Source organism: Pleomorphochaeta naphthae (genome assembly GCF_055396005.1).
Genome location: NZ_AP042457.1, coordinates 1,366,447 through 1,481,789, shown reverse-complemented (window position 1 = coordinate 1,481,789; position 115,343 = coordinate 1,366,447). Strand labels below are relative to the sequence as shown.

102 protein-coding genes and 3 pseudogenes (1 of these 105 running past the window's edge) are annotated in these 115,343 nt (G+C 27.7%); 62 read left to right on the top strand and 43 right to left on the bottom strand.

Annotated features, from left to right (window positions below; translation table 11 throughout):
* Positions 1-1,302 precede the first annotated feature (1,302 nt).
* From ACZ5SO_RS06755 to ACZ5SO_RS06745, 3 genes are all read left to right on the top strand, one after another.
* Positions 1,303-1,431: a hypothetical protein gene (locus tag ACZ5SO_RS06755; protein WP_464627607.1), complete on the top strand. Its 129-nt coding sequence runs from the start codon at positions 1,303-1,305 to the stop codon at positions 1,429-1,431.
* Positions 1,432-2,340: 909 nt separating this feature from the next.
* Entirely contained in the window at positions 2,341-3,540 is a 1,200-nt protein-coding gene (locus ACZ5SO_RS06750; RefSeq protein ID WP_464627606.1) for a polysaccharide biosynthesis C-terminal domain-containing protein, read from the top strand.
* Positions 3,541-3,751: 211 nt separating this feature from the next.
* A complete protein-coding gene (locus ACZ5SO_RS06745; RefSeq protein WP_464627605.1) occupies positions 3,752-3,928 on the top strand; it encodes a hypothetical protein in 177 nt (58 codons plus the stop codon).
* Positions 3,929-4,892: 964 nt separating this feature from the next.
* On the opposite strand, the gene ACZ5SO_RS06740 is transcribed toward ACZ5SO_RS06745, so the two are convergent.
* From ACZ5SO_RS06740 to murQ, 7 genes are read right to left on the bottom strand one after another with little or no spacing between them, the layout of a single operon-like run.
* Entirely contained in the window at positions 4,893-5,915 is a 1,023-nt protein-coding gene (locus tag ACZ5SO_RS06740) for a serine hydrolase domain-containing protein (RefSeq protein ID WP_464627604.1), read from the bottom strand.
* A 27-nt stretch (positions 5,916-5,942) separates the two neighbouring features.
* Positions 5,943-6,539 (bottom strand): HAD-IA family hydrolase, encoded by a 597-nt coding sequence (locus tag ACZ5SO_RS06735; RefSeq protein WP_464627603.1) that lies wholly within the window; start codon positions 6,537-6,539, stop codon positions 5,943-5,945.
* A gap of 5 nt (positions 6,540-6,544) precedes the next feature.
* Complete coding sequence (locus ACZ5SO_RS06730) at positions 6,545-7,405, bottom strand: carbohydrate ABC transporter permease (protein ID WP_464627602.1); 861 nt, start codon at positions 7,403-7,405, stop codon at positions 6,545-6,547.
* A gap of 12 nt (positions 7,406-7,417) precedes the next feature.
* The gene (locus ACZ5SO_RS06725; RefSeq protein ID WP_464627601.1) at positions 7,418-8,317 is read right to left on the bottom strand and encodes a carbohydrate ABC transporter permease; all 900 of its coding nucleotides are present in this window, start codon (positions 8,315-8,317) and stop codon (positions 7,418-7,420) included.
* A 32-nt stretch (positions 8,318-8,349) separates the two neighbouring features.
* Positions 8,350-9,651 (bottom strand): ABC transporter substrate-binding protein, encoded by a 1,302-nt coding sequence (locus ACZ5SO_RS06720; protein ID WP_464627600.1) that lies wholly within the window; start codon positions 9,649-9,651, stop codon positions 8,350-8,352.
* Positions 9,652-9,669: 18 nt separating this feature from the next.
* Positions 9,670-10,605, bottom strand: coding sequence for an N-acetylglucosamine kinase (locus ACZ5SO_RS06715; RefSeq protein ID WP_464627599.1), 936 nt, complete (start codon positions 10,603-10,605; stop codon positions 9,670-9,672).
* Positions 10,590-11,513, bottom strand: coding sequence for an N-acetylmuramic acid 6-phosphate etherase (gene murQ, locus ACZ5SO_RS06710; protein ID WP_464627598.1), 924 nt, complete (start codon positions 11,511-11,513; stop codon positions 10,590-10,592). The genes ACZ5SO_RS06715 and murQ overlap by 16 nt, the downstream gene beginning before the upstream one ends.
* Before the next feature lie 125 nt (positions 11,514-11,638).
* On the opposite strand from murQ, the gene ACZ5SO_RS06705 reads away from it, so the two are divergent.
* Together ACZ5SO_RS06705 and ACZ5SO_RS06700 are read left to right on the top strand one after the other, a co-directional pair.
* A complete protein-coding gene (locus tag ACZ5SO_RS06705; RefSeq protein WP_464627597.1) occupies positions 11,639-12,484 on the top strand; it encodes a MurR/RpiR family transcriptional regulator in 846 nt (281 codons plus the stop codon).
* Positions 12,485-12,604: 120 nt separating this feature from the next.
* Entirely contained in the window at positions 12,605-13,393 is a 789-nt protein-coding gene (locus ACZ5SO_RS06700; RefSeq protein ID WP_464627596.1) for a 5'-methylthioadenosine/adenosylhomocysteine nucleosidase, read from the top strand.
* Positions 13,394-13,858: 465 nt separating this feature from the next.
* On the opposite strand, the gene ACZ5SO_RS06695 is transcribed toward ACZ5SO_RS06700, so the two are convergent.
* Complete coding sequence (locus ACZ5SO_RS06695; RefSeq protein WP_464627595.1) at positions 13,859-14,725, bottom strand: DUF4917 family protein; 867 nt, start codon at positions 14,723-14,725, stop codon at positions 13,859-13,861.
* A 176-nt stretch (positions 14,726-14,901) separates the two neighbouring features.
* Between ACZ5SO_RS06695 and ACZ5SO_RS06690 the strand changes: the two genes are divergently transcribed.
* Positions 14,902-16,734, top strand: coding sequence for an IS1634 family transposase (locus tag ACZ5SO_RS06690; RefSeq protein WP_464627594.1), 1,833 nt, complete (start codon positions 14,902-14,904; stop codon positions 16,732-16,734).
* Positions 16,735-16,738: 4 nt separating this feature from the next.
* On the opposite strand, the gene ACZ5SO_RS06685 is transcribed toward ACZ5SO_RS06690, so the two are convergent.
* The 3 genes from ACZ5SO_RS06685 to ACZ5SO_RS06675 all read right to left on the bottom strand — a co-directional run bounded on the left by ACZ5SO_RS06685 (position 16,739) and on the right by ACZ5SO_RS06675 (position 19,696).
* Positions 16,739-17,122: a hypothetical protein gene (locus ACZ5SO_RS06685; protein ID WP_464627593.1), complete on the bottom strand. Its 384-nt coding sequence runs from the start codon at positions 17,120-17,122 to the stop codon at positions 16,739-16,741.
* Between the two features lie 199 nt (positions 17,123-17,321).
* Entirely contained in the window at positions 17,322-19,217 is a 1,896-nt protein-coding gene (locus ACZ5SO_RS06680; protein ID WP_464627592.1) for an FRG domain-containing protein, read from the bottom strand.
* A gap of 44 nt (positions 19,218-19,261) precedes the next feature.
* Complete coding sequence (locus ACZ5SO_RS06675) at positions 19,262-19,696, bottom strand: hypothetical protein (protein WP_464627591.1); 435 nt, start codon at positions 19,694-19,696, stop codon at positions 19,262-19,264.
* A gap of 266 nt (positions 19,697-19,962) precedes the next feature.
* Here ACZ5SO_RS06675 and ACZ5SO_RS06670 point away from each other — a divergent pair.
* The 4 genes and pseudogenes from ACZ5SO_RS06670 to ACZ5SO_RS06655 form a co-directional block, all read left to right on the top strand.
* Positions 19,963-20,160 (top strand): annotated as a pseudogene (locus ACZ5SO_RS06670) (hypothetical protein); the annotation flags it as partial.
* A 161-nt stretch (positions 20,161-20,321) separates the two neighbouring features.
* Positions 20,322-20,558 carry a TIM-barrel domain-containing protein gene (locus ACZ5SO_RS06665; protein ID WP_464627837.1) on the top strand — a complete coding sequence of 79 codons (237 nt, stop codon included), beginning with the start codon at positions 20,322-20,324 and terminating at the stop codon, positions 20,556-20,558.
* The gene (locus ACZ5SO_RS06660) at positions 20,539-20,733 is read left to right on the top strand and encodes a hypothetical protein (RefSeq protein ID WP_464627590.1); all 195 of its coding nucleotides are present in this window, start codon (positions 20,539-20,541) and stop codon (positions 20,731-20,733) included. The genes ACZ5SO_RS06665 and ACZ5SO_RS06660 overlap by 20 nt, the downstream gene beginning before the upstream one ends.
* Positions 20,682-20,816, top strand: coding sequence for a hypothetical protein (locus ACZ5SO_RS06655; protein WP_464627858.1), 135 nt, complete (start codon positions 20,682-20,684; stop codon positions 20,814-20,816). The genes ACZ5SO_RS06660 and ACZ5SO_RS06655 overlap by 52 nt, the downstream gene beginning before the upstream one ends.
* 63 nt (positions 20,817-20,879) lie before the next feature.
* Here ACZ5SO_RS06655 and ACZ5SO_RS06650 read toward each other — a convergent pair whose 3' ends face one another.
* The 3 genes from ACZ5SO_RS06650 to ACZ5SO_RS06640 all read right to left on the bottom strand — a co-directional run bounded on the left by ACZ5SO_RS06650 (position 20,880) and on the right by ACZ5SO_RS06640 (position 23,844).
* The gene (locus tag ACZ5SO_RS06650) at positions 20,880-21,113 is read right to left on the bottom strand and encodes a DUF2188 domain-containing protein (protein WP_464627589.1); all 234 of its coding nucleotides are present in this window, start codon (positions 21,111-21,113) and stop codon (positions 20,880-20,882) included.
* Between the two features lie 207 nt (positions 21,114-21,320).
* Positions 21,321-21,578, bottom strand: coding sequence for a hypothetical protein (locus tag ACZ5SO_RS06645; protein WP_464627588.1), 258 nt, complete (start codon positions 21,576-21,578; stop codon positions 21,321-21,323).
* On the bottom strand, positions 21,562-23,844 hold the full coding sequence (locus ACZ5SO_RS06640; protein ID WP_464627587.1) for an ATP-binding cassette domain-containing protein: 2,283 nt from the start codon (positions 23,842-23,844) through the stop codon (positions 21,562-21,564). Before ACZ5SO_RS06640 ends, ACZ5SO_RS06645 begins: the two co-directional genes overlap by 17 nt.
* 246 nt (positions 23,845-24,090) lie before the next feature.
* On the opposite strand from ACZ5SO_RS06640, the gene ACZ5SO_RS06635 reads away from it, so the two are divergent.
* Positions 24,091-25,365, top strand: coding sequence for an AAA family ATPase (locus ACZ5SO_RS06635; protein ID WP_464627586.1), 1,275 nt, complete (start codon positions 24,091-24,093; stop codon positions 25,363-25,365).
* Here ACZ5SO_RS06635 and ACZ5SO_RS06630 read toward each other — a convergent pair.
* Entirely contained in the window at positions 25,362-25,583 is a 222-nt protein-coding gene (locus ACZ5SO_RS06630) for a hypothetical protein (protein WP_464627585.1), read from the bottom strand. The genes ACZ5SO_RS06635 and ACZ5SO_RS06630 overlap by 4 nt on opposite strands.
* 57 nt (positions 25,584-25,640) lie before the next feature.
* On the opposite strand from ACZ5SO_RS06630, the gene ACZ5SO_RS06625 reads away from it, so the two are divergent.
* Entirely contained in the window at positions 25,641-26,210 is a 570-nt protein-coding gene (locus ACZ5SO_RS06625; protein WP_464627584.1) for a hypothetical protein, read from the top strand.
* On the opposite strand, the pseudogene ACZ5SO_RS06620 reads toward ACZ5SO_RS06625, so the two are convergent.
* The 11 genes and pseudogenes from ACZ5SO_RS06620 to ACZ5SO_RS06570 form a co-directional block, all read right to left on the bottom strand.
* Positions 26,202-26,384, bottom strand: a pseudogene (locus tag ACZ5SO_RS06620) (transposase); the annotation flags it as partial. The gene ACZ5SO_RS06625 and the pseudogene ACZ5SO_RS06620 sit on opposite strands and share 9 nt — an antisense overlap.
* Positions 26,385-26,452: 68 nt before the next feature.
* Positions 26,453-26,629, bottom strand: coding sequence for a hypothetical protein (locus ACZ5SO_RS06615; protein ID WP_464627583.1), 177 nt, complete (start codon positions 26,627-26,629; stop codon positions 26,453-26,455).
* A 122-nt stretch (positions 26,630-26,751) separates the two neighbouring features.
* Positions 26,752-26,841 (bottom strand): annotated as a pseudogene (locus tag ACZ5SO_RS06610) (hypothetical protein); the annotation flags it as partial.
* Complete coding sequence (gene qatC / locus ACZ5SO_RS06605) at positions 26,838-28,175, bottom strand: Qat anti-phage system QueC-like protein QatC (protein ID WP_464627582.1); 1,338 nt, start codon at positions 28,173-28,175, stop codon at positions 26,838-26,840. The gene qatC and the pseudogene ACZ5SO_RS06610, both read right to left, overlap by 4 nt.
* Positions 28,172-28,888 (bottom strand): hypothetical protein, encoded by a 717-nt coding sequence (locus ACZ5SO_RS06600; protein WP_464627581.1) that lies wholly within the window; start codon positions 28,886-28,888, stop codon positions 28,172-28,174. Before ACZ5SO_RS06600 ends, qatC begins: the two co-directional genes overlap by 4 nt.
* 945 nt (positions 28,889-29,833) lie before the next feature.
* Positions 29,834-30,469, bottom strand: a complete 636-nt coding sequence (locus tag ACZ5SO_RS06595; protein WP_464627580.1) for a dihydroxyacetone kinase subunit L — start codon at positions 30,467-30,469, stop codon at positions 29,834-29,836.
* A gap of 10 nt (positions 30,470-30,479) precedes the next feature.
* A complete protein-coding gene (locus tag ACZ5SO_RS06590) occupies positions 30,480-31,484 on the bottom strand; it encodes a dihydroxyacetone kinase subunit DhaK (protein WP_464627579.1) in 1,005 nt (334 codons plus the stop codon).
* Between the two features lie 17 nt (positions 31,485-31,501).
* On the bottom strand, positions 31,502-33,034 hold the full coding sequence (locus tag ACZ5SO_RS06585; protein WP_464627578.1) for a tripartite tricarboxylate transporter permease: 1,533 nt from the start codon (positions 33,032-33,034) through the stop codon (positions 31,502-31,504).
* 17 nt (positions 33,035-33,051) lie between these two features.
* Positions 33,052-33,495: a tripartite tricarboxylate transporter TctB family protein gene (locus ACZ5SO_RS06580; RefSeq protein WP_464627577.1), complete on the bottom strand. Its 444-nt coding sequence runs from the start codon at positions 33,493-33,495 to the stop codon at positions 33,052-33,054.
* A 65-nt stretch (positions 33,496-33,560) separates the two neighbouring features.
* Complete coding sequence (locus ACZ5SO_RS06575) at positions 33,561-34,523, bottom strand: Bug family tripartite tricarboxylate transporter substrate binding protein (protein WP_464627576.1); 963 nt, start codon at positions 34,521-34,523, stop codon at positions 33,561-33,563.
* Between the two features lie 24 nt (positions 34,524-34,547).
* Positions 34,548-35,447: a dihydrodipicolinate synthase family protein gene (locus ACZ5SO_RS06570; RefSeq protein WP_464627575.1), complete on the bottom strand. Its 900-nt coding sequence runs from the start codon at positions 35,445-35,447 to the stop codon at positions 34,548-34,550.
* Between the two features lie 237 nt (positions 35,448-35,684).
* Here ACZ5SO_RS06570 and ACZ5SO_RS06565 point away from each other — a divergent pair, with 237 nt between their 5' ends.
* The gene (locus tag ACZ5SO_RS06565; RefSeq protein WP_464627574.1) at positions 35,685-36,722 is read left to right on the top strand and encodes a LacI family DNA-binding transcriptional regulator; all 1,038 of its coding nucleotides are present in this window, start codon (positions 35,685-35,687) and stop codon (positions 36,720-36,722) included.
* A 467-nt stretch (positions 36,723-37,189) separates the two neighbouring features.
* Here ACZ5SO_RS06565 and ACZ5SO_RS06560 read toward each other — a convergent pair whose 3' ends face one another.
* Complete coding sequence (locus ACZ5SO_RS06560) at positions 37,190-37,900, bottom strand: helix-turn-helix domain-containing protein (RefSeq protein WP_464627573.1); 711 nt, start codon at positions 37,898-37,900, stop codon at positions 37,190-37,192.
* A 343-nt stretch (positions 37,901-38,243) separates the two neighbouring features.
* Between ACZ5SO_RS06560 and ACZ5SO_RS06555 the strand changes: the two genes are divergently transcribed.
* The 7 genes from ACZ5SO_RS06555 to ACZ5SO_RS06525 all read left to right on the top strand — a co-directional run bounded on the left by ACZ5SO_RS06555 (position 38,244) and on the right by ACZ5SO_RS06525 (position 45,167).
* Positions 38,244-39,278, top strand: a complete 1,035-nt coding sequence (locus ACZ5SO_RS06555) for a LacI family DNA-binding transcriptional regulator (RefSeq protein ID WP_464627572.1) — start codon at positions 38,244-38,246, stop codon at positions 39,276-39,278.
* A 39-nt stretch (positions 39,279-39,317) separates the two neighbouring features.
* Positions 39,318-40,409 carry an amino acid ABC transporter substrate-binding protein gene (locus tag ACZ5SO_RS06550; RefSeq protein WP_464627571.1) on the top strand — a complete coding sequence of 364 codons (1,092 nt, stop codon included), beginning with the start codon at positions 39,318-39,320 and terminating at the stop codon, positions 40,407-40,409.
* Between the two features lie 66 nt (positions 40,410-40,475).
* The gene (locus tag ACZ5SO_RS06545; protein WP_464627570.1) at positions 40,476-41,690 is read left to right on the top strand and encodes an amino acid ABC transporter permease; all 1,215 of its coding nucleotides are present in this window, start codon (positions 40,476-40,478) and stop codon (positions 41,688-41,690) included.
* 3 nt (positions 41,691-41,693) lie between these two features.
* Positions 41,694-42,893, top strand: a complete 1,200-nt coding sequence (locus ACZ5SO_RS06540; RefSeq protein WP_464627569.1) for an amino acid ABC transporter permease — start codon at positions 41,694-41,696, stop codon at positions 42,891-42,893.
* The gene (locus ACZ5SO_RS06535; RefSeq protein ID WP_464627568.1) at positions 42,893-43,639 is read left to right on the top strand and encodes an amino acid ABC transporter ATP-binding protein; all 747 of its coding nucleotides are present in this window, start codon (positions 42,893-42,895) and stop codon (positions 43,637-43,639) included. The genes ACZ5SO_RS06540 and ACZ5SO_RS06535 overlap by 1 nt, the downstream gene beginning before the upstream one ends.
* Positions 43,640-43,795: 156 nt before the next feature.
* Positions 43,796-44,509, top strand: a complete 714-nt coding sequence (locus tag ACZ5SO_RS06530; RefSeq protein ID WP_464627567.1) for a glycerophosphodiester phosphodiesterase — start codon at positions 43,796-43,798, stop codon at positions 44,507-44,509.
* A gap of 418 nt (positions 44,510-44,927) precedes the next feature.
* Positions 44,928-45,167, top strand: coding sequence for a hypothetical protein (locus tag ACZ5SO_RS06525; RefSeq protein ID WP_464627566.1), 240 nt, complete (start codon positions 44,928-44,930; stop codon positions 45,165-45,167).
* Positions 45,168-45,225: 58 nt separating this feature from the next.
* On the opposite strand, the gene ACZ5SO_RS06520 is transcribed toward ACZ5SO_RS06525, so the two are convergent.
* From ACZ5SO_RS06520 to ACZ5SO_RS06505, 4 genes are read right to left on the bottom strand one after another with little or no spacing between them, the layout of a single operon-like run.
* Positions 45,226-45,987 carry a hypothetical protein gene (locus tag ACZ5SO_RS06520; protein ID WP_464627565.1) on the bottom strand — a complete coding sequence of 254 codons (762 nt, stop codon included), beginning with the start codon at positions 45,985-45,987 and terminating at the stop codon, positions 45,226-45,228.
* The gene (hxsC, locus tag ACZ5SO_RS06515) at positions 45,974-47,113 is read right to left on the bottom strand and encodes a His-Xaa-Ser system radical SAM maturase HxsC (RefSeq protein WP_464627564.1); all 1,140 of its coding nucleotides are present in this window, start codon (positions 47,111-47,113) and stop codon (positions 45,974-45,976) included. The genes ACZ5SO_RS06520 and hxsC overlap by 14 nt, the downstream gene beginning before the upstream one ends.
* Complete coding sequence (gene hxsB, locus ACZ5SO_RS06510; protein ID WP_464627563.1) at positions 47,110-48,540, bottom strand: His-Xaa-Ser system radical SAM maturase HxsB; 1,431 nt, start codon at positions 48,538-48,540, stop codon at positions 47,110-47,112. Before hxsB ends, hxsC begins: the two co-directional genes overlap by 4 nt.
* Entirely contained in the window at positions 48,533-48,793 is a 261-nt protein-coding gene (locus ACZ5SO_RS06505; protein WP_464627562.1) for a hypothetical protein, read from the bottom strand. The genes hxsB and ACZ5SO_RS06505 overlap by 8 nt, the downstream gene beginning before the upstream one ends.
* 148 nt (positions 48,794-48,941) lie before the next feature.
* Between ACZ5SO_RS06505 and ACZ5SO_RS06500 the strand changes: the two genes are divergently transcribed.
* The 14 genes from ACZ5SO_RS06500 to ACZ5SO_RS06435 all read left to right on the top strand — a co-directional run bounded on the left by ACZ5SO_RS06500 (position 48,942) and on the right by ACZ5SO_RS06435 (position 64,923).
* Positions 48,942-49,295, top strand: a complete 354-nt coding sequence (locus ACZ5SO_RS06500; protein ID WP_464627561.1) for a transposase — start codon at positions 48,942-48,944, stop codon at positions 49,293-49,295.
* A 431-nt stretch (positions 49,296-49,726) separates the two neighbouring features.
* Positions 49,727-50,740, top strand: coding sequence for a LacI family DNA-binding transcriptional regulator (locus ACZ5SO_RS06495; protein ID WP_464627560.1), 1,014 nt, complete (start codon positions 49,727-49,729; stop codon positions 50,738-50,740).
* The gene (locus tag ACZ5SO_RS06490; RefSeq protein ID WP_464627559.1) at positions 50,733-51,821 is read left to right on the top strand and encodes an ADP-ribosylglycohydrolase family protein; all 1,089 of its coding nucleotides are present in this window, start codon (positions 50,733-50,735) and stop codon (positions 51,819-51,821) included. The genes ACZ5SO_RS06495 and ACZ5SO_RS06490 overlap by 8 nt, the downstream gene beginning before the upstream one ends.
* Complete coding sequence (locus tag ACZ5SO_RS06485; RefSeq protein ID WP_464627558.1) at positions 51,811-52,671, top strand: TIM barrel protein; 861 nt, start codon at positions 51,811-51,813, stop codon at positions 52,669-52,671. The genes ACZ5SO_RS06490 and ACZ5SO_RS06485 overlap by 11 nt, the downstream gene beginning before the upstream one ends.
* A complete protein-coding gene (locus ACZ5SO_RS06480; protein ID WP_464627557.1) occupies positions 52,661-53,548 on the top strand; it encodes a carbohydrate ABC transporter permease in 888 nt (295 codons plus the stop codon). Before ACZ5SO_RS06485 ends, ACZ5SO_RS06480 begins: the two co-directional genes overlap by 11 nt.
* 9 nt (positions 53,549-53,557) lie before the next feature.
* Positions 53,558-54,385, top strand: coding sequence for a carbohydrate ABC transporter permease (locus ACZ5SO_RS06475; protein ID WP_464627556.1), 828 nt, complete (start codon positions 53,558-53,560; stop codon positions 54,383-54,385).
* Positions 54,386-54,411: 26 nt separating this feature from the next.
* Positions 54,412-55,683 carry an ABC transporter substrate-binding protein gene (locus ACZ5SO_RS06470; protein ID WP_464627555.1) on the top strand — a complete coding sequence of 424 codons (1,272 nt, stop codon included), beginning with the start codon at positions 54,412-54,414 and terminating at the stop codon, positions 55,681-55,683.
* A 49-nt stretch (positions 55,684-55,732) separates the two neighbouring features.
* Positions 55,733-56,725: a dihydroxyacetone kinase subunit DhaK gene (locus ACZ5SO_RS06465; RefSeq protein ID WP_464627554.1), complete on the top strand. Its 993-nt coding sequence runs from the start codon at positions 55,733-55,735 to the stop codon at positions 56,723-56,725.
* An 11-nt stretch (positions 56,726-56,736) separates the two neighbouring features.
* Complete coding sequence (locus ACZ5SO_RS06460; RefSeq protein ID WP_464627553.1) at positions 56,737-58,122, top strand: hypothetical protein; 1,386 nt, start codon at positions 56,737-56,739, stop codon at positions 58,120-58,122.
* Between the two features lie 23 nt (positions 58,123-58,145).
* Positions 58,146-58,853: a dihydroxyacetone kinase subunit DhaL gene (dhaL, locus tag ACZ5SO_RS06455; RefSeq protein ID WP_464627552.1), complete on the top strand. Its 708-nt coding sequence runs from the start codon at positions 58,146-58,148 to the stop codon at positions 58,851-58,853.
* 48 nt (positions 58,854-58,901) lie between these two features.
* Positions 58,902-59,924 (top strand): glycoside hydrolase family 130 protein, encoded by a 1,023-nt coding sequence (locus ACZ5SO_RS06450; RefSeq protein ID WP_464627551.1) that lies wholly within the window; start codon positions 58,902-58,904, stop codon positions 59,922-59,924.
* 3 nt (positions 59,925-59,927) lie between these two features.
* A complete protein-coding gene (locus ACZ5SO_RS06445; RefSeq protein WP_464627550.1) occupies positions 59,928-61,109 on the top strand; it encodes an AGE family epimerase/isomerase in 1,182 nt (393 codons plus the stop codon).
* Entirely contained in the window at positions 61,099-62,271 is a 1,173-nt protein-coding gene (locus ACZ5SO_RS06440) for a glycoside hydrolase family 130 protein (RefSeq protein WP_464627549.1), read from the top strand. Before ACZ5SO_RS06445 ends, ACZ5SO_RS06440 begins: the two co-directional genes overlap by 11 nt.
* 231 nt (positions 62,272-62,502) lie before the next feature.
* A complete protein-coding gene (locus ACZ5SO_RS06435) occupies positions 62,503-64,923 on the top strand; it encodes a beta-mannosidase (RefSeq protein ID WP_464627548.1) in 2,421 nt (806 codons plus the stop codon).
* A gap of 268 nt (positions 64,924-65,191) precedes the next feature.
* Here ACZ5SO_RS06435 and ACZ5SO_RS06430 read toward each other — a convergent pair whose 3' ends face one another.
* Entirely contained in the window at positions 65,192-66,361 is a 1,170-nt protein-coding gene (locus tag ACZ5SO_RS06430) for an ATP-binding protein (RefSeq protein ID WP_464627547.1), read from the bottom strand.
* A gap of 333 nt (positions 66,362-66,694) precedes the next feature.
* Between ACZ5SO_RS06430 and ACZ5SO_RS06425 the strand changes: the two genes are divergently transcribed.
* From ACZ5SO_RS06425 to ACZ5SO_RS06380, 10 genes are all read left to right on the top strand, one after another.
* Positions 66,695-66,835, top strand: a complete 141-nt coding sequence (locus ACZ5SO_RS06425) for a hypothetical protein (RefSeq protein ID WP_464627546.1) — start codon at positions 66,695-66,697, stop codon at positions 66,833-66,835.
* Positions 66,836-67,549: 714 nt separating this feature from the next.
* Entirely contained in the window at positions 67,550-68,824 is a 1,275-nt protein-coding gene (locus ACZ5SO_RS06420; RefSeq protein ID WP_464627545.1) for an AAA family ATPase, read from the top strand.
* An 18-nt stretch (positions 68,825-68,842) separates the two neighbouring features.
* Complete coding sequence (locus tag ACZ5SO_RS06415; protein WP_464627544.1) at positions 68,843-69,436, top strand: hypothetical protein; 594 nt, start codon at positions 68,843-68,845, stop codon at positions 69,434-69,436.
* A gap of 379 nt (positions 69,437-69,815) precedes the next feature.
* Complete coding sequence (locus ACZ5SO_RS06410; RefSeq protein ID WP_464627543.1) at positions 69,816-70,844, top strand: galactose ABC transporter substrate-binding protein; 1,029 nt, start codon at positions 69,816-69,818, stop codon at positions 70,842-70,844.
* A 68-nt stretch (positions 70,845-70,912) separates the two neighbouring features.
* On the top strand, positions 70,913-72,448 hold the full coding sequence (locus ACZ5SO_RS06405) for a sugar ABC transporter ATP-binding protein (protein ID WP_464627542.1): 1,536 nt from the start codon (positions 70,913-70,915) through the stop codon (positions 72,446-72,448).
* Positions 72,449-72,456: 8 nt separating this feature from the next.
* Positions 72,457-73,458, top strand: coding sequence for a galactose/methyl galactoside ABC transporter permease MglC (gene mglC / locus ACZ5SO_RS06400; protein ID WP_464627541.1), 1,002 nt, complete (start codon positions 72,457-72,459; stop codon positions 73,456-73,458).
* A 24-nt stretch (positions 73,459-73,482) separates the two neighbouring features.
* Positions 73,483-74,427 (top strand): substrate-binding domain-containing protein, encoded by a 945-nt coding sequence (locus ACZ5SO_RS06395; protein ID WP_464627540.1) that lies wholly within the window; start codon positions 73,483-73,485, stop codon positions 74,425-74,427.
* A gap of 13 nt (positions 74,428-74,440) precedes the next feature.
* On the top strand, positions 74,441-75,868 hold the full coding sequence (locus ACZ5SO_RS06390; protein WP_464627539.1) for a sensor histidine kinase: 1,428 nt from the start codon (positions 74,441-74,443) through the stop codon (positions 75,866-75,868).
* 3 nt (positions 75,869-75,871) lie between these two features.
* Positions 75,872-77,425 carry a response regulator transcription factor gene (locus ACZ5SO_RS06385; RefSeq protein WP_464627538.1) on the top strand — a complete coding sequence of 518 codons (1,554 nt, stop codon included), beginning with the start codon at positions 75,872-75,874 and terminating at the stop codon, positions 77,423-77,425.
* 2 nt (positions 77,426-77,427) lie between these two features.
* Positions 77,428-78,483: an alpha/beta hydrolase gene (locus ACZ5SO_RS06380; RefSeq protein WP_464627537.1), complete on the top strand. Its 1,056-nt coding sequence runs from the start codon at positions 77,428-77,430 to the stop codon at positions 78,481-78,483.
* 180 nt (positions 78,484-78,663) lie between these two features.
* Here the strand turns inward: ACZ5SO_RS06380 and ACZ5SO_RS06375 are convergent, their stop codons facing one another.
* Positions 78,664-79,539: an IS3 family transposase gene (locus tag ACZ5SO_RS06375; protein WP_464627833.1), complete on the bottom strand. Its 876-nt coding sequence runs from the start codon at positions 79,537-79,539 to the stop codon at positions 78,664-78,666.
* Between the two features lie 53 nt (positions 79,540-79,592).
* Positions 79,593-79,898: a transposase gene (locus tag ACZ5SO_RS06370; RefSeq protein ID WP_464623952.1), complete on the bottom strand. Its 306-nt coding sequence runs from the start codon at positions 79,896-79,898 to the stop codon at positions 79,593-79,595.
* Between the two features lie 1,001 nt (positions 79,899-80,899).
* Here ACZ5SO_RS06370 and ACZ5SO_RS06365 point away from each other — a divergent pair.
* The 6 genes from ACZ5SO_RS06365 (at position 80,900) to ACZ5SO_RS06340 (ending at position 89,532) form a co-directional block, all read left to right on the top strand.
* Positions 80,900-82,498, top strand: a complete 1,599-nt coding sequence (locus tag ACZ5SO_RS06365; RefSeq protein WP_464627536.1) for a response regulator transcription factor — start codon at positions 80,900-80,902, stop codon at positions 82,496-82,498.
* The gene (locus ACZ5SO_RS06360; protein WP_464627535.1) at positions 82,488-84,308 is read left to right on the top strand and encodes a sensor histidine kinase; all 1,821 of its coding nucleotides are present in this window, start codon (positions 82,488-82,490) and stop codon (positions 84,306-84,308) included. Before ACZ5SO_RS06365 ends, ACZ5SO_RS06360 begins: the two co-directional genes overlap by 11 nt.
* Before the next feature lie 180 nt (positions 84,309-84,488).
* Positions 84,489-85,856 (top strand): ABC transporter substrate-binding protein, encoded by a 1,368-nt coding sequence (locus ACZ5SO_RS06355; RefSeq protein WP_464627534.1) that lies wholly within the window; start codon positions 84,489-84,491, stop codon positions 85,854-85,856.
* Between the two features lie 63 nt (positions 85,857-85,919).
* Positions 85,920-86,810, top strand: coding sequence for a carbohydrate ABC transporter permease (locus tag ACZ5SO_RS06350; protein ID WP_464627533.1), 891 nt, complete (start codon positions 85,920-85,922; stop codon positions 86,808-86,810).
* A 104-nt stretch (positions 86,811-86,914) separates the two neighbouring features.
* On the top strand, positions 86,915-87,646 hold the full coding sequence (locus ACZ5SO_RS06345) for a carbohydrate ABC transporter permease (RefSeq protein WP_464627532.1): 732 nt from the start codon (positions 86,915-86,917) through the stop codon (positions 87,644-87,646).
* Positions 87,647-87,654: 8 nt separating this feature from the next.
* Positions 87,655-89,532 carry a glycoside hydrolase family 127 protein gene (locus tag ACZ5SO_RS06340; protein WP_464627531.1) on the top strand — a complete coding sequence of 626 codons (1,878 nt, stop codon included), beginning with the start codon at positions 87,655-87,657 and terminating at the stop codon, positions 89,530-89,532.
* 321 nt (positions 89,533-89,853) lie between these two features.
* On the opposite strand, the gene ACZ5SO_RS06335 is transcribed toward ACZ5SO_RS06340, so the two are convergent.
* Complete coding sequence (locus tag ACZ5SO_RS06335; protein WP_464627530.1) at positions 89,854-90,558, bottom strand: FadR/GntR family transcriptional regulator; 705 nt, start codon at positions 90,556-90,558, stop codon at positions 89,854-89,856.
* 612 nt (positions 90,559-91,170) lie between these two features.
* On the opposite strand from ACZ5SO_RS06335, the gene ACZ5SO_RS06330 reads away from it, so the two are divergent.
* From ACZ5SO_RS06330 to ACZ5SO_RS06290, 9 genes are all read left to right on the top strand, one after another.
* Positions 91,171-92,208 carry a zinc-dependent alcohol dehydrogenase gene (locus ACZ5SO_RS06330; RefSeq protein ID WP_464627529.1) on the top strand — a complete coding sequence of 346 codons (1,038 nt, stop codon included), beginning with the start codon at positions 91,171-91,173 and terminating at the stop codon, positions 92,206-92,208.
* Positions 92,209-92,958 carry an SDR family NAD(P)-dependent oxidoreductase gene (locus tag ACZ5SO_RS06325; protein WP_464627528.1) on the top strand — a complete coding sequence of 250 codons (750 nt, stop codon included), beginning with the start codon at positions 92,209-92,211 and terminating at the stop codon, positions 92,956-92,958.
* Positions 92,959-92,981: 23 nt separating this feature from the next.
* Positions 92,982-93,824, top strand: a complete 843-nt coding sequence (locus ACZ5SO_RS06320; RefSeq protein WP_464627527.1) for a transketolase — start codon at positions 92,982-92,984, stop codon at positions 93,822-93,824.
* A gap of 4 nt (positions 93,825-93,828) precedes the next feature.
* Positions 93,829-94,758: a transketolase family protein gene (locus tag ACZ5SO_RS06315; RefSeq protein ID WP_464627526.1), complete on the top strand. Its 930-nt coding sequence runs from the start codon at positions 93,829-93,831 to the stop codon at positions 94,756-94,758.
* A 9-nt stretch (positions 94,759-94,767) separates the two neighbouring features.
* Complete coding sequence (gene garR / locus ACZ5SO_RS06310; RefSeq protein ID WP_464627525.1) at positions 94,768-95,652, top strand: 2-hydroxy-3-oxopropionate reductase; 885 nt, start codon at positions 94,768-94,770, stop codon at positions 95,650-95,652.
* 136 nt (positions 95,653-95,788) lie between these two features.
* Positions 95,789-96,790, top strand: coding sequence for a TRAP transporter substrate-binding protein (locus ACZ5SO_RS06305; RefSeq protein WP_464627524.1), 1,002 nt, complete (start codon positions 95,789-95,791; stop codon positions 96,788-96,790).
* A 210-nt stretch (positions 96,791-97,000) separates the two neighbouring features.
* Complete coding sequence (locus tag ACZ5SO_RS06300; protein WP_464627523.1) at positions 97,001-97,480, top strand: TRAP transporter small permease; 480 nt, start codon at positions 97,001-97,003, stop codon at positions 97,478-97,480.
* A 40-nt stretch (positions 97,481-97,520) separates the two neighbouring features.
* Positions 97,521-98,810 (top strand): TRAP transporter large permease, encoded by a 1,290-nt coding sequence (locus ACZ5SO_RS06295; RefSeq protein WP_464627522.1) that lies wholly within the window; start codon positions 97,521-97,523, stop codon positions 98,808-98,810.
* Between the two features lie 11 nt (positions 98,811-98,821).
* A complete protein-coding gene (locus tag ACZ5SO_RS06290; RefSeq protein ID WP_464627521.1) occupies positions 98,822-100,138 on the top strand; it encodes a nickel pincer cofactor-dependent isomerase, group 22 in 1,317 nt (438 codons plus the stop codon).
* Between the two features lie 930 nt (positions 100,139-101,068).
* Here ACZ5SO_RS06290 and ACZ5SO_RS06285 read toward each other — a convergent pair.
* The 8 genes from ACZ5SO_RS06285 to ACZ5SO_RS06250 all read right to left on the bottom strand — a co-directional run bounded on the left by ACZ5SO_RS06285 (position 101,069) and on the right by ACZ5SO_RS06250 (position 112,955).
* Positions 101,069-102,427 (bottom strand): radical SAM/SPASM domain-containing protein, encoded by a 1,359-nt coding sequence (locus ACZ5SO_RS06285; protein WP_464627520.1) that lies wholly within the window; start codon positions 102,425-102,427, stop codon positions 101,069-101,071.
* Between the two features lie 1,218 nt (positions 102,428-103,645).
* The gene (locus tag ACZ5SO_RS06280; protein WP_464627519.1) at positions 103,646-105,400 is read right to left on the bottom strand and encodes a glycoside hydrolase family 2 protein; all 1,755 of its coding nucleotides are present in this window, start codon (positions 105,398-105,400) and stop codon (positions 103,646-103,648) included.
* A gap of 26 nt (positions 105,401-105,426) precedes the next feature.
* On the bottom strand, positions 105,427-106,260 hold the full coding sequence (locus tag ACZ5SO_RS06275; protein ID WP_464627518.1) for a carbohydrate ABC transporter permease: 834 nt from the start codon (positions 106,258-106,260) through the stop codon (positions 105,427-105,429).
* A 2-nt stretch (positions 106,261-106,262) separates the two neighbouring features.
* The gene (locus ACZ5SO_RS06270) at positions 106,263-107,141 is read right to left on the bottom strand and encodes a carbohydrate ABC transporter permease (protein WP_464627517.1); all 879 of its coding nucleotides are present in this window, start codon (positions 107,139-107,141) and stop codon (positions 106,263-106,265) included.
* A 70-nt stretch (positions 107,142-107,211) separates the two neighbouring features.
* The gene (locus ACZ5SO_RS06265) at positions 107,212-107,598 is read right to left on the bottom strand and encodes a hypothetical protein (RefSeq protein ID WP_464627516.1); all 387 of its coding nucleotides are present in this window, start codon (positions 107,596-107,598) and stop codon (positions 107,212-107,214) included.
* 87 nt (positions 107,599-107,685) lie between these two features.
* Entirely contained in the window at positions 107,686-108,528 is an 843-nt protein-coding gene (locus tag ACZ5SO_RS06260; protein ID WP_464627515.1) for an extracellular solute-binding protein, read from the bottom strand.
* A 234-nt stretch (positions 108,529-108,762) separates the two neighbouring features.
* The gene (locus ACZ5SO_RS06255; protein WP_464627514.1) at positions 108,763-109,692 is read right to left on the bottom strand and encodes an ArsR/SmtB family transcription factor; all 930 of its coding nucleotides are present in this window, start codon (positions 109,690-109,692) and stop codon (positions 108,763-108,765) included.
* 1,304 nt (positions 109,693-110,996) lie between these two features.
* On the bottom strand, positions 110,997-112,955 hold the full coding sequence (locus ACZ5SO_RS06250) for a DUF5054 domain-containing protein (RefSeq protein WP_464627513.1): 1,959 nt from the start codon (positions 112,953-112,955) through the stop codon (positions 110,997-110,999).
* 68 nt (positions 112,956-113,023) lie between these two features.
* Here ACZ5SO_RS06250 and ACZ5SO_RS06245 point away from each other — a divergent pair, with 68 nt between their 5' ends.
* The 3 genes from ACZ5SO_RS06245 to ACZ5SO_RS06235 form a co-directional block, all read left to right on the top strand.
* Entirely contained in the window at positions 113,024-113,908 is an 885-nt protein-coding gene (locus ACZ5SO_RS06245) for an AraC family transcriptional regulator (protein ID WP_464627512.1), read from the top strand.
* A 246-nt stretch (positions 113,909-114,154) separates the two neighbouring features.
* The gene (locus tag ACZ5SO_RS06240) at positions 114,155-115,042 is read left to right on the top strand and encodes an ABC transporter permease subunit (protein ID WP_464627511.1); all 888 of its coding nucleotides are present in this window, start codon (positions 114,155-114,157) and stop codon (positions 115,040-115,042) included.
* Positions 115,032-115,343 carry the beginning of a carbohydrate ABC transporter permease gene (locus ACZ5SO_RS06235; protein ID WP_464627510.1) on the top strand. Its footprint extends 594 nt past the window's final position, so the window shows 312 of its 906 coding nt (coding positions 1-312); it begins with the start codon at positions 115,032-115,034; its stop codon lies beyond the right edge, outside the window. Before ACZ5SO_RS06240 ends, ACZ5SO_RS06235 begins: the two co-directional genes overlap by 11 nt.

Below are 115,343 nucleotides of genomic sequence, written 5' to 3'. Positions count from 1 at the left end.
AAACCATGTTAAGATCACGTACGTTTTTAGAAATTAGATTAATATTAAGATTTGAAGGCTTTCTAAGTGATTCATGTAGAAAGAAAAATTTCATAGTTTATGGCACAATAATCCTGCTTTAAGTAAATAAAAGTGAAAGTTGTTTAATTGAAACAAGGACAACTGGGAATCTTTATGTTCTTGACAACTTGTTGGCAGTTGTAGTTCCTACTCTAGAGATATCAATAAATGATTAATAAGAATATAAATTGTTAAAAAAGTCTAAAAATACATATGAGTTAGAGAAGTTGTTTTTTGCTAATCCGATATATTTATGGTACTTGCCTTTCCAGGTAAAATATAAGTTAAACTATATTGAATGGTAATACAGATAAAAATATCGATTTAAAACACTGAAGAGCTTCTAGTTGTGAGACTTGTTGAAGATGATGAAAGTATTTAGTTTTTAGCACTCCTTTGTATAAATGGTTCTCTTCACGATTTATTGTTAATAACAGACTGTGAAAAGAGAAATAACTTGCGATAAATTGATTTAAAATGGTAGATTAAAGAAAGAAAACTTGAATTTATATAATACTGTTAAGAATAAGATGATTCAAAAACTAGTAATATGATTTTAGGATTTAATATCCACGATTATGACTATATTACTATACTTAATCGATATGAAAGTCACCTTATTCATAGCAAGTTGTTTTATATTTTGATTTAAGTTCATAGTAAACAATACTCTAAAATCACGTTCTTAAAATATGTAATATTTACTATATTACGATAATATAATAACTATTTTGATATTTTAATTATGTTAGAGTAGAAATCCGATATTATTAATCAACATAAGACACAATTATCAATTGTAAAATATAATGAAACAATGCAGTGGATGAATTGCTATCGTTGACTGATTATTAACGTTGAGTCCTTCAAGCTGTATTCTAATGTATACTCAAATGATATAAAATATTTGTTGGTATGGGTGTAGCAAAGATTAGATTTAAAGAAATTTAAAAGTACAAAGCTAAAGAAAATAAAGCCAAGATTAAATAATATTATAAGGCGCAAAGTATGCATAATTATTGATTAGTGTAGCAAAACTATTATTTTCGGTGAAGAAAATCAATCAGTATGATTATTTAGTTTCATTATCGCTCAGATTTGGTATGATGTTTATTTTCATTTGCTGTATGGGAATTATTTTGGGAATGCTGTAGTTTCGCAAGTGTTTTATGTTAGAGTTTAAATCTTTTTTGTTATATTTGGAGAGAGACATGCAAATATAAAAATTGTTAATCTGAATAAATGAGTACTATACAGATTAGTTCGATTGTTATTCCTTTATTGTATGGTTTTTATTTGTTAATATTAGCTTCAGCCATTGGTGATATTTTATATTTAATACAATCTATTCGTTGGGATACATATTATTAAATCTACAGGGGGGGAAATTATTTTGTTATTTGCTCATTATACTGTACAAGAAATTAGAAAATAAAAATAAGTTGATGAAAAGTGTTTTGGGTTTGGTTTTGTTTTGATTATTGCAATTGTTTTATCTAACTGTATCTATTTTAGTGTTATTTTCTACTTATTCATTGGGGGGAGTATTTCAAAGTTTGGATTAAAAAGAATACAAATATCACTTTAATACTCCTTTTGTTCTTGTGGTAGGAGCTTGTGTAGTAAGGGATGCAGATATTTCATAGAAAAAACGATAGCATGTAATAGTTTTGTAGTTCTTTTATGTCTTTGGTTGGGTTTGATGTTCTAGTTTTGTTTGTTAGCTACGGAGTAAAACTCCAGAGAAGTTTGATAATATTTATTCTAGTGGTGTTTCCCATTCATTTGAGGGGGTTTTGGTGTATGTTTATTGTTTCTATGGCGTTTATATTATGGGAAAATTATCAATGTCTAAACTTGAACTTTTGATGGTTTTTAAATCATATTTGTGTTTGTGGCGTTGTTTGTAAATTCGACGATATTTTATATTATATTTGAAACAGTGTAATTAATGATAAATTTGAAAGATAATCAGAAATAATTAAAATAAAATTTAAAACTTTAGTAATATAACAATAGAAGTTTGCATTGAAAATTTTTAATCAATAAAGAATAAATTAGTCCATATTATGGTGAATTAAAATAAATATTAAAAAGTCTGAAATATGGAATATTTCGTTTTTTTAGTTATTTATCACAAGTAAGAAATGACTATTTATTTAAGAAAAGTGATTTTGGAAATCAATCTTCCTAACTTTTGAAATGTATGAATAAAAATAAGATTTTTCTATTTTTTTGTGATTAAATTATATTGTTTTATTATTGGGCGGAGGATATAGAATGAAAATTTTAGTAACCGGGGCAAAAGGCTTTGTTGGTCGTAATCTAGTTGAAAATCTAAAGAACATTAGAGATGGTAAGAACAATACACGTCCTAACATTTCTATTGAAGAAATCTATGAGTATGACATTGATAATACTTTGGAAGATTTAGATAGATACTGTAGTGATTGTGATTTTGTATTTAACCTTGCCGGTGTAAACAGACCAAATAATTCTAAAGAATTTAGAGAAGGTAACGTGGGCTTTGCTATTATACTTCTTGATACTCTTAAGAAATATTCTAACAAATGTCCTGTAATGCTTTCTTCAAGTATTCAGGCAACCCTTGCAGGGCGTTTTGGTGAGTCCGAATATGGAAAGACAAAAAAAGCAGGTGAAGAACTGTTCTTTGAATATGGAAAAGAAACAGGTGCAAAAGTACTTGTTTATAGATTTCCTAATCTTGTAGGAAAATGGGTTAGACCTAATTACAATAGTGCAGTAGGAACCTTTTGTAATAATATTGCAAACGACCTACCGATTACAGTGGAGGATCCTTTTGTTGAACTTGAGATGCTTTTTATTGATGATCTTGTAGAAGAAATGTTCAATGCTCTGGAAGGAAAAGAACAATATTGTGAGTTTGATGGGGTAGAGACTTTATTACAAAAAGATGGCAGATATTGTGCTGTAACTGTTACCCATAAAGCTACTTTAGGAGAGATTGTTTATTTACTTCATTCATTTCATGATCAGCCACAAACTTTGCTTATGCCATCTATTCCTAATGGAAGTTTTGTAAAGAAATTATATTCTATGTATCTTTCATATCTTCCAAAAGATAAAATTTTATTCCCTTTGAAGATGCATGTTGATAATCGAGGTACATTCACAGAATTACTTAAGACCACAGACCATGGGCAGTTTTCAGTCAATATTAGTAAACCAGGAACTACAAAGGGGCAGCATTGGCATAATAGTAAGTGGGAGTTATTTATTGTGGTTTCAGGGCATGGACTTATTCAGGAAAGAAAAATTGGTACTGATGAATTATTAGAGTTTGAAGTATCGGGCGACAAGATAGAAGCAGTGCATATGATCCCAGGTTATACTCATAATATCATAAACCTTTCAGAAACCGAAAAACTTGTAACTTTGATGTGGGCTAATGAAGAATTTGATCCTAATCGCCCAGATACTTTCTTTGAAAAAGTATAAATAAATTGGACAGCAATGTTTATTTTTTCTTAAATAGGTGCCATGAAAAATTGAATGTAATCTTTTAAGCGTCAGTAAGTCTCCATCAAACTAATCAAAAGAAGTATAAAACAGTAGTTCAATTTGTGAAGGAATCCATTAAGAAAAAGAAAAAATATACTAAATATGAGAAGCTACATTTTTACATGACTATAAAGAATCTGGATTAAGTTTGAATGAATACTGTATTAGAAATAATATCAATTGCTACGAAATGAAAGCTTGGATTTTAAATTATGTAAGCAAAATTAAAGATGTTGGAAGAGTAATAGGTACTAGAGTTAATAATCTTAAATTAAGTAATTATAAAGCAACACAAATTAATAAGGATGAAACAAAAAACTATTAAGATTTGAACAAGATAATAGCATGGTGTGTTTTACTATACAAGAGAAGAAAAAAGCAACTTTAATAAAAAAATAAAATAGTAATACTAATACTGCTTTTCAAGAAATAAAAACTTCAAATAAACCAATTGAAGATATCTTTAACTTTAGCGAAAATATTAACAAATGTTGTATGAGTTTATTAGATTTACAATTTAATAAAGCCAATGCTGATTTAATAAAAAGATTAATGGAGGTGTTAAAATAATATGTCACTTCCTTTTGATAAAGATTTAGCAGGTATAAAAGTTTATTTAAAAGTTGGAGTTACAAATTTTAGAAGAGTACTTAAGGTTTAATTTCATTAGTAGAAGGTTCCCTTAAAATCCAAATGGATGAAAAAAGTATCTTTATATTCTTTCAAAAAATAAAAAGCAAATAAAGATGATATATATCTAAAGAGTCGGAGCTTTTCTTATACTACAAAAAATAAAATATGTTTTCTTTCCTTGGCCACAAACAAATGAAGAAGCACTATTAATTGATATGGATGATTTAAGAGTATTAATAGCAGATCCAATATTAATAGAACCATTAAGAGCTAGAAAACTTGTATAAAAAATACAACTGCATTTATAGGAAAAATAAACTTACAAATCTTAAACAAGCAAATAAATGCCCATAGAGGGTTAGTATAGCTTGTTTTCTTTTATATATTATTTATTAGTTTAATAATTAGTTGAGTGTTATTTATTGTGTTTTAAATTAGTATTTAAGGCGTGAATGTGGATATAATTATTTACTGAGTTGAGATTTATGTTAAACAAATAGCTTTTGCTAATGATTTAAATATAGTATAATATTAAGCATGAATACAAAAGAAAATAGTCTCCATCAAACGTTTGACACACTTGTTGGAATAAAATAGTAGTCGAGTTTTTGATATTATTGTTTAAGAGAATTAGGGTTAAATTAGTAAATTCTTGATCAATTAAATATTAGATTATGAAATTTTTCTCTTTGACATAAAAGCAATTTATTATTCCTAGTCGGACAAACTCTATTAGTCAATAATATAACTCCAATTTCTTTAATAGGATCTATTATTATAGATGTACCTGTAAATCCTGTGTGGCCATATGCTTTATTAGAAACTTTGTTTCCAAAGAATTTACCATCAATGTCATTATAGAGATTAAAACCTAAAGCTCTTGGTAGATTTAAATCTTTTGTTAAATTATGTGATAATTTATAATACATTTCTTTTGATAAAAAAGATGTATCTTCATTTAATAGTATTTGAGTAAATTTAATCAAATCCTCTATAGGACTAAAAAGACCAGCATTACCAGATATACCATTTAAAAATCTAGCATTTTCATCATGAACAACTCCCCTTAGTGGAGTTGTTTTGTTTTTAGGGATTTCGGTTGCTGCAAATTGCTTTGTTTTTCTTGGATTGTATGTTATATGATTCATTTTTAATGGTTTAAAGACTTCTTCTTTACATAAAATATCTAGGTTATTATTTCCTATCTTTTCTAAAATCTTTCCAAGAACTATATATCCCATACAACTATATTTAACTTGTGTATTTGCTTTATAATTAGGATTCTGCTTTAAAATAAAATCTAAAGCTTGATTAGGACTATCTAAATAATTTTCAAGCCTTATTTCTGTAATAAAGCCACCTGTATGAGTCATTAGATTTTGGATAGTTACATCTTTATAGTTTTCACTTTCAAAATACATTCCAATAGTATCATCTAATCTTAATAATCCCTTATCAATATATCTACAAGCTAGCATTGTAGTTCCAATAACTTTGGTTAGAGAAGCTAGATCAAAGTAAGTATCATACGTTATTTTCTCTTTATTCTTCTCATAAGAAGTATAGCCTCCCTTAAGTTTATATATTTCACCATTTTTTTTACAAATGGCACAAACATAACCAGGGTAGGCTTTGTTAAGATATGAATCTAGAAATTGTTGTATTTGATTAATGTTCATAAGGTTTTCTAATCTTTATTAATTTTCTTAATATTCTAGAGATTTAAGTTGTTTCTTTAATTGATTGGCATCAGTATATAAAAATGCTTTGATTCCACAAGATAGGGCAGCATCTACATTCTTTTGTACATCATCTGTAAAAAATACATTTTCAGGATTAGCTTTTTCTTCTTTACAAATTTCCTTAAAAAAATCAACTTTAGGTTTTGCTATATGCATCTTATTAGATGCATAAACTTTATCAAAAATATCATATTGTTTTAACTTAATGTGGATATCGTAATGTGAATCTATTACATTAGTTCCACAAACAACTCTCTTCCCTTTATTTTTTAATTCTTTTATAACCTCAATTGTTGGTTCATCTATAACTGGATTAAAGAATTTACCGAGTAAAGTATCTTCATATTTTGGAACTTTAATTTTTGTAATTTTAGAAAATTCTCTCCAAAATTCATCTTCACTTATTTTTCCTTCACTATGCAAAAATAATGCTTTAGATGCATCTTTATCATAATTGTGAATAATATCAGTATCACTTCCAAGATATTTTGATAATTTTTGAGCTACATTATGATTTCTAATTATAACTCCACCCATATCGAATATAAACAAATCAATCATATATTTTATTCCTTTCCTGCTGAATACATTGCACTACCACCTAGAAAATATTTTGATAGGCTTAAAAATAATATAATCATTGGCAAGCTAGCTAGTGCTGCAACTGCCATCATTGATCCTTCATTAGAGGATTTTTCTTCTGTAAATTTTATAATATAAGTTGGGATAGTTTGCATCTTTTGTTGTTGTGCAATTAGTAAAGGCCATAGTAGGTTGTCCCATTGCCCTTTAAAGCAGAATATTGCAGCTGTAGCGAGTGCTGGAGTACTATTATTAATAACTAGCTTCCAAAATATACTGACTTCTCCAAGTCCATCTATACGGCCTGCATCTATAATATCATCTGGGAAAGAAAGTAGATATTGTCTTAATTGGAATAGACCAAATACATTTAGAAGAAAGGGTAATATTAGTCCCATATAAGAGTTTTGAAGATTAAGTTTTACAGCTGTTATATACATTGGAATCATAATTGCTTCAAAAGGTATCATCAATCTTCCCATAAGTAACATAAATACTGTATTTCTTCCTCTAAATTGGTATTTAGCAAGGCCATAACCTGCAAAAGCACTTATTAAAGTTGCTAAAATTGTGGTTGTAGCTGCTACAAATAATGAGTTAAATACATTTCTTATAAATATATAAGAATTATCATTTCCAGCGATAGCTTGGGTGTAGTTTTCCCAATTAAGTTTACTAGGTATCCATTTAAATGGCATTGAAAATATTTCTTTACCAGTCATAAAAGATGAGGTAAACATAAATAGGATAGGTATTAAAACTAGAAGGCCAATACCAAATAATATTATATTAATAATTATTGTTGTAATGTTTTCAGCATTGCTTTTTTTAATTTTATTATTCACTTTATTTCTCCCTTAATATGATATTTCATCTTTAGCTGATACTTTCATTCGAACAAGGGTTAAACTCATCATTATTAAAAAGAGAATAACACTCATAACACAGGCAACACTAATTCTTAAATCTCTCATTGCAGTATTATAAATATTTAGAGTTACTACATTGATTGGTTCAACTGGAGCTCCTCTTTGCATAAATAAGTATTGGGTTGAGAATGATTTTAAACAGTTAAGCATTGCAACTATTGAAATCATCGCTGTTGTAGGTCTAAGGAGAGGTACTATAATTTTCCTTATAGTTTGAAATCTTGAAGCTCCATCTATCGTTGCAGCTTCTAAAACACTATCTGGTATTTTAGCTATTCCTGTTATATAAATTATGGTGAAATAGCCAATATACTTCCAAACATAAATCATTGCCGTACTCATCTGCAATTTAGTTGGATCAGTTAGCCAATTATGGTTTATACCAGGTGTGTTTAATATGGTATTAAGAAAACCATTAGCAATACCTCGCGGATCAAATATTAACATCCATATTAAAGCTGCAACAACTGATGATAAAACTGCAGGAGAATAATATATTAATTGTAAAGTTTTACTGCCACTTTCTTTTGTAGTCATTGCTAAGCCTAAAAGTAGAGAAAAAATTGTTAATGGAATAAAAGCTGCTAATGTGAAAAATAGGGTAGCTCTCATAGAATTCCAAAAGTTTCTTGATGTTAAAATATAGGCATAATTAGAAAATCCTACAAAATTAGGTGGCCTTTTTGATAGCAGCTTTATATTAAAAAATGTATTATAAAGAGCATTTAACATTGGATACAATGAAAACATTAAAAACATTAGCAAAGCAGGGGTAACAAATACCCAACCCCATTTAGCTTTCTTTTTCTCTATTCCTTTATACTTCATAATTTAAATGCTCCTTATCTTTATGTTGTAATTTATTCTAAGTCTATTATTTCTTGTACATCACGTCTAAGTTCAACAAGAACTTGTTCTGGGTCATCCCCTTGTAACATGACTTTTTCAAATGCTGTTTTAATCTTATCTTCGATAGCTGAACTATATTCATCGTAGTAAGATATTGTAGCTTTTTCCATATCAGATTTGAAAACATCTGAATATGGTATATTCTTAAATGTTTCTGATTCAAATAATTCATATTTAGGGTGAACTAATGTAACTCTTGTTAAATAATCTTCATCATGGCTTAACATGAAATTAACTAATTTCCATGCCCATTGTTGTTTTGCTGATGATACATTTCCATTTACTAAGTAGAAATGTCCTGCAATATGGCCTGCAATATCATATTTTGCATCTGACCATTGAGGATATGGAATTACCATCCAATCATCACTGTTATAGAAATCAGGATTTGCTGTTTCCATTCTACCTTGTTGATATAATCCACTATCACTCATAGCAATTTCATTTTCATTATTATCGAATACTTTTCTAGGTGCTACATAAGTTGGTCCGCCTAAGTTTTTGCCTGTAGGTCCCCATTCTTTCATGTAGTTTAATACTCTAAGCCATGCTTCATCACCTATGATTGCACTCTTGCCATCATCACTGATTAATTTACCACCTAGTTGTTCAACCATTGGTAAAATTTGCATTAGATAACTTGGATATCTAAAATCAAATCCTCTTCTAGTAATAATTTCACCATCTCTTAATACTAATTTTTCACTTACTTCCATAACTTCTTCCCAAGTTTTTGGATAATCAGTTTCAGGATCTAATCCTGCATCTCTAAAGATGTTCTTATTTAGGTAAGTACAGAAATTAGTATATTCTAAAGGAAGTCCATATAAGCCACCTTCATAAGTTACTGGAGCTAGAGAATTAGGGATGTATTGAGAAGTAATTTCATCTAAGCTAGAGTAACCCAACCAAGCTGGATCTAATTCACTTGCTTGTCCTTCAACTACAAATTTTCTAATTACAGATTGGTTTGAGTTAAAGATGTCTGGTCCTTCATTAGCAGAGAATGCAACTGTTAATAATTCTGCCATTTTTGATGAAGGGTAGGTTTGATAATCGACTGTAACATTTGGATTTTCTTTACAGAATTCATCAATAAATTCTTGTTCCATAACTTTTCTATTTGGATCTTCATGTGTCCAAATTGTTAATGTTACTGGTGCTGATAAGTCAACTACTTCTTCTTGTTGTCCTTTTGCAAACATTGGAGATATAGCCAATGTTAGGATTAAAGCAACTAAAATTTTTTTCATTTATAACCTCCTAATCCGTTATAATGTATTTTTTGCTATATATAATGCCCCATCTAGAGCATTAGTTTCTAATTTAATTCTTTTAAGTAAATTGTTTTGATTTTCTTTATCTAAATTATATCTTTCAATTTCCTCATTAAAATATTTATTAACAATTTCATCATGTTCAAAAACACCACCTGCAGTTACTACCTCTCTTATAGCAACTTTGGGTAAACGGTTATGGACTGATAATACTAATTTAAATAATTCTTTAGCTGATATTTTTAATATATCTAAAGCTAATGGATCACTACTAATTGCATATTTTGTAACAATTGAAGCTGAAGCTGATACTGTAGCTTTGTCTAAGTTTGAAGTATGAAAATACTTAATAGCTTCATCTATATTTTTTAAATTGTAGAAATTTAATAGTGGATTTAGCATTTTTGTTTGAAGATCTCTATTTTCAAAACTCTTTATAGATCTTTTAATAGCTTCTTGTGCAATAAAAGAAGCAGATCCTTCATCTCCAAGTCTCCAACCAAATCCCCCAGCTCTAACTAGATTTTTATTAGAATCTTGTCCCATAGCGACAGAACCAGTTCCAGCTATAAGACAAATTCCTTCTTTATCTTGTAAAGATCCAACCATTAAAGCTCTAACATCTGTTGTTAAAATAGTTTCAAGAGTAGGGTAGTTTTTATTAAAAAAACTATTAAATTCTTTTATTTCATATTCTCTAGCAAGACCTGCGGAAGCTACACAAATTCTCTTAACATCTTTAATGTTTATATTTTCTTTTAGAAGAGATGTTTCAATTAAATCTTTTAGAGCAGAAAAACACTTATCTTTTCCAACAGAAAAAATGTTTATACTCTCTCCTAAATACAGAGCTTTTTTGTTTAGGTTTTCATCTCCAATAATAAGTCGGCTTTTTGTTCCGCCTCCATCTATTCCTAGGAAATATTGCATTGAACACCTCTTTCATCTAATACTTTATTAATAGAGCCATTATTGTGAGAAAGTAAATTTCTAGCTTCAGTGGCACTAACACTAAGCATTAGCATAATCATAGCTGTTTTAGTTTCTTTATTAGCAGCGTAAAAAGCTTTTTCAGAAGTTTTATAATTATTTCCAGTAACTTCAACTATTAAATTAATGGCTCTATCAATTAATTTGATATTAACTGGTTGAAGATTAACCATTAAGTTGTTATAGACTTTACCAGTTTTTATCATAGCTGTTGTAGTAATCATATTTAAAACTAGCTTTTGTGCAGTTCCAGCCTTCATTCTAGTAGAGCCTGTAATAATTTCAGGACCAACTGGTAAATAAATAGAGTTATCTTCTCCAACAACTTTAAATGACCTTGTTTCCTTATTACAGCTAATAGCAGCAACAGAAACTCCAAGAGTTTTAGCATATTTTAAAGCATCAACAACATAGTTTGGCCCACCAGAGGCTGAAATACCTATTAAAACATCTTTATCATTTAATTTGTTATCTTTAACAGCTTGAATACCAGCCTCTCCATTATCTTCAGCATTTTCAATAGATCTAGTTAAAGCTTCATTGCCACCTGCGATGATTCCTTTAACTAAAGATCTTGGAACACCAAAGGTTGGGGGACATTCAGATGCATCTAGAACACCAAGCCTTCCTGATGTTCCAGCTCCTATATAATATAGGTGCCCATCATTATTAAATGCATTAATAACTTTTTCTACAACATTGCAGATTTGAGGAATTGCAGTTTTAACTACATCTGCAACTTTGTGATCTTCTTTATTGATAATTGTTAAAATATCCTCTGTATTCTTTGTATCAATTCTGTAAGAAAGAGGATTTCTTTGTTCTGTTGTTAATTTGTTCTGTCTCATGGAAACATAATAGACTCATCAAATAAAAAAAGCAATAATTATTTTTAAAAATTTGAAAAAATTATTGAAAATGATTTTTAAATTAATTATTTATAAATATTTTAAACTATGATATAATTGATTTTATGAAAACAGTAATCCCAATTATAAAACAGATTCTTCCTCAATTATCTTCTTCTGAATTAAAAATTGCTGAGTATATTTTGGCTAATCCTGAAGAGATTGTTGATATAGATATTTCAGTGTTATCATCAAAAGCTGGATCTAGTAATGCTGCGGTAACTAGACTTTGCCAAAGAGTAGGCCTTACCGGTTTTAAGGAAATGAAGGTTATATTAGCAAAAGAGATCTATAGTGGTTTTTTAATTTTAAATGAAAATATAAACACAATAACACCAAATGATGCTGTTACTATTCCTGAATTGAAAGAGTCTATGTTAAGTGCTATTAGAGATAGTTTAATTAGTTTAGATTCAATTATTAGTAGTGAAACAATAGAAATTGCTGTAGATATGATTTTAAAATCTAAATATGTTTTAATTTCTGGAACTGGAGCTTCTGGTTTAGTTGCAAATGATTTAAGTTTGAAACTTATGAGAATTGGGATTAAAACTTCATATATTTATGATGATGATGCACAAATTATTCAGTCTTGTAATTTATCAAAAAAAGATATTGCTATTGTTTGTTCTTATTCAGGTGAAACTAAAACTGCCATTAGTGTTGCAAAAAAAGCAAAAGAGAGAGGGGCTAGGGTAATCTCTATTTCAAAAATAGGTGGAAACTCTCTTTCTAAAATATCTGATGTTAATTTAGGTGTTCCAAGCTGTGAATCTCTATATAGACAAGGGGCTACTCTATCTAGAATTAATCAAATGGTTGTTGTTGATATTCTTTTTTCTGCTTTGCTGTTAAAAGATAAAAAAGCTGTAGAAAAAGCAAGGCAAACTTGGAATTCTATTTCTCATTAATAATAAATATTATTGTATTAGATTCTTCATAAATGAAGGGCTAATTAGTATTTTTTTTTATATACATTCTTTTTAAAATATGAAATAATCGTGGGTAAAAAAAATAGGAGAATTGGGAAAATGAAGAAAATACTTTTAGGTATTATGATTTGTGTTGTTTCTGTTGGAAGTTTATTTGCAGAAGGTCAAATAGAGGAATCTAAATCACAAAAGAGTCCAATTGGAATTATAAGTGCTATGGATTCTGAAATTGATTATCTTCTCTCAATTGCTAATATATCAACATCTAAAGAAATTGGTGGTGTTGTTTATCATATTGGTAAACTTGAAGGAAAAGATGTTGTAATTTGTAAAGCTGGAGTTGGAAAGAGTCTTTCTGCAGCTGGCACTGCTATTCTTATTCATGAATTTAATGTTTCTTCAATCATCTTTACTGGTATTGCAGGAAGTGTTTCTGACAAATTAAGTATTGCAGATGTAGTAATTTCTACAGAGGTAATGTTCCATGATTATGGTTTGCAAACAGATGATGGTATTATTTTAGATACAGATTTTGTTTCTGAAGTTAGAGTTAAAGCAGATCCAGTTTTAGTTGAAAAAGCATATAATGCTGCATTAAAAGTTTGTGATGATCAAGATGTTTTAAAAGGCTTAATTGCAACTGGAGACCAGTTTGTAGCTAGTCCTAAAACTGTTGAACATCTTTCAAATGACATCGGAGCTCTTTGTGTTGAAATGGAAGGAGCTTCAGTTGGATACGTAGCAGCACAGTATGGGGTTCCTTTTGTTGTAATTAGGGGAATGAGTGATAAAGCTGATGGTGAAGCTCATGAAACTTATGAACAATGGTGGGTTGTTGTAGCTGATAACTCAGGTAAAATTGTTCAAGAAATGTTGGCTTCTTTATAAGATTTATAATTAAATAGTGTAATTTAAGGGCTGTTGCAATAGTTAATTTGATTAACAAAGTGACAGCTCTTTTTTTGTTTAGTGATTTTGTTCTTAGTTTTTGAAATAACAACTATTCTTTATTACATGTTATTTGTAAAAGGTATTGGAATTAGAGGAAGTATTACTATTATATTGTTACAAAAATCAAGTTTTAATTAAACTTAAATATACTAATTTTAATAAATTCTAGTGATTATAATTTCATCTTTAAATAAGATAAATTAGTATTAGTAGAAGACTTTATATAATCTTATAAAAGATGTTTTCTAAATCGTCATGGAGCAAAATATACCTAAATATGAGATATATTCTGATTCATTAAATAGTTTTTGAAGGTTTTATTATTATAACGTTGAGTTTATAATACGTTTCCACTCTATTTGTAAAATTATTTTTTAAACAGTTTTAAAAACTATTTTATATCTACTGCTTATAGGAAATTGTCCACTGATCAAATAAAATTATTTCTTTATTTGGAAAGAAGTTTTTAGCAGATTGAAAAATTTTGTCTTTATTTGAATTGTCACAATTTATGAATATTTTAGTTATTTGACTCGTATTTATTCTTTTAAAAATATGTGAATCATTTTCAGCTAGTGATGAACCTATAATGAGTAGAGTTCCGTCAAGTTGTTCAAGTTTGTTTAATCCATTAACTAAATATTCATTTTTGATTATTTCACTTTCTTTATTATCACTTTCAAAGATGCAAATAATTTCATTGTTTTCTTTTTCAACTATTTTCTCTATTTTTTTATATAGTGATTTATTAGATTGCTGTTTTATTTTTCCAATCTTCTTCCCATTTTTATAAATATGAAATGCTCCATGAATAAAAAATATATTTTGAAGTCTTGGATTACTATATATTAAATCTTCACCAAAAAGATTATTAAAGCCATCATTTACATTATCTAAGCATTTTGTCTTTTTAGATTCTTTTTTTTCCCATACTACATCAATTATTCTATATAATTTATTCGAAGGGATTCTGTCTCTATTATATTGTTTCATCTCAGCTTTGAAATCTGTTTTACTAAACTTATTTAAATGAAGGGTTTTTTGTTTTTCATCAATGGTTATTGTCATTATTCCATTTTCAGTTGCTCTTTCTATTTCTTTTTGTATTTCTTGATATTTATTTTTGATTGGTTCCTCTTTACCAAATAAAGAATTTGTAAAAGCAATTCCTTGAGTCTCTTCATTTGGTTTTTTGTAGGACAATAATAGTTGATAAAGAAAGGGGTCGTAATTTAATGTAAAATAATTATCAAAATTTTTTAATAGCAAATAGATACCTTCCACACTTTTAATGTTCACCCTAGCAACTATCAGAAAATAAATCCTTACTCATAAGGAGTTGGATCTTTTTTTTTAACTTTTTTATAAACATTTTTCTTTAGACTAATAAAGACTATTTACATTTAATTAGAGTTGTGATATAATTTTAGTAAATTGAGGTAATTATGTTTGTTAAGAAAAGTAAGAATACAAAAGGTAGAGTAAGTTTAAGTATTGCTCAAAGTTACACTACTGAAGATGGCAAAAACAGATCTAAGACAATTAAGTATTTAGGATATTTAGATGATCTAGAAAAAGAATATGATGACCCCATTGCTCATTTTAAAAAAGTTGCTGCTCAAATGACTAAAGCATATAAAGAAGAACATGCTCCTTTTCTTATGAAGATAGATCCTAATACAAAACTTTCAAAAATTTCACCAGATAAGTTATATACTAGAAAAAATATTGGTTATGCAGCATTATCTCAAATTTATCATGAATTAGAAATTGATTATTTCATTAACAACAGAAGAAGATACACTAAAGCTGAATATAATCATAATGCTATCTTCAAACTGTTAGTATTTGATAGGATATTAAATCCTTCCTCAAAGAGAGAATCTTTTTTCCATAAAGATTTTTACTTTGATAAAATGGATTTTACATTAGAAGATACATATAAAGCTCTTGATTTCTTTAATAAACATTCTACAGATATGATTAAAAGCATCAATAGGCAAATTGAAAAACAATATAAAAGAGATACTACCTTAGTTTTTTATGATGTTACTAATTATTATTTTGAAGTAGATGATATTGATGATGATAATGATTACAGAAAAAAGGGAGTTTCTAAAGAACATAGACCAAACCCTATTATCCAAATGGGTTTGTTTATGGATGAGAAAGGACTTCCAATAACTTATGGTATTTATCCAGGTAATACTAATGATTGTAAAACATTAATACCTTCCCTTATGGATATTAGATATGACTATGGTATGAAAGATTTAATTGTTGTTGCTGATAAAGGTATGATGAGTGGAGACAATTTAACTAGAATCAAATTACAAAAGAATGGCTATGTAATTAGTCTTTCTGTTAGAGGAACTAAGGTTACTGATAAATTTAAAAAATACGTGTTAGCTAAAGACAATTGGAATGAAGAGTACACAAAATATGCATCAGATGGAAAGACTGTATTATTTAAAATGAAATCTCAAATTAGTCCTAGAGTTATTTCCGTTCATTCTTTAAAAGATGGTAGTGTTACAAAACAATCAATTAATGAAAAACAGATAATAATTTATAGTAAAAAATATGCTGATAAAGCTAAAAGGGATAGAAGAAGAGCTATAGAGAAAGCATTATCAAAAGTTGGGACTAGTAACAAATCTAATAAGTACGGTAGTGACAAATATATAGTAGAACAATTCTTAGATGAAAATAATAATGTTATTAAGTTTAAAAAGAATAATTTATTTGATTATGAGAAGTTAAAAGAAGAAGAAAAGTATGATGGCTATTATGCAATAGCTACCAATGTTATTGGATTAGAAGAAAGAGAAAGGCCTTTTAGGGGTAAGAGTAAATACACCTATGATGGTTTTTTAAAACTAAATAAAACAGTAACAGATAAAGATATTCTAGATATGTATAAAGGTTTATGGAAAATTGAAGAAACATTTAAGGTTACTAAATCTCAATTAAAAACAAGACCTGTATATGTATCAACAACAGAACATATAAAAGCGCATTTTCTAACTTGTTATATAGCATTAGTAATATTGAGACTAATAGAATACAGGTTAGGATGGGAATATTCATCAAAGAGATTAACGAAATCGATGAAATTAGCATCAGGAACATTAATTGAAAGTGGGTATTATGCTTTTGATTATTATGATGAAATACTAGAAAAATTGGGTAATGAATTAGATATTGACTTCTCTAAAAAGTATTTAAAGCTTAATCAAATAAAGAAAATAATAGGAAAAACAAAGAAAAAACTTTAGTGTCTTAAACTTTTAGTAAATATGTGAGCCTAATAATTCTTAGTAGATAAGAACTTAGGCTCTTTTTATTCTCTGTTAAGTTGAAAAGACAGGATAATAGTTGATAAAGAAAGGGGTCGTAATTTAATGTAAAATAATTATCAAAATTTTTTAATAGCAAATAGATACCTTCATTTTGTTTTTGATAGATGTTTTTTATTTCTTTTGACACAATTTGTGTTACTGCTTTCATAAAATCTAATTTGATTTTATTATGAATAAATTGTTTTAAAAAAGTTGTATATTGAGAATTGTCATCACTTATAGAATTAATACATTCTCCTAAAAATACTTCTAAATCTATTTCCTTAGAATCTATCAAATTATAATCTTTATTATTTTCTTTCATAACTTTAAAGATATTGGAATATTTTGTATTTACTCCTAAAGATAAATTAAAACCATTTCCCAACAGCAAGTGATTCTTTGTATTTGAATTTTTTAGTTCTAATAAAACTTTATCGTATGTAATTTATTTTAAATCCATAATTTGCTCCTAAGATTTTATGCCTAAATATTTAAAGATAAATTGTTGTTTTAAGTGTTTATTAAATTTTAAATTCGTGCATTACATCATTTTTAATTTGTGTAACTTTATTTTCTAATTCAGGATATATAAATCCTTTATTAATACCATATGTATGATTCAATTCGTTATAAAAAATATTGTTTATATTGTTTATGATGAAAGCAACTCTTTTGTTAGATTGATTATTTTTAAATAACGATAAATATTCTAAATTTGGATTTATATAAAATCCATCAGAGTTTTTAGAAGCTCCAATAAGAATAAACAAACCTTGTTGATTTAAAATACGCTCATTATTTAATGAAGGGTTAACAATATAAAATGTATCGATATCATCATCTGATGGTGTAAATAAACTAATTGATTCTGGGTTAAACACTAATGCTTGATGTTGTAGTTCTTTTTCAAAGAAAAATTTGTATAGTGTTTTATCAGTATCTAATGCATTTAGAAATGATTTTAATAATTGTTTATATTCTTGCAATTCATCTATCCACAATACAGGATCTTTAGGGGTTTCATATATTATTTTTGTTATTTCTTTTGATTTATTCTTTATATCACAAATTTGATTATTTTTGAATTTTGTTTCCTTTTTATTATTAAAATTTAAAATATTTTTAATATTACCTATTTCAGTAATAAAAGAGTTCATTAATGTATATAATTTCAAAAACGGGAATTTAGTTTCTAGTTGGGCTTTGTCTATTTCTAATTTAAACAAGAAATTGGTAGTATCGTTAAAATTTTTTAAATATTTTGTTATTTCTACATTATTTATGTTAATTTGTTTCTGATTCTTAGACATAAGGTCAAAATACTCATAATATTTATTTAAATTTTTAACTTGTGTTTTGAAGCGTTTTTGTACCTGATTGCTAGTTTCTATTAGTTTTTCAGTTTTTTTTAGTTCTAGATATATATCATTTAAAATCGCATTCTTCTTTTCATTTTGTTCATATTGATATTTAGCAAATATTATGTCTTTTACTTTTAAGTATTTTATTTTACTAAATACAAGATCTATTTGTTTATTTATTTGTGAAGCTGATTCTTTAATTTTATTGATTTGAATATATTTTTTATTATTTTTGGGGATGGTTGATAAAGCACTTAATAAAGAAACTGAATCACTAGTTGTGGAGTTTTTTATTATATCAAAATTAGTTGGAAAACATAAATTGATTATTCCAAAATTGGATTTTTTATTAGGATGATTATATTCATCTAAGGCAAAAAAAGCTGCTATTAAAGGATTTTTTGTTATGTCTAGCAACCTAGAAGGGCAATTGAAATGCTTAAGTATTGTAAGTTTATCAAAATATGATTCACATTTTTGAAAATCATTAGGCATACTTTGTATAATCCTATTATTTATAATATGTTCATTTTTTATTAAATCTTCATCCCTATATAAAGAAGACGATAAATCAAAATTAAGTTTATTTCCTCTGTAATATATTGTCTGGGGAATATCTTCTGATTGTATTTGATGAACATGTTTTACTCTAAAAGATTTTTCCTTCTCCAAATAGTCATAAATATCTGAGCATAGTTGTATTTCAATCTTATCTCTCTGGTACAAAATAAGTAAATTTTCAAAACCATCAAAATATTTTTGGGTTTTTAAATCTATTATCTTATTAATTATATGTTGTTCATATTCACTTATTCCTGTGAGATTTATAGCTTCTAGTTTGAAGATTAAGTATTTAGCAAGTGCTTTTTTATATTCTGCTATTGTTTCATTTTTTAAGTTTGGCTCGAATGAAACTTTTTTCAAATTATTGTTTTTACTATTTGGAATTGAAAATGTTTTGTTTTTAAAGTCAATTTCAATTGCAATATAGTAACAGTTTTTGATAATTTCTCCTATATCCATTAGGTCATTTTTGTTTAGAGTGTTTGTGTACATTTGATTCCTTTAGTTATAATAATTTGATGATATAATTAATGAATTTAATTATTAAAACTTTTTGTAAAATAGAAAAAATTATTTAAACCAGAGGTAGGTGCTTGAACCAGTGTCCAACCTTTGCTCGATATGTAATTTATAATTCCACCAAGAACAAAGTACATTCCTTCTGAATCAGTTGCTCCAAATAAACCATAATATTGGTAAAAGTTATCATTTAGCCAATCTGAATCAAGATTTATGTATATAAGTCCTCCATTTTCTAAAGCATTTTCAATTTGTTCTGAAGGAGAAAAATTAATATCGGAGTCATCTATATCTTCGATGGATACTATTAAGGTTCTAGGCGAGTTGTTTGTAGAATACAATTTTTGGTATTGATTAAAGCATATGAAAAAGAGTTCTGCTATTAATATAAAGAGAAAAATTTTTATTACTCCCAACTTAGTCTTTGATTGTGTATTTGTTTCATTTTCCATAAAACGTTCCCTCTAACTATAAGATTTAAGTATTAATAAAATTTTATAATAGATTAAATTACCTGTCTAGAAAAAAATATCGTTTTCTAACAAAGTTTGATGAGTTTATAAAATTTTTAAAATGAAAAAAGTCATCTTATATTTTCTCTCAATCTAATAATTATACGAATGTAAAAAGGTAGCAAATATATACATTTTTATGATACAACAGATAGAGAAGCTGGCAATTTTGTTTGGGAAAAGGTTAAAAAAGTTATGTAGATAGAGGCATAAAAATCTTTTGGCTTGATGCATGTGAACCTGAGATGATTCCTTATCACTATGATAATCTTAGATATTCTAGTGGAAAAGGCTCTGCTGTTTCATCTCTTTATCCTATGCTCCATAAGAAAACTTTCTATGAAAATATGAAAGAATGTGGGATTGATGAACCTTTGAACTTATCTAGATCTGCTTTGAGGTAGCCAAAAATATGGGGTAGCTGTTTGGTCTTGTACTTTGATTCTTCTTTTGATTTATTAGAGACTCAAATGAAGGATAGCTTTAGTATTGTAACTAGGACTCTCTTGATAGACTACAGATATTTGTGATTTTTTAAAATGATGATCCGGTATTTAAAGAATTAATAGTTAGTTGGTTTCAATTTGGACTATATTGTCCTATTTTTAGACTTCATGGATTTAGAAATTCATGGAACCCTAAAAAAGGTGATAATAATGAAATTTGGTCATTCGGTGAAAAGAACTATGAAATTATAAAAAAATATTTATTATTTAGAGAGGCTTTGCGTGAATATATAAATATAGAGGCTAAAAAAAACAGTATAAAACTCTATTTCATTAATGAGACCTTTATTCTTTGATTTTAATAATGACAAGATAATTGAAGAGATTGAAGATCAGTTTATGTTTAGATCTCAAATATTAATTGATCCTATTGTTAAAGCATTTCAAGTTGAAGAAAAGTTTATCTTCCTAAAGGGTAAATGTGGATTAATATTTATAGTAAAGAAGTTTTTGATGGTGGTTGTGAAATAATAGTTAAAGCTTCATTAGATCAAATTCCAACTTTTGTAAAAGCGCAAAACACTGTGCTCAAATATTATGATATTTTGAGATAAGAATTATCCATTTTAATAAATCCCAGTTATTTAATAAAATTAGCTGGGATTTAATTTTATAAATTAGCCCCTAGGTGGAAAGGAATCATTTCCATGTGAATCTTTGTTTTGAATCTTTCCATCTTTTCCATGAATATAAAGTTCACTCTTTTGATTTTTGCTAATCTCTCTAGCTTTGTTTATTGCATCTTTTTTAGTACGTGTATGTACACTAGCTCGTGAAGCTCCTCCTTTTTCTACATCCCAGCCACCTTTATTTTTATTTGGGACTACATGGATAGTTTTTTGTTTTGCCATTTATTTTTCCTCCTAAATTAAAAATCATTATATATTGTAACAAATTTATTGGGTTTGTTTAAAATATTGTTATTTTTAGTAAATTGAATATTAATAGGATTTTTCAATTTTTACTAAAGCAAAAGTTATTAAATATTATAATAAAGTTGTCTCTTAAAAATGATTCTAAGTTAACTTTATATTTTCAATCAACAAATACTGTATTTCTTAAATTTCAGTAGGAATATTATTTATTTCTCCTAATAGGTCATTGAAAAAGGTTTTAAATTCTATGATTGGATCTGATTCTTGGTCTATATATTTATCAATTTCAAGAGCATATTTCTTGCCCAAAGAATAATCAAGCAACTTTAATATTTGGGTAGCCTTTATAGTGTTTTCTTGAATTTCAATACTTGTTTGTGTAAAGTTATTGGTTAATTTAAATGAATTATTAATTTGCTCCATTTTAATGATTACACTCATAAACTTTTAATCTCCTTTGAATTGCGTCTTTACCACCATCCATTGTGTTAGAAATAATGTCTAATATATTTATATTTTTATCTTCATATTCTAAAGGGCCTTGAATAGCTGTCAATTTTTTATTATTTAAATTTAAATTAATAACATTATCGACATCTAAATTTACAACTAGCAAAGGGTTATGTGTTGCGATTATTATTTGTGAATTTTGACGAATAGAGTCAAGTATTGGTAGTAAATTACTACTTATGTTTTTATTTGAAATATTATCTTCAGGTTGGTCAATTAATAACACGTTAAAATTTTTTTCCTGTGTAATGAATTTTATATAAGCTAAAGAAAGTTCTCCTAGAGTATCTCCAATTTTCCTACTTCCCTGGCTTTCTAAGATATATTTAGTTGATTTTTGTGTATTCTCGGTTAAGAACTTTTTCAAATTGTAAGAATAACTTTCTTGGATATTTTTAATATCAGAACAGCCTCTTACCGCTTCTTTTAATTCTTCTTGGGTTTTAATATCACAAATTGAATCTAGATTCTGATATCCTTTATTAAACATTTTACTCAAAAATTTATCTGAAACATCTATCTCATTATAAAGAGATATATTTTGAAATTCAAAGCCTTTATGAGTTTCTTTTGTTAGGTTAGAAATAATATCAGGCTTTTTGGGGTATATGGGAGGATTGGTTTTTTGTTTTAAATAAGAAACAAGTTTTTCATTGAAATTAGTAATATTTTCTCTATATTTTCGCTTTTTAATAATATCAGTAGATGTTTTACTCGTTATTTTCGTGGAATAGTCTCTTATCTGGTTGAAAATTATGTTTCTTATTAATATTTCATTTTCAAGAGTAGTCTGGTTTATTGAAACTTTGGTATAAATTTCATTTAATATATTAAGAATATTTTCGAGCTCTTTCTTATAGCCTCTTTGAAAATAAGGCTTATTTAATAATTGCTCTAAACTGCTTTTTAATTTTATAAGATCATCTCTTGGTGTTGTGTGGGGATTACGTATATTAGTAAATTGTGAGTCATTATTTTCTGCAATAATATAATGAGATTTATTGGTTCTAACGGTTTTTAATTCAAGAGACATTTCATTTAATTGGTCTGATTTTTCTTTTAGGGAAATATTATAATTTATGTAATCAATAATTCTTTGTGCGAATGTTGTATAAGCCTTTTTAAAAAAAGAGTGTTCTAAGAGCCTAAAGTTTTTATCTTTATATAGTAAATCCTGGTTATTAAATGAAGTAACAATTTCTGATTGTGCAATATATTTTGGATTAGTTGTTTCTATTTTATCAACTATAATATGATTGTCTCTTTTAATTTTTTTTTCATAACTTTCTAATTTATTATCATATATTATATCTAGTAAGGTTGATTTACCAGATCCATTTTCTCCTATAATTACATTGATACCTTGTTTTAATTTTATATTTGTACCATTTATTGAAATATTTTTTATCATTAAAGGGGAAGTAGAATTATATCTATTGAATCTAGTTTGGGGAGAAGTAATAGCCATTAATAGACCTTTAAATGTTGGGAGTATTTCTGCTTCAGAATAAAAAGGATTTCTTGGCAGTTTTGATTTGTCGTGTTGTGGGTAATAGGCCCAAGTATGGCAATCGCTTCCAGCAATTAAAGCAATGTTTTGATCAAGTGCGTTTAAATTATTTTTTAATATTCCCTCAACTTTAAATTTTTGGAACTCAAGTGCGCTAATGTATCCTGTGCTTATTAATTCTGAAGGATTTAAGCAGCTATTATTTAAGGAACGAGTATAATGTTTAGTGTTATCAATATCGGACTGTTGATTCGCAATTAATATTACATCCAAGTTAATTTTAGAGAGTAAATTGTTAAAATCTTCTTTGGTATAATATTCTTCTGGATGTTTTAGCATTAATTCTTGTAATGTTTTATTAATTTTATCGTAATTTTCTTCTTTGTTATTTGTATTAAATATTGAGATTATATGGCAAGGCTTTTGTGCATTATCTAAAAGTACATCGAACTCGATTCCAGACATTAAAGATATTTTTGTTTTAGTTTGATTTAAATATTTATCTAATGCTATGTATAATTCTTTATTAAATCTATTATGATCTGTAATTGAAAACATTTGAATATCATTTTCAATCAAGTTATCAATTAATATCTTAATATTATCAACAGTTGATTCATCGACTATCCCTTTACTTTCTTTATATTTGCTAGCTGATGAATGAATGTGTAAGTCAAATTTAATCATCGAAATATTATCCTATATTATAATTATACTAATAGTTAGTTATATATATAAACTATAATAACATGGAATTTAATAGAAGACTATTGAAAAATAGGTTTTATATTTTAATAGTTGTTGATAATTGAAATTAAATTACATTTTTTCTAAATCTTTTTTTATTATATTTAATATAAACAAAAAAAATGTTTATCTTGACGTATTTTCCATTTTAGATGATAATATATTTAATAAATAGGAGGGTATAATATGTTATTATCTTTCCAGATAGAGAATTTTAAATCAATTTTAGATGTTACAATTCCATTGCTTTATGCTGAGAAAAAAGCACCAAATGGTTATAAAGAGATGAATAATTATCCTTTTCTAGAAGAAAAAGGATATAGGACAGTGCCAGTTCTTGCATTTTATGGAGCAAATGCTTCAGGAAAGTCTAATATAATACAGGCTTTTTATCTTCTTAATAGAATAGTTAGATTAAAGTATAGTGAAGTTTATTATAATCCCAATAGATTACATCATAGAAATGCTCCAATAGTATTTAAGATAGAATTTATAAAAGATGGAAATCTATATTTATACACACTCAAAGTTAATGAAAAAGAGATAATATATGAAAAGCTTAATCAAGGTGATAATTGTATATTCTCAATAGATCAGAGACAGTTAAATTTTGAGAAATTAGCTACATCTACTTATCCAATAAAAAAGCTTGAGAATATTTTTAATGTAGAATGTTTAAATCAAGACAGAAAGTTTTGTACTACTTTTCTTAAAGTTATAGGCAAAAATTATTCTGGTTTAAATACATATATTAGAAATGCATTCATATTTCTATCTAAAGACTTAGAGGTGTATGGTGTAAATAAACTTCCTTTTTCTTATGGAATAGATAAACTAGCTAAAACAAATAATGAAGAAGATGATTTACAAAATGCATTTAAACAAGTGGTTTCTCTTTTGCGTAAATTAGATATTGATATAACTCGAATGGAATTAAATAAAAATGAGTTAAATGAAAATCAAAATCTAAAATTACGAAGAAATCATGAGTATATTCACGATCTAAGTACTAATAAATATACAGAAATCGAAATTAACTCTTATCACAAAGATATAAATGGAAAAGAAGTCCAATTTAATTTTAATGAAGAATCTGAGGGTACTCAAAGAGTTGCTTGTTTATTAGGCCTTGTTTTATCGGTATTACAAAAGGGTACCGTTTTAGTTATAGATGAATTAGGAAATTCTCTACATCCTTATCTGTTAGTTGAAATTGTTAGATTATTTAAGGATAAAAGATATAATAAAAATAATGGTCAGCTTATTTTTACAACTCATAATACTGTTATTATGGACGACTCTATGATTAGAGTTTCTGAGATAGGTATTATTAATAAAACATTAAAAAAAGGAACAACATTTAAGAGAATATCAGATTTTAATGGTGTTAGAAATGTTACTAGTTTTAGAAAACAATATTTAGAAGGAAAGTTTTCTGGTATTCCATATTCATATATTTAGTTGGAGGAATATCTTTTTATGTGGCTGCAAAAACAAATTATTATTATTGTTTGTGAAGGTCTTTCCACTTTAGCAGGTATTTTTTCACTAAAATCTTCTTTATCTAAATATTTTCTAACTGTTTTGTAAGAAAATCCTGTTTCTTCAATTATTTCATAAATACTCTTCCCTTGATTTGCTAAATCTCTTATTTTACATATATGGGACATTGTAAGCATCTTTTATTCTCTCCTCTATTTTTTTGACTTTAAACAGAGGTTAACGGGCAAAAGGATTTGTTTACAAGTCACTTTGCTATTTTATTGGAATTCCCATGCTCAAGAGTTGGAATTTACTTGCAAATCAATTGGACTTTCAGAGTATCATATACATTTATTGCCAGACCTTCCGATGGTGGACAAAATAAAGCTGTCATAAGTAAATACAAAAGTGAAAGAAAACACAACCCAAAAGCTGATATATGGATTTGGGTTGATATGGATAGATATAAACGAAATGATTCTAAAGATATGGATTATTATAAAATGAAATCACCTGATATTCCAAATTTTTTGTTTTCATATATGAATTTTGAAGATTTTCTAGTTCTTTATTTAACAATGGAGAAACTAAATAAATGGATTGTTTCATGTGTAAGTAGAAATCATTTTAATTTTCCTTCTAAAGAATGTGAATATTTAGATGAATTTAAACAATTTATTGGTGGGTATACAAAAGGTGAGATTCCTATAGAAATAAGTATATCAAGTTTAAAAAATCTCAGAAATAATCAAGAAGATTTAACTTTACCAATAAAATGCGATTTTGCAAAAGAAATGTTTAAATTAATTGATAAATTAAACTAAATAAAACAATTCAATAGAATGATAGAGAGTGTTAGTGATGTTTGCTTTTTGGCCTACATGAGTTAAAACATTCCTTTGAAAATGAACTTTGCATATTCGCCAAGATCCACAAATAAAACATTTCCTTATTGCCGCTTGTAATCCTAAATGAATTTCCCTTACAGTTAACCATACTTTATCTAGTCCGCATTATTTAAGTTTATTAAACAAGTATTGTATATGTCTCTCTAGATTTATTATACTTAAGTTTCTATAGCTATTATTTGTACAGGTTCCTCTAAATCTACAGCTCTAACTACTAATACAGCAGCGTTTATTACTTTTTTTATTATTTCTAATCTTTTCATAAAGTGCATCAACCATATACATGTATATTCTTTATTAAAATATCTATTTCTAAACTCTTCTACACAGATCATTTAGCTCTTGAGTCTATTGCTAACCCATGAAGCACTAATACCTTCTATTCTTAATTGACGAGCTAATTTATATTTCTTTCTAGTAGAGTTTCCATTAGTCCATGCCTCTTGCACCACTTGTATTAAAGATTTTTCACTTCTCTTTTTTCTGTTACAAAAAAAGGAACATATCCACCATTTCTTAATTTTGGAACTAACATATAAAGTGTTAAAAGTCTTGTATTGAATCTTGTTGTTCTATACCCACATCTGTACGATTTATTTCTTGTTGATTGCTATTTATTATAAATTCCTTTATTTCGGATAATCCTCTTTTAAACATGTTTGCTATTTCTTCAATATTATCTTCAATCATTCCAGATTCTTGAATAGCTAAATAAGGTGAAAAATTTTCATATTGTTTAATAAAAATATTGTAAGCATTATAATTTATCCTTTTAATGTTACTAGAATTAATTGGTATATCTCTATATTCAGTATCATCATATCCAAACCCAAATTTAATTGCAGCTTGACGTATAATACAAGGAATACAATATCCGCAGTGCATAGGTTTTTGTAATTTTTTATATCTTCCAATGTCAGGATGAGAACATGACAGGCTAAAAGAATATGTTCTTTTTAATAAACTTTGATTTTTACAATTTTTAATCATTTCTCCTTTCGTGAAAAATTGGTAGGGGTTGTTTATTGAAATGTTAGGGTTTATATCATTTACGATAGTTTTAAAATATTTCATGTAAAAAGGATGTGTAGTTCTTGTACTACTACTTCCAAATCTTGATTGCGTAAGTGGAATATTTAAAGAAATAAAACCATTTTCAGGAATAATTATATTTACAGGTCCCTTCATGGCTGATGCTAGGGCTACAGCATGAGAAAAGAATAGAAAAGATCTTGTTCTAGTTGAAGATTCGACAGAATTTTTGCAAATGGCATAAAATTGTTGATAGTCAGATGAATTTAAATGATAATTATTTTTTAATATTTCAAATAGTTTATCTTGGTTGTTTTTTGCCCCTTTACCACCACCGTAATGGCTAACAAAAAGAATGTTTTTATTTTTTGATTCTAGTAAATCAATCGCTCCAATGTATGAATCAAGTCCACCAGAGAGCATGCATATTGTTGAGTAATTTTTTATTTCAATATTTTTATTATTCATAGATTGGAAGTAATTCTGCTCTTCAAAATAATGTTTCGGCCTAAAAATAAACTGCCATCTATCTCCACTTAAGAAATTAAGCATTTGAATTAAATTAGCTTTTTCATTGTTCCAAAAGGATGGGGAAGATACTGGTATATCTAAAGTTATTTCTCTTGTCCAAGAATCTTTTTGGTCTGATCTTGAAACTAATTTATCTGCAGCAAATACAAATACGGACATCATTAACAAGTCTATAGCTGTTGAAGAATATTGTTGAAAAAATTTTATTTTCTTATCCCAAAAAGTATAATTTATTTGAGTTTTATCGGATAAGTCTAAACAAAAGTTATACTCTTTCGGAATTTCATTTACCTTTTTATTTGTGCAATATATTTTCATTTTAACTCCAATTTTGATATAATATCTCTATAAATATTTTTTATATTCAACTCATCTATAAATAATCTTTTATGTGTAATAAATCCATTTCTAACTTTAGTTTTGATATATTCTAGAATTTTTTTTTCTAATACTTTGGTTGTAGAATAGTTTTGACCATATTTTTCAAATGAAAAACCGTAATCTATCATCATATTTTGCCAAATTAATTCGGTGGATAAATCAATCAAAAGTTCATCTCTTTGATTAGACTTTATATTTCCCAGATCTTGTAAATTATTTATTCCAAAATTGCTATGTCTATTTAAAGTATGTGATAAAGCATGTCGAACCGCAGCTTCGATTTTATTAGCACCTTGTGGGCATATACCATTTATTAGTTTTGATAATGCCATGTCTAATGAAATGTTTGAAACACTTATCCCTATGGAGTTAAAAGCATCAATAAGATTTGTTTCTTGGATATTTTTTAATAAAATAGAAAATTTTGTGAGTGTTTCTAAGTTTTGACTTGTAATTTTAATATAATTCGTAGAGTTCCCAGAAGCTTTGATATAGTTATTAACAATATCCTTAGGTTTACCAATTTTTCCATTGGAATTTAAATGTTTTGACATTAGCGACTTTGTTTCAGTCCATGAAATGTAATCTAATTTTTTAAGATTTTTTTTCTTATCAGTCTTCTTTCCCTGATAAGAATTTGAAGTACCCATTTTTTAACCTCAGTTTCCAACAAAATAAATATTTTGAATGAATTTGAAATCTCAAATATAAGTTTTAAAAAGAGAGAATCAATAATAAAGTAATATGCATAGTAAATTATATTATGAGAAGATAAAACTGATAATAAATATATTAGTTTAATTCTTATTATATAACTAATCTTAAATATATCAAGTTTTTTATATAATATTTTTATAATGGGTTCATTTAAAGGTTAAATTTCACATTTATTTTGGAAGTCATACTTTCTTTTCTATAAACATAGGAAGCTTAAAATCAATGTCTAAAATTTCATATGCGTTTTCTATAGGAGTTAACCTCTTTGAACTCTTTCTTGGATAATTGTTTATCCCATATTGAATCGCATTTATCTTATCATTTATAGATAAAAAGTTGAACTCAAAAATAGGAGTAATATATAAACTTGGATATAAAAGCCGAATACCCATTTATCAGTTGTATGAAAGTAAGAAAGAATACTAGGGGAAAAATAATCATAGAACAATGGGAGATAATCCTAGGAATCAAAATAACGATAAATATATTAAAAAAACAGGTATCGATATGGCAATAATAAAGAATAGTGAAAAGGTTCTAAATATCTACGCCTTGTAAATATTTATATGAATTAAAATTGCTTCTGTAAAAAAATTGAATTTGCTAAAAGTAGTTATTCGTATCAAATGCAACTTAAGAAGATAGAATGATATTATGATTTTTGAAACTTATTATCAACTTCTTTTCATGAGAATAAAATTGTTAAGGATTTAGGAATTAAATAAAAAATTTACAATTTCTCAAATAGTAATAATAAAACTCAGCCTAAGATATTTTAGAGCTGAGTTTTTTGATGCGAATTTTGAATGGATATATTAGAATTATCTAATTTAAAATCGTACAAATTATCAAAGATTATGGAATAACTATAATCATTTTTATTTCACAAAATCATTAATAGACTTTGCTAGAGAGTCAATTAGAAGATATGCTACTGTTGCTCCTGCATCAATATGTCCAATTGATTTTTCACCAAAACAAGCAGCTTTACCGTGTTGAGCCTCCATTTGTGATGTATTTTCTAAGCATTCTTTTGCATAAGATTGTAATGATTTAAACATTTCAACTTCTGATTCAAATTTGTTTTCTTTGACATATAAATAAGAAGGGTAAAAAATATCTAATATAGTTTTATCTCCTACTTTAGCCTTGCCTCTTTTTGCTATTCCTTGTTGAAGACCCTGAAAAAAAATCTCCCAATCTGATAAGTTTAAAACATTTTTATTTTTTAATAATTTACCAGCTTCAATAAATGCCGACCCCATAAGAGTTCCCATTGTTGAAGGGGCTGTTTTTGCCATTGTCATCCCTGATAACAAAAGAAGTTTACCAAGATCATCATCAGTTGAGTTATTTACAACTTCATAAGATGAAGAAAAGATTTTTGACATGGTAATTCCTAAATCTCCATCTCCAAGTACTGAATCAGTTTTTATTAGATAATCTCTCTTTTGTATAAATAAATCTGACCATTCTTTAAAAATATATTTGAATTCTTTTATTCCAATTTCCATAGTCTCATCCTTATAATTCTTTTTGAGTAAAGAAAGGTGTATAGCAAGGCTGTCTCATTAGCTCTTTAAGTTCATCATCAAGTTTTAAAATAGATATTGAGCCTCCGGCCATTTCCATAGAAGTTGCAAATTCTCCAACATAAGTATTAAATATTTTTATTCCACGTTCTTTTAGATATTGATGTATTTCATTGAATAAAATATAAAGTTCTTCTTTTGGAGTTGCGCCTAATCCATTAACTAATACACATACTTCATCGTCTTTTTGGTAAGAGTAATCATCAAATATATTATTTAATAGTGTAGAAGCTAATTCCTTTGCAGGCATTATTTGAGTTCTATTTATGCCTGGTTCGCCATGTATACCCATTCCAATTTCCATTTGGTTTGGTTCAATAGTAAATGATGGTTTGCCAACTTCAGGTATAATACATGGTGAAAGAGCGAATCCCATAGTTCTCGTGTTTTCTACTGTTTTTTTAGCAATTCTTTTGACTTCGTCTAACGAAGCTAATTCATTAGCTTTAGCTCCAGCACATTTGTATACAAAAAATATACCGGCAACACCTCTTCTTTTGTGTTCTTCCCCTTTTTTTGATGATGCAACATCATCACCAACTACAAAGTGGGATGTTTTTATGTCGTCGAAATCGGCTAGTTCTGAAGCCATTTCGAAATTCATAATATCTCCAGTATAGTTTCCATATATGTAAAGTACACCTTTGCCTTTATTAACTTCTTTAGTTATTTCTAATATTTGTTCTGAACTGGGTGATTGGAAAACGTCTCCTATCGCACAACCATCTAAAAGCCCGTCTCCAACATATCCAAGAAATAAGGGTAGGTGACCTGAGCCTCCTCCTGTAACAATTCCGACTTTATTATCAGTTAAATTTTTTTTAACTAAACAATGAATATCGTTATTTACATAAGTTAAGTCTTGAGGATGTGCTAAGTAAATCCCATTTAAAGTGTCTTTCACAAACTCTTTGGGATTGTTTAATATTTTTTTCATATTTTCTCCTTGTGTTGTTATTTTTTTATGTTTGATTTTTTTGTTTTTTTCTTAATGAAAGGGCCAATTATAGCCATTAATACTAGGAGTTCTAAAACTATAACAATAGGGTGTGTGTATAAAAAATTATAGCTTCCTTGAGTAAGTGATAATGCTCTTCGTAAATTTGATTCAATTATTTTACCAAGCAATAACCCAAGAACAAATGGCCCTGGTGCATAATCCATTCTTTTAAGAAAGAATCCAAGTCCACCAGCTAACAACATTACTACTACATCAAACATCGAATTATTTAAAGCATAAGAACCAACCATGCAAAGGACTAAAACAGTAACCCATATGAAAGATTTTTTTACTTTTAGTAATTTTATAAATATTTTAGAAGTTGATAGACCATATATAAGAATTAATAAATTTGCGAAAATCATAAGAAGCATTATCGTTATTACGAATGATTTGTCTTCAACAAACATTCTAGGCCCTGGTTGCATTCCATACATCATAAGTGAACCAATTAGAATGGCTGTAGCTGCGTCACCTGGGATTCCTAGTGTTAACATTGTTGTAAGAGCTCCACCTAATACTCCATTATTTCCTACACAACTAGCAGTAAGTCCTTCTTTTGATCCTTTTCCAAATTCTTCTGGATGCTTAGAAAGTCTTTTTGCTTGGCCCCAACAGATAATTGATGCTATATCACCACCAGCAGCTGGTATGGCTCCAACAATTGCTGCAATAAGTGAACAAAATAGAGAAAGTGGAGTAAGCTTTACAAAATCTTTCATAGTTAAACTTTTATCCCCTAATTTTAGTTTTGCAGGGATGTTGCTTTTATTATCGTCAGTGTCAGTTTCATCTTTTTCTATAAAGGTCATGCTTTTAGACTTAGATACTTGGTATAAAATTTCTCCAACTCCAAACATACCTATCATTACCGGTATAAATGAAACTCCAAGTAATAAGTTAATATTTCCAAATGTGAATCTTTTTGCAGCTACCATAGGATCAAGTCCGATTGTTGCTACTAATAGTCCTAGAAAGCCCATTACGGCACCTTTTAGAATTGAATTTCCTGAAACAGAAATCATCATTGATAGACCAAATAGTCCAACCATAAAATATTCTGCAGGGCCAAATTTAATTGCAAATTTAGCTAAAGGAAAAGCAGCTACCATAAGTACCAATGTACCAAAAATACCACCAAAAACAGAAAAAACTGTATTTATTTGTAAAGCAATATTTGCATTGCCATTATTTGTCATAGTAAAACCATCAAATGTGGTAGCAATTGATGCGGGGGTTCCTGGTGTATTTACCAATATAGCTGAAATTCCACCAGCCCATATTGCTGAGTTCCATACACCGATTAACATAGCAAAACCTTCAGCAGGTGCAAACCAAAAAGTTATAGGTGTTAAAATTGCAATCCCCATAGTTGCTGTTAATCCTGGAAGACTTCCTAAAAAGCTACCAATAAGTACTCCGAAAAGTAAGTATAAAAGTACTCCCGGTGTTAATATTGATTGTATTACTTCTATCCATATTCCCATTCTTATACTCCTTTATGTTAAAGCATTACGTGAAAAACTTTTCCAAATAACAAATAGATACAAATTACTGTAGATAAAGTATAAATAATATTAGTTGAAAACTTTTGCCCATAGACGTGATTTAAAATTAGAATAAAACTAGTTATTCCTATAATAAAATTGACATACTTCCAAAGTATTAAAAACAAAATTAAAGTAATGATTGTTATTAAAAGTTTTTTTGTGTTTTCTGGTAAGCTTTTAACACCTTTTTCTATATTGAAATAATGTTTTTTTTCTTTTATCCCTTTGATAATAAGGAGCAAAGAAGAAATTAATATCAAAACTGAAAGAATTGTAGGAAAAAATCCAGCACCAGGTACCCCGTCAGAAGTTCCTCCGGAGAACCCCTGCGATAATATTAAAAATATTCCACCAATTAAGAAAGTAATAATCCCAAAAATGACATCTCCGTAAACCATAATATCTCCTTATTTTAGAGAGCATGGTATTTTAGTACCATGCTCTAATCTAATAATCTTGAAATTTAGTTAATTCCTAGTTTTGGGATTAATTCTGAATATAAATCATATTGATTATTTGCAAATGTTTGTATTTCTTCACCAGTCATGTAATTTTGAGTCATACCTCTTTCTGCACATAATTTAGCAAAATCGTCTGATTCGATAGCTTTTTTGAATGCTGCTTCTAAAGTTGCTTTAACATCATCTGGTGTTCCAGCAGGTACTGCAAAACCACCCCAACCAAAAGCAGTAACATCAATGCCGCTTTCTTTTAGTGTAGGTACATCAGGGAAAGCTGGTGATCTTTGATCTCCCATTACAGCAAGAAGTTTGAAGTCACCATTTTCAACATTTGGTTGAACTTCTGAATCGCTTACAGTTACTACATCAATATGGTTACCCATAAGTGCTGCAATAGCTGGAGCGGCACCTTCAAAAGGTACATGATTGAATTTTATTCCTTCAGCTTCTTCAAGTGAAGCTGCAGCTATATGCCAAATTGATCCAGTTCCTGAATTTCCAACACTAACTTTACCAGGATTTTCTTTGGCATATTCAATTAATTCTTCAATTGAGTTCCAAGGAGAATCTGCATTAACAGTTATTGCAGCAGATATTGTCATTGCACCAGCTATAAAATTAAAATCGGCTGGTTTTAAATCAGTGTATCCTAGTGCTCCGACCATTGTAGATTCAACAGGCATATAGCAAATAGTATAGCCATCGGGTGTTGATTTTCTAACATAATCCATTGCAATAGATCCTGAAGCTCCTGTTTTATTTGTTACTATAACAGGTACACCTAATTCAGGTTCAACATTTTTTGCTATAATCCTTGTAACTGTGTCAGATGCACCACCTGGAGAATAAGGAACAACAATAGTTACTTCTCCTGAAGGGAAAGCCTTTTCACTTGTACCATTCGCAAATACGAAACTTGTTGATATAACAAGAACCAACATGATTAAACCTAATGTTTTTTTCATAATATAACTCCTTTTGTTATTTTATTATTTTTTAAAAAATTTTCTTTCCCAATTTTTTAATTGGTCAATTAATTTATCTTTTTCAGTTTCTGAAAGATCTTTAAGAGGCGCTCTCATTTTTCCTACTTCATAACCTCTATATGCTAAAGCTGTTTTAAAGTAAGACATGTTTGATCCATTTTTAAGAATGTTTGCTAGTTCGTATCCTAAGTTTTGCAATCTTCTAGCTTCTTCTATGTCATTGCGCTTATAAGCTTCATAAATAGCAACAAATGCTTCTGGATATACGGATGCACAACCAGATACTGTGCCACTACATCCCATAGCAAGGCCTGGAACAAAAAGAATATCAGCACCAATTACAACAGAAAAATCTGGATCGATGTTTACATATTCCATAGTTCTGACAAAGTCAGCAAAACTATATTTTATTCCCACTACATTTGGAGATGCTTTACGGATATTTATAATTGATTGAGGTTTTAAGTCGTTTCCAGAGCATTGTGGAATGTTGTAGAGATAAACAGGAAAATTGTCAGAAACAGAATGTGCAATCTTTATAAAATAAGATTCTAAATCTTTATCATTAAATTTAAAATAAGAAGGAGTAACAATCCCGATACCATCTGCTCCTGATTTTTCGGCATGTTGGGCAAGTCTTATAGTTTCTGCTTCGCTCATAGCACCAACATGTATATAAACCACCGCTTTTCCATCTGCAGCTTTTATTGTTTCTTCAGCAATACTTTTTCTTTCCTCTTCGCTTAGAAGGTACATTTCTCCTGTTGTTCCACAGGGGTATAAACAGTGTGTACCATTTTTAATCTGAAATTGAACCATTTCTCGATGTTTTGCCAAATCTACATTTCCTTCTGAATCAAAAGGTGTAATCATGGCTGTGGTTAAACCATACAATTTTTTCATAAACTGCCTCTTTCGTTTAGTTAAAATTAAATAAAATTAAGTAAATAATCTTATTTATGATTTAATTTTAGCCCAATTTTTCCATATGTCAAGTAAAAAATCATTAATTTTTAAATTTGATTTAGTGAATGATTTAGTTAATTTTTAGTTAATTTATTAAATTTTAGTTAAATTTTATTTGCAATTATTTAAGGTTAGATATACAATTCATAGTGAAAACATATTTAGGAGAATGTAATGGCAACATTAAAAGATATAGCTGAGGACGCTCATGTTTCAACTGCAACTGTTTCAATGGTTTTAAATAATAAAGGGAATATAAGCGAGATAACAAAAGAAAAAGTAAACTCTTCATTAAGAAAATTTAATTATAAAAAAAAATCAACTCAGCAACTCTCTATAAATAATAAAGGTAAGACAATTAAATTCCTAAGAATTTCTAAGCATGGACATGTTGTAAATAGAGATCACGATGTTTTTATCGCAGATTATTTAGATGGACTTACAAAAGGGGCTGATACTTATAGTTTAAAGCTCGAAGTCAATTCCTATTCCAAAGCTTCAATTAAAAACATTGTTGAAACTACTTTTGGGTATAATCATAGCATTGATGGGGCGGTAATTCTTGCTACAGAACTCACAGAAGAAGATATGAATCAATTTTTAAAGGTAAATATTCCAATTGTGTTCATTGATAACTATAATGAATTTCTTCCATTTGATTATGTAGACATGGATAATAGTAGTTCCATACATATGGTTTATAATAGTATTAAACAAAATGGATATACTAATATTGGTTTTATTTCTGGCTATCCTGAGATTGCAAATTTTAAGTTAAGAAAAGAAGCATATTTAGCTGATTTGGCTAAAGATAATAAAAAACCTAATATTATTTCGATAGATTCTACATATTCTGGTGCATATGAAGATATGAAAAGAATTATTAATGATTTAAATGGTAATTTAATGCCAATATATATCTGTGCCAACGATATCATTGCATTAGGTGCTATGAGAGCTTTAACAGAATGTGGTTTTAAGGTTCCACAAGATGTTGCATTAGTTGGATTTGATAATTTACCTATTGCAACTCAACTTTCACCTAGTCTTTCTTCGGTTGCGGTATCTAAAAGAAAAATTGCACATTTTGCTGTGCAAATTTTATATGAAAGAATGAAGAATCCTGATTTGCCAAATGTGCGTATTCTTGTAGGAGGTAATTTTCTAAAAAGAGAGAGTATTGCTTTTATTAATGAATTAGAAGAATATTAAGAGTAAAGAATATAATGTTTATTTTGTCTTTTGGTAAGTGTTTAATGTCTTTATTATTAGACTTTTATAATTAATAAGTTTAAATGTTTTAAAGTAGTTTTATGTTTTAAAAATTCATCTTTTTAGAAATGAATTCTATATGAATTGCAGATAATTTCTTTAAAGATGGATATATTGTTTTATTTTTTTTAGTAAAATAACTGTATATTGGAAAATAGGTTAAGAGGATTTTTCTTTATCTAATATAAAGAAACTATTAGTCTCAACATTGATATAGTGGGTGTATTATAAACAAATGGAATTATTATTTCCAATATTTAATTTATTAAATAATAAAGTATGAATAAATGACTAATATATATATGAAGTAGAGAATTATAATCCATAATTTACCTCACATGCACCTTTTTGGTAACTTGCTATAGGAGCACAAAAGAACACTTTTGTTCTAATAATATCCTCTTTTGTTATTTTTTAATCTGTTTAAGTCTTGAAAATTCAGCACCTAAATCGTTCATAAGATTAGGAAACAATCTTTTAAATCTAACAAGACGTGGATGATTAAAATTATCAACATCAAATAGCCCTAAATGCTGATATGAATAAAGTGTTCTCTCACTAATAGGTATTTCATATTTATGAGTTTCATAAATATGATGAAAAGATTGTCCTTTTTTTACTAGAGGTGTAATCAAATCATTAGTAAATTGGAATTCAGCTTCATTAATAGCAATTCCAGCTCTTTTAGCAACTAATACTTCTTTGTACTGTTTTTGAGCATATATACTATCATAAAGTCTTTTTTCTAAATCACATCTAAAATAATTACTACAATTATTACAAACGTAAGGAGCTTTATCTAAAAGAGGACATTCCTCTTTAATATAATCTTTACAAGCATAATTACATTTACCACAAGTAGAACATCTCTTACCTGGACAATTAATATTGTCACACATGTAGACTTTAGTACAAGTTTTTCTGAATTTACAGTCATTAAAGTAATGACTCCATTTAGCACCTTTCCTTTTAAGCTGCATATGAGCTCTTACTTCTCTAGAAACAGTAGAAGGAGACCTAGTAATCTCTTTAGCAATTTGCTTAAAGGATTGCTTACCTAGTAATCCATGTATTTTATGTCTTTCATTAGAAGTTAAATGTTTAAAGTTGTTATTCATAATGTTATTCCTCCTTGACTTGAATAACTAACCAAACACAAAAACCAACAAGAATGAAATATTGTAAATCCACTTAAAAACAGAAAACAAGAGTAAAAAGCTATAAAAATTTATTTGCACTACTAAATGCAACTATATCTTTTGCAATATTTACTGCAACCAAATTAGCTATAAAAAAAAGAAGTAAGGTTGCATTAGGTATTTCAAGTAATATCGTAATATGTCTTGATAGTCATTAAAATTAAAATTTGACAACTTAAAAATGACGTGATATGATAATTTTGTTAAAACGTTTTAGCATGCTAATTTTGTTTGTTAAATCGTTTTAGCATAGGATGAAAAAATGGCTAGTGTAAATTTAAAAAAAATAGCAGAAGAGGCGGGAGTTTCAATAACTCTTGTATCGTTAGTATTAAATAATAAGAAATCAAGAGTGTCTAAAGTTACTGAGAGAAGAATTCTTGAAATAGCTGAAAAATATAATTATGTACCAAATAGATTGGCAAGTGGTCTAAAGTCTAAGAAGACACATATTATTGGAATTTTAGCTCCATTTACTCCAGTTGGTTATTTTAGTGAGTTAATATATTACATAGAACAATGTGCTATAAAAAAAGGTTATATGGCTGTGGTATTAAATACTTTTCATGATCCTCAAAAAGAAACGGATTCATTAAATTTATATAAGTCAAATATTTTTGATGGCTTATTAATTTCCTCAGTTTCTAATTCGCCTGTAACTAATATTTACAAGAATATGCAAGAATCTAGATTCCCATTTGTTTTTATTGATCGTTATGCCGATAATGTAAACGCTGATATAGTTTCATCAGATCATTATAAAGTAAGTTTTGATATGACAAGTAAAGCTTTAGACAAAGGTAATGATAATATTTTATTTTTATATAGAAAAGATCAAGTATTAACATCAACCGCTGAGTTAAGAAAAAAAGGTTATACAGATGCAATGAAAGCAGCCGGTTTAAAACCTCTTTTACAAACTTTTTCTGTAACTGGTGAAGAGCATCAAGTACAAACAGACTTCTTAGAAAAAATAAATCAAATTGATGAAACTTTTAACTCTGTTTTCTTATATTCAGGTTATTACTTACCATATTTTTTAAAAGCATTGAACCAATCAAACTTAAAAGATAAAGACATTGATATTTATACAGTTGATGGAGTTGATTTTAATCAAGATTGGATAGGAGATACTTATCAGATAGAAAAGCTAAATGGTCATTTTGTTACAGTCTTACAAGATATAAAAAAAATTGCAGAAACGGCTACAGAACGTTTGATTTCTAAAATTGAAAATCAGATTAGCCTTGAGGATAATAAAAAAATATTCATACCTACAAAATATTTTGAAGTATGATTTTTATAATACGGGTAACCGTAATAGGAGGAGAGTGATATGAAAAAAAGAACTGTTCTTATGTTGATGATAGCATTAACATTTGCACTTTTAGTATCTTGTAGTGCTAAAAATGAGGAAGGTGAAACTGCAGAGTCTAATGAAACTGTTGTACAAAAGAGTGAAGTTGAAACCACAAAAACAATGAGTACCTTAGAGCAAGTCAAAAAAAGAGGTTATGTCGTAGTTGGCGTGAATGCCTCTAATCCTGGATTTTCATTCCTCGAAGAAGATGGATCTTACAAAGGATTTGAAGTTGAACTAGCTAAAGCAATAAGTGTTGCAGTCTTTGGATCTCCAGATAATATCGAATATCGTCCATTAACTTCTAAAGAAAGATTTACAGCTCTACAAAGTGGAGAAATTGATGTGTTAATTAGAACTGCCACTATTACAACTAGTAGAGATACAGAGCTTGGACTTGATTTTACATGCCCTTATTTTTACGATGGTCAAACTTTCTTAGTAAATGGTGATTTGGACATAAATACTATGGAGGATTTAGAAGGAGCAACTATTGCTGTATTAACTGGTAGTACAACAGAAACTAATCTAGCTGCTATAATGCAAAGTAAAGGAATTGAGTATACACCTATTACATATGAAAATCTTGATGAGATGAAATCTGCTTTTGTAAATGGAAGAGTGGACTCACTTTCAGTAGATAAATCTAGTGCAGTTGTATTTTTACATCAATATGCAGATGCTGGTAATTTTAAAGGGCTTGAAGAAACTATCAGTAAAGAACCTTTAGGAATTGCAGTACGTCATGGGGATAACAATTGGAAAGATATTTGTCAATGGACATTATATGCTCTATTTTTTGGAGATGAACACAATATTACAAGTTCTAATCTAGATGAAGTTCTTTCTTCTACAACTAGTCCTGAAATTAAGAATTTCTTAGGAACAGGAAAAGAACTTGGCCCTATGATGGGATTAAATGTTGATTGGGCTTATCAAGTAATTAAACAATGTGGAAATTATGGTGAAATTTATAATCGTGAACTTACTGAACCTATGAAAGTTACAAGAGGCTTAAATAAACCTTGGAGTGAAGGTGGGCTTTTATTTGCTTTACCATTTAATTAGGGTATAACATTTCTCTGTTTTTCAAAATTTGGGAAACAGAGAAGATATTTAAGTTTAGGAGTTCATATGAAATTTAGGAGAAAAAAGAAAATTGCTTTTAATTCAATTTTGCTAGATACTCATAAAAGATTAGGCTTATTTCAATTTATATTTTTCGTATTTATTATCTATATCATAGCTATATTAACAACTAATGTTCTTGCATCTTTAGCAAGATTGGATATGACACCATCCTTTAAGTTTTTAAAAAATCCTAGTCATATTGATATTGGAGAATCACTTATAGATGTGAACAATAGTTCTTCTTTTTTGAGGATAATATTTGCAGGATTTATAAATACAATCTCCATAACTGTGGTTGCAATCTTTTTTTCAACATTCATTGGAATTTTTATAGCACTTTGTAGATTGTCATCAAACTGGTTAATAAAGAAAATCGCTATTGTATATATTGAAATTATAAGAAATATACCACTACTACTTTTGCTTTTGATTTGGTACAGAGCATTCTTTTTAAAACTTCCAGGAGTAAAAAATTCCTTTTTAATTGGTAAGAGTGTAAGTAGCGATGGAGTTACTAATATAAATTTTTCTCTTTCTAATAGAGGCTTAAGTATGACTTGGTTAAAACCTACTGATCACATTAAGCCTTGGTTAATATGCATATTAATAGGTTTAATCTTAGCTATTATTTTAGTTCTGTATTTAAAGAAAAGAGAAAATATTACAGGTAAAGAGCAAAGAACTATTTTATTTCCTTTTCTTCTTTTTGTAGGATTTATACTCATTACTTATTTTATATTACCACAAAAACCTTTATATAAAGATATTCCAGTGCTAGGAAAATTTAATATAAGTGGTGGCTTACATGTTACAGCAGAGTGGTTTAGTCTTTTTTCTGGATTAGTTTTATATACTTCAGGTTTTATAGCTGAGATATTTAGATCTGGGATTCAAGGAGTTCCAAAGGGACAAATTGAAGCAGCTAGAGCTTTAAATTTAACACATATGCAAACAGTACGTTTAGTTGTAATACCTCAAGCAAAAGTTGTAATAATTCCACCTTTAACAAGTCAATACTTGGGAGTTGCAAAAAACACCTCTCTTGGAGTAGCAATAGGATTCCCAGATATGTTTGCTATTACAGGTACAATAATAAATCAAACTGGTAGAACTTTAGAAATGATTTTATTAGTAATGCTTATATATTTAACATTAAGTTTGATAACTAGTTATTTTATGAACCAATATAATAAAAAAGTTCAGCTAAAGGAGAGATAGAAAATGAAAAATAAGAATAATCCTTTTTTGACAGCTGATGAATTAGAAAATCCAATATTATTTTGGTTAAAGAAAAACTTGTTTTCTTCAATTGGAAATACTATTTTAACATTTGTCTCAATTTTTCTATTTTATATTTTAATTAAAAAAGGTGTTTTACCTTTGTTAGAATTAGATTGGACTGTTATAAAAGCTAATTTAAAATTAATATTTACAGGTTCTTATCCCATTGATCAAATTTGGAGAGTCTGGATAGTAGCACTTTATATATCAATATTTTTTGGATTTACATTTAAACTCTTTTCAACAAGAGTTCCAAAACTTATTTTTGTAATTTCAGCTATTTTATTATTCTTCTGCTTTTTAGATTTTTCATTACAATCAAAAATCTTTTTAGCTTTAATAGCCATCTTTTTAATAATCCCATATCTTTTAGGATCATTAATTACGAAAAGAAAATTAACAATCGTTGTTACAATTGGTTGGATTTTTTTAATGCCATTTTCTTTTATAGTTATTAGAGGCTTTGGTGGATTTTTGCCAATTGTTAAACCAAATTTATGGGGAGGATTGTTATTATCTCTATTAATTAGTCTAACAAGTATTTTCCTATCCCTTCCAATTGGACTATTTCTTGCGCTAGGAAGGCGAAGTAAAATGAAGCTAATAAGTGTTGTTTGTACTGTGATAATTGAAGTTGTCAGAGGAGTACCTTTAATAACTATCTTATTTATTGGCTATCTTATTCTTCCTATGGCTCTCCCAACAAGTTGGACACCATCAGTATTTATTAGAGCTTTAGTTGGAGTAATAATGTTTCACAGTGCATACATGGCCGAGTCTTTTAGAGGAGGATTACAAGGAATAAGTGTCACTCAATATGAAGCTGCTATAAGCCTCAATATAGGGACTGGTAAAACTATGTTATTGATTATTCTTCCTCAGGTTTTGAAAAGAATGATTCCAATACTAGTAAATGCTTTTACATCAGCTCTTAAGGATACAAGTTTGATTAGTATTATTGGAATGCTAGATTTAATAGGAATATCAACTTCGATTGTTAGTAATCCAAAATATTTAACAGGAAGTGCACAAGTTTTATTTTTCGAAGGTCTTATTTACTTTATTCTTTGTTATAGCATTTCAAAGGGAAGTATGATTTTAGAAAAGAGACTAGGAATAAAAAGTAAGGTTGGTTTGTAATGGAAAAACAAGAATTAATTAGATTTGAAGATGTACATAAATGGTATACTCCAGAATTTGAAGTATTAAAGGGTGTTGATTATAAATTTTATAAGGGAGAGGTTACAGTTATTATTGGCCCTTCTGGAAGTGGAAAATCTACTTTTTTAAGAACTATAAATGCATTAGAAGAATATCAAAAAGGTAAGATTACAGTAGATGGAATAGAATTAAATCGTAATATTAAAAATATAAATGCAATTAGAAGTAAAATTGGAATGGTTTTTCAACAATTTAATTTATTTCCACATCTGACCGTTTTACATAATATTACGCTATCTCCAATTTGGATTTTAAAACAAAGTAAAGAAGAAGCAGAAGCAAATGCACTTAAACTTTTAGATAGGGTAGGTTTGAAAAAGCATGCAAACAAGTATCCTAATCAACTTTCAGGCGGGGAACAACAAAGAGTTGCTATAGCTCGCTCTCTTGCAATGAATCCTGAAATAATGCTTTTTGATGAACCTACTAGTGCTTTAGATCCTGAAATGATTAAAGAAGTTCTTGATGTAATGACTGAGTTAGTCGATAAAAATATGACCCTAATTGTTGTAACTCATGAACTTGGATTTGCTAAAGCAGTTGCAAATAATGTGATATTCTTTGATGGAGGAAAGATTGTTGAAACCGCTCCGCCAAAAGAATTTTTTATGAACCCCAAAAATGATAGAACAAAGACGTTTTTATCTCAAATTCTTAATCATTGATAAACGATATTAGTTGTTTGTTTTGATTTGTAATTGATTGAATAAATAAAGTTTTAACTAGCATACAAGATAATTTATATCTATTAGTTTTTATGAAAAATACTACAGAGTAAAAATCATAATTATTAATAATATTGCTACAATGGAGTAGTTTTTATGAAAATATTTGCCCATAGAGGCTTTAGTGGAGAATATCCAGAAAATACGATGATTTCTTTTGAAAAAGCAGTTGAAGTAAAAAGTGATGGGATTGAGTTAGATGTACATCTATCTAAAGATGGAAAATTAATAATTATACATGATGAGAAGTTATATAGAACCACAGGTTATCCAGGTAGAGTTTGCGATTATACAAAAGATGAGTTGATTAAAATAAATGCCGGTAAAACAAAAAATGATAGCTTTGGATTTACTCCGATAGTTGAATTTGTGCAATATTGTGATTATATAAAAGATAAAAATATTATCACAAATATTGAAATCAAAACGAATAATATGTATTATCCTGGAATTGAAAAAAAGGTTTTAAAAGTAATAAAACAATATGATATAGAAGATAAAACTATATTTTCTTCATTTAATTGGCTTTCTATAGTTCAGATAAAAAAGCTCAATCCCAATATTAAAACTGCTTTATTGCAAGAAAATTATCTAACAGAAAACATTAGTGATTTAGAAAAAACTTTTGGGTTTGACTATTACCATCCAGATGTTAGATTGTTGACAGAAAGTCAGGTATTAAATTGTAAGAAAAATAATATAGAACTAAATGTTTGGTCAGTTAATGATTTATCACAATTTGAAAAATTAAAAGATTGGAATGTATCAGGTGTAATAACAAATTATCCAAATCTATTTGTTAAAAACTAAAATTATTTATTTAGACTATTGTTATATAAAGATTTACTATAATATTAAACATGACATTGTTTTTGTTTGTTAAATGCTTTTAAGATTTTCTTAATTACTCGAGATAAGCATTTCTTCCAAAATCTAATATAAGTCAATATAAAAAAGCTTTTTTATATGTTACTTATTCAATCGTATTTTAATATTTAGTAGTAAGCGCAAACGATTTTACGCTTACAGTTGAATTAGTTGATTTTTTCGTTATTGTGAATTGTGGTAAAGATAAAAATGTATTACTATATCGACTCATTGGGCACTTCCTGTATTGTGTAAGTTTGGTTTCTAATACAATAACAGAGAATGTGCCCTTTTTCTATTTTTTTTATTTATTTATTTTTTTAATTTAGATAGGTTCATAATTTTCCCACAAATAAAACCCATGAACCTTTTAAAAGAGGCTGGAATTAGTTTATTTGATTTAGTTTTATCTACTGTTAAAAGAATGCCTAGTAATCATAAGAAAAAAATTGTATTAGCAGGTGGTGTTATTACCAAAGATAAAGTGGTAAGAGATAGCTTTTATAACAAAATGAACCAATATTTACCTGATTATGAGATTTTCCTTGATTCAGCTAATAATGCACTAAATGGTGCACTATTGATTGCGATGAGTTTGTGATATTTATTAGTTTTTTTTATTATAACAAGTTAAATTTTTGGTTGTCTACCAAATTATTTTATTTACATTTTAACTTAATTTGATTTATTAGGTTTTCGATTAATTTATCTAGATTGGCATCCTCTTGATTGATAGTTTCTTTTGTTCCTTTTTCTTGATCTAATATATTAAATAAAGCAAGATATTTTTTTTCAACTTCTTCACGTATTATTAACCCTGATATAATATAATCTATTTGGCCTTCTAAATAATCTAAAGTATTTTGGTTCCTAATTATTTCAATATCTTCTTGTTTTAAAACATTTGTAAAACTTTTCATGTTTTTGAACATTTTTTCTGTTGGTATTGAGTCGTTATCTAAATTAAAGCAATTTATGTCTTTTAATACAAATGTTTTATCCTTAAATGAGATTGTATTATCAGAAGCTGTAACTGATTGTGTTGACTTTGTATTGGTAGAACTATTGGTACTTGGTGTTAAAGTAGTGATAGTAGATTTTGAATATATTGGACTGGTATAGCTTGGACTGGCATATGTTGAGTACGTTGAAGTGCTTGTACTACTTCGATGTGAATAATGTGATCTGTGAGAGCTGTGTGAACTATGAGACCTATGTGAACTATGAGATCTATGGGCAGCAATCAATTGAGAATTAGATTTTAAATTACCATCATAAAGCGTAAAATTATCCATTTGCTTTAAGCTGTTATTTGTATTCTTATTTGTAGTAGAAGCATATACAGGTATCATATTTTTAGTTGGAAGTAAAAATAGCAAGCCGAAAATTATGGAAAAAATTTTACTCTTAATGTATTTCATTAAATGTTCCTTTTAATTTATATGTAATTGGAGTTGTTTTTTCATCTAGATAATTTGGATCAGTTGTAGCAAAGACCCCCCCACAAATATCTCTCATTGCACAAAAATTACAATGTGGTAAATAATATGTTTTCCAATCGGAGATAGTAGGTACGCAATATTTCCAAATTTTCATATCTACCTTACAAACTTGATGGTTAAAAATAAATATAGGTATATTCCTTTGTTTAGCGGTCTTTATTGCATTAACTAATTGTAAATTATAATCACTTTGCTTTATGTATAATTGTTCTGCATTTTTCAGTGCAGCACCCGAATATTCCATTCCTATTAAAGCTAACCTTTTTATATATGGAAGATTGTTATATGAAAAGTTTATAAAAGAGGGTAGTCTATTATAGTTTAGTTTATTGATGATGAAGCGTAGTTCAATTTTTTGTTGATAATAAGCCATATAGTGAAGAGCTTTTATTGTTTTCCAAAAAGATCCTTTAACTTGTGTTAATTTATCATGAATCTCAGGTATATCTGCGTACAATGCTACACAAAATGTTACATCAATTTTTTTAATCATGATTAATTCAAATAATTGTGTAGCATCACTCAAATTGTTGGCATTTGATAATATATCGATTTGTATTTTATTATTTTTTTTATATAGTTTCTCAATTATCTCAATCAAATAATCTATATTTAAAGTAGGTTCACCTCCAGTAAGCCCAATTTGATTAATATTCTTGTTAAGTAAATCAATAATTTCAAAGTTTTTTTTCCTTAAATTTGGTATCTCATCAGTATTAGTTTGAGGGCAATTTATACATCTTAAATTACAATGATTATTGACTAATAATGAATTATCATTAGAGTCTTTGGAAATATGAGTTATAATTTCTTTTTCTTCAGTAATTTCTAAAATATCATTAATTTGAAAAATAGGATTATCTTCCAATATAATTGAATTCTTTTTTGTAGGATTGTTGGTGATGAAAATTTTATGAATATTAAAATTTTTATGGACTTTCAATGTATACTCATAGAAATTAGAATTTTCTTTAAAGTTGTTTATCGTTCCAATTACATAATTTTTTAAAGTGAAATTGGATTTAGTATAATTTATTGTTCTCATAATTGGACCTCTGAATAGGGTCTATAAGTAATCCAACTCCAAAATACATCTAAATATTTTTCGTTTTCTAAGATGAGTTTAAATAAAATATCTATCACTCCTTTATATTTCTTACAATTAGTGTTTTCTATGTGAAGTATTTTTTCTTGATAAGTTCTAACTGAATCTTTTCCACAATAAGGAATATAGGGGCATGCAAAGCAATTTATATCTGCTTCGTTAATATTATTTTTAATAATCTCGTGTAATTTTATATTGTTAAAGATTTCTTTATAACTATTAGTACAAACATTTCCCAAGCAAAAAGTATCATCATTAAATTTAGAAAGCATCCTAGCTTCATCTGAAACAAAAACTTTACCGTTTATATCATATACTGCACATCCTATTCCATTACCAGAAGGGGACTGGATATCCACAAACCCATTTGAAAAAGGAGTTAATATCTTTCTTAGAAAAACGCAAGCAAATTCTTCACTTATAAGGATCCCTTCAATATTTTTATTTAAAATATAGAGTAACCCTTTTTCATAATAGTTCAAATATTCTTCAACTGTGTAGGATAGAAAATCTTGATTTTTTTCAGCCATTCCATAGGGGTTTAGAGGTCGTAGAAAAATTGATTTAAGTCCTAAGTTAATATAGCAATCAATACATTCTTCAATTTTGTCTAATGAATATTTAGAAATAGTCATCAGCGCGGAAACTTTATCAGTTCCATATTGTTTTTGAATATGTTTAATATTATTAGTTACTAAATCATAATTATTATTATTGTTGATAGACAATCTATTTTTATTATGTATGTGTGGTGGTCCATCAAGTGATGTTGAGATATAAATATTATTTTTTTTTATGAAATCAAATTGCTTTATATTAATTGATAATAAATTCGTGCATAAAACATATTCTATTATTTTGTTCTTTTTTTTATTTAAATATTTCATGTAACTAACAATAAATACTATTGTTTCAAAATTTAAAGTAGGTTCTCCACCTTGAAATTCTACTTTTATTAAATCAGATGGACATTGAATTATTTTTTTACATATTTCCTTTGCTGTTTCTAGAGATAAATCTAGATTTTTATTTCTTTTTTTTGAATTGCTACTAGCATGACAATAAGTACAATTGGAATTACAATTGTGAGAAATAATTATGATATGTAAAGACGTAAAATAATTTAAAAAATCTTTTTTTGTTCTTAATTTAATTGCTAATTCGTCAATAGCATCATCTAAATAATTGTGTTCACATACAAAAAAATTACTTTTTAAATCATTTAAAATATCAGTCGGTAATTTATCTGGGGTAAATAATAAAGTTGTAAAATTACTTGGTGAAATAAAGTAATATTGACCAACTTCATTTGTAAGTAAAATGAGATTGTTTATTTGTTTATGCCTAAAAGGTAGTAATTTAATCATGGCTTATAGGACTGAAAGCTTTTTTATACAAAATTTCTCTTATAGAAGATACTTGATGTTCAATATAAAGAGTATTTTCAATTTTTATAATTTTGTTTTGTATAACTTGCTTCTCCGTTTCAGATAAGTCGTTTTGAGTTAATATAATCCAAAAATCATCTAATTCTTTTATGGTGAAATTTTTATTTTCTGATAAAAAATAAATGATTGAATTTTTACTGATTAGCGATTTTGGGATATTTATTTTAGCCATCTTTATTCTCACCTCTAGGTAACTTATTATTTATATTTTTGCAGTGTATAAGATTATTTGTGATATTGCAATAATTATTAATGTGTAATTATAAAAGCTCTATATCCTATATGATGTTTCATATTTAAATTTTAAATATTTAAATTTAATGAAAATAACTTTAAAAAAAATCTTCTTAATAAATAAACAACACCCAATTATTGAAACAATATATAAAGTAATAATAGATTTTAAATCAGCAGTATTTAAAACTAAAAGTACTAGTGATTTTAAAAAATGGTTAAATAAAGTAAAGGAACTAAACATCCTAGAATTAAACAGTTTTGTGAAAGGTCTTGAAAGAGATATCAAAGCTGTGCTTACTGATATTAATGAAAAATATAACAATGGATTAGCAGAAGGAACCGTTAATAAAATAAAATTTATTAAAAGAATTATGTATGGAAGATGTAAATTTAATACTCTAAGAAATAAAATATTAATTGCTGAAAAATATAACTAATCCCCAATTAATGGGAAGAGCCATTCATAACTTGACGTTTATAGATATATAAAACAATTTTTTAGAATTAAACTTTACTTACTCATGCATTTAATAAAGTAATTGATATCCAATTTATTTTGTTTCTATTTTTCCTAAATAGTTAAAACAAAGTTAGACTGATATGAATCAAATATGTAATATTTTTTTACAGTTTAATTCAAAGATATAATCTCAATTTAGATATCCTAAAACAACTTAAAATTACCATTAATTATTAAAATATAGCAAAGTATTTAATTACTTGTAAGTTACAGTGTTTTGTTACGCTTTATGTGCAAAATCATGTAACGTTACAATTTAATTGTTTATATTATATGGATTTAAATCTATTTATAAAAAGATTTTGACATTAAATAATCTGTGGAATATACTTTATGTAAGGTTACAAAATGAATAAATCAAATAAAAAAGTTACAATGCAAGATATTGCAGATCATTTAAATTTATCTAGAAATACGATTTCAAGAGCATTGTTGAATAAAGATGGCATAAGTGAAGAAGTTAAGCAAAAAGTTATAATTACAGCAAAATCTTTAGGATATGAAAAAAAAGTTGTTTATACAAAAAAGAGAGAAAAAACTATTTGTGTAATAACATGTAGAGACTTTTTTTTAGATCAAACATATTTCGCAGAAATTTTTTTAGGAATTGAAGAAATATCTAAAAAACATGATATTTTTGTAAATTTTTTAGTCATTGATGAGGAAAGTACAAGCATCAATCATCAAGATAATGTTTTAGGCTTTATTATTGCAGGAAAGATAAAATCAAATATTGTGAAAATTCTTTCTAATTTAGATGTTCCAAAGGTATATATAGACTTTGAACCTGATGGAGCTAGTGATGATGTTGTAATTATGGATAATGAAAAAGGACTTAATCTAATTTTTAAGGAATTAATTAAAAAGGGGCATAAAGAAATCGGTTTTATTGGAAATAAATTTATGTATACAAGCTTTTATAAGCGATATCAATATTTTTTATCAGAATTAAGAGAAAATAATCTAAAAAAAATAGATGAATACATTTTAACAGACTCACAACAACCCTACTGGCAATATGGTGTTATAAAAAATGAATTAAAAAAAATGACAAAATTTCCAACTGCCTTTATATGCGTAAATGACAGAACAGCCTTTGCACTAATAAAAGAAATAGATGCTCTTGGCTTAAGAATCCCTGATGATATATCTGTAATTGGTTTTGACAATGTTAAGGACAACGAAATATTTTCACCAAGTTTAACAACAGTAAATGTATATAAAGGTGAATTGGGAAGGGTAGCTTGTTCTCTATTATTACAAAAAATAAAAAATAAAGACTTGATTTCTAAGAAAATATTGGTGGATGTTTCTCTAATAGAAAAAAAATCAGTCAAAATGCTAGGAGTTAGTGATGAGTAAATTATTTGATAAAGTGTATGGTGCTTTAATTGGTGCTGCCATAGGAGATGCTATGGGAGGGCCTGTAGAAGGCTTTACTTTTGAAAAAATTAAGGAAAAATATGGGATTGTAGATGATTTAATTGATTATGATCCTGAAATAAAAATTGCACCACATGGACCTTTTTCTTTAACTGCTGGCTCTTATACTGATGATAGCAGAATGAGTAAAATATTTGCTAAATCAATTATTCAAAAAAAAGGTGTGCCAACAAAAAATGAACTTAGTAAATTATTCTATGAAGAATATTATAGTTCTAATGATTTATTAACAAAAGAATTTCTTGAAGAGTATGTTGAAAAAGCAATATTTAAAGAAGATAAAACTTGTTTTGGAGGGCAACCAACCAATGGAGCTATTATGGGAATTGCCCCATTTGGAGTAATATCACCTTGTAATCCCCTAAAAGCGTTAACTGATTCCTTTAATACTTTGTTTATGGCAGAAGGTTATGCTAGATATTCAACAGCTTTAGCAGCTGCAGCAATTTCTTCAGCTTTTATTCCTAATATAAGTATAGATGGTATTTTATTCGAATCATTGAATGCAATAAACAAACATAAATCATATATTGAGGGTCCATACTGGCAAAATTCTAATATGTATCCATTTGTAGGGATGAAAAATGAAAATTTAGTTACTGAGTGTTGGAAAATTGGCGATAATTATAAAAATATTATAGAAATGCAAAAACCTTTAAGAGACATTGTTGTTCAACAATTTTTTGCAGATGCAGCAGAAACTCTATCTATTGCAATGGCATTTTTAAAAGCATCTGATGGTGATTATAGTAAAAGTGTAATAGGTTGTACTAACTTTGGTCGTGATAATGATAGTACAGCATCTGTTGCTGGGGCAATAGCTGGAGCTTATAATGGTGCTGATAAAATCCCTTCAAAATGGATTGACCTTGTTGAAAATAATAACCCTGAGCCAAGCTTTTATGATTTGTCAAAAGATTTAGTAAAGATTATTGAATCAAACAACGAAGAAAATTATAAAGTTTTAAAAAATATAAGTTGTTTGATTAATGAACAATAAAACATCAATACATCTTTCAAGTTTTTGTGATAATTGGAATGATGATTTAGAAAAATATATTTATAAAGCAAAAGAAATTGGTTTTGATTCAGTAGAAATGCCTTTATTTGATGCTAGATCTTTTGAAGTTAAGAAATATTTAAATGTTCTTAAGGATACAAAACTTTTAATTACAACAGGAAATGCAATTACTTGTGAAACAGATATAGCAAGTGTAGATAAAACCATTAGGGAAAAAGGCATTGAATATTTAAAAATTGCTATTGATAAATCATTAAGTTTAAATTCCCAATGTTTAAATGGAGTTTTATACGAACCTTGGGGAGTCTTAGATACATACACAAATGAGAATAGAAAATATCTAGTTCAAAGTTTAAATACAATAGATGAATATTTAAATCAAGTTAACTTTAAAATAAATTTAGAGCTAATAAATAGATACGAAGGAAATAGACTAAATAATATAAATCAAGGTTTATTTATATTGAATGAAGTAGATAGTAAAAACATAAATTTACACATTGATACATTCCATATGAATATTGAAGAAACAAATATATGGGAAGCGATAGTAAAGGGTGGAGATAAGATAGGATATGTACATTTTAGTGAAAATAATAGAAGTGCAATTGGTACAGGATCTATAGATTTTATTAAAATTATCGAAGCTTTAAATAGAATTAATTATCAGGGAACAATATCTATTGAGAGCTTTATTTCCACAAAAGGTGATATAGGTAAACAAATTAAAATTTGGAATGAGAGCTTATTTAAATCCAATATTGAAATGATAGAGTTTAGCTATAAATATTTAAAAAAGATTTTAAAAAGGAGTAAATATGCAAATTAATAAAGTCTCGCATTCCAAAGATCTAAAGTGGGTGATAATATTTGTCGCACCAACCTTAATAGGTCAATTAATATTTATGTTAATTCCAACAATTTCATCATTTTTAATTGGATTTGCTGATTGGAATTTATTTTCAGCTCCAAGTTTTGTTGGATTAAAAAATTATAAATATATTTTTGACGATCCTCTATTTTACAAGGTTATTAAAAATACTTTAGTATTTACTTTATTTTATGTGCCATTAAAAATAATTATAGCTTTAGCAATTGCTAATTTAATAAACAAAAAAATCAGAGGTGTTGTATTTTTTAGATCAGTATTTTTCTTACCAGCATTAACTTCAATGGTTGCAATATCTGTTGTTTGGCTTTGGCTATATAACACTGAGTTTGGCTTAATAAATATACTCTTATCCTATATCGGCATTCAAGGACCAGATTGGTTAGGAGAAGGTAAATGGGCCATGGTATCTATTATAGTTATGTCAATTTGGCAAGGGATGGGCTATGCCATGATAATTATACTAGCAGCCTTACAAAACATTCCAACAACTTTAGTTGAAGCTGCTAATATTGATGGAGCCTCTAAATCAAAAATATTCTTTTCTATTAAGATACCACTTTTGACACCAACTTTATTTTTCTTATTAATTACTAATGTTTTCTATGGATTACAAATTTTTACTGAGCCTTTTGTATTAACAAAACAAGGGCCTGCAGATGCAACTAATGTATTGACTACCTATATGTACGATTATGCTTTTAGATTTCAAAAAATGGGAATTGGATCAGCCATAGCTTGTATATTATTTGTCATTATGGCCATTATTACCTTTTTTCAATTTAAATTTGATAAATGGGTCAATTACGAAGTTTAGGAGAGGTATATGAGTATAAAGAAAGAAAATAATACATTAGCACTTATAACATTAATCTTATTATCCATTGTAATGTTATTACCCTTTTATTGGATGATAAATACATCATTAAAAATGGAACTAGAGGTTTTTACAATTCCTCCCACTTGGATTCCTTCTAAAATCATGTGGTCAAACTACAGTGGAGTATTTGATAGAATTCCATTTTTACAGGGCTTGTTTAATAGTTTTTATATAACAGCAATTTGTACAGTTGGTACAGTATTTTTCAGTAGTTTAACAGCATATGCTTTTGCAAAAATGCAATTTAGATTTAAAGGTCCATTATTTTCAATTTACTTATTGAGCATGATGATTCCTTTTCAAATAACACTAATCCCTCAATTTATATTATTTTCAAATATAGGTTGGATAGATTCGCATTTAGCCTTAATTATTCCTTTTATTTTTACAAATGGATTTGGGGTATTTATGCTCAAGCAATTTTTCCAAGCATTACCAGATGCTTTAATTGAATCCGCATTAATTGATGGTTGTTCTCAATGGAAGATTTTTAAATCAATAATGTTACCACAAGTTCAACCTGCATTAGCTTCAGTAGCAGTATTTGCAATTATAGCAAGATGGAATGATTTTTTAGGTCCATATGTAATTTTAATATCGCCAGAAAAGTTCACAATACCTATTTTAATCAACGCACTACAAGGCTTTTTCTCATCTAACTGGGCTCAAATAATGGCAGCCACCACAATGTCTATTATACCATTATTAATAGTATATATATTTGCACAAAAGTATTTTATAGAAGGAATTTCTTTATCCGGAATTAAAGGATAATAAAAATAAAAAGGAGATATAAAAACATGAAGAAAAAACTCACCCTTTTTTTAATAGTATGTTTTACAATGGTTAGTATTTTTGCTAATGGTCAAAAAGCACAACAAGAAACAGAGGAAGCACAAAACAAAGAAGTTAGAGCTATGTTATGTGTGAACGAAGCTCAAATGGCCTCATATGAAGAACTTTTTAAAAGTATTAAAGAGGATACAGGAATTACAGTAAAAGGAGATTATGTTAAAAACTGGGATGAGTTCAATCAAAAATTAATGACCCAAATGGCTGCAAAAAATCCCCCAGATATTTTAGATGTATCAGTAATTTATAAAGATCAATATATCTCAAATAACTATTTGATGGATATGACTCCTTACATGGAAGATTTTGATTTCACACCTTATTACGGTGCTATGATAGATAGTTACCAAAAAGATGGCAAAATTTATGGTTTTCCTAATGGTTGTACTTCTATTGCTGTTTATTACAACAAAACCCTTTTTGATGAAGCTGGATTAGAATACCCAACATCTGATTGGAGTGAGTCAATGAATTGGGATCAATTTTTACAAACTGTAACTCTTTTAACTAATGATAATTCAAGTAATAAACAATATGGTTTCTCAACTACATTTGAAATTGGATGGTTATTACCTTTAATTTGGCAACATAATGCAAGATTTATTAATGAAGATGGAACTCAATGTGCAATAAATACTAAAGAAGGTATTGAAGCTTTAGAATATGTCCAAAGTATAATGTTTGATAACAATGCTTCTCCATCTTATAGTGAATTAAAAGCATTAGGACCTGCAGATTTGTTTAAAGCAGGTAAACTTGCAACATTCATGGATGGTGATTGGTGGATGGGATATTTCTCAGACATTGAAGACTTTGAATGGGGTGTTGCAGCCTTACCACAAGATGAAAGAAGTGTAACAGGATTCTATATTGATGGTTGGGCAATAGCAAATAGAGCTAAAAATCCACAAGACGCTGCTGAAGTAATAAAATATTTTGCTTCAAAAGAAGGTTTAACTTCAGGAATTGCAAAAGGTACTCCACCAATGGTTTCCTTAGCTGAAAAAGAAATCGAAAGTTTATACCCATATGTTGATGATGCAACAAGACAAACTTGGAAAGGTGCATTAGCAATTGGGGAGACTCCAACATTTACAAAAAACTGGGCTCAAGTTGTCTCTGAAGCAAATAAAGTATTAGAGAGAATGTCATTAGGATTAGTTACTCCTGCTGAAGCAGCTGCTGAAATGGAAAAGAATGTAAATAGAGTTTTACTATAAAAATATAATTAGATAGCATCTTAGGATGCTATCTAAGTTAGGATTGTAAATGAATAAGCTAATAAATGATAAAGACAAAATTGTACAAGAAATGATTGAAGGATATATTCTCTCTCACAATGATAAAGTTGTTGTAAAAGGTGAAAACAATAATTTATTGTGTAGAAAATATAAAAAGAAAGATAAAGTTGGGCTTGTCATTGGCAATGGCTCTGGTCATGAACCATGTATGATAGATTTAGTAGGTTATGGCTTATTAGATGTAAATGTTGTAGGAGAGGTGTTTACAGCTCCTACACCTTATCAATTATTAGAAGCGCTTAAGGAAGCAGATTGTGGAAAAGGAGTACTTCTTTTAGTATCTTCTCATGCAGGAGATATATTAAATGCAAAAATGGCTTTAATGTTAGCCAAATTAGAAAATATCAAAGTTAAAATGTTTATTTTTTATGATGATATTGCTTCTTCCCCAAAGGGAAAAGAAAAAGAGAGACGCGGTACAGCAGGACTATTTTATACATTAAAGATTGTGGGATCTGCATGTGAGAGAGGTTATTCACTACAAGAGTGTTTTTCATTAGCTCAAAAGGTTAGAAATAATACTAGAACTATAGCTTGTGCTCTTCATTCTGGTACAAATCCAATAACAAATAAATCAATGTTTAATTTAAATGACGGAGAAATAAATATAGGGTTAGGCGTTCATGGAGAAGCCGGTCAAAAAATACAAAAAGCAGAAAATGCCCAATCTACAGTATATCAAATGGCAAGTAGTTTAGTTGACGATTTACCATTTAAAGAAGGTGATAAGATTTTTGCAATGATAAATAACAGTGGAAGTACAACTTATGCAGAGTTAATGATTTGCTACAAAGAATTATTTAAATTTCTAAAAGATAAAAATATTGAAATTGTTAGAAACTTCGTAGGAACTTATGTAACTGTGCAAGAAACTCATGGAATTTCAATAGCATTTTGTAAAGCAACATGTGAAATGATAGAATTATATGATGATAAAGCTGATTCATCTTTATTTAATTAAAAGGATACAAAATGATAAATTTAAATGTGGGTTTAGCTTTTTTAGGATCAAATAATTATTATGCTAAAGAATTAGAAGTTATTGATAAATCAATAGCACTATTAGAAAATAAATATAAAGATGAAAATATAAAGTTAATAACTAATAAAAAATTAAATATAACTAATGAAGATGTTATATCTACAATTAATTATTTAGATAATCAAAATATAGATCTTTTAATTATTCAAACTAGTAGCTTTTGTGATGAACCTATATTTGAAGAGTTTATTAAAATAAATTGTATCAAGTTAGTTTGGGCCCCTTATGAAGAGTTCAAAACAGGTGATGTTAAATTACATTCTCTTTTATCTATGTTTGTATCAACAAGTAACATGCATCATAAACATGGTAAATCAATTATAAAAGATTGGTTATATGGAAATTCAAATCTTTTATTTCCAAAATTAAATGATTATTTTTCTGCCATTAAAGCATTGAAAAGATTAAAACATAGTAAAATAGGCCTAATAGGTAAAACAGCCTATGGTTTTAATAATATGAACTATGGATTAGAGGAAGCTAAAGAAAGATATGGCTTTAAAACTGAGAGTTTTAGTGAACAAAACCTTATAAATAGAGCTAAAAAAATTGATGATGATAGAGTTTCACAAACCTTTATAGATTTTAAATTTAAAAAAAATAATATCTTTGTTACCAATAAATCAATTGATCACACCCTAAGATTATATTTAGCACTTAAAGATTTAATTGAAGAAAAAAAATTAAGTGCATTATCAGTGAGTTGTTGGCCAACTTTTCAAAGTGAATATGAAATAACTCCTTGTGTAACACTATCTTTAATTAATGATGTTTTAAAAATCCCCGTCTCATGTGAAGGTGATTTAATGGGAGTTGTTACTATGATAGTAGCTAATGAATTATCTAAATCTACCTCAATGGTTTATGATATTGCTGATATTCTAGAAGACAAAGAGAGTTTATTACTATGGCATTGTGGAATAACAACTTGTTTACTAATGTCTAACAAAATGGAAGATTTAAATATAATTAATCATCCTATGATAAATAGAAAAAATTCTACACAAAAGAGCTTAGGCTGTTCATTTGATGGTAGCTTTAAAACTCAAAAAGTTACTGCATTGAGACTATCAAATATTAAAAACAAAATATTTTCACTAAGTGGAGATATAGAAGATATAGATGTAAAAGGTTTTACAGGTACAAGAGGTTGGTTGACAAATATTACTATTTTAAACAAAACGATATCAATTTCTAAAATCATAGATTTGATAGTAAAAAATGGTATAGAGCATCATCTAGTAGTAGTTCCAGGCGATATTTCTAAACAATTAAAAGCTTTTTCCACTATATCTGAGTTAGAAATATTAGAATAGAAGAATTAGGGATATAAAACAAAATGAAATTTACGAATAAAGAATATGCTAATAATTTAGCTTTTATATTAAATAGAGAATTTAATGACAAGATGGATATACTGTGTAAATTAGATGGATACCTTGGAGATGGAGATCATGGTATTACAATAAAAAGAGGGATGCAAGCCGCATTTTCCAATATTCAAAATACAGCAGATTTTGATAGTTTGTCTGATGTTTACAAAACTATTGGAATTAGCATGTTGAAAACAATGGGAGGAGCTTCTGGCCCTATTTTTAGTACATTTTTTATACAAACATCTATTGAATTATTAGCAATAAAAGATAATAAAGATATAACTGTTTTAACCGTTCAAGAAATATATAAGAAGACACTTCAATCATTAATAGATCTCAGTGAAAGTAATGTAGGAGATAAAACGATGATTGATGCAGTATCTCAGGCATATAATATTTTATCTAAAAACATTCAAGACAATAAATGTAGATGTGTTTCTGATGCATGGAAAATTGCAGCAGAAGGAGCAAAAGAAGGTGCTCTCAATACTATTAATATGGTTGCTAAAAAAGGCAGAGCTAGATATTTATCCAAGCAATCAATAGGAGTTATAGATCCCGGAGCTGTTTCTTTTTATATAATTACATGTGCTATGTATAATGCTTGGACTTTAAACACCACCCAAATAAAAAATAATAAAGAATTTGATTTGGATTTTTTAAATTCGTAAAGATAATAAGAATTCTAGTTGTAAAAGTTATAAAAGGAGATATGAAAAATGAAATATGAAATATTAAATGGTATGAAAATATCAAATTTTCCATGGCCAAATAGTATTAAAGCAAATATAAATAGTCCTTTTGAGCGATATTCAAATAACCCAATCATTAATAGAAATCCTTCTAAAAACATAACTAGAGTTTTTAATTCAGCAACTATTGTTTATAATGATGAATTTGTTAGTGCTTTGAGGGGAGAAGAAACAAATGGTATTCCATCTATTTATATAGCTCATAGTAAAGATGGCATAAATTGGACAATTGAAAAGGAAAAAGTAAAATTTTATGATGAAGATAATAATATCTTCATGCCTAAATACGCCTATGATCCAAGATTAGTAAAAATAGAAAACACATACTACATAATATGGTGTCAGGATTTTTATGGAGCTGCAATTGGAATTGCTAAAACCAACGACTTTAAAAAATTTACCAGAATTGAAAATCCTTTCCTTCCGTTTAATCGAAATGCTGTGTTATTTCCTAGAAAAATAAATAATATGTATACAATGCTTTCAAGACCTAGTGATGGAGGACATACTGCTTTTGGAGATATTTTCCTCTCTCAATCAATAGATATGGAGTTTTGGGGCAGACACAAACATGTTATGGGTTGTACTGACAACTGGTGGGAAAGTTTAAAAATAGGTGCTGGTCCATCTCCAATTGAGACAAGTGAAGGATGGTTATTACTATATCATGGTGTAAGTAGAACCTGTAATGGTTATGTGTATTCAATTGGAGGAGCCATACTCGATATAGATAATCCTAGTATAGTTAAATACAGATCTTCTAGATTTTTATTAACACCTGAAGAAAGTTATGAAACCTCAGGTTTTGTTCCAAATGTAGTATTTCCCTGTTCAACTTTATGCGATAGTGAAACAGGAAGATTAGCTTTATATTATGGTGCTAGTGACACATATCTTTGCCTTGCTATCTCAACGGTTGATTTAATAATTGATTTTATTAAAAGAAATTCTGAAATAAATGAAAGTGATATAGAGTTAGGGAAAAGATAAATTATGAAATTTAATGATTTTAAAAAAGAACTTGAAGAGAGAATACTCCCTTTTTGGCTAAGTAACTACGATGAAGAGTATTTTAGTGTCTATGGCAGAGTAGATTTTGATTATAATGTTATAAAAAATGCAGATAAAGGCTGTATTTTTAATTCTAGGATACTTTGGTTTTTATCAACTTGTTTAATTGAGAATATTGGAAATAGAAATGAGGTTCTTGATAAAACAAATAAAACCTTTCAATTTTTAGTAGATCACTGCCTTGATGAAGTTAATGGTGGAATATTTTGGTCAGTAAGTCGAAAAGGTAAGGTTATAGATTCAACAAAACATACTTATAATATTGCTTTTGGAATTTATGCTTTATCAGCATATTATAGAGCTACAAAAAATAAAAAAGCCATAAAATTAGCTTATGATTTATATAAAGTAATTGAATCTCAATGCAAAGATGAAAAAGGTTATCTTGAATCATTTACCTCTGATTTTAAGCCCTTAATAAACGATAAATTATCTGAAAATGGAGTCATAGCGAATAGGACGATGAATACTCTATTGCATGTGCTTGAGGGATATTCTGGTCTTTATGAAGCTACTAAAGATAAACAAGTAAAAACATCTATAATAGAAATATTTAATATATTTGAAAATAAAGTATATAACAAAGAAAAAAACAGGCAAGAAGTTTTTTTTGACTTAGATTATAATTCATTAATAGATCTTCATTCTTATGGACATGATATAGAAACCTCCTGGTTAATGTGTTGGGCATTAGATTTAATAGATGATAATAAAATACATAATAAAATTGATCCACTTTTAAAACAATTATCTATAAATGTATTAAATACTGCTATTGAAGAAAATGGTGGTGTTATTAATGAATGTGAAAATCAAATAAATGATGAAACCTATGTTTGGTGGGTTCAGTGTGAAAGTGTAATTGGCTTTTATAATGCTTATCAACGTTGGAATATCATAAAAGCTAAACAAGCTTCAATTAACAACTTCAAATTTATAAATAGATATATGATTGATAAAAGAAAAGGTGGAGAGTGGTTTTGGGATATAGACAAAAATTTAAATCCAACTAGTAAAAAAGATATAATTGAAGAATGGAAATGCCCATACCATAATGGAAGAATGTGTTTTGAAATGATGAGGAGATTAAAAAATGATACATAATAAATATTTTGAATTAGAAAAAAAACTTGAAAGTTTAATTAATAGAAAAAATGAACCAACAGAAGATTATAATGGATTATATAATAGATACAAATACCCTGTTTTAACAGCAGAGCACTCTCCTATATTTTGGAAGTATGATATAAATAAAGAAACCAACCCTCTATTTTTACAGAGATTAGGTATTAACGCTGTAATGAACAGTGGTGCTATAAAATTTGATGGGAAATACTGTTTAATGGCAAGAGTTGAAGGCTTAGATAGAAAGAGCTTTTTTGCTATAGCTAGATCTAATCGACCTACAGAAGGATTTAAATTTGATGATAAACCTATCTTATTAGAAGATACCTATAAAAATGAAACAAATGTTTATGATATGAGACTAACTAAGCATGAAGATGGTTATATTTATGGAGTATTTTGTAGTGAGAGTAAAGATATAAGTTCAAATGATTTATCTGCTGCAAAAGCAGATGCAGGTATTGTTAGAACTAAAGATTTAGTAAATTGGGAGAGATTACCCAATTTAATAACTAAAAGATCTGAGCAACAAAGGAATGTAGTATTACATAGTGAATTTGTAGATGGTAAGTATTGTTTTTATACTAGACCTATGGATAGTTTTATAGAAACTGGATCTGGATCGGGAATTGGTATTGGCTTATGTGATGATATAACTCATGCTATAATTGAAGAAGAAAAAATGACATCATTAAGAAAATATCATACTATTACAGAGGCAAAAAACGGAGCTGGGGCTCCTCCTATTAAAACTGATAGAGGTTGGATACATATAGCTCATGGAGTTAGAAATACTGCAGCAGGACTTAGATATGTTATTTATGTTTTTGCAACTGATTTAAATGATCCCTCAAAAGTTATTGCTGAGCCAAGTGGTTATTATATTGCCCCACAAGGTGAAGAGAGAGTAGGAGACGTATCTAATGTAACTTTTACAAATGGCGTAATAGAGGATGAAGGAAAAGTGTATATATATTATGCTTCAAGTGATACTAGACTTCATGTTGCATCAACCACAATTGAAAGGTTAATAGATTATACTTTTAATACCCCATCAGATCCACTAAGATCTGTTGATTGTGTAAAACAAAGAATTGAGTTAATTAATCAAAATTTAGCATTACTCTCAAATAAAAAATAAAGTAAACTTATTTTACACCCTCTAAAAAATACTCTTATATTTTATTAGAAAGTAATTAGTGGCAATATGTTATTATATAAATATTAAAAGTTGAGATTCATAAAAGCAATTAATAATAAATTAAACCAATTGTATTTAAACAATAATAATTTAGACTGTGCTTTATTTAACAAATTAATCAACAATTAAGGATAGAAAATCAAGAAGGATAACTAAAGGATTATAAAACGTATGATACATCAAAATTTAAATGGAAAATGGGAATTATCAATTCCATCTTTAAAGATTAATAATATAGAAGGAAACGTTCCAGGATCTGTATATTCTTTTTTACTTGATTCAAAACTAATTGAAGATCCTTATTATAGAGATAATGAGCTTAAAGCATTAGAGATTATGGATAATGATTTTATTTTCAAAAAAAAATTTAAATTAAGTAAAGAGTTAAAAAATAAAGAAAGTATTGCTTTAGAATGCTTTGGTTTAGACACTCTATGCACTGTCTCAATTAATAATATTAAACTTGGAAAAACTAATAATATGTACAGAAAATGGCGATTTTCTGTTCCAAAATCAATTTTACAAGATGAAAATACTATAGAAATAAAAATTGATTCACCAACAAAGTGGATCAAAGAAGAAAATAAGAATAATTATTATGGTGGAAGTGAACATGCAATGGAAGGTTTTCCACATCTAAGAAAAGCCCATTGCATGTTTGGTTGGGACTGGGGTCCTCGATTACCTGATGCGGGTATTTTCAAAGATATTCAATTAATTTCTCTAGATGATAGTGAAATTGTTGATATAAATATAAAGCAACAGCATATAAACAATATAGTTAAACTTAACGTTTCAGTAACTCAATCTAAAAAATCAATTTTAAAGATAGAATTAGAAACTCCAGATAATAAAATATATATTTTAGAAAATAATAAAGATTTTGAAATCTTGCATCCCAAGCTTTGGTGGCCTAATGGGTTAGGTTCTCAGCCTTTATATAAGGTTAAAGTTTCTTTAATCGAAAATAATTGTTTAATAGATTATAGTGAAAAAAAGATTGGACTTAGAACATTAACTTTATCTAGAAAAAAAGATGAATGGGGGGAGAGTTTTTCTCATTGCATCAATGGAATTGATTTCTTTGCCATGGGCGCTGATTATATTCCTGAAGATAATATTCTATCAAGAATTACACCAGAAAAAACTAAAAAATTACTAACACAATGTAAATTAGCTAATTTTAATTGTATAAGAGTTTGGGGTGGTGGTTATTATCCAAGTGATGAATTTTATGATTATTGCGATGAGTTAGGATTAGTTGTTTGGCAAGACTTTATGTTCTCTTGTGCAAATTATCCACTCGATTTTGATTTCGAAGAAAACATTACTAAAGAAATAGAAGAAAATGTTAGTAGAATCCGTCATCATGCCTCTTTAGGTTTGTGGTGTGGAAATAATGAGATGGAAATGTTTGAAATACAAGGCAAGTATTCAAGTGATAATAATACTAGAGCTCAGTATATAAGATTATATGAACATGTAATTCCGCATATCTTAAAAAGAGTAGACCCTGTAACACCATATTGGCCATCTTCTCCATCTTCTGGCGGTTCATTTAATGATCCTAATAGTGAGAACATGGGAGATGTTCATTATTGGGATGTATGGCATGGTGGTAAACCTTTTAGTGATTATCGAAATTATTATTTTAGATATGTATCAGAATTTGGATTTCAATCATTTCCTTGTGAAAAAACTATAGATTCATTTGCTCTAGAAGAAGATAAGAATATTTTTTCTCATGTTTTAGAAATGCATCAGAGAAACCCAGGAGCAAATGGGTTAATTCTAACTTATTTGTCAATGAATTATCTATATCCAACTTCATTTAATACTTTGCTTTATGCATCTCAATTACTGCAAGGGGAGGCAATAAAATATGGAGTTGAACATTGGAGACGAAACAGAGGAAGGTGCATGGGAGCTATTTATTGGCAGTTAAATGATATTTGGCCAGTTGCTTCTTGGGCTTCTATAGATTATTTTGGTAGATGGAAAGCTCTTCACTATTATGCAAAAAGGTTCTTTAGTCCTATTATGATAAGTGTAGAAGAGGAGAGTGAATCCACTTGTATGAAATCAGTGGTTGCAGAAAGAAAGAGTAAAATAAAAACAACTGCTAAAATTTGTGTAACAAACGAGACCTTAAGTAATGTTGATGGTAAAGTATTTTGGGCTTTAATAGATAGTAAGTCTAATATAATTAAGCAAGATGAAGTTGAAGTTTCTGTTAATAGCTTAGAGTCATTTTGGTTAGAAAAGATTGATTTTAATTCAACAGATTATAGAGAAAACCATCTTTTTTATAACTATAAGGTCAATGGAAAAATAGTAAGCGAAGGTTCAATTCTTTTTTGCCAACCAAAGCATTACCATTTTAAAGATCCAAAGATTAAAGCTTATGTTCAAGATAATTCAATAGTAGTTGAATGTGAAAACTATGCTAAAAATATAGAACTCTATAGTGATAATGAAGATTTTGTATTAGAAGACAATTTCTTTGATATGGAAAAAGGTAAAAAAATTATTAAAGTTTTAGAAGGAAATCCAATTAATATAAAAGCAAGAAGTGTTTATGATATAAAATAGGATGCGCTCCTTTCTTAAAACTAAAAATACAATTGTGTAGAGCTTGTTTTGAAGTTCTTCACAATTGTAATTTGTTGGTAATTTATAATTAATTTATTAAAAAATAGGTTTGAAATAATGTAATTTAAGACTTGGTGCTTATAGAATGATATTTAAATAATATTGTTTTTTTATGATTGAATCATAAAATATTTAATAAAATTTATGCTAGTACAATAAATTTATAAATATTTTTGGATGATTTATTACAAATATTCTCAAAATAGCATTAACTAAATAAAATTTCATCGTTCCAAAGTTTTTCAATAAAAAACTTAAAAGGCATAATTTCTATATCTCTTTCAATATAGTAAGTATCAGTTGTACAGACGATTATTTTTCTTTTGATATAAGTTTCTTTTAATAATTTTAAATTTTTATAATGCCTTTCATTTATCTTATTACTTGATTTTATTTCAATGGCTATTTCTTTATTTAATAGGCAATCTATTTCAAAACCAGTGTTAGTTCTAATATAATTAATTTGAGTTCTTGGATTTTTGTAATCAATATATTTTTTAATTTCCAAAATAATAAATTGTTCAAAGTACTCACCAAAATCCGTATCGGTTGTGGAATTTATCATTTGACCACGTTTTAAAACTCTTGCAACCCCGGTATCAAAAAAATAAAATTTTTTTCTAGAAATAGACTTTCTTGTTTCTAATTTTCTGTAAGGCTCTAAGAAAAATCCTAGTAAAGTATCTTCTAATACTCCAAACCATTGCATAACGGCTTGATTATTAGTTTGTGCATCATTTGCTATTTTAGTGTAGTTAATTTCTTTAGAATTAGATAATGCTGCAACTTTAAGAAATCTAGTGAAATCTAACAGTTTCCTAGTTATCCCTTCAGCTTTAATTTCCTGAGTCAAATATAGTGAAGTATAAGAAATTAAATCTTCTTCTGGGTCATCAGATAGGTAAATACTTGGTATCAATCCATTATTTAAAATTAAATTTAAATTAGGTGAAATATTATTATTTAGAAGTTCAAAATATGATAGTGCATTGAAATTTCTCCATCTAGCTCTACCTCCTAATAGGTTGCAAGATTGTCTTTTTAATTTTCTAGGACTTGAACCTGTTAAAAGGAATTTTATATTTCTCTCATCAATCATCAATTGTACTTCATTTAGTAAAATTGGTAATTCTTGAATTTCATCAATAACTATTAAGCAATCTTTATAATCATAAGCTTCAACTGTTTTTCTAATTAAGCTAGGATCACTTGATAGATCTAAAAATACATTTGCATTAAATAAATTATATTTTAAGACAGGCTCAATAGTTAATTGATTTTTTATATATGAAGTTTTTCCTGTTTGCCTTGGTCCAAATAAAAATAATGATTTGTTTTTAAGTATTTTTGATAAATCAATGTTTCTTTTAACATACATATTTTTTTAATCCTTCTTTTATTCTATCTAAATTATAACATATTTATCTTTAAAATAAACATTTTTTTATATTTTTATGATTCTATCATAAATTTAATAGTAAAATTTATGGTCATATAATAAAAATTTGCAATTTAATTTTTCCCCAAACCCTTTAGTAATTAGAATATCTTCTAATTACGCTACTTGACTCAACCATAGTTGTTCCAATATTTAGAGATCTTTCTTTTGTTGGAGTGAGCTTTTTGTTCTGTCCTTTTAAGTGTTTTTCTAGATTGGGCCTTTGTTCTGATCTCTTGTATCTTGCTCTAGATTATAAACGTCAAGTTATTAATGGAAAGAGCCGCACTTATCTTATCATTTATACCATACGAAATTTTTGAAAGAATGTATGGATCAAATATATTAAAAAACTTAAGCATTACTTACATCCAACTAGATGAAGTAATGCTTAGAGCAAGTTTAGTTAAATAACAAGAAAATACTAAAACATCCAAACACTAATACGGAGGTGCTAACGTTTTATTGGACAATGTTATGTTCATTCGGACATTAAATGTTAAGTGTGCTACTTTATGATTATTATTTACATCTAAAATTAACACATCGACTTGAACCATCATGTAGTGTTTTGCTGTTGATTTTAAATTATGTAATCAAAGAAATTGCAGTTCTAGAGTAATTATCTCAAAAATATCTAATCTGATAAATTAATCTCTTTTTAGAAGTTTTAATTCAAGCTGAGATTTAGCATAAGCTTTAATAATGAACTCTATTTTATAATTTGCTTTTTCTAATTTTTTTTCAAATCTTCAAAAGGTGATAAATCATATCTTAACAAACTTTTTTTCCACAATGAAAGCCTTGATATTTTGTTGCAATTTCTTGTACTGTAGCTTCCTCTTGTATTGTATCTATTGCAACCTTTAGTTAAGTGTCTTTGCTAATTGCCCTTCTTTGTCTACCCATAATTAATATATTATTCCTTTGGGAATAAACTAACAAGGATTCGTGAAATTATTTTTCTGCTGTCTAGTAACTCATCTCAGTATATTGTTTGTGATTTTGAAAATAACCTATATTTTTGTAAATCTTTTTTATTATATTTAATATAAACAAAAAAAATGTTTATCTTGACGTATTTTCCATTTTAGATGATAATATATTTAATAAATAGGAGGGTATAATATGTTATTATCTTTCCAGATAGAGAATTTCAAATCAATTTTAGATGTTACAATTCCATTGCTTTATGCTGAGAAAAAAGCACCAAATGGTTATAAAGAGATGAATAATTATCCTTTTCTAGAAGAAAAAGGATATAGGACAGTGCCAGTTCTTGCATTTTATGGAGCAAATGCTTCAGGAAAATCTAATATAATACAGGCTTTTTCTCTTCTTAATAGAATAGTTAGATTAAAGTATAGTGAAGTTTATTATAATCCCAATAGATTACATCATAGAAATGCTCCAATAGTATTTAAGATAGAATTTATAAAAGATGGAAATCTATATTTATACACACTCAAAGTTAATGAAAAAGAGATAATATATGAAAAGCTTAATCAAGGTGATAATTGTATATTCTCAATAGATCAGAGACAATTAAATTTTGAGAAATTAGCAACATCAACTTACCCAATAAAAAAACTTGAAAACATTTTTAATGTAGAATGTTTAAACCAAGATAGAAAGTTTTGTACTACTTTTCTTAAAGTTATAGGCAAAAATTATTCTGGTTTAAATACATATATTAGAAATCCATTCATATTTCTATCTAAAGATTTAGAGGTGTATGGTGTAAATAAACTTCCTTTTTCTTATGGAATAGAAAAACTTTCTAAAACAAATAATGAAGAAGATGATTTACAAAATGCATTTAAACAAGTGGTTTCTCTTTTGCGTAAATTAGATATTGATATAACTCGAATGGAATTAAATAAAAATGAGTTAAATGAAAATCAAAATCTAAAATTACGAAGAAATCATGAGTATATTCACGATCTAAGTACTAATAAATATACAGAAATCGAAATTAACTCTTATCACAAAGATATAAATGGAAATGAAGTACAATTTAATTTTAATGAAGAATCTGATGGTACTCAAAGAGTTGCTTGTTTATTAGGCCTTATTTTAGCGGTATTACAAAAGGGTACCGTTTTAGTTATAGATGAATTAGGAAATTCTCTACATCCTTATCTGTTAGTTGAAATTGTTAGATTATTTAAGGATAAAAGGTATAATAAAAATAATGCTCAGCTTATTTTTACAACTCATAATACTGTTATTATGGACGACTCTATGATTAGAGTTTCTGAGATAGGTATTATTAATAAAACATTAAAAAAAGGAACAACATTTAAGAGAATATCAGATTTTAATGGTGTTAGAAATGTTACTAGTTTTAGAAAACAATATTTAGAAGGAAAGTTTTCTGGTATTCCATATTCATATATTTAGCTGGAGGAATATCTTTTTATGTGGCTGCAAAAACAAATTATTATTATTGTTTGTGAAGGTCCTTCAGAGAGGGCATATATTCAAGAACTTAATCGTTTGTTTAATGAGGAAGAAATCCCCTTATCGTTTATTGCCAGACCTTCCGATGGTGGACAATATAAAGCTGTCATAAGTAAATACAAAAGTGAAAGAAAACACAACCCTAAAGGTGATATATGGATTTGGGTTGATTGGGATATCTATAAACGAAATGATTCTAAAGATATGGATTATTATAAAATGAAATCACCTGATATTCCAAATTTTTTGTTTTCATATATGAATTTCGAGGATTTTCTAGTTCTTCATTTAACAATGGAGAAACTAAATAAATGGATTGTTTCATGTGTAAGTAGAAATCATTTTAATTTTCCTTCTAAAGAATGTGAATATTTAGATGAATTTAAACAATTTATTGGTGGTTATACAAAAGGTGAGATTCCTATAGAAATAAGTATATCAAGTTTAAGAAATCTAAAAAAAAATCAAGAAGATTTAAATATTCCAATAAAATGTGATTTTGCAAAGGAAATGTTTGAATTAATTGATAAATTTAATATCACAATTCTATAAAATGATATATTTAAAAATAAAAATGCTAGAGATTGCTTAACTTTTTTAAGTAGGTTTTATTATTATGGTAACTATATAGAAAAAATTAAATATTAAACAATAATAAATTACATCGTGAAGAAAATCATCATTAGGAAAAATGTTAAAGCTTAACAAATATCCAATGATTATACTAATAAGCATTATCAGCTTTGATAATGTTTTTTTTATTTTATTAAAATATTAACAATTTAATAATTGTAATTAACAAAATAAGGCAACAATTACAAAATTTGGCAAACTTTTCATTTTTTTACAGCTGAATTGATATCATATTTCTATATACAGGTGAAGATATCTCCTTGATAATTTTAACATAATGTATAAGGAGTTATGAACTATGAAAAAAAGATTTTTTTCGTTTATTGGATTAATGTTGCTTTGTTCAATGGTTGTATTTGGCCAAGGTAGTGAAGAAACTGAATCAAAGAAAAGTGTAGCAGGATTTGTATGGTATAACTATGGAGATACTTTCATTACAGCTGCTAGAAACGCTGTAAATAAAGCCGCTGAAAATGGTAATGTAGAAATATTATCAACTGACAGTCAATTTGATATAGCTATACAAGCAAATAATATAAATACACTTTTTGCAAAACAAGTAGACTACATTTGTATCAATAATATTAGTCCAAATGATAGTGCTTCTATGATTGCTAAAGCAAAAGAGCAAGATATCCCAATTTTATTTATCAATTGCACAAGTCCTACTGAAGAGGAATTAAACTCTTATGATAAAGTTTTCCATATTTCTTCAGCAGCAGAACAATCAGGTTGGATACAAGGTGATGCAGTTTCTAAATATTGGAAAGAAAATCCAGAACTAGCTGATAGAAATGGTAATGGAAAACTTGATTATGTAATGCTTGTAGGAATGCAAGGTAATTATGATTCACAGATGAGAACTGAAAAATCAATTGAAAGAGTAATAGAAAATGGTATTGAAGTAAATTCTTTGTCACAAATGTTATGTAATTGGCAACGTGGAGAAGCAATGAATCAAGTTGCATCTATTTTAGCAGCACAAGGTGATGATATTGATGCAATATTCTCAAACAATGATGATATGGCTTTAGGGGCAATTGAAGCACTAAAAGCATCTGGATATTTCAAAAATGGTAAATACATACCAGTAGTAGGAGTAGATGCTACAAAAGTAGGCGTTAGTGCTCTAGAAGAAGGAACCTTATTAGCAACAAGTTTAAATAATCCTGTAACATTAGGAAATACAGTTTATGATGTAATAACTTTATTAGATGAAGGAAAGGCAGTAACTTCAGAAAACTTAGGTAAAAAAATGACAGGAAAACATATTTGGCTTGATTATGTAGCTATCACAAAAGAGAACATAGCTGACGCATCTTATTAAAATAATAATATTATTTAAAGTTAAAAATATAGAAGCCCACACGGGCTTCTATATAATAGGAGGTATTCATGACTCCAATATTGGAGATTGTTAATATTAGTAAAACCTTTCCTGGCGTAAAAGCTTTAGATAATGTTTCAATGAAAGTGGAAAGAGGCCATATACATGCAGTAATGGGTGAAAATGGTGCAGGTAAATCTACTTTGATGAAATGTATTTTTGGCATTTATAAACAAGATGAAGGAGAAATTTTATTAGAAGGGAAACCTTGCAATTTCACACATACTAAAGAAGCCTTAGAGAGTGGAATTTCTATGATTCACCAAGAGTTGCAAAATGTTCCGACACAAAATGTTATGGAGAATATTTGGATTGGAAGAATACCATTTAAAGGGAATAATAAACATTTTAGAATAGTAGATGAAGATAAAATGTATAATGATACTCTAGAACTATTTAAATCTCTAGATTTAGAAATAGATCCAAAATCAATGGTAAAAGACTTAAGTGTTTCTACCTGTCAATTAATAGAAATAGCTAGAGCTGTATCTTATAATTCTAAATTGATTATTATGGATGAACCAACATCTTCACTAACAGAAAGTGAATCGATTTTATTATTTAATATTATTAAAAAGTTAGTTAATCAAGGTGTATCTATTTTATATATTTCCCATAAATTAGAGGAAGTTTTAGAATTATCTAATTATGTTACTGTCTTGAGAGATGGACACTTGATTGGAACCTATGAAACTAAAGAGATTGATTCGCAATTTTTAGTTAATAAAATGGTAGGTCGAAAAATTGTTGATAGATTTCCAAGTAAAACTTCTAATGAGGAATTAGGTGATATTAAATTACAAGTTACAAATTTAACTTCAAGTGATAATCATTCTTTTAAAAATATTACGTTTTCGGTTAGGAAAGGTGAAATTCTTGGTATAGGTGGATTAGTTGGCGCTGGAAGAACAGAATTAATTGAATCCATTTTTGGACTCAGAGCATTAAAAAAAGGCAAAATAAACATCGATGGAAAAGAAGTCATAATTAAGTCTTCTAGGGATGCTATTAAAAAAGGATTGACTTTATTAACTGAAGAAAGAGCTAAAACTGGAATCATCTCTAAAGCATCTATAGTTGATAATATGATGGTTGTTAAACAACGTTACAAAATTGAAGAATATAAAAAATTTAAGTTTTTTTTAAAGGAAAATAAAAGAAGATTTGATACACAGTCGTATGTAGATAGTTTATCAATAAAAACACCAACAATAGATACAAATATCAGTAACCTTTCTGGTGGAAATCAACAGAAAGTATTACTTGGACGTTGGTTAATGGTATCTCCAGATATTTTAATCTTAGATGAACCAACTAGAGGTATAGATGTTGGTGCCAAATTTGAAATTTATTCAATAATGAGGGAGCTTTCTTCTCTTGGAAAAACAATAATAATGATAAGTAGTGAGATGCCTGAGTTAATGGGTATGTCGGATAGAATTATGGTTATGTGTGAAGGCCATCTTTCAGGAATAATTGATGGACCTAGTGCTACTGAAGAAAAAATAATGCTACTTGCTAGTAAATATGAAGAAAAGGAATAAATACAAAGATGAATTTATCAAGATTTGATATAAAAAAAATATTAATAGAAAAAGCCTTATTTATAGTGCTGTTACTAATTTTAGGTCTATTAATAATAATTGAGCCAAAGTTTTTCTCTTTAATTGTTTTTAGAGATATATTAATGCAAAGTTCCACAAGAGTTATTATAGCATTAGGATGTATGTTTATTTTAATTGTAGCTGGGGCTGATTTAAGTGGTGGACGAGTAGTTGGTTTTGCAGCAGTTATTGCAGGATCCTTAGCCCAAAGTGATACTTTTTATAATAAATTTTTTCCTAACTTACCACAGTTGCCAGTCATAATTCCAGTTTTGATAGCTTTAATAGTAGGATTAATTTTTGGACTAATAAATGGTCTTGTCGTAGCAAAATTAGAAGTTCCTCCTTTTATAGCTACTTTAGGAGTTGCTTTAGCTGTGTATGGCTTTAATTGTTTATATTTCAATTTACCTCCAAATAATTCACAACCACTTGGAGGCTTTACCAAAAGTTTCTCAGCTTTAGGTGGAGGATCATCATTAGGCATTCCAAATATCATGATAATAGCAGGATTGTGTTTGATTTGTGTGTATTTTTTTCAAAAAAAGACTTGTTTAGGAAAAGAACTTTTTGCAGTAGGTGGAAATTGTGAAGCATCAAGGGTTTCAGGAATAAATGTTGATAAAATACTAATATTGGCTTACTCTTTAGCAGGTGCACTTTATGCATTAGGAGGAGTTTTAGAGGCAGCTAGAACAGGAAGTGCAACAAGCACATATGGTGCTGGTTATGAAATGGATGCTATAGCTTCTTGTGTAGTAGGTGGGTGTTCGCTTTCAGGAGGTGTAGGAAGCGTCCCAGGATTATTAGTCGGTGTTTTAATCTTTAATGTAATAAGTTATGGTTTAACATTTATCGGTATAAGTCCTTATTGGCAAAATGTATTTAAAGGATTTATCATTGTAGGCGCAGTTGCAATTGATGTAAGAAAATATAAAAAATCGAAATAAAAAAAATAAAAGGAGAGCTAATTTATGAAGAACAAAAGTTTAAAAAGCATATTAATATTTTTAATTTGCATTCAAATTAGCTCAACTTTTATTAGTTGTAATAGAAATAGCAATGATGATGATACAATAGATGAAAACTTATATAGGGTGACTTGTATAATACCACATAAGAATGATAGGGCATATTGGTCTGTTATTGAAGAAGGAATAATAGATGGTGCTAAAGATAAGAATATTGATGTAAAAATTATTTATCCTAGTTTGAATTATGATACAACTCAAATGTTGAAGTTATTAAAAATAGCAATTGCTAGTAAAGTTGATTGCATAATAATTAGTGGAGTAGAAGATCAAAGATATTATGAAACAATAAATAAAGCTATAGAAAGTGGGATATTTGTGATTTTAGTTGATACAGATATGAAAGAATTAACAAATATCACTTATGTAGGCTCTAATAATAAAGATGCAGGAATATTATATGCAGAAAATATTTCTCGAATAACAAATGGAGCTGCAAATATAGGCATAATTAGTGGCGATACAGTATTTTATAATTTAAAGAATAGGTTAGAAGGAATACAATCCGTTATATCAAAAGAAAAAAATATGAATATAGTAGATATTAAATATGATAAATTTGATTATTCCATAGTTGAGAAGATTTATGATGAATATTTAAACAACTCAAAAATTGATACAATTGTTTGTTTAGAAGGCACAGCCGGGATGGCTTTAAATTCATATGTTAAAGATACCTCTAGCAAAGATATTTTTGTTTTTGATGATACACCACAAGCCTTAGCAGGATTAAAAAATAATATTTTTAAAGGAATACTTGTTCAACAGAAATACCAAATGGGATATAGAGTGATAGAGGAAATAGATTCATATAAAAAAAATGATAATTATATTCCAAAGAAAATTTATACAGATACAAAATTTATAGAGGCATCTAGTGTTAAGTAGTAAATATAAGCCCATGGTATATAAAATTAAGTTAGCATTTCTAACGCTATTCTTATTTTTTCTTGCAATATTGTCTTTTAGTTTATTTGGATATAATAAAATAAGTGATGGATATAAACATATTATTGAATTTCAAATTGAACAAAATAATTTTTTTCTAGAAATTGATGATCTAAATAATCAATTATCAAGTGGTTATATGTTTAAACAGATTGAGGATTTTAAATTAATCCATAGTTTAATTGATGAATTATCAAAAAAAAATAGTAATTATAAGACTAGACAACCAATAACTCGTGATCAATTAGATTTTTATTATCTTGTAGATACTTACTTAGAAAAATCAATAGTGTTATTAACATCTCTGGAAACTGACAATGAAAATAGTTCACTAGAATTGGAAGCTTTACAAGATTTATATTCCTTTATAAATGAAAGCTTTAAAAATCTATATAATCAAGAAATAGAATTTATTTCTCAATCACAAAAAGAAATGGATATATTTGCTAAAAATGCACTTATTTTAAATATTATATTACTATTGTTGATTATAATGTTAGGACTAAAAATTAATCGAGAATTTAAAGAAATTTCTATTCAAATGAGTAAACTTACTAGATTCGCAAAATCTATTAAGAACAATCCTTATTCTAATGAAAAAGTAGATGTAAAATCGAACGATGAACTTTCATTTTTTGCTATAGCGTTTAATGAAATGATAGAGACAATTCAACATCAAATGAAAGAAAAAGAAGAAGCTTCAAAAATAAGAGAAGAGTTGAAAAATGTTGAGATTCAAAGATTAAAAGTGACAAGTCAATTGAAGAGCAGTCAGCTAAAATTATTACAATCACGTGTAAATCCACATTTCTTATTTAATACTTTAAATATGATTAAATCTACAGCTATCAATGAAAATTATACTAAAACTGCTCAATTAATAGAAGCAACTGCTGAATTATATCGGTATTATTTAAGTAGCCAAACACATAATGTTTCTTTAGCTATGGAGATAGAAAACTTAAAAAACTATGCATTTATTCAAACAAATAGATTTGGATCAAGAATTAAGTTTGAATATAACATAGATGAAAGCCTTTTATCTTTATCTATTCCATCAATGGTTCTTCAGCCAATTGTAGAAAATTCAATAGTTCATGGAATAAACAAGACAGATTCAAAGGGAACTATAATAATTGAAGTTCAAAAAAAAGGAGACAGACTTTTATTAAGTGTGATAGATAATGGTATTGGATTTTCTCAAACACAAATAGATAAAATTATAAAAAAATGTGAAGAAAAGGAAATAAGTGATAATATTGGGCTTAGAAATGTATATCAAAGATTATCTTATTTCTTTAATGGGAATGTTAATTTATTAATAGAAAGTGATTGGGATAGAACAAAGGTATCATTTTCTCTTCCTCTACTTAAGGAGTAGGTAATGCATACAATAGTTACAGCAGATGATGAAGATATTGCTAGAAAATCGCTTGAATTTTTAATTATGAGCGAAATTTATGATGTTCAATTAGTAGCTTCAGCTCAAAATGGAGCTGAATTAATTTATATCGTTGAACAATATAAGCCAGATTTAGCAATAGTTGATATCGATATGCCTATAATTAATGGTATCGAAGCTATAAGATTTTTATTAGAAAAGGGAACCAACACTCGTTTTATTTTATACACAGCATATGATGATTTTAATTTTATGCAAATGGCCATTGATTTGAGGATTAGTGGATATTTATTAAAATCTGATAAAAGGGAAAAAAGCATAGAAAAAATTAAGAAAATCATAAATGATATTGATTCAATGAATGAAAGACAGAGAAAAATCGAGTCATTATCTAAAATGGAAGAAAAAATGATTCCAATTTTAGAAAACGAAATTATCTATTCAATTTTTTTAAATACACCATCTCTAGAAAGCTTTAATACCTGGTGTAACTTGAAAAAAGTGACATTCAAAGGTTATTTTATAGTAAGTTTTATAGCAACCTCAGATAAATTTCAATTATTTAAAGAACTCTTTAATTCAAATCAAATAACAAAAACAACTATAGAAAATACAATTGGTAAATTATGTCATTGTATATCAATGATAACTCAAAATAATGGTTGTCTACTTGTAGGTATTCCAGAAAGTTTAGAGAGCCTTGATAGTGAAGAGTGGATAATGAAAATTATGGAGAACTTCAATAATTATTGCATTAAAAACTTTGGATTAAATTTGATTATTGGAATTAGTGAATTGTGTCCTTCCTTTTCTTTAATCATAGAATCATATCATAACAGTCTTAAAATTCTGCAAAATGTGACAGAAAGCGGGGTATATTATTATAGAAACGATAAAAATGAAATAATAATTGATACTCATACAGAAGATATTGCAAAAGATATATTAAACATTTTAATAGTAGGAAATTCACAAACTTTAGAAGATTACTATTTAACTTTAGAAAATGAAGATATTAGTTCCTATTTTAATCTATATGAATTAATTTGCAAAACTGCTACAAATTACCCATCAATATCGAATTCATTATTTTGTACATTGGTATCATTTAAAAGTCGGTTACAAAATCATGATAATTTTGAATCCTTCAAAAAAGTTATATTAGAAATTTTTACATCAAATTCAAATTTGTCTTCCCAAAAATCTAACCCATATATTGAAAGAGCTATTTCTTTCATTAAAAAAAATGCATTTAATAAAAATATTTCTTTAAATTTAGTGGCTGATGAAATAGGCATTAGTCCGTTTTATTTAAGCAGATTGTTTAAGAATATATTAGGAATTACTTTTATAAATGTGATAACAAATATAAGAATGTCTAAAGCTATAGAGCTTGTTAATACCAGGATGCAAGTACAAGAAATTGCAAATTCAATAGGATATCCAAATACTACATACTTCTGTAAAGTATTTAAAAAATATACAGGTAAATCAATTAGTGAATACCGGTTAGAAAAATTAAATAATGAGGAATAATTATGGACTATAAAAAATGTATTTTAAATTTACGCCATCAAAAAATAAATATTAATAATGATTTATATAATATGTATATAAAATATATCCCAGAAACTAAAGAAATAGGAGCAATTGATCCACGTCAATTAAAAGTTGTTGAAGAAAATATGAAAAGCAAACCTTTGTCTTTTCAAAATAAAAGGCATTTGACAGATCCGGAATTAGAAGCAATAAGAAATAGTTTTGGTTGTGAAAATATCGATTTAAGTCAAAATATAGAAATGAAAAAAAGTACTTTTAATAGTGTTAAAGTTGAAATATATCGTAAAAAAAATATTCCTAACAATGGTCCAATAATTTTAAATATTCATGGTGGTGGTTTTTTTGGTGGGTGTATTGATGTTGTTAGGAATTCTTGTAAATTATTAGCTGATAGGGCATGTGCTACTGTGGTTAATGTTGATTATGATTTATCTCCAAAAGCTAAATTTCCCATAGCATTAAACCAGTGTAATATGATTTTAGATTATATATCTGAAAATAGTGAAGAATTAAAAGTGGATCCTAATAAGATTGTTGTCATGGGAGATAGTGCTGGTGGTAATTTAGCAGCTGCGTGTTGTTTATCTAATAGAAATATAAATATTGCATTGCAAGTATTATTATATCCTTTAGTAGAATTAAAAAACAAAGATGATAAGTGGAGTTTTGATTTATATAATATTAGTGAAAAGTATAAAAAAGCTCAATTGCATCTAATAAATGATATAAAGGATTTAAATGAAATATGTATTTATTCTTATATTAATAGTGAAGAAGAAATGCAAAATGAATTAGTATCTCCAATTTTAGCAAAAGATTTTAGCAGATTTCCTATGACCTTGATTGTATCTCCTGAGTTTGATTATTTAAGATTACAAGCTGAAAAATTTGCAAAAAAGTTAGAAGAAAATGGAGTTGATACAATATTCTATCGTTATCAAGGGATGGGGCATTCGTTTTATGAACACTTAGGGGAGTATCCTCAAGCAGAAGATTGTATAAATGAAATAGCAGAAGCCATTATGTCATTATGAAGTTGATTAAACAGTGAAAACAGTTTTCCTTATTATCAGTACAACTCTGTGATATTAATTTTACACTTGTATTGAGAGTGTACTGAGAAGCTATTAATTATATTCAATCAGAGGATTACTCCATTTAGTTTAACTATACAAGTATAGTGAGATGCGAATCAAGACACTTTCTAAAATATTTCACGAATATTTCAGTAGTTTTTCCTCTTTTTTCGCTGCACCAGTAAATGCATTGTAATAAATTTCATTTGGTGCATAATATCCCAACGATTGGTGTGGCCTTGTAATATTAAAATAATTAATAAACCAATCCAATCCTTCTTCCAATTCACTCATGGTAGAGTAATCATGAAGAAAAATATGTTCATATTTTAGAGTTCTCCAAGTTCTCTCCATATATATATTATCCATTGCTTGACCAACAGAATCCATACTAATTCTAATATGTTCTCTTTTTAATACTGCAAGGAATTCATTTGAGGTAAATTGGCTACCTTGGTCACTATTAAAAATTGATGGTACTCCATAAATTTCTATGGATTTTTCTAAACATTCAATGCAAAAATATACGTCCATTGTATTACTTAATTTCCATGAAAGTATTTTACGACTGTAAAGATCTATTATTGCACAAAGGTAAACAAATCCATGGGGTAATGCTATATAAGTAATATCTGTAGCCCATACTTGATTTACATATTGGATAACCATGTTTCTCAACAGATAAGGGTATTTCTTATGATTTTTACCTTTTTTAGCTCTAGAAGTATTCTTTACTGCTATAGCACTATATATCCCTAATTCCTTCATTAAACGCCTTACAATGCTCTCTGTTGCCCACTTATATCCTTTTTTTATTAATATAACAGATATTTTTCTATATCCTAAAAATGGAACTGGGGACCAAGCTTTAAGTATAATCATTGCTCTTTCATAATCAATTTTTCTCTCTTCTCTATATTTTATTTCTCTTTCTATATGATGATTTAACCAATCATAATAATGACTTCTACTTATATCTAATATATTACATTGCTTACTTATTGAACATTCAATAGTATGTCCAAATGAAAAATATTTAAGACCTGGAGTAATAAGTTCGCAAAGATCTAATCCAATAAATTCATCTTTTTTTTTAAAAGCTCTAATTCAAGCTGAGATTTACCATAAGCTTTGGTAATGAACTCTATTTTATCTTTTGCTTCTTCTAATTCTTTTTCAGTTTTTGTATTTTTCTTTGATTCTTCAAAAGGAGATAAATCATGCCGTAATAAACTTTTTTTCCACAATGAAACCATACTTGGTGTAACTTGATATTTTGCTGCAATTTCTTGTACTGTAGCTTCCTCTTGTATTGCTTCTAATGCAACCTTTAATTTTGTGTCTTTGCTAATTGTCCTTCTTTTTCTACCCATAATTAATATATTATTCCTTTGGGAATAAACTAACAAGGATTCGTGAAATTATTTTTCTGTTGTCTAGTAACTCGTCTCAGTATAAAGTTTATTAATGTGAATACAACTTTAAATTGTGATTCTTTATCGTCGGTTCTTTATAAAATATCTTTAAACCTTGGAACTCTGAGGTAGTTATGAGATTAATTTATTTTGATAACTCAGGTTTATTTATATGATATACTTTTCTTATAATTTCTAATTTGGTCGAATATTTATAAATTGCTATTAAGCTTGTCTTGCCAACCCCTTTAGCTTTATCCGAAAAATCTTTATTTCAAAAGATTAAAGTATTACTATTTTGGATAAAATTAATTTTTGACTTATCCTTTGCAAAAATTTAAGTCATTATAAAGTTCTAAATAGAACAAAAAAATAATTTATATTCAATTATAATTATTAAGATTTTAAAGAAGATACCACTTTCCATTGATATAGTTGAATATAACATTCCACAGTAATTGAGATCAGTTAAATTTTGTGCATATATTGTATTATATTTTGATTTTTCTAAAATTACATAATTTTAAAAATAATTATTAAAACAGTTTTATTTCCCTTCTGTGTTAGCTTTGTCCTTTTGAATCAATTACAACTTTAATAGTAAAGAATATCCTTTCTAAATTCAATTGAAATATTTACTGCAATTAATTAACCAATAAAAAAAGTTGTTGGTGTTGCATTAGATAATTCAATTAAATCTATCGTTTCAAATAAAAACTAGTTGTTTTTATTAATTGCATTAACCAATATTTCATGCAATAATTGTGTATCAATGCTTGATTTTTTTTGTTTAATTAAAAAATATTTTGCTTTACAAAACTTTTTTCAAGAGTACTAAATATTGAGACTAACAACTATAATATAAGCCATTTTTATGAATGGGTTTAGTTTTCTAAAGAAATAGCAATCAGATAAAGTTCGACTTAATAATTTAAATTAATTATATTTTAAGAGGTTATATGTTTATAATAAGAAATATTTTAATTGCTGATGATGAACCTAATCAACTTGATATTTTAGAAGACTATCTTAGAAAAAATTTTCCAAAAGTTAATATTATTACATGTTCAAATGGATGTGAAGCCTTAACTATTATAAAAGAAAAAGACATTGATATTTTAATAACAGATATAAAAATGCCAATATTAGATGGTATATCCCTAATAAAAAAAATCAAAGATTTGCAAATTCCAATTGAAATAGTGTTAATCAGTGCCTATCAAGAGTTTTCATATGCAAAAGTTGCGATACAATGTGATGTTAGAGATTACATTACAAAACCATTTCGTATTAAAAATATAGTAAAACTCATTAATGATATAAACTTTAGGCTTTGTGAAAAACTTAAAAAAGAAAACACTTTAAAACAATATAAAGAACTAGAAAATCAATATTTAATTAACAAAAGAAATAGACAGATTAATTTAGTGTTGCAGAAATCACAAAAAATTGAATCGTTAGATAAAGAATTATTAAATTGTTTAAGTACTAATGGAATAACAATCCTTATAAGGTGGAAATTAAATAAAAGTAGTAGAAAAAGTGGTTATATTAGCTCTATCCAAGAAGAAAACCTATTAATTAAGATAAAGCATATTTTTGCTAATTCATATCTAGTCCCAATAGAAGCAACCGAAACGAAAAATGAAAAAATCTTTGTTATATTTGAAGTTAATAGAAGTGAAAAAGAAATTTATATAATTTTAGAAAATCTAATAAATGAGGAGAAAAAAATAGGCGTAGTTTTTTGGTGTGGTATTTCAAGGATTTTTAATCCATTAATTACTAATATTATAACTTCATATGAAGAAGCTAGAACGTTTTTGTCCTTTTTATTTTATTATCCAATTGAAAGTAAAATATTTGCTTATAGTGATTATTCAAAAAACTTAACATATTTAATTCCACCTTTAGAGATTTTAGAGAGCAAGCTTCATGTGGCTGTTCAAAAGAGTGAAATTGATAAAATAAAGAAAATTTTAGATGAACAGTTCAAAGAAATTGAAAGATTTCTCAAGTGTAATCCCTTGAAGTTAAAAGAATCTGTAAGACTTTTAGTCCAGAGATTGAATAAGGACTTGTACTCTATAATGAATCAAAATGAATATTATTATTATATAAATAAAAATAATATGATGTTTAACGAATGTGATAGCTTAAAAAAATTATTTAAAATTACAGAGCAAATCTTAGTTTTTAATTGTGAATATTCGAAAAATAAAAAAAATAATTATGACATACTAGATAGTTTAATCATATATATCCAAGAACATTTAGATAGTGATATTTCTTTACAAACTATGGCAAAGAAAGTACATCTTTCAGCAAATTATCTTTCCTTAAAGATTAAAGAAAGAACAGGTCTTAATTATACTAATTACATTAATTATCTAAAAATTGAGAAAGCAAGTGAATTGTTATTAAAGTCAGACCTAAAAGTGTTAGATATTTCTAAAATTTGCGGTTTTAATGATAGCTGTTATTTCAATAGGGTATTTAGAAAGAAATATTCTTTGAGCCCTGAACAGTATAGGAAGTTTAATAAAAATGTTAACTAAAATTAAGGATAATATTAAAAATATCAGATTTAGAAATAAGCTTTTAATTTTATTATTAATGTTTGCCTTAATACCTTTAGTTTTTATATCTCAAACTATGAGAAAACATTATGAATCCCAAATAATCAATGACACATTTAAAAGTACCTACGCAATTGTGGTTGCAAATAATCAACTAATTGAATCAATATTAGGTACTGTTGAAACTACATCACAACTAATGATAAATGATGAGTCATATTATAATATTTTTTTAAATGTATATGATTTTAAAGTTTCAGATTACTTAAAAAATAACAGGATAGTTACAAATGAAATTTCTAAACAATTTATAACTCAACCAAATGTTTATGAAAAATATTTTTATGTTAATAATTGGTTATTAGGAGCTTCTAATCCTGAAATTAATAGTAATGTAAGTGCCTTCAATAATACAGATTGGGAAAAGCTAGCCCATGAAAGTAATGGCTATCCTGTTTGGGTAACAGGATATGATTATGGTAAGGCTATTAATTCTAAATATTTAATTGAAAAAGATGAATATGATTATAAATATATGTTTACAATGTTAAGAGAAATGAATTTTCAATATTCATATTTAGGCTCATACTATAGTTTGCCATCAAATTTGACGCCACCAATTTTGATTGTGCATATTAAAGAATCTTCAATAAGAGATATATACAAAGATAGTTTGCCGTATGAAGGAAGTCTTTATGTAATGAGTAATGTTGAAAATAAAATTATTTCATCTAACACTTCTAAATTTAAAATAGGTGAAGAAGTTCCTTTCTTTATTAAAAATCTTGAAAATGGATCAGGATATAAAGAAGTGGAGTTTGAAGGTAGTGATTATTTATTATGCTATGACACAATAAATAATCAAGGTTTTCTTTCCTTTTCTTTGATCCCTATGGAAGTAATTTTGTCTAATTCTCTAAATGAAATTAGGGATTTAATTTCATTGATTTTTTGGATTTTGCTTTTTGTAGCAGTAGTTTCAGCGATAAAATTTTCAGATACAGTTACAAAGCCAATTTATAAATTAGTATTAGCTTCTAAACGTGTAGCAAAAGGTGACTTTAGTGCAGACACACCTATTCCAAATGGTAAAGAATTAAAAATTTTAACAGAAAATTTTAACTCAATGGAAAAAAAGATAAGTAAGTTAATTTTTGAAAATTACGAAATAACTATCAAGGAAAAAGAAGCACAGTTAGCTCTTTTATCAATGCAAATTAATCCACATTTTTTGTATAATACTTTAAACACCATAAATTCTTTTGCTTTAAAAAATGATGATGAAGAAACTAGTGAACTAATTATTAGTTTATCTGAAATGTTACAATATTCATTAAGTCTAGTAACAGAGAAATCATATATTTCAGATGAAATAAATTGGCTATCAAATTATTTATATATAATGTCGGTAAGGTTTAAATCGAAATTTAGGACAAATATGGATATTTCTGAAGATTTGGTAGATTCTAGAATTCCTAAGTTTATATTACAACCTATAGTTGAAAATTCTATTATTCATGGTTTTAAAGATATTAATCAAAAAGGCTTGCTAGAGATAGTAATTACACCTTTAGAAAATAAAATAAAAATAAAAATAAGTGATAATGGGAAAGGTCTGAGTGAAGAAGATTTATATAAGTATTTAAATAATGAGTGTGAAAATCATGTTGGTTTAGCAAATGTAAATAAAAGATTAAGACTATATTATCAAGATAATTTTGAAATAAAAATTCAATCTTCTTTAACTGGTGGCACTACAATTACACTTATCCTTCCCAATGAAAAATAGTCCAATAAATAGTAAATATATAATTTTAAATTAAATAATAGTTAACACATTTTTCAAATATTTAAAAAAAAGAAAGCTAATTGTGGAATAGTACAATTATTATTGAATTGTACAATTGTGTATTTCTTTTTCCAACTTAAAATAGGATATAAGTTCAATTGTTTTATCAAGGAGGTTTATATGATAAACAAATTACGTTTTTGTATAGTGGGGGTTTGTTTACTATGCAGTACTATGTTATTTGCGGGCGGTAACAATGAAAAAGCTAGTAAGGCTGATGAAAAAGAACCTATTGAAATCCGTTTTACGGAGTGGGATGGTGGAGATACATTAAAAGTTTATGAAGAAATTGCAGAAAAATTTAATGAATCTCACCCAAATATTAATGTTACAGTTATGAATATTCCTGATGAGTATGATACTAAAATCACAACAATGATAGCTGGAAATGATGTTCCAGAAATTTGTATGATGAATAGTGACACTTTATTATTTCCGCTAGCTGAGAAAGGAATAATTTTAAATTTAAATGATTATATTAATAAAGATTCAAATTTTGATAAAGATTGTGTTGGGAATCAATTCCAATATAATTTATCAGAAAATTACATGGCAGGATATGGTATCGGATCTGAGAACGTATGTATGTTCTACAATCCTGTGCTATTTGAAAAATATGGAGTAACTCCACCCCCCGCAAGTTATGAAAATGCATGGGATTGGGATACTTTTGTTAAAGCTGCTCAACAGCTAACAATTGATAAGAATGGAAATAATGCCTTAAGTCCAAATTTCGATAGTGAAAATATTCAAAGTTATGGCGTTCAATTTTCAAAATGGTGGGCTATGATAATGCCATTCATGTACAGTGAAGGTGTAGGCTATTTAACAGATGATGGTAATTCAATTGGTTATGCTACAAAAGAAGGATTAGATGTTTTACAGAAGTTATCTGATTTGACTTATGTATATCATGTAGCTCCATCCCCAATTGCAAGTGAAACAATGCCAGGATTGTCTGAATCAATTGCAACAAATAAAGTAGCAATGAGTTTTGATGGTCAGTGGTCTAATGCTTCACTAATGGCGGATGGCATAGAATACAATGTTGCAGCCTTGCCTAAAATGGGTAAAACACCTGCAACCGTTGCTACCTATGGAGCAATTTCATTAATGAATACCGATAAAGCTGATGCAGCATTTGAATTCATTAAATATATTTTAACTGAAGTTGGTGCATGTGAACCTTTATTTAAATCTGGTTTATGGTTGCCAACTAATATGAAAGAATATAATGAAGAATATCTTAATTCAATAATAACAGAGAATCATCCTTCTAATTATTTTGAAAGTATTGTTAAACCAATGATTGATGGAACTGCAAAAACTCCTGTAACCGTGTATGTTAAGAATTTTAGTAAAATTAATGACATAATTTCACCTGCGCTTGATGATTTGTGGTCTGGTGAAAAGACAGCTGAACAAGCAATTGGCTCAATTAAGGATAAGGCAAATAGTGAAGTTCAAGGGTTTTATGGCGTTCAATAAAAAATAAGAATTGTAAATTGCCTCTATTTATCAAGAGGCAATTCTTATTTTAAAGGGAGTTTTATGACTAAAATAAATAAAAACAGAATAAATGGAGTATCATTTGCCCTGCCAGCAATATTAGGTTTTATAATCTTTAATTTGATTCCTATGATTTTGAGTGGTTATTATAGTTTATGTGAATATAGTATAATAGATACACCTAAATTTATTGGAATTCAAAATTATATAAATCTTTTTAATGGCACAGCAGGTACGTTTTGGCCTTCTGTTAAAGCAACTACAATTTATGCGATACTAGCAGTTCCTGCAAATTTAATCTTTGCATTTCTAATAGCATTAATGTTAAATAGAAATATTAAAGGAAGGACAGTCTTTCGAGCTATTTTTTATTTGCCAAGCATTTTGCCTGCAGTAGCGTCAAGTTTTGTCTGGATATTATTGATGAATCCAGATTTTGGATTATTTAATATTATTTTAGATTTTTTGCACCTACCAACTAGTAAGTTTTTTTGGGGAAAGCAAAGTGTTATACCTTCAATTGTCTTTATGGGTATTTGGGCTACAGGACCAACACAAGTTATTTTTTTGGCAGGATTACAAAATATTCCTAAAATCTATTATGAAGCAATAGATATAGATGGAGGAAATAGTTGGCATAAATTTTGGAATGTTACAATTCCAATGATAAGTTCAACTTTATTTTTTAATCTTGTCATGGGAATTATTGGAGCCATTCAAGTATTCGGGCAAGCTTATATCATTACTGAAGGTGGTCCGAATAATTCTTCTTTATTTTATGTATACGAATTGTGGAGACAAGCCTTTAAGTATATGGATATGGGTATAGCCTCGGCTATGGCTTGGATATTATTTTTAGTTGTTATTATTTTAACGACAATCGTGTTTAAGACTTCAAAAAATTGGGTTTATTATGCTGGAGGAAATGAATGATAAATAATAACAAAACTATAAAAAATATATTTTTTTATATAATTTTAGTATTTATAGCATTTGTATGTTTTGTCCCACTTTTTTGGATGGTGCGATCTTCATTTATGAAAAATACATCAATATATATTTTAGATCCATTTATTATTTGGCCAAAAAAAATGTTATGGGAAAATTATAAAAATGCTTGGAGTTTTGCTAACTTTCCTGTTTACACGAAGAATACTTTTATTATTGCAATTTCATCATTGATTGGAACAGTTTTAACTTCTTCATTAGCCGCATATTCTTTTGCTCGATTGAAATGGAATGGAAGAAATTTTTGGTTTATGGTTATATTATCAACCTTAATGTTACCTGCTACTGTTACCTTAATTCCACAATTTCTAATATGGAGAAATCTAAATTTAGTAAATACTTTTGTTCCTCTAATCCTTCCTTCTTTTTTAGGAGGAGGTGCTTATAATATTTTTCTTATGAGACAGTTTTTTATGAGTATTCCTTATGAATTAGATGAAGCTGCTGAAATAGATGGAACGAGCAAATTCCAAATTTATTATTTAATCATTTTGCCATTGTCTAAATCGGCAATTATAGTTGTTGCTTTATTTTCCTTTTTATATAACTGGAATGATTTTTTTGGCCCAATTATATATTTAAATGATAAGGCTCATTTTACACTTGCTTTAGGTTTGTTGCAATTTAGAGGAGATTACGTTTCAAAATGGAACTTATTAATGGCTGCTTCTACGATAGTAATTGCTCCATGTATTTTAATTTACAGTATTGGACAGAAGTATCTAATAGAAGGTATTTCTCTAACAGGAATAAAAGGATAAGAAAAATTATGGATAAAAATATAATAAAAAATGTAGATTTTAGACGAGTTGATATTACAGATGGATTTTGGTTAAAGAAACAAAATCTAGTTGAAAAAGTTACTTTAGAGGCTATATATGATAGATTTAAAGAAACAGGTCGTTTTGAATCTTTAAAGTTAAATTGGAAAGAAGGTCAAGAATTTAAACCTCATATTTTCTGGGAATCTGATATTACAAAGTGGATAGAAGGGTGTTCATATTTTTTGGCTAAAAAGAGGAACAATAAAGTTGAAATGTTGATTGATGAATTAGTAGATTTAATGGAAAAAGCTCAAAGTGATGATGGTTATTTAAATGTATATTTTACAGTAGTTGAACCTTCAAAAAGGTTTACAAGAAGAACAGATCATGAATTATATTGTGCTGGGCATCTTGTAGAAGCGGCAATAGCGTATGATATTGCTACAGGTAAAGATAAACTTTTAAAAATAGCAATAAAATATATAGATTTAATCGATAGAGTATTCCGAATTGAACATTCTGGAGCTTTTGATACTCCTGGTCATGAAGAAATTGAGTTGGCTCTTATTAAATTATATGAATATACACATGAGGAAAGATATAAAAAGTTAAGTGAATATTTTATTGATACAAGAGGAAAAAGTAAAAGGGATGAAACTTATGATTTTGCAGACCAAGAACACATGCAATCCCATAGACCTGTTAGAGAAGTTCACATAGCTGTGGGACACAGTGTTCGTGCTTTATATCTTTATTGTGCTATGGCAGATTTAGTTAAGCAAAGTAGTGACAAACAATTATATCAAGTATGTTTAGATCTCTATGATAATATCGTAAATCGAAAGATGTATATAACAGGAGGTGTTGGCTCTAGTTGGAGAGGAGAAACTTTTACCTTTGATTATGATTTACCTTCATATACAGCTTATAGTGAAACATGTGCTTCCATTGCCCTAATGTTATTTTGTGAAAGACTTTGGCAAATAGATGAAAATAGCCGTTATGGAGATACTTTTGAAAGAGCTCTCTATAATACTGTTTTATCAGGAATGTCATTATCCGGTGATAAGTTTTTTTACGAAAACCCATTGGCAGTAAATCCACCTAGAAATCAGTTTAATGACTCAAGGCCTAAAACACTACAAGAACATCTTCCTCTGCTTCACCGAGTAAAAGTTTTTGATTGTTCATGTTGTCCTCCCAATTTATTAAGGATAATTGGATCAATAACGAACTTCATATATTCTGTTAGTTCAACAACTCTTTATTTTCAAAATTATATGGATTGTGAAGCTACAGTAAAAGTAAAAGATAAAGATATCAAAGTAATTCAAAAAACGGACTATCCATATGATGGGAAAATAGAAATATCAATTGAAAAGGATGTTGAACTAGAATTAGCTTTTAGGATTCCATCTTGGTGTAAAAAGTTTAGTTTATTTATAAACAATGAACAAATTCAAATTATTGAAAGAAATGGTTATGCAATTGTAAAAAAGAAATGGATAAAAAGTGATAAAATTGTATTTAATATGGAAATGGAAGTTGTTTTTATTGAGGCTAATAGTAATGTTGTTGATTGTGCTGGTAGGGTAGCAATAATGAGAGGGCCTTTAGTTTATTGTGCCGAAGGCATAGATAATAATAGTGTTCAGTTGAGTGATGTCAAGATTAATAGAAATGGTAAAATTATTGTTAAGAAAGTTATAATTGATAAGAATATTATTCCAATAATAGAAGTTGAAGCATTCAAAAAAAATGATATTCCAACTTTATACAGAGAGTATATCGATAAAACAAATTTAATTACTTTGGTATTAATACCTTATTTTGCTTGGGCAAATCGTAGTGTATCAGAAATGGTAACGTGGTTCTTAATTTAGATATACCAAGTATATAGAAAAGATAAATTAGAATAAATTTCAATAAAAAGTAATAAGACAATTGACGTTATCGATTTTTATGATATTCCTTATTTATGCTTAGATTTACACGATTTAAATTTTAAACAATATCTATATCGTAAGAATATAAGCATATTTAATTAATTCTAATTTTTTAAAAGAGTTAGTTAAATTCGATTTGTCTATTTAAAGCAATCAGCTTAAGATCTTTTTTTTGGGATAATTAGGTACAATTTTGTATTCGTACGATTAATTGAAACACTTAACTTAATTTTTAAAAACTCTATGATAAAATAAATGTTATAAATCTTCTTTTTCGTGTTCAGAGTAAAAAATAGCAATAGCATCAATAGTATCTTGAATATGTTCTTCCATTATTTGCTCGGCACGAGTTTTATCGTGAGCTTTTAAAGCTTCTAATAGTTGTTTATGATACCTTATACCAGCTGCTGAGCCTCTAATTGAAACAATATGTTCCATTGTGTTACTTAGATAAGTTTGCATAGATTTATAAGTTTTAATTATAAAAGGGTTTTTTGTCGCAGTTCCTAGCAAAATATGAAATTGAAAATCAGTTTTAGAGAATTCATCAATATTTCCTGCATTGCTAATCATATTTTTATATACTTTTTCCAATTCTTTAATCTCTAAATCAGTAATACGTTCAGCAGCTATACCAGTAATACCTTTTTCAAAAACTTTTCTTAATTCAATAACCGCAAGAATGTCTTCATTGGTTGGACTATCTGATGTAAACGAGTTAAAATTTAAAGTAGTATTAGGATTTGAGGAAATAACTTTTGTCCCTTTTCCTTTGATTGATTTAACAAATCCTCTTGTTTCCAATATTTGTATAGCGGCTCTGATAGTAATTCTACTAACATTAAACCTTTCACATAATTTAATTTCGGAAGGGAGTAATACTCCTTCTTTCCATATTCCTGATAAAATTTCTCTTTCGATAATATGAGATATAACAATTTTTAAAGGTTCTTTTTTTTTCATATATCCTTCTTTTTTTTTGTTTTAATATAATATATTTAAGTTAGTATAACATTATCAATTATTATTATGATATCTATATTCTAAATATAGTAACTTGTAGTTATTTTAAAAGTACAGTATTAATTTTTATAAATATATTATATATATATGTAATACTATATTTTTCTAACAAAATCAATATAAATGTGAAATTTGTTTAATTATATCACAATATTTGATAAATATGTAATATTATTAAATCATATTATAATAACATATTATATATTTTTATAATATGTTTTAAGAAATATATTACAAGTTAAAAAAAATAATATTTTTTGTTGACATGTAAAATTACTGGTGTTATGATTCCCATTATAAAGACAAAATGAATACGGGAATAGCAAACAAAAAATGTATTTTTAAGTGTAAGTAACATATCTGATATATAAATCTTACAAAGGTTATTAAAAATATAATTTAAATTATTTAATTATTTAATTATTTAATTATTGATTAAACTGTCCCCCACAATATAGACACAAGAAAAAGCTTAATAATCTTAAAAATATCATAATTAATTAAGTTTTTTAAATTACCTCGTTATTGTCTTTTTAGTACTTAGGAGAAAATATGAAAGCATTATTTTATTTAGGTCCGAAAAAATTAGAAATGAAGGATATTCAAATTCCCTCACCAAATGATAATGAATATCAAATTAGAGTTGTGTCATGTGGAATTTGCGGATCTGATTTTGAAGGATATTTAGGAAAAACAGGTCGTAGAACTGCTCCAATGATTATGGGACATGAATTCAGTGGAATAATAGAGAAAATTCCTAATAATCACTCAAAGTTCAAAATTGGTCAAAAAGTAATAGTATTTCCTAAACCTTTTTGTGGAGAATGTGATTATTGTAAAAAAGGGTTAGTAAATATGTGCCCAAATGGAATTTGTATGGGTGTTTTGGATCAAAATGGGGCTATGTGTGAATATGTAAATGTTGAAGAAAAATATCTAATTCCATTTGATGATGATCTTGATTTTACTATTGCGGCTATGACTGAACCCCTTGCAGTTGCCTATAGGGCAGTTAATAAGATTAGTAATCAGGAACTAGTTGAAAGTGAATATATATTGGTTTTAGGTTCAGGTACTATTGGTTTATTAGCTGTAGCAATTTTGAAATACAGAGGTGCTAAAAATATTATTGTTAGTGATACCTTTGATTTTCGATTAGATTTAGCAAAAAAAATGGGTGCCAATTATGTTATAAATCCAAATCAAGAAGATCCTATAAAAAAAATATCTCAATTAACAAATTCAAAAATGTGTGATTTTGCAATTGAAGCTGTTGGAATTGAAGTAACAGCTAATACATCAATTAATGCTTTAAAAATTGGTGGTACAGCGATTTGGATTGGAAATGCTCAAAAAATGATTGAAATTAATATGCAAAAAATAGTAACGACCGAATTAAATATAAAAGGGAATTATGTTTATACCTTTGAAGATTTTAAAGATTGTGTTGCTCTATTAGAAAAAGGTGAAATTGATGTTAATCCAATCATTACAGACAAATTTAGTTTTGATAATTCAATAGAAGCTTTTAAAGCTTTAGAAAATAATTTAGATGGAACAAAAATAAAAATCATATTGGAGATGACTTAGATGAACGTACGTGACAAAGTTATTTTAATAACTGGAGGGGCTGGCGGGTTAGGATCTTATATGAGCATTAAACTCGTAAATGCAGGAGCAATTGTTTATGTTTTAGATTTAGATCAGCAGAAAGGTTTAGATTTATTAAACCAAAATAAAGAAAAAGAACAATTACATTTTATTCAGATGGATTTAACTAATGAAAAAGAATGGCAAAAAGTTATTGCTCATGTTTTAGAGAATGAAAACAAAATTGATGTCTTAGTAAATAACGCTGGAATAAATATTCGAAAAGATATTGAAAATATTAGTTTTGAAGAATGGAACTTGATGATGAAGGTTAATGTAGGGACTGTTTTTCTTGGAACTAAATCTGTTCTTCCTATAATGAAAAGCCAGAAGAATGGTGCCATTATAAATATGTCTTCCGTTTGTGGTCTAATAGGACATAAATTTACACCAGAAGCCTATACGACAACAAAGGGCGGAGTAACATTGCTTACGAAGTCTATTGCTTCAAGATATGCAAAGTTCGGAATTAGATGTAATTCAATACATCCCAGTACAGTTAATACACCTTTTATAGAAGAACTTTTTAAAGATCCTGAAAAAAAAGCACAAAGATACGGAGAAGTTCCACTAGGACGATTATGTTCAAAAGATGATGTTGCTAATGCAGTTTTGTATTTAGCAAGTGAAGAAGCAAATTTTATAAATGGGTTAGCTCTATGCGTTGATGGTGGAGTAACTTGTTATTAATAAAAAAATTGAGGAGGAAAATTATGAACTCAAAAAATAAGGATAAATATTTGAAAGAGATGGCTATACAGATTCGATCGAATATTATTGAAATGATACCACCTGGTAAAGTTGGGCATCTTGGAGGTAGTTCTTCTATTGCAGATGTATTGTCAGTTTTATATTTTGATAGGATGAAAAATTTGGACCCTAAAAACCCAAAAGATCCAAAAAGAGATCGCTTAATTTTTTCAAAGGGCCATGCAGTTTTAGCTCAATATGCTGCATTAGTGGAACTGGGATACTTTGGAAGAGAAGAACTACATAAAGTAAAAACTCTAAATGGGACCTTACAAGGCCATCCAGATATAGATAAAACTCCAGGTTTAGAAGCGGTAACAGGTTCTTTAGGCCAAGGTTTAAGCATTTCTAGTGGTATGGCTATGGGATTAAAACTAGATAAAAGTACATCAAAGGTATTTTGTGTATGCGGTGATGGAGAGTTGTCAGAAGGTCAAATTTGGGAAGCAGCAATGAGTAGTGTTAATTATAAATTAGATAACTTATGTTTAATTATTGATAAAAATTCTGTTCAAGCTTCTGGTACTACAAAAGAAGTTTTCCCAATTGAAAATATTGGAGATAGATTTAAAACATTTGGTTGGCATGTAATTGAAATAGATGGACATTCAATTGAAGAAATAAGAGAAGCTATTAATGAAGCTGATGAAACAAAAAATATTCCAACAGTGATTGTAGCAAATACTATAAAAGGTAAAGGCTTTCCTTTTGCCGAAGGTAAATGTCAATTCCATAATGCTGCTTTAACTGAAGAACAATATCAAGAATGTTTAAAGTGCATAGAAAAAATGAGAGAGGAGATTTAGTTAAATGAAAACATCGAGTCTTAGAAAAGCTTATGGTGAAGCTTTAGTTGAAATTGGGAGTGATGAAAGAGTAGTAGCTTTAGAAGCAGATCTTGGAAAATCAACAATGAGTGTATATTTTCAAGACAATTATCCAGAAAGATATTTTCAAATGGGCATAGCAGAGCAAAATATGATCTCTACTGCTGCAGGTTTATCATTAGCTGGAAAAATTCCTTTTGCAAGTTCATTTGCAGTATTTGCTTCAGGACGACCATATGACCAAATTCGGTCTTCAATAGCAATTCCAAATATAAAAGTTATGATTTGTGGATCATCTGCTGGTCTTTCTGATTTTGGTGATGGTAAGACTCACCAATCAATTGATGATATTGGTATTATGAGAGTTCTCCCTCACATGAGTGTATTATGTCCTGTAGATGCAATTGAAACAAAGCAAATGGTAAAAGCTATGTTAGATCATGATGGACCTGTATATTTAAGAGTTTGTAGAGCAGAATTACCTGAAATAACTGATCCTAACAAGCCCTATGTTATAGGTCAAATGACAAAAGTTAAAGAAGGTAAAGATGTAGTTATATTTGCTTGTGGAACTATGGTTTCCCAAAGCTTAAAAGCCGCTAAAATTTTAGAGACAAAAGGGATAAGTGCTAGAATTGTTAATTTATCAACAATTAAACCATTAAATATCGAACAGCTAAAAGAAAATATTAAAGGTGTTAAAGCAATAATCACTGCTGAAGAGCATAATATATTTTGTGGTATGGGTAGTGCTGTAGCAGAAGCTTTAAGTGATTGTTCACTTCCAATTGGTATGGTCGCAATTAATGATAGCTACGGGACTAGTGCAAAAAAATATGAAGAATTATTAGAAAAATATCATTTAACTGAAGATGATATAGTACAAAAAGTTTTAAATACTTTAGGAGAATAGGAGAATTTTATGAAAATTGGATTTGTTGGTTTAGGGATTATGGGAAAACCCATGGTAAAAAATTTATTAAAGGCAGGTAACGAAGTTATAGTTTTTGATATAATCGAAGAAAATATAAATATCGTAGAAAAAGCTGGAGCAATTAGAGGGAAAAGTCCTGCAGCAATTGCTGCTGAAGTTCCATTGCTAATCACAATGCTTCCAAACTCTCCTCACGTTAAAACAGTTGTTATGGGTAAAGATGGAGTATTAGAAGGTGCTAAACCTGGTTTAAAATATATTGATATGTCTTCTATTGCACCTTTAGCTAGCCAAGAAATAGAAAAAGCATGTGCAGCTAAAGGCGTAAGAATGTTAGATGCACCAGTATCAGGAGGTGAGCCAAAAGCAATTGATGGTACTTTATCAATTATGTGTGGCGGTGAAAAAGACCTATTTAATGAAGTTAAACCAATACTTGATATAATGGGAGGTTCTGCGGTTCTTTGTGGAAGAATAGGTGCAGGAAATACCACAAAACTAGCTAATCAAATTATTGTTGCAGGAAATATTGCCATTTTAGCAGAAGCAATGACTTTAGCAAAAAAATCAGGTGTAGATCCTCAAACAGTTTTTGAAGCAATTAAAGGTGGACTAGCAGGATCTACAGTAATGAATGCAAAAGCCCCAATGATGATTGATTCAAATTTTAAACCTGGATTTAAAATAGACTTGCACATTAAAGATTTAGCTAATGCTATATCAACTGCCCATGATATTGGTAGTCCAGTTCCTTTATCAGTTCAAATCCAAGAAATGTTTAAAAACTTACATTTTGATGGAAAAGGACAACATGATCACAGTGGATTAGCAGAATACTATGAAAAAATTTCAGGTATCATAATTGGTAAATAAATTATAGTTAGAGTTAATTATTTAATTCTAATACATAAAAATATAACATTAAACTGAATTACTAAATATTGTAGAAATTTAATTGCTACATAATTAGCCGATTAGTTTGATATATAAAAACAAAAGGAGGATTAGGGTGAAAAAACTAATCATATTTATTTTGATTGCCTCTTTGGTAATCGTTAATGTCTTTTCAAATGGAAATTCCGAAACATCAGATAAGAAAGTCTATGAAATTAATGTTGGAATCCATACTAGTACAGGATCTAATGAAGTTATGGCTTTAGAAAGATTTAAGGCAAATCTTGAAGAGAAATCAGATGGACAGTTTGTTGTGAATTTATTTCCGAATGCGGCTCTAGGTTCTGAGTTGGAAAATTTAGAACAAGTAAAAACAGGTGAAATCCAAATGGGGCTTTTTGGAGATAATCTTACAGGTCAATTAGCCTCCAAGTATGATTGTACGATTATTCCATTTTTATACACTAGCCTTGAGGATACTTATGAAGTGTTAGAAAGTGAAATCGGTGATAAAATAAAAAATGCTGTTCTCGAGAATGGTAATCAAATTATAGTTGCTTATGAAAGTCGTGGAGCAAGGAATCTTACAACTAGTAGAAATGTAACAACACCTTCAGATATTTCAGGTTTAAAGCTAAGAATACCAGAAATCTCTTCATGGGTAACTGTTTGGAAATCTTTAGGAGCTAATCCTACACCGATTAATCTCGCTGAGGTCTATAGTGCTTTACAAACCGGAGTTGTTGATGGACAAGAAAATCCATTCGACTTAATTAACACAAATAAATTTTATGAAGTCAATAATAATATAATTTTAACTCAACATCTTTGGGGTGTTTTTAAATGGACTGTAAATGCTGATTTCTTTAATAATCTTCCTGAAGATTTACAAACTTTGTTAGTAGATACAGCACGTGAAGCAACAGCTTGGGGTGATATGCAAATACAACAACATGAAGATGATATTAGAGCTGATTTAGAGGCAAAAGGGATAAATTTTGTTGATGTAGATAAGGAAGCGTTCCAAGAGGCAGCTATGCCAGGAATTATTGAAGTTGTTAAAACAATGGATCCTGATGTCAGAGATAAAGTTCTTACTATGCTTAATTCTAAGTAAAACTTGTTAGTTAGTTAGGTATATTCAGTTTGTTATTTATCTTATCTAATTTAGCAAGCTGGATATGTCTATTTTAAAAATACTGTAACATTGACATATGCATTTTTTTTGCTCTTTTTACTTATATGTGTTATTGAGTCGATTTACAAATTAAATTTAGTGCATTTATAGTTCTTTTACAGTGCTTATATGAATATGAGGAGGAACAGTATGAAAACTTCGAAAGTGGTCAAATTCTTTAATATGTTATGTATAATTCTTTTAGTTGTAATTACCTTTTTAGCTTTAGCTCAAGTTTTATTTAGATATGTCTTACAAATAAGTGTGCCTTGGACAGAAGAATTTTCAAGATTACTTTATGGAGTCTTGATTTTTAATGGAGTTGTATTGCTTGAAGCAGAAAAGTCGCAGATGAAAACGACCTTTTTAATAGATTTAATGCCTAAAAAAGTTAGTTATATTATTCAAATAGTATTAAATATTTTAAGTATAGGTTTTCTATTATTAATGATTATTGGATCGTTAAGGATGGTGAATAGTTCCTGGGATATAACTTTAGGTTCATTACCATTTATTTCACAGGCTGTAATTTATATACCTGTTATATTATGTATGCCGTTCGCGATTTATTATCTAGTTAAACAATGCATAAATTATAAAAATGTTATTGTACCTCAAGATATTGAATAGGAATCAAGTAAGAGGATTATAAACAAAAGGAGATTTTTTTGTGGAAATTTTAATTGTATTTGTCGGGGTTTTAATTATATTATTTTTATTAGGAGCCTCTATTCCTTGGGCAATAGGGATTACTTCTGTATCAGTTCTTATGTTAAGTGGTTCTATGAACCTAATAACAATAGGTACTATCGCTCAAAAGGTAGTGGCTGGAACTAATAATTTTACTTTGTTAGCTATTCCTTTTTTTCTATTGGCTGCAAAAATGATGAATGTTGGAAGTATTACAAAAAAAATTTTTAACTTTGCAAATTCATTAGTTGGTTGGATACCTGGAGGACTAGCTCATGCAAATATTGTAGCGAGTATTCTTTTTGCAGGAATGAGTGGGGCTGCAGTTGCTGATGCTTCAGGTTTAGGAACTATTGAAGTTGAAGCAATGAAAAATGAAGGGTTTGATGCTGATTTTTCTGCAGCTGTTACTGCTGCTTCATCAACTATAGGACCAATTATTCCACCTAGTATTCCTTTAGTAATGTTTGGTGTTGCCGGAGGAGTTTCAATTTCTAAATTACTTATAGCTGGTTTAATACCAGGAATAATGATGGGAATATTGATGATGATTGTTTCATATATCATTTCCAAGAAACGTAATTATCCTAAAAGAAAATATCCAAGTTTAAAGGAATTTATTAAATTATTCCTTGATGCTTTTTTCCCAATGATGACACCAATAATCCTAATTGGAGGCATTATTTTAGGAATATTTACACCAACTGAAGCTGCTGCAGTCGCTGCTGCTTATGCTTTCATTTTAACGGTATTTGTTTATAAAGAAATTACAGCTAAACAATTGTTTCAAGTTTTAAAAGAAGTAGTTAGAGAAACAGTTGCAATTATGATAATAGTTGCAGTTTCAAATTTATTTGGGTATCTTTTAGTAAAAACTCAAATTCCAAATAAGATTATAAACAGTTTATTATCGTTAACAAGTAATAAGGTTGTATTATTATTAATTATCAATGCATTCCTTTTAATAATTGGCTGTTTTATGGAAACAAATGCTGCAATATTAATTATTGCTCCAATTTTATTACCAATTACAACAATTTTAGGTGTCAATCCTGTACAAGTTGGGGTAATTATGATTTTAAATTTAATGATTGGACTTTTGACACCACCTATCGGTATGGTTCTTTTTGCCACATCTCGCGTCGCCAAAGTTAGCATTGAGAAAATAATAATTGAATTAAAACCTTATTATATAGTTTTGCTATTAGCTTTGTTAATGGTAACATTTATTCCCGCAGTTTCAATTTGGTTACCAAACATTCTAATATAAGTGGAGGAAATATGAAACTAAGAAATAGTAATTGGGATAAAGATGGAGTTATTGAAGAAATATTGAAAGGGCAAACTATCCCTAAAATGGGTAAAATAAAACAAAAATTAGATAGCACAAGTATTCAAGATATACCGAAAAAAATTAAAGAAGAATTCTCAAAACCTGAAATTTCAAAAACAATAATTAAAGATGCTTCTGTAGCGATTACAGCTGGTAGCAGAGGAGTTGCAAACATTTCTCTCATACTTTCTGAAGTTGTTAAACAAGTAAAAAAATATGGAGGTATACCTTTTATTATCCCAGCCATGGGAAGCCATGGAGGAGCAACTGCATTAGGACAATTAGAGGTTTTAAAAGGTTTAGGAATTACAGAAGAAATCATTGGTGCTCCAATAAAATCTAGTATGGATGTTGTGCCTATTGGAAAGCAAGAAGATGGTAAAATTGTTTATATCGATTCATATGCAAACAAAGCTGATGGAATTATTGTTGTTGGAAGAATTAAACCACATACTTGCTTTAGAGGTGAATTTGAAAGTGGCTTATTTAAGATGATGGTTATTGGTCTTGGAAAACAAAAAGGTGCTGAATCTTGCCATTCTGAAGGATTTGGTCAAATGGCTCATAATATAAGAACTTTTGGTAACGTTATTTTAGATAAAGCCCCAATTTTATTTGGATTAGGAATAGTTGAAAATGCATTTGATGATACTGCTATTATTGAAGCAATTACCAAGAAAGATATTCCAATTAGAGAACCTCAATTATTAAAAAAAAGTCGCACTTTAATGCCTTCAATTCCTTTTTCTAATATAGATGTATTAATTGTTGATTCTATAGGTAAAAATTTTAGTGGTGATGGAATGGATCCCAATATTACTGGTTCTTTTTGTACTCCTTTTGCAAGTGGAGGCCCTAATGTTAAACGTTATGTCGTATTAGATATTAGTAAAGAAAGCCATGGAAATTCAATTGGAGCAGGCATGGCGGATATAGGAACAAAAAGATTGTTCGATAAAGTAGATTTTGACGCTTCATATCCTAATGCTCTAACTTGTACTGTTTTAAAAGGGGTAAGAATTCCCATGATTATGAAGAATGATAAATTGGCGATTAAAGCTGCATTATTTACCTGTGTTACACATCATAATCTAGAACCAAGGGTTGTGAGAATTACTAATACCTCTGATATAGAAGTTATTTATGTTTCAGAAGGTTTTAAAGAAGAAATCATTTCTAATCCAACTCTAGAGCTATTAGAAGAATTTAAAAGTATAGAATTTGATAATAATGGAAATATTGTTGATTTTGAAAAGGAATATTAATAATTATTTTAAAATATTGAATTAGTATTTTGAAGAAAACCCTTTAGTACTATAGACTATCATGTAACTAAGGGGTTTGTTTTGCATTGATTTATTTAAAATCATATTTAAATTGCTCAATGTAAATTAATTTCAACTTGTTTAGCATTTGTAATTAAATTGGTAAAAAGTTTGTAGATTGTTGAACGTAATGCTACTAAAAATCTCTTCGCTAAAGGAAATGCGAAATAAACATGAGAAATTTTATATTTTGTACTTATTTAGATTAACTTTTGTTTTATTTGATTTTAAAATAGAAATATATTAATAGATGTATTAGTAATTTTGATATAACTTAACGAGTTTGATAAATGCTATTTTTTTAGGAAGAGAAAAGGCAACCTTCTATAAATTTTTATAATTTAAACTTATTAGACTGTCTTATTTTTTTACCTAGGTTTGAAGTAGACCCCACTTCAAAGACAAAAGAAAAACCGCAATCCTTTTTCTTCATATTCTAAAAGTTAGAGTGTTTTTTCTAGTCAACTTTCACTTTTACCTTTTCTTTTCTTGGAATAATATAATTTCCCTTTCTGATATATTTGTTATATTCATTATGTGTCATCTTGCATAATTTCCATTTATATCTTTCAGTATTGTAATAATCCATATAATTATCTATGTTTTTTTAAGGTCTGTAAATGATTTACAATTTGTTATATTAATATCATCTTTTATGTGCGTAAAGAAACTTATTTGTGGTACATTATTCTAGCAATTTGATCTTCAAAGCATAGAGCGTTGAATGCTTAAATCAAGATGGAGAGAAAAATATAATTAATTCATCCCTGATTTATTATATCATAGCAAATTCACCAATTAAGGAAAGGTAAATTACTATATAGGCGTTTATTTGAATGTTATAAAGTTATATGACTATTGTTAAATACTTCATTTGTGATAATTTCTACAATATTCATTTTTGATAATTTTTGACATTTTGCAGAAATAATCATTTATATAAAATATATCTCCGTTAGATTCATTATAATTTAATGCTGGGCATATTTTGCAGAATTGTAGATATTCACAGTTTTTACACTTAATAAAATTATTAATTGTAATATTTCTAAAATTTAAAAGTTTACTAGAGTTGTTCCATATATGGTTTATAGATGAGTCATTTATATTTCCAACAGCATAATCAAAATTAGCACAAGGTGAAACTGTTCCATCAGGAGATATACAAATCATCTCGATTGAAGCACCACAAATATTGTTCAATCGGTTTTCGATGGGATTAACATCTATAATATTATCTTTTTCAACTAAATATTTAAAATCATCTATTTTAATTCTATGTTTTAAATTGTCTTTTGAAAAATCTTTTCTAGCTGCAATCTTATAGTCATGATCTACAAATATATTATATTTATTTTTGAAATAATTAGATACTTTAGTAACACTATCTTTGTTTTCCTTTAATATAGGAGAGGCAATTTGAACTTCTATCCCATTTGACTTTAATAAGTCTATTGCATCTAATGTTTTTTTTAAACTTCCCTTACTCTCAGTGATTTGATCATGAATTGTTTCATCTATGCTATATACTGAAATTTGAATGTGATCTATTTTAATTTTTTTTAACTCATTGATTATGGATTGATCGATTAAAGTTCCATTAGTCATTATAGTTATACAAAAATCTAGTGAATTTGCATATTGCAATATTTCAATGAAATTAGGATGCAAAAAAGCTTCACCTCCTGAAATATATAAATAAAGACAACCCATTTGAGATAAATCATTTAATAAATTAAAAATACTTTCTTTGGATAAATAAATGTTATTGTGGCTTGGCCAAAAGCAATGAATACAATTTAAATTACAAGCTTTAGTTATTTCTAAATGTGAATAAAATGGGGTAGGGGTAGTTTGAAAATAATTTTTCATATAGCTTGATGCACTTTGATTAGTAAATTCTTCAATTTGAGAAAATTTATCAGCTTTTTTTACTCTTTTATCAAGCGATTCTTCTAGATATATAAAACCATAGTTTACCAATTTATTAATTAGATCTAGAAAATCTTTATTTATTATTTTTATAGGAGTATCTTCAAAAGCCTCTGCAATTGTTTTAACAACTTGATTTAAAGATTTTTTGGTTCTATAAATATGAGAAACAAAATAGGAACCAGTTTGATCGATAATTAGTTCTTTTTTTGTTATTTTATTATATAAATATCCAAATTCGCTAAAATTTCTAAAATATGTATCTTCGTTAATACTAATAATCAAGTTGTTAATCATAAGGGTCTCCTAAAGCTATAAAATTATGACCATCTATTAAAAGGGATGAATTTGTCATGGTAAAATTACATAATCGCTATGAATTTTGTATTTATTTTTTGAATGCTGTTGCTAATATTATGCTTAAATCTATCATGCAACTGTTAAAGCTTGTAATAAAAAATATCGATAACTCAATTTTATTTAGATACCTTAGGAGTGTTATTTATGAATATATATTATACAAAAAAAATCTAAATTCATTTTTATTGTTTTGGGTAAATTTGCCTATTCTATATCTAAAGTAATTGAAATCAAATTAAATAACAATTTGGTATTCCTTAGTTATTAACCTATTTCTCTTGAAAGTTGATTGTATTAAATCTTATTTAAAATGTTTTTTTGTAAATACATATAAGATAAATTAAAAAAAATTTATTAAACTAGAGTTAGATTAATCTAAGTAAATCATTTGAAAATTAGGTTATTAAATAAAAATAATTAATTGTATTTTATTATAAAATTAAGTCCTTAATAAAGGAGGGATTAAAAATCCCCCTCACAAAATTTCTAAAATTAACAGGCTGGTGGATGTTTTCTTGCACCGCATCTAGTTGTGCCTGCTGAAAAATTTGATGTACTGTTAGCAATAATTTCGGGTTTGGAATATTTCATACATGCCTCCTTTTTTTATTATTAATTATTGATATTTCATAGTCAAGTTTAAAATAAGATATATTGTTAAAAAAATATTAATTCAGACTTGAAATATCTATTGAACTCTAAACTTCGTTTTTCAAAGCTAAATTAGTTGCATTAAATACTACAGATCTTTAAAAGGGTACAGTTAATATTTCAATTGAGTATTTTATTCATTTGATAAATATACTTAAGGAAGTTCAACAATATATAATAGATATTATATAATCTAGGAAAAGTTTAAGTTTTAAAAGTTTGAAATTTAGGGCTATAAAATATTTACTATTTTTCAGTATCTATCTTTCAATAGTTTTACTAACAATAATTTCATATAATAATAATTTTAATTCAAAGTACATACATGGGCTTTTGTCTTAATATTATTTATTAAATGTTTTAATTAGTGTAAGAAAATATTAAAGATGAATAATTCCAATTTTAATGGTTTAGTATCTTCTCTTAATATATATGTCTGTTAAAATAAAGGGGGCTAAATGAATATTTTTTCATTAGTCCCCATAATTTATTAAAATTGAAGTGCTATTTAAGATTTATTTCTCTAATCTTATTTGGATTTATTTTGAATTCTCTTAACTCAGTTAATAATCCATTAACTTCTTGTTGAACATCAGATAATTGCGTATAACAATATCCGCTAACATAAGGTAGATCCTTAATAGCTAATACAAAATCACTAAATCTTTTCAAAAATTCATTTTCAGTTTTAACTTGATCTCCATAGCCCCAATGACCTTCTTCTTTATCATCAAATGCAATACCACCAAACTCACTAATTATTATAGGTTGATTATTATATTTATATCCTTCAGCAAATGGTAATTTATGTTTATTGTGGCTTAATTGATTATTTTTAATTAGGCTAAATAAATCTATATATCTTTCATTAAATTTGTCTAAATTAGATTCGTAATCATGCAAAGTAATAATATCAGAAACAGTATGCTCCCAGCCATCATTAACAATAACAGGTCTAGTATCATCAAGAGATTTAGTAAGGTTATATATTGCTTCACTAAATTTTTGCTGTTTATAATCAACTAAAATATCACTAACACCCCAACTTTCATTAATAGGTGTCCAAGTTATGATACTAGGATGATTATAAAGTTGTTCAACAATAGAAGTCCATTCAGATACGAAATTAGAAATCATAGAATCATTAAATTCAAAAGCCGAAGGAGCCTCAGCCCAAACAAGCATTCCAACTTTATCGCAGATTGAATAGAATCTTTCATCTTCAATTTTTTGATGTTTTCTAACCCCATTATAGCCTAGCTGTTTAGCTTTTAAAATATCTTCTTCTAAAGCTTCATAACTAGGACAGGTTAGATTTGAATCTTTCCAGTAACCTTGATCAAGCAATAATCTTTGATATAGTTTTCTTCCATTGAATATAATTTCTGGTCCATGTATTTCAATATTTCTCATACCAAAATAAGAGTTAACTGAATCTAAAATAACTGCATCTTTTTTCAAAATTAATTCAATATCATATAAATCAGGATTATCAACTGACCAATAAGCGATTCCCCATTCAGATACAATTTTGCTTTCAATGTTTAAAGAAACACTAATATCTTTTTTAAAACAATTTAATGAAAGAGATGTGACTTTCACATTATTAAAAGATATATTAATCATAATCTGATCATCAGAATTTGTATTAATAGTTTTTATATCTAATTTGACTTCTTTTTTTCTAATATTTGGAGTTATTTTAACAGCGTCAATATATTTCTTTGATTTTGTCCATTCTAACCAAACTGTTTTCCAAATACCTGTAGTTTGTAAATACCAACAGCCAAAATTTCTTTCAACCCATCTTTGTTTACCAACTAATTGGTGAGGAGAATTATCATCTTCAACTCTAACAGTGATTGAGTTTTTGCCAACTATAGCAAAATTACTAATATCTACAGAGAAGCGAGTATTACCGCCTTTATGTTCTTTCACAAACACCCCGTTGATATAAACTTTTGTATAAAAGTCTGAGCCTTCAAAGTTTAGAAATAGATTTCCTGATAACTGAACTTCTGAAAGTTCAACATTTCTCTCATACCAAACGACTTTAACGAATTTTTCTTCACCTATATTACTTAATTTAGTTTCATAGCTAAATGGTACGTTAATAGTTGAAGGACTTGGAAATTTTTTTTGCCAATTTTCCTTCTCTCCAATATTATTTTCATCGAATTTGAAATTCCAACTACCATTTAAAATTTGCCAGTTTTTTCTATATAACTGTGGTCGTGGATACAACTTGTCAATATTCATGTAATTCTCCTGTTTGAATTAGTTTTTTATCCTTTGATTCCTGTTAAAGCGACGCCTTCAACAATCTTTTTTTCAAATATTATGTAAATAATGATAGCGGGTATTGATGCTATCATATTAGCAGTCATAGGTTTTACGTAGTCAATTGTATATGTGCCTGAGAAGGTAGGAATTCCAACCGGTAAGGTAAACATATTATCATTAATTGAACACAACAATGGCCATAAATAATTATTCCAACTTCCCATAAACGAGAATATAGAAATTGTGACTAAGACAGATTTAGAAAGTGGAATAATTATTTGAGAAAAAATAATAAATTCTTTTGCACCATCAATTTTTGCTGATTCAATCATATCTTTAGGAACCATAGCAAAAAATGAAACTACAATAAGTAAATTCATAGAGGTTGCAACAATTGGTGAAAATAAACCTATATAAGTATCAAGTAATCCTAATTTATTAACTATTGTAAATAATGGGATTATTGTTGCTTCACCTGGAACAATCAAACCTAAAAGTAGATATAAATAAATTATTTTACTACCTTTAAACTTCATTTTAGCTAGTGGATATGCTGCTAAAGAAGTCAATACGATATTTAATATTACCGTTATAACTGCCAAGATAATACTGTTAAATAACCATCTAGTAACAGCTGAATTAACTATAACATCTATATAATTAGAGAAGGTATAGGGTGGTTTAAACCAATCTATAGCCGATTTTATTTGAGTCCCTTCTACTTTGATCGAGCAAAAGAGCGACCAAATGATTGGTATTAGATAAATAAAAGCAAAAAATATAGATATAATTCCAATTATGTAATATCCGAAGGTCTTTTTTTTGATTGTACTCATATTTAAACCTCCGATTGATTTTGAAATTTAACTTTTAAAACTGTAAAAATTAGCAGGATTAAAAATAAGATATAACTCATAGCTGATCCATATCCAAATTTATTTTTTTCAAAAGCAGTTTCATATATATATTGGATAATTGGTCTAGTTGAATTAGCAGGTCCTCCACCAGTAATAAGGTAGATTTGTCCAAATACTTTAAAACATGCTATAACTTGTAGGAAAAAAACTAGTAAAAAAGTTGGTTTTAATATCGGTATGGTAATATTAAAAACTTTTCTAGTGCTAGTAGCTCCGTCAATATCACTAGCTTCATATAGTTGGACTGGAATATCTTGTAAAGCAGCGTAAAATAAAAGAAAGCTAAGCCCTGTTGTCCACCAAACAGTAGCTACTACAATTGTTATCCAAACTAAATTTAAATTTAAAAGCCATTGGGGTTCTACACCTTTTGGAATGATTTTTAAAAATTGAAGAGTTTGATTCAAAAATCCAGTATAAGGAGAAGCCATATATACTGTTAGAAGCGAAATAACAGAGACTGATAAAACACTTGGAAGGTAATATGAAATTCTAAGTATTCTATTATAACCAACTTTTCTATTAGCCCAATATGCTAAAGTAAAAGTTACAATTAACATAGAGGGGACAGTGTAAAGTACAAATATGAGTGTGTTTTTTAAAGCTCCGATGAAATATTTATCATGAAATGCCTTAATAAAATTATCAAGTCCTAAAAAACTTTGACTACCCATTATTCCCCATTTGTGAAAGCTTATATAAATTCCCTGAAAAATGGGAGCAACAGTAAATATTGTATAAAATATGACAAAGGGTAATAAAAAAATGGATACTGTAAGATATAAATTTTTATTTCTCATAAGCAAAATACTCCTAAAAATATATCATCCCCATTCTTGGTATAGCGGCGAATAGGGATGATAGCCTAAGTTACATTATCTCTTCTTGTAATTCTTCAATCATTTCTGATATAGCAACTTCAGCAGTAGTTGCATCTGAAAGATGTTTATTCAAGTTAGAATTCATAACTGAATATAAGGCATTAAAGTATTCGCTTTGTGGAGGAAGTACAGCAGTTGAAGCAGCTTTTTTATAATCACTACGATATGGAAGATCTAAATAATCTTGAGCTTCTTGAACCTCTAAATTAGATGGAATTTGACCTGACATTGCCCAAGTTGTAGCTCCTTCTGTTGAAACATAATGAATAAAGTCAACAGCAGCTTGAGTTTCTTCTTCTGTTCTATCTTTATTTACAGGTATAATTAATACGTGAGCATCAGCCCAGCAAGAATCATTATCAAATAATTTAGGCATAGCTTGAGCACCAAAATTTAAACCATCTGTAGCTGCAAAAACACCAGTTGCCCAAGTTCCACCGAATAATAAGCCAGCATCTCCTGATTAGAACATAGCTTGATGGTCTACAATACCTTCTAAAATATAGCCTTTGTTATAAAGACTCTTCAAATATGTTAATGCTTTTACAGCTATATCTTTATCTAAAGTAACTTTAGTTCCATCAGCATTTAATAAAGGAGTACCATTCATTTGGAAGTAAAGAGCCCACCAAATTCTGTAAGGGTCATCATTTTGTTGAGGTAAAGCTAAAGCAGATTGTCCATCCCCAGCAACTTTTTTCAATTTCATTAAAATGTTTTCAAAATCTGAAGAAGAATTTATATCAAGTTTACCATCTTTAAGAGAAATTCCTGCTTTCTCTAGCCAATCTTTATTATAATATAATATTTCTGCATGAGTATCTAAAGGCATAGCATAATGCATATTATCAAAAGTAACGGAAGCGTTCATTCCATCAGTATATTTGCTCCAATCAATATTTGCTTTTTCACTATATTTATCTATAGGCTCAATTATTCCTTGAGAATATAATAAAGGAAGTCTTGATACATGAGAGATACCAATATCTGGACCTTTTTTAGCTGCTACACCTGTCATTAATTTTGTATAATAGTCAGCCCAAACTAGCATAATTGATTGAACTTGCTTGCTAGGATTTGTAGCATTGTAGCTATCAATTATTTGATCAAAATATTCTCCATCACCTCCTGAAAATAAAGACCATAAAACTAGTTTGTCTTTATCAACTTTTACATCTTCTGGATTATTTATAGTTCCATCTTCGTTGATATCTAGTTCTACAGTAGAAGTTTCTTGTTGTTTCTCAGAATCTCCTCCAGCAAAAAGCATAGTAGTGCTAATTGCAAAAACTAATAATAATAACAATTTTTCATAATTTTCTCCTTTTGAATATTGTCTTTTGTATTATATTATTCCAATATAAATCCGTTGTCAAGAAAAATAATACTCAAAATATGGCATAAATAAGCAATAATTAATTGTTTATATTAGAATTTTCTGATATAAAACAAAAATATAATATATAAAATAAGGGTTTTTAGATAAAAAAAAATCTCTTACAATAAAGAGATTTTAAATTAAATAATAATAAAATATGGGTTATTCAACCTCTATTTCAAGTTTAACACCTTGCTCATAGTTACCAAAATTTTTACCAAAAATATTAATACCTCCACGATGGTTAGCATCTTTTTTAACGCCTATTTTTAGATTAAGCAAATCAACATTATCTATATCTATATCCTCAAGAGTTAGGTCGGATATTTTATTCTGGTTAACATAAGTTCCATTTTTATCTATCTTCCATCTTGTTAACAATCCAAACTGACTTGAGTTAATATCCCACCATAAAGGAGTGAGTTTTCCACGTGATCCACCAAAGTCACCAGGGCTTGTCCAATATCCTAATTCAATATCATTAAACCATACAGTAATATCTGATAACCAACTATTATTATGACTTGGGAATTCAGAACATATCTCCATTGAGAAAGTTAAACTTTTGATTTTTCTAGATAAGTCATACATATCTTTTGAGAATCTATATTCAATAAACCCATGAGAAAACCAAATTAACCCAGCGCTTGCTCTAGAAGGTGATAAAAAAGCTGAAGGATTATCAAATTGTCCAATTACTTTTTTATCATTAACCATTCCACAAGGAGCACTTATTTCAAAATCAGTAAATAGGCCAATTGGCATTTCAGTAGTATAAATATTACTTTCTTTAGGGTGAAAATTGACGCCATCAAAAGATAAAAGTATTCTGCCATATTTTAGAGAACATATTTTTTGTACACCTTTTGATTTTGCAGGAACAAATTTTGTTTCAATTAAGTTGGCTTTTTCTAATATCTTAATATTTAATGTACAAGTGGATTGGGGGATTTGTAAAATTTCACATAGCTGAGATATATTTTTAGGCTCAGTAGATAAAATTTTGATAATCTTTAACCTTAATTCACTGTTTAAGGCATGAGCAATATCTTTAAAATGAGTATCATTTATAATATAGGTATCTAAGTTCATAAGAGAATATTACCATAAATTTCAGAAATTATATACTATTTTATGAGAGAGTAGTCGAGCATTTTTAAATTAGTTAATTGTAAAACAGTATTTGTCATTCTTTTCATTTGCCTATTTTAGTATTGTTGGATAATTATTTGTCATATTCTTTTGCTAAAACAGCAATAGCTGCTTCATTAGTTAAACACATTTTAACAGAATGAAGCTCATTCCCGATTATTTTAAGCTTTCTTTTTTCTGATTTCTATATTCTTCTCCAGTTATTACATTTTAAAAAGCAAAATTAATGTTTTAAACAAGTTCTTGGTACAACAATTGTACCATTTTCTCTTTTGTTAGCATAATTAGTACCTGTTAAAAACTCTATGAAATGATGGTTTTTCATTATTTTTGTGTTAATCATTATATTATGTTTTAATAAATTATTTGGCCTTTGATTTACTAGATTTTGAAACAAATAATTTTCTTCAAATTAATTCATAATCACAATATTTAAATGAATTATTCAAAAAAACAAATCTTTATAGTCCTCAATGAGCAAAGAAGTGTTTAGTAAGACTCACACAAGATAAAGAATTGAAGTTGAGGACTTTAGAAAAAGGGTTGAATTGAATGAGAATTTTAAAATAATAACAAAAATTTCATCTTCCAAATCTAGAAAAAAAGTTGAAAAATCTTTTTCTGCTAAGAAATTTAAAATTATTAATGATTAGTATATTGAGAAAACAACAAATGAAATAAAACATACAACCCATATAAGTCAAAGTAGATAATTTAAAAATATAGTAAGAAATGTAGGAGTAGTTGTAGGAAAAAGTTCTATAAATAGCCTTGAACATACGAAGTAATATATATACCTAAAAAACATGCAACTAGAGAAAAACAATATAGACTTACTTCTGTATACTAAGAAATTGTAGCACCTAATTCTAAAAGTAAAGACTGTTTTATTAATATTAGAGATGGTTACAAACTGAAGTGATGCTTCAATTAGGGAGAATGAGTATACTATTAGTTATTTTTGAAGCGTATTATAGGTTATAAAAGATTGAATTAGATTCAACAATAATAGAGCATTATATAAATTGTGGATATTAACAGAAATGATTTGAAATTCACTTAGGTAAGAAAATAAAAGATAGATTTTTTAAGGTTGTAAATAATTTATTTTTGAATAAGTAAATATCGAAAAAAAATATAATTAATGTTTTTTCTATAACTTAATAAGAAATTAAATTATAAATCTAACATAGTTAGTTTAAGATAGAGCCATTAATATTAAAAAAAATGGCTCATTAGAAAGATTAAGTGTTAAAAGAAACAACAAATTCAGCACTACCATCATCTTCATACCATTGAGGGAAATTTGTTCCCCAAATATTATTGAAAATATTAAAGTGAAATATACCATTTTTAAGAGGTAATTCATTATCAAATTTTAGAAGTTTTTTTTCACCTAAAGAGACTAGAGGTGTTGTAATCGCTTTGATAATGAGATTTTTACCTTTTATCTCTTCAATAGCATGGATAGATCTACTTCCATTATAGACAACTTTAAATGGATCAATATAAGAACCTAATTTTTTAATTTTATAATCTTTGTCATTAGTAAAAAAAGAAAACCACATAGCCTCAGGTAATCTAGAAGCAACTTTATTTTTCCAACTACATTTAATACTAATTGAATTTTCATCAACAAGTTCACTTATAATAATTTTAATACTTGAAGGACAACTTTTAGGAGTTTTCTCTTCCATTTCTAATGTTACAGTGTTTTTAAATTCATTTTTTTCAGAAGATATAAGTAATGGAAAATAATTATTACTAATAGGGGTAGGCTTAGTAAATTCCATACCTGGTTTGCCAAAATCAGAGCAACACCATGCCCAAGTTTCTTTAAAATTTCTATTATAAGTATTGTTAAATATATTATAATCTTCACTGCTAAAAGTTTGGTAAGAAAATTGGCATTTAAAATAATCTAAAACAATAAGGCCATTATTATCAACAAAACAATTATTAATAGATTTCTTGATTTTATTATCTTCTATTTTCCAACCATCTTGTAGTTTATTTTCTAAACTATTTATAGCACGAGTTAAATAAGATCTTTGTTCTTTATGCGAAGATTCAAAAAAAGAATAAGTTAGATGATCTCGCTTATTTGGAGCATTTTTAAAAACTTTAGCACACTCAATCTTCGTAAAATCTTCAACAACCTTATATTTTAGAGGGATATTATCTAAAGAAATAAAATTTTTTTTTCTAGCATTTTGAAACTCATCAATACTCCAATTAGAATAATCAGGGAGATATTTTTTTGTATCTAAGCCCCAAGTGTGTTCAGGAATCATTAAGAGAGAAGAATAAAAGTTATTATATTCTTTACTGTTTTCAATTAGTTTCTTTTCTTTAATTAATTTTTCTCCATAGGCTAAAAGTTTTTTATAAATAAAAACTTTTTTGGGATCAGTTCCAACTCCGTGAATCCAAGTATCACCAATTTCATCTGTTATTATAGGGAGATTAGAAGAATATGGTAAAATAGCTTTAGCATAATTATCAAGATTAGATGGAATGATATTATAATCAGGATATTTTTCTTTTAATTCTTTATAAGTATTGATAACTTGAAAAGGAGATGGTGGTTCACAATTATCGGCATTGTTTTCAATAATTAATAAATCATCAACTCCTGGTATTTTATATTCAGCCCCATAATTCGAACTATATTGTACAATAATAGAAGATCCATCATCAGCAACCCAGTTAAAAATAGGAGGGACAGATGGAATAGCACTTCCAGTATTTACACCAATATGTAAGAATTTAATACCACTAGCTGCTAAAAGAGGAATCATAGCTTTAGTATGACCTGGAACATCAGTCATCTTTGCAGATATAGTTTGTTTATTAAATCTTTTATCTAAATTTTTATAAAGAGATAACCCATAATTAAACAACCTTTTATTCATTAATTCAGTATGAGTTGTGAAAGGTAAGCCATGATAGCCGATATATCCTTTATTGATTAAAGATTCTAATTCTTGTTGCTTTTCTACAGATGACACATTTAAATAATGGTTAATTAACCAAGAACCAGTAATCCAAGATAATTTTTCCTCTTTTTGTTCTAATTCCTTAATAGTGCTAATTGCTTTAGGAATATAATTATTTATATATTCATCAACAATGTTTGCTGAAAGATCTGTAAATCCAATATCTAAGTGGGTTTTAAATACTAGATGGATTGTTTTACTCATAGTTTATATTTCTCCTTCTTGGAAAAAAATGCTTGTTTTTTTCCATTTTCTTATAGATAATTAATTTTATGATAAATAATTTATATAATGCTTCACGCTGCTTATCTGATATTCGTATAAAAACAAATTACAATGGACTTGATATTGATGTTCAATGGTTTCGTGTTATGACGAAAAATGAAGATTGGAATATATCACGGCATGCACACTCAAGTTTTGAATTTCACATAATTGCAAAAGGTGAGTGTTTGGTTGAAACTGATTATTCTTCTTTTAAGATTAAAGCAGGCCAATTCTTTATAACTCCTCCAGGTTTTTTTCATACGCAAAAATCTGTTAATAACGATGAATTAATTGAATATAGTTTAGATTGTAAATTTAAATTTTCTAACGAAGATGATAAAGAGTTAGTAGAAATGCTCTCATTGTTTAACAAAGAAAAAGCAATACCTATTGAAGATAAACATGGAGTAATATATCTCTTTGAACAAGCTCTCAGTGAAGCTTTAGACCAACAATTTGGATATAGGTTAGTAGTACAGTCTCTAGTTCCTAGAATAATTGTAGCTATGGCAAGGTCTGCTGGCTATAAGAACTCAATGAACACAAAATCAACAATTCAACCTAAAAATAGAATGAGTGTGATTTCAGATTTTGTTAGTGATAATATACTATCTAACATTTCTCCTAATGATATTGCTAAATTCATGAATTTGAGTGAAAAGCAAATTTCACGAATTATATTTGCTTCTGAGGGATATTCTACTAAACGCTATATTATTCAAGAAAAAATTAAATATTCTAAGAAATTAATTCTTGAAGATAGAATGTCTTTGTCAGAAATTTCAGATTTATTAAAGTTTACAAATGCCTCCCATTTTTCAAAAGTATTTAAGCAATATACAGGAATTTCTCCTAGTGAATATCGTTTAAAGCATAAAAATAATGTCTAAAATTTAATATATTTTTTTACTAAATGCAAGTGTCTAATTCTTGCATATTAGGATATTTTTTTCATAAAAATTTTAAAATATTATATAATTCTTTATAATATAAGGGTTTATTGAAAAATAAATGTTTTTGTTTTGTTAAAAATCAATTAAAATATGTAAAATATGAAAAAAAAGCTTGTCTATTTTTTACAAGCATGTCTATAATAGCGTATGTCCTATGATAATATTTTACAATTTGGAGTGTTTATGAAGAATAAGAATTTAGCAAAACAAATTAAGAAATATAAAGCCTTATATTTTTTGTTTAGTTTTGTAGCAATTTATTTTATTATTTTTTCTTATTTTCCTTTAGTTAAAGGGTTAATACTAAGTTTTCAAGCAAATAATTTAATAGGGGATAGGCCTTTTGTACTTTTTGAAAACTATAAATTTGTATTAAAAGATCCCAATTTTATAAATGCTTTAAAAAATTCATTAATTATTGGAATATTAGACTGTATATTATATTTTGTAATTTCATTATTTATTGCACTTGTGTTAAATGAATTAACATCACAAAAGTTAAAACATTCCATACAAACAGTAATTTATATTCCATATTTATTTTCTTGGGCCGTTATTGGAGGAATTTGGTCATTAATTTTTGATTTAAATGGTATAATAAATCATGTTATAACTTTTTTTAATCAAGATGCAATATTCTTTTTAGCTGAACCAAATTTTGCAAGACCTTTGATAATTGGAATGGGTATTTGGAGATCAGTTGGATATTTTTGTTTATTGTTTACAATTTCCATAATGGATATTGATAAACAACTCTTTGATGCAGCAAAAATAGATAGTGCAAGTAGATTACAGCAAATCAGATATATAATTATTCCCTGTCTAGTTCCAACCATGCAAACTATTTTAGTTCTGTTAACACTTGGAATATTAACTCACTTTGATGAAATCTTTGTAATGATAAATCCCGCAAACTTCACAAGAATTTCAACATTATTATATTACGTATTTGAAACTGGTATCATAAACTTTAAGGCCGGAATTGCATCTGCAGGCTCGACTTTAGTTATGATTTGCACAGTTTTAATAACGCTTGTTATAAGGAAGGTAAGTAAGTTTGATGAAAATTAGAAAAAAACAAATAGCAGCATACCGAAAAGATAAGCAGTTAGTTAAAGTAGATAAACTCTCAGTACCTATTAGAATAATATTATCAATATTTTTAATACTTTTAATAATGATTATGGCAATTCCAATGTTAAATGTAGTTGCAGTATCTCTATCAACTAGAGCAAATGCGGATAGTCCTGGGTTGATATTGTTTCCATCTCCTATAACTTTTGAAGGTTATTCATTTATTTGGAAAAATTTTAATTTAAGACATCCTTTCAATAATACTCTTTATGTATCTGTAGTTGGAACATTGCTTCAT

Coding starts and splice junctions, on each gene's coding strand:
- hxsB (WP_464627563.1), bottom strand. CDS start 48,540: ATGATTAAATTACTACCTTTTAGGCATAAACAAATAAACAATCTCATT.
- ACZ5SO_RS06575 (WP_464627576.1), bottom strand. CDS start 34,523: ATGAAAAAAACATTAGGTTTAATCATGTTGGTTCTTGTTATATCAACA.
- ACZ5SO_RS06335 (WP_464627530.1), bottom strand. CDS start 90,558: ATGAAAAAAAAAGAACCTTTAAAAATTGTTATATCTCATATTATCGAA.
- ACZ5SO_RS06275 (WP_464627518.1), bottom strand. CDS start 106,260: ATGAGTACAATCAAAAAAAAGACCTTCGGATATTACATAATTGGAATT.
- mglC (WP_464627541.1), top strand. CDS start 72,457: ATGAATTTATCAAGATTTGATATAAAAAAAATATTAATAGAAAAAGCC.
- ACZ5SO_RS06755 (WP_464627607.1), top strand. CDS start 1,303: ATGAGTACTATACAGATTAGTTCGATTGTTATTCCTTTATTGTATGGT.
- ACZ5SO_RS06640 (WP_464627587.1), bottom strand. CDS start 23,844: ATGATTAAATTTGACTTACACATTCATTCATCAGCTAGCAAATATAAA.
- ACZ5SO_RS06365 (WP_464627536.1), top strand. CDS start 80,900: ATGTTTATAATAAGAAATATTTTAATTGCTGATGATGAACCTAATCAA.
- ACZ5SO_RS06545 (WP_464627570.1), top strand. CDS start 40,476: ATGAAATTTAGGAGAAAAAAGAAAATTGCTTTTAATTCAATTTTGCTA.
- ACZ5SO_RS06500 (WP_464627561.1), top strand. CDS start 48,942: ATGAAAATAACTTTAAAAAAAATCTTCTTAATAAATAAACAACACCCA.
- ACZ5SO_RS06680 (WP_464627592.1), bottom strand. CDS start 19,217: ATGTACACAAACACTCTAAACAAAAATGACCTAATGGATATAGGAGAA.
- ACZ5SO_RS06360 (WP_464627535.1), top strand. CDS start 82,488: ATGTTAACTAAAATTAAGGATAATATTAAAAATATCAGATTTAGAAAT.
- ACZ5SO_RS06430 (WP_464627547.1), bottom strand. CDS start 66,361: ATGTATGTTAAAAGAAACATTGATTTATCAAAAATACTTAAAAACAAA.
- ACZ5SO_RS06725 (WP_464627601.1), bottom strand. CDS start 8,317: ATGAAGTATAAAGGAATAGAGAAAAAGAAAGCTAAATGGGGTTGGGTA.
- ACZ5SO_RS06470 (WP_464627555.1), top strand. CDS start 54,412: ATGAAGAAAAAACTCACCCTTTTTTTAATAGTATGTTTTACAATGGTT.
- dhaL (WP_464627552.1), top strand. CDS start 58,146: ATGAAATTTACGAATAAAGAATATGCTAATAATTTAGCTTTTATATTA.
- ACZ5SO_RS06410 (WP_464627543.1), top strand. CDS start 69,816: ATGAAAAAAAGATTTTTTTCGTTTATTGGATTAATGTTGCTTTGTTCA.
- ACZ5SO_RS06380 (WP_464627537.1), top strand. CDS start 77,428: ATGGACTATAAAAAATGTATTTTAAATTTACGCCATCAAAAAATAAAT.
- ACZ5SO_RS06560 (WP_464627573.1), bottom strand. CDS start 37,900: ATGAATAACAACTTTAAACATTTAACTTCTAATGAAAGACATAAAATA.
- ACZ5SO_RS06505 (WP_464627562.1), bottom strand. CDS start 48,793: ATGGCTAAAATAAATATCCCAAAATCGCTAATCAGTAAAAATTCAATC.
- ACZ5SO_RS06245 (WP_464627512.1), top strand. CDS start 113,024: ATGATAAATAATTTATATAATGCTTCACGCTGCTTATCTGATATTCGT.
- ACZ5SO_RS06270 (WP_464627517.1), bottom strand. CDS start 107,141: ATGAGAAATAAAAATTTATATCTTACAGTATCCATTTTTTTATTACCC.
- ACZ5SO_RS06355 (WP_464627534.1), top strand. CDS start 84,489: ATGATAAACAAATTACGTTTTTGTATAGTGGGGGTTTGTTTACTATGC.
- ACZ5SO_RS06525 (WP_464627566.1), top strand. CDS start 44,928: ATGAACCTTTTAAAAGAGGCTGGAATTAGTTTATTTGATTTAGTTTTA.
- ACZ5SO_RS06390 (WP_464627539.1), top strand. CDS start 74,441: ATGGTATATAAAATTAAGTTAGCATTTCTAACGCTATTCTTATTTTTT.
- ACZ5SO_RS06445 (WP_464627550.1), top strand. CDS start 59,928: ATGAAATTTAATGATTTTAAAAAAGAACTTGAAGAGAGAATACTCCCT.
- ACZ5SO_RS06720 (WP_464627600.1), bottom strand. CDS start 9,651: ATGAAAAAAATTTTAGTTGCTTTAATCCTAACATTGGCTATATCTCCA.
- ACZ5SO_RS06465 (WP_464627554.1), top strand. CDS start 55,733: ATGAATAAGCTAATAAATGATAAAGACAAAATTGTACAAGAAATGATT.
- hxsC (WP_464627564.1), bottom strand. CDS start 47,113: ATGAGAACAATAAATTATACTAAATCCAATTTCACTTTAAAAAATTAT.
- ACZ5SO_RS06405 (WP_464627542.1), top strand. CDS start 70,913: ATGACTCCAATATTGGAGATTGTTAATATTAGTAAAACCTTTCCTGGC.
- ACZ5SO_RS06570 (WP_464627575.1), bottom strand. CDS start 35,447: ATGAAAAAATTGTATGGTTTAACCACAGCCATGATTACACCTTTTGAT.
- ACZ5SO_RS06660 (WP_464627590.1), top strand. CDS start 20,539: ATGAGACCTTTATTCTTTGATTTTAATAATGACAAGATAATTGAAGAG.
- qatC (WP_464627582.1), bottom strand. CDS start 28,175: ATGAAAATATATTGCACAAATAAAAAGGTAAATGAAATTCCGAAAGAG.
- ACZ5SO_RS06750 (WP_464627606.1), top strand. CDS start 2,341: ATGAAAATTTTAGTAACCGGGGCAAAAGGCTTTGTTGGTCGTAATCTA.
- ACZ5SO_RS06550 (WP_464627571.1), top strand. CDS start 39,318: ATGAAAAAAAGAACTGTTCTTATGTTGATGATAGCATTAACATTTGCA.
- ACZ5SO_RS06425 (WP_464627546.1), top strand. CDS start 66,695: ATGGAAAGAGCCGCACTTATCTTATCATTTATACCATACGAAATTTTT.
- ACZ5SO_RS06630 (WP_464627585.1), bottom strand. CDS start 25,583: ATGCTTACAATGTCCCATATATGTAAAATAAGAGATTTAGCAAATCAA.
- ACZ5SO_RS06530 (WP_464627567.1), top strand. CDS start 43,796: ATGAAAATATTTGCCCATAGAGGCTTTAGTGGAGAATATCCAGAAAAT.
- ACZ5SO_RS06690 (WP_464627594.1), top strand. CDS start 14,902: ATGTTTGTTAAGAAAAGTAAGAATACAAAAGGTAGAGTAAGTTTAAGT.
- ACZ5SO_RS06595 (WP_464627580.1), bottom strand. CDS start 30,469: ATGGAAATTGGAATAAAAGAATTCAAATATATTTTTAAAGAATGGTCA.
- ACZ5SO_RS06655 (WP_464627858.1), top strand. CDS start 20,682: ATGTGGATTAATATTTATAGTAAAGAAGTTTTTGATGGTGGTTGTGAA.
- ACZ5SO_RS06350 (WP_464627533.1), top strand. CDS start 85,920: ATGACTAAAATAAATAAAAACAGAATAAATGGAGTATCATTTGCCCTG.
- ACZ5SO_RS06340 (WP_464627531.1), top strand. CDS start 87,655: ATGGATAAAAATATAATAAAAAATGTAGATTTTAGACGAGTTGATATT.
- ACZ5SO_RS06580 (WP_464627577.1), bottom strand. CDS start 33,495: ATGGTTTACGGAGATGTCATTTTTGGGATTATTACTTTCTTAATTGGT.
- ACZ5SO_RS06635 (WP_464627586.1), top strand. CDS start 24,091: ATGTTATTATCTTTCCAGATAGAGAATTTTAAATCAATTTTAGATGTT.
- ACZ5SO_RS06700 (WP_464627596.1), top strand. CDS start 12,605: ATGAAGAAAATACTTTTAGGTATTATGATTTGTGTTGTTTCTGTTGGA.
- ACZ5SO_RS06300 (WP_464627523.1), top strand. CDS start 97,001: ATGAAAACTTCGAAAGTGGTCAAATTCTTTAATATGTTATGTATAATT.
- ACZ5SO_RS06385 (WP_464627538.1), top strand. CDS start 75,872: ATGCATACAATAGTTACAGCAGATGATGAAGATATTGCTAGAAAATCG.
- ACZ5SO_RS06555 (WP_464627572.1), top strand. CDS start 38,244: ATGGCTAGTGTAAATTTAAAAAAAATAGCAGAAGAGGCGGGAGTTTCA.
- ACZ5SO_RS06485 (WP_464627558.1), top strand. CDS start 51,811: ATGAACAATAAAACATCAATACATCTTTCAAGTTTTTGTGATAATTGG.
- ACZ5SO_RS06420 (WP_464627545.1), top strand. CDS start 67,550: ATGTTATTATCTTTCCAGATAGAGAATTTCAAATCAATTTTAGATGTT.
- ACZ5SO_RS06650 (WP_464627589.1), bottom strand. CDS start 21,113: ATGGCAAAACAAAAAACTATCCATGTAGTCCCAAATAAAAATAAAGGT.
- ACZ5SO_RS06265 (WP_464627516.1), bottom strand. CDS start 107,598: ATGCCTAAATTATTTGATAATGATTCTTGCTGGGCTGATGCTCACGTA.
- ACZ5SO_RS06715 (WP_464627599.1), bottom strand. CDS start 10,605: ATGCAATATTTCCTAGGAATAGATGGAGGCGGAACAAAAAGCCGACTT.
- ACZ5SO_RS06345 (WP_464627532.1), top strand. CDS start 86,915: ATGAAAAATACATCAATATATATTTTAGATCCATTTATTATTTGGCCA.
- ACZ5SO_RS06685 (WP_464627593.1), bottom strand. CDS start 17,122: ATGAAAGAAAATAATAAAGATTATAATTTGATAGATTCTAAGGAAATA.
- ACZ5SO_RS06330 (WP_464627529.1), top strand. CDS start 91,171: ATGAAAGCATTATTTTATTTAGGTCCGAAAAAATTAGAAATGAAGGAT.
- ACZ5SO_RS06565 (WP_464627574.1), top strand. CDS start 35,685: ATGGCAACATTAAAAGATATAGCTGAGGACGCTCATGTTTCAACTGCA.
- ACZ5SO_RS06370 (WP_464623952.1), bottom strand. CDS start 79,898: ATGGGTAGAAAAAGAAGGACAATTAGCAAAGACACAAAATTAAAGGTT.
- ACZ5SO_RS06675 (WP_464627591.1), bottom strand. CDS start 19,696: ATGGAAAATGAAACAAATACACAATCAAAGACTAAGTTGGGAGTAATA.
- ACZ5SO_RS06645 (WP_464627588.1), bottom strand. CDS start 21,578: ATGAGTGTAATCATTAAAATGGAGCAAATTAATAATTCATTTAAATTA.
- ACZ5SO_RS06450 (WP_464627551.1), top strand. CDS start 58,902: ATGAAATATGAAATATTAAATGGTATGAAAATATCAAATTTTCCATGG.
- ACZ5SO_RS06440 (WP_464627549.1), top strand. CDS start 61,099: ATGATACATAATAAATATTTTGAATTAGAAAAAAAACTTGAAAGTTTA.
- ACZ5SO_RS06475 (WP_464627556.1), top strand. CDS start 53,558: ATGAGTATAAAGAAAGAAAATAATACATTAGCACTTATAACATTAATC.
- murQ (WP_464627598.1), bottom strand. CDS start 11,513: ATGAGACAGAACAAATTAACAACAGAACAAAGAAATCCTCTTTCTTAC.
- ACZ5SO_RS06250 (WP_464627513.1), bottom strand. CDS start 112,955: ATGAGTAAAACAATCCATCTAGTATTTAAAACCCACTTAGATATTGGA.
- ACZ5SO_RS06395 (WP_464627540.1), top strand. CDS start 73,483: ATGAAGAACAAAAGTTTAAAAAGCATATTAATATTTTTAATTTGCATT.
- ACZ5SO_RS06600 (WP_464627581.1), bottom strand. CDS start 28,888: ATGGGTACTTCAAATTCTTATCAGGGAAAGAAGACTGATAAGAAAAAA.
- ACZ5SO_RS06255 (WP_464627514.1), bottom strand. CDS start 109,692: ATGAACTTAGATACCTATATTATAAATGATACTCATTTTAAAGATATT.
- ACZ5SO_RS06480 (WP_464627557.1), top strand. CDS start 52,661: ATGCAAATTAATAAAGTCTCGCATTCCAAAGATCTAAAGTGGGTGATA.
- ACZ5SO_RS06590 (WP_464627579.1), bottom strand. CDS start 31,484: ATGAAAAAAATATTAAACAATCCCAAAGAGTTTGTGAAAGACACTTTA.
- ACZ5SO_RS06740 (WP_464627604.1), bottom strand. CDS start 5,915: ATGAACATTAATCAAATACAACAATTTCTAGATTCATATCTTAACAAA.
- ACZ5SO_RS06495 (WP_464627560.1), top strand. CDS start 49,727: ATGAATAAATCAAATAAAAAAGTTACAATGCAAGATATTGCAGATCAT.
- ACZ5SO_RS06585 (WP_464627578.1), bottom strand. CDS start 33,034: ATGGGAATATGGATAGAAGTAATACAATCAATATTAACACCGGGAGTA.
- ACZ5SO_RS06280 (WP_464627519.1), bottom strand. CDS start 105,400: ATGAATATTGACAAGTTGTATCCACGACCACAGTTATATAGAAAAAAC.
- ACZ5SO_RS06240 (WP_464627511.1), top strand. CDS start 114,155: ATGAAGAATAAGAATTTAGCAAAACAAATTAAGAAATATAAAGCCTTA.
- ACZ5SO_RS06415 (WP_464627544.1), top strand. CDS start 68,843: ATGTGGCTGCAAAAACAAATTATTATTATTGTTTGTGAAGGTCCTTCA.
- garR (WP_464627525.1), top strand. CDS start 94,768: ATGAAAATTGGATTTGTTGGTTTAGGGATTATGGGAAAACCCATGGTA.
- ACZ5SO_RS06435 (WP_464627548.1), top strand. CDS start 62,503: ATGATACATCAAAATTTAAATGGAAAATGGGAATTATCAATTCCATCT.
- ACZ5SO_RS06540 (WP_464627569.1), top strand. CDS start 41,694: ATGAAAAATAAGAATAATCCTTTTTTGACAGCTGATGAATTAGAAAAT.
- ACZ5SO_RS06490 (WP_464627559.1), top strand. CDS start 50,733: ATGAGTAAATTATTTGATAAAGTGTATGGTGCTTTAATTGGTGCTGCC.
- ACZ5SO_RS06460 (WP_464627553.1), top strand. CDS start 56,737: ATGATAAATTTAAATGTGGGTTTAGCTTTTTTAGGATCAAATAATTAT.
- ACZ5SO_RS06315 (WP_464627526.1), top strand. CDS start 93,829: ATGAAAACATCGAGTCTTAGAAAAGCTTATGGTGAAGCTTTAGTTGAA.
- ACZ5SO_RS06285 (WP_464627520.1), bottom strand. CDS start 102,427: ATGATTAACAACTTGATTATTAGTATTAACGAAGATACATATTTTAGA.
- ACZ5SO_RS06705 (WP_464627597.1), top strand. CDS start 11,639: ATGAAAACAGTAATCCCAATTATAAAACAGATTCTTCCTCAATTATCT.
- ACZ5SO_RS06615 (WP_464627583.1), bottom strand. CDS start 26,629: ATGATCTGTGTAGAAGAGTTTAGAAATAGATATTTTAATAAAGAATAT.
- ACZ5SO_RS06290 (WP_464627521.1), top strand. CDS start 98,822: ATGAAACTAAGAAATAGTAATTGGGATAAAGATGGAGTTATTGAAGAA.
- ACZ5SO_RS06320 (WP_464627527.1), top strand. CDS start 92,982: ATGAACTCAAAAAATAAGGATAAATATTTGAAAGAGATGGCTATACAG.
- ACZ5SO_RS06520 (WP_464627565.1), bottom strand. CDS start 45,987: ATGAAATACATTAAGAGTAAAATTTTTTCCATAATTTTCGGCTTGCTA.
- ACZ5SO_RS06735 (WP_464627603.1), bottom strand. CDS start 6,539: ATGATTGATTTGTTTATATTCGATATGGGTGGAGTTATAATTAGAAAT.
- ACZ5SO_RS06325 (WP_464627528.1), top strand. CDS start 92,209: ATGAACGTACGTGACAAAGTTATTTTAATAACTGGAGGGGCTGGCGGG.
- ACZ5SO_RS06535 (WP_464627568.1), top strand. CDS start 42,893: ATGGAAAAACAAGAATTAATTAGATTTGAAGATGTACATAAATGGTAT.